General features: G+C 68.8%; 108 protein-coding genes and 1 pseudogene (1 of these 109 cut by a window edge). 57 read left to right on the forward strand and 52 right to left on the reverse strand.

The features are described from left to right. Positions 1-112: 112 nt before the first annotated feature. The 6 genes from ABGB19_RS23495 to ABGB19_RS23520 all read left to right on the forward strand — a co-directional run bounded on the left by ABGB19_RS23495 (position 113) and on the right by ABGB19_RS23520 (position 3,557). Entirely contained in the window at positions 113-295 is a 183-nt protein-coding gene (locus ABGB19_RS23495; RefSeq protein ID WP_347688542.1) for a transposase, read from the forward strand. Positions 296-475: 180 nt separating this feature from the next. After that, positions 476-1,300, forward strand: coding sequence for a dihydropteroate synthase (gene folP / locus ABGB19_RS23500; protein WP_347688543.1), 825 nt, complete (start codon positions 476-478; stop codon positions 1,298-1,300). Continuing rightward, a complete protein-coding gene (locus ABGB19_RS23505; RefSeq protein WP_347688401.1) occupies positions 1,297-2,247 on the forward strand; it encodes a glucosyl-3-phosphoglycerate synthase in 951 nt (316 codons plus the stop codon). The genes folP and ABGB19_RS23505 overlap by 4 nt, the downstream gene beginning before the upstream one ends. Positions 2,248-2,286: 39 nt before the next feature. Further along, positions 2,287-2,652 (forward strand): DivIVA domain-containing protein, encoded by a 366-nt coding sequence (locus tag ABGB19_RS23510; RefSeq protein WP_347688402.1) that lies wholly within the window; start codon positions 2,287-2,289, stop codon positions 2,650-2,652. 22 nt (positions 2,653-2,674) lie between these two features. After that, positions 2,675-3,244: a DNA-3-methyladenine glycosylase I gene (locus ABGB19_RS23515; RefSeq protein WP_347688403.1), complete on the forward strand. Its 570-nt coding sequence runs from the start codon at positions 2,675-2,677 to the stop codon at positions 3,242-3,244. Between the two features lie 145 nt (positions 3,245-3,389). Next, positions 3,390-3,557 carry a DUF3117 domain-containing protein gene (locus ABGB19_RS23520; RefSeq protein ID WP_066829768.1) on the forward strand — a complete coding sequence of 56 codons (168 nt, stop codon included), beginning with the start codon at positions 3,390-3,392 and terminating at the stop codon, positions 3,555-3,557. Between the two features lie 16 nt (positions 3,558-3,573). On the opposite strand, the gene glgA is transcribed toward ABGB19_RS23520, so the two are convergent. Continuing rightward, positions 3,574-4,740, reverse strand: coding sequence for a glycogen synthase (glgA, locus tag ABGB19_RS23525; protein ID WP_347688404.1), 1,167 nt, complete (start codon positions 4,738-4,740; stop codon positions 3,574-3,576). Between the two features lie 129 nt (positions 4,741-4,869). Here glgA and glgC point away from each other — a divergent pair, with 129 nt between their 5' ends. Beyond that, positions 4,870-6,084: a glucose-1-phosphate adenylyltransferase gene (gene glgC, locus ABGB19_RS23530; RefSeq protein ID WP_347688405.1), complete on the forward strand. Its 1,215-nt coding sequence runs from the start codon at positions 4,870-4,872 to the stop codon at positions 6,082-6,084. Between the two features lie 133 nt (positions 6,085-6,217). Here glgC and ABGB19_RS23535 read toward each other — a convergent pair whose 3' ends face one another. The 7 genes and pseudogenes from ABGB19_RS23535 to ABGB19_RS23565 form a co-directional block, all read right to left on the reverse strand. Then, positions 6,218-6,796: a DUF4126 domain-containing protein gene (locus ABGB19_RS23535; protein ID WP_347688406.1), complete on the reverse strand. Its 579-nt coding sequence runs from the start codon at positions 6,794-6,796 to the stop codon at positions 6,218-6,220. A 147-nt stretch (positions 6,797-6,943) separates the two neighbouring features. Continuing rightward, the gene (locus ABGB19_RS23540; protein ID WP_347688407.1) at positions 6,944-7,618 is read right to left on the reverse strand and encodes an isoprenylcysteine carboxylmethyltransferase family protein; all 675 of its coding nucleotides are present in this window, start codon (positions 7,616-7,618) and stop codon (positions 6,944-6,946) included. Positions 7,619-7,621: 3 nt separating this feature from the next. Further along, positions 7,622-8,071, reverse strand: a pseudogene (locus tag ABGB19_RS23545) (isoprenylcysteine carboxylmethyltransferase family protein); the annotation flags it as partial. A gap of 38 nt (positions 8,072-8,109) precedes the next feature. Continuing rightward, complete coding sequence (locus tag ABGB19_RS23550) at positions 8,110-9,729, reverse strand: ABC transporter (protein ID WP_347688408.1); 1,620 nt, start codon at positions 9,727-9,729, stop codon at positions 8,110-8,112. Continuing rightward, on the reverse strand, positions 9,726-10,667 hold the full coding sequence (locus ABGB19_RS23555; protein WP_347688409.1) for an ABC transporter ATP-binding protein: 942 nt from the start codon (positions 10,665-10,667) through the stop codon (positions 9,726-9,728). The genes ABGB19_RS23550 and ABGB19_RS23555 overlap by 4 nt, the downstream gene beginning before the upstream one ends. Beyond that, positions 10,630-11,328: a TetR family transcriptional regulator gene (locus tag ABGB19_RS23560; RefSeq protein ID WP_347688410.1), complete on the reverse strand. Its 699-nt coding sequence runs from the start codon at positions 11,326-11,328 to the stop codon at positions 10,630-10,632. Before ABGB19_RS23560 ends, ABGB19_RS23555 begins: the two co-directional genes overlap by 38 nt. Before the next feature lie 120 nt (positions 11,329-11,448). Then, positions 11,449-12,129 (reverse strand): O-methyltransferase, encoded by a 681-nt coding sequence (locus ABGB19_RS23565; protein ID WP_347688544.1) that lies wholly within the window; start codon positions 12,127-12,129, stop codon positions 11,449-11,451. 187 nt (positions 12,130-12,316) lie between these two features. On the opposite strand from ABGB19_RS23565, the gene sigE reads away from it, so the two are divergent. From sigE to tatB, 4 genes are all read left to right on the forward strand, one after another. Continuing rightward, a complete protein-coding gene (gene sigE / locus ABGB19_RS23570; RefSeq protein ID WP_347688411.1) occupies positions 12,317-13,099 on the forward strand; it encodes an RNA polymerase sigma factor SigE in 783 nt (260 codons plus the stop codon). Between the two features lie 78 nt (positions 13,100-13,177). Beyond that, positions 13,178-13,573: an anti-sigma E factor RseA gene (gene rseA / locus ABGB19_RS23575; RefSeq protein ID WP_347688412.1), complete on the forward strand. Its 396-nt coding sequence runs from the start codon at positions 13,178-13,180 to the stop codon at positions 13,571-13,573. Between the two features lie 69 nt (positions 13,574-13,642). After that, positions 13,643-15,133, forward strand: a complete 1,491-nt coding sequence (locus tag ABGB19_RS23580) for a trypsin-like peptidase domain-containing protein (protein ID WP_347688413.1) — start codon at positions 13,643-13,645, stop codon at positions 15,131-15,133. Positions 15,134-15,136: 3 nt separating this feature from the next. Next, positions 15,137-15,562, forward strand: a complete 426-nt coding sequence (gene tatB / locus ABGB19_RS23585; protein WP_347688414.1) for a Sec-independent protein translocase protein TatB — start codon at positions 15,137-15,139, stop codon at positions 15,560-15,562. A gap of 7 nt (positions 15,563-15,569) precedes the next feature. Here tatB and ABGB19_RS23590 read toward each other — a convergent pair whose 3' ends face one another. The 5 genes from ABGB19_RS23590 to ABGB19_RS23610 form a co-directional block, all read right to left on the reverse strand. Then, positions 15,570-16,208 (reverse strand): glycoside hydrolase, encoded by a 639-nt coding sequence (locus tag ABGB19_RS23590; protein WP_347688415.1) that lies wholly within the window; start codon positions 16,206-16,208, stop codon positions 15,570-15,572. Positions 16,209-16,272: 64 nt separating this feature from the next. Then, complete coding sequence (locus ABGB19_RS23595) at positions 16,273-17,415, reverse strand: P-loop NTPase (RefSeq protein ID WP_347688416.1); 1,143 nt, start codon at positions 17,413-17,415, stop codon at positions 16,273-16,275. 34 nt (positions 17,416-17,449) lie between these two features. Beyond that, positions 17,450-18,898, reverse strand: a complete 1,449-nt coding sequence (locus ABGB19_RS23600; RefSeq protein ID WP_347688417.1) for a lytic murein transglycosylase — start codon at positions 18,896-18,898, stop codon at positions 17,450-17,452. A 93-nt stretch (positions 18,899-18,991) separates the two neighbouring features. Further along, complete coding sequence (locus tag ABGB19_RS23605; protein ID WP_347688418.1) at positions 18,992-19,537, reverse strand: DUF1003 domain-containing protein; 546 nt, start codon at positions 19,535-19,537, stop codon at positions 18,992-18,994. After that, the gene (locus tag ABGB19_RS23610; protein ID WP_347688419.1) at positions 19,534-20,826 is read right to left on the reverse strand and encodes a CBS domain-containing protein; all 1,293 of its coding nucleotides are present in this window, start codon (positions 20,824-20,826) and stop codon (positions 19,534-19,536) included. The genes ABGB19_RS23605 and ABGB19_RS23610 overlap by 4 nt, the downstream gene beginning before the upstream one ends. A gap of 25 nt (positions 20,827-20,851) precedes the next feature. On the opposite strand from ABGB19_RS23610, the gene ABGB19_RS23615 reads away from it, so the two are divergent. Next, entirely contained in the window at positions 20,852-21,808 is a 957-nt protein-coding gene (locus ABGB19_RS23615) for a CoA ester lyase (RefSeq protein WP_347688420.1), read from the forward strand. 4 nt (positions 21,809-21,812) lie between these two features. Here ABGB19_RS23615 and ABGB19_RS23620 read toward each other — a convergent pair whose 3' ends face one another. Further along, on the reverse strand, positions 21,813-22,226 hold the full coding sequence (locus tag ABGB19_RS23620) for a DUF4190 domain-containing protein (protein WP_347688421.1): 414 nt from the start codon (positions 22,224-22,226) through the stop codon (positions 21,813-21,815). 3 nt (positions 22,227-22,229) lie between these two features. Next, entirely contained in the window at positions 22,230-23,021 is a 792-nt protein-coding gene (locus ABGB19_RS23625; RefSeq protein WP_347688422.1) for a DUF4190 domain-containing protein, read from the reverse strand. Positions 23,022-23,128: 107 nt separating this feature from the next. On the opposite strand from ABGB19_RS23625, the gene ABGB19_RS23630 reads away from it, so the two are divergent. From ABGB19_RS23630 to ABGB19_RS23655, 6 genes are all read left to right on the forward strand, one after another. Further along, complete coding sequence (locus ABGB19_RS23630) at positions 23,129-23,653, forward strand: general stress protein (RefSeq protein ID WP_347688423.1); 525 nt, start codon at positions 23,129-23,131, stop codon at positions 23,651-23,653. A gap of 245 nt (positions 23,654-23,898) precedes the next feature. Beyond that, positions 23,899-25,302, forward strand: coding sequence for an ABC transporter substrate-binding protein (locus ABGB19_RS23635; RefSeq protein WP_347688424.1), 1,404 nt, complete (start codon positions 23,899-23,901; stop codon positions 25,300-25,302). Further along, positions 25,299-26,237, forward strand: a complete 939-nt coding sequence (locus tag ABGB19_RS23640; protein ID WP_347688425.1) for a sugar ABC transporter permease — start codon at positions 25,299-25,301, stop codon at positions 26,235-26,237. The genes ABGB19_RS23635 and ABGB19_RS23640 overlap by 4 nt, the downstream gene beginning before the upstream one ends. A gap of 13 nt (positions 26,238-26,250) precedes the next feature. Then, positions 26,251-27,090, forward strand: a complete 840-nt coding sequence (locus ABGB19_RS23645) for a carbohydrate ABC transporter permease (RefSeq protein ID WP_347688426.1) — start codon at positions 26,251-26,253, stop codon at positions 27,088-27,090. Between the two features lie 5 nt (positions 27,091-27,095). Next, positions 27,096-28,322: a sn-glycerol-3-phosphate ABC transporter ATP-binding protein UgpC gene (gene ugpC / locus ABGB19_RS23650; RefSeq protein ID WP_347688427.1), complete on the forward strand. Its 1,227-nt coding sequence runs from the start codon at positions 27,096-27,098 to the stop codon at positions 28,320-28,322. Then, positions 28,319-28,912, forward strand: coding sequence for a suppressor of fused domain protein (locus ABGB19_RS23655; protein WP_347688428.1), 594 nt, complete (start codon positions 28,319-28,321; stop codon positions 28,910-28,912). Before ugpC ends, ABGB19_RS23655 begins: the two co-directional genes overlap by 4 nt. 87 nt (positions 28,913-28,999) lie before the next feature. On the opposite strand, the gene corA is transcribed toward ABGB19_RS23655, so the two are convergent. Further along, entirely contained in the window at positions 29,000-30,103 is a 1,104-nt protein-coding gene (gene corA, locus ABGB19_RS23660; protein ID WP_347688429.1) for a magnesium/cobalt transporter CorA, read from the reverse strand. A gap of 135 nt (positions 30,104-30,238) precedes the next feature. On the opposite strand from corA, the gene ABGB19_RS23665 reads away from it, so the two are divergent. The 3 genes from ABGB19_RS23665 to ABGB19_RS23675 all read left to right on the forward strand — a co-directional run bounded on the left by ABGB19_RS23665 (position 30,239) and on the right by ABGB19_RS23675 (position 33,330). Next, positions 30,239-31,228, forward strand: a complete 990-nt coding sequence (locus ABGB19_RS23665; protein ID WP_347688430.1) for a malate dehydrogenase — start codon at positions 30,239-30,241, stop codon at positions 31,226-31,228. 92 nt (positions 31,229-31,320) lie between these two features. Beyond that, positions 31,321-32,490 (forward strand): NADP-dependent malic enzyme, encoded by a 1,170-nt coding sequence (locus ABGB19_RS23670; RefSeq protein WP_347688431.1) that lies wholly within the window; start codon positions 31,321-31,323, stop codon positions 32,488-32,490. Between the two features lie 3 nt (positions 32,491-32,493). Continuing rightward, positions 32,494-33,330 carry a glycine betaine ABC transporter substrate-binding protein gene (locus tag ABGB19_RS23675; RefSeq protein ID WP_347688432.1) on the forward strand — a complete coding sequence of 279 codons (837 nt, stop codon included), beginning with the start codon at positions 32,494-32,496 and terminating at the stop codon, positions 33,328-33,330. A gap of 50 nt (positions 33,331-33,380) precedes the next feature. Here ABGB19_RS23675 and ABGB19_RS23680 read toward each other — a convergent pair whose 3' ends face one another. The 3 genes from ABGB19_RS23680 to ABGB19_RS23690 form a co-directional block, all read right to left on the reverse strand. Continuing rightward, positions 33,381-34,211 carry an SDR family NAD(P)-dependent oxidoreductase gene (locus ABGB19_RS23680; RefSeq protein WP_347688433.1) on the reverse strand — a complete coding sequence of 277 codons (831 nt, stop codon included), beginning with the start codon at positions 34,209-34,211 and terminating at the stop codon, positions 33,381-33,383. Positions 34,212-34,389: 178 nt separating this feature from the next. Then, positions 34,390-38,205: a multifunctional oxoglutarate decarboxylase/oxoglutarate dehydrogenase thiamine pyrophosphate-binding subunit/dihydrolipoyllysine-residue succinyltransferase subunit gene (locus tag ABGB19_RS23685; protein WP_347688434.1), complete on the reverse strand. Its 3,816-nt coding sequence runs from the start codon at positions 38,203-38,205 to the stop codon at positions 34,390-34,392. A gap of 195 nt (positions 38,206-38,400) precedes the next feature. Next, positions 38,401-39,150, reverse strand: coding sequence for a hypothetical protein (locus ABGB19_RS23690; protein ID WP_347688435.1), 750 nt, complete (start codon positions 39,148-39,150; stop codon positions 38,401-38,403). 153 nt (positions 39,151-39,303) lie between these two features. Between ABGB19_RS23690 and ABGB19_RS23695 the strand changes: the two genes are divergently transcribed. Both ABGB19_RS23695 and ABGB19_RS23700 read left to right on the forward strand, forming a co-directional pair. Continuing rightward, entirely contained in the window at positions 39,304-40,599 is a 1,296-nt protein-coding gene (locus tag ABGB19_RS23695; protein WP_347688436.1) for a multidrug effflux MFS transporter, read from the forward strand. Positions 40,600-40,686: 87 nt separating this feature from the next. Then, positions 40,687-42,720, forward strand: a complete 2,034-nt coding sequence (locus ABGB19_RS23700; RefSeq protein ID WP_347688437.1) for an MFS transporter — start codon at positions 40,687-40,689, stop codon at positions 42,718-42,720. A gap of 39 nt (positions 42,721-42,759) precedes the next feature. On the opposite strand, the gene ABGB19_RS23705 is transcribed toward ABGB19_RS23700, so the two are convergent. From ABGB19_RS23705 to ABGB19_RS23735, 7 genes are all read right to left on the reverse strand, one after another. After that, entirely contained in the window at positions 42,760-43,107 is a 348-nt protein-coding gene (locus ABGB19_RS23705) for an ArsR family transcriptional regulator (protein ID WP_347688438.1), read from the reverse strand. Between the two features lie 64 nt (positions 43,108-43,171). Next, complete coding sequence (locus ABGB19_RS23710; RefSeq protein ID WP_347688439.1) at positions 43,172-44,149, reverse strand: TerC family protein; 978 nt, start codon at positions 44,147-44,149, stop codon at positions 43,172-43,174. Next, the gene (locus ABGB19_RS23715; protein WP_347688440.1) at positions 44,146-44,724 is read right to left on the reverse strand and encodes a CBS domain-containing protein; all 579 of its coding nucleotides are present in this window, start codon (positions 44,722-44,724) and stop codon (positions 44,146-44,148) included. Before ABGB19_RS23715 ends, ABGB19_RS23710 begins: the two co-directional genes overlap by 4 nt. An 80-nt stretch (positions 44,725-44,804) precedes the next feature. Then, positions 44,805-46,157, reverse strand: a complete 1,353-nt coding sequence (locus ABGB19_RS23720) for an FAD-binding oxidoreductase (protein ID WP_347688441.1) — start codon at positions 46,155-46,157, stop codon at positions 44,805-44,807. Beyond that, on the reverse strand, positions 46,154-49,582 hold the full coding sequence (locus ABGB19_RS23725; protein WP_347688442.1) for a TM0106 family RecB-like putative nuclease: 3,429 nt from the start codon (positions 49,580-49,582) through the stop codon (positions 46,154-46,156). The genes ABGB19_RS23720 and ABGB19_RS23725 overlap by 4 nt, the downstream gene beginning before the upstream one ends. A gap of 71 nt (positions 49,583-49,653) precedes the next feature. Continuing rightward, positions 49,654-50,520, reverse strand: coding sequence for a hypothetical protein (locus ABGB19_RS23730; protein WP_347688443.1), 867 nt, complete (start codon positions 50,518-50,520; stop codon positions 49,654-49,656). Between the two features lie 99 nt (positions 50,521-50,619). After that, positions 50,620-51,177, reverse strand: coding sequence for an LppP/LprE family lipoprotein (locus tag ABGB19_RS23735; protein WP_347688444.1), 558 nt, complete (start codon positions 51,175-51,177; stop codon positions 50,620-50,622). Between the two features lie 88 nt (positions 51,178-51,265). On the opposite strand from ABGB19_RS23735, the gene ABGB19_RS23740 reads away from it, so the two are divergent. From ABGB19_RS23740 to ABGB19_RS23750, 3 genes are all read left to right on the forward strand, one after another. Beyond that, on the forward strand, positions 51,266-52,960 hold the full coding sequence (locus ABGB19_RS23740) for a DEAD/DEAH box helicase (protein WP_347688445.1): 1,695 nt from the start codon (positions 51,266-51,268) through the stop codon (positions 52,958-52,960). Then, a complete protein-coding gene (locus ABGB19_RS23745; protein WP_347688446.1) occupies positions 52,957-54,099 on the forward strand; it encodes an acyltransferase in 1,143 nt (380 codons plus the stop codon). Before ABGB19_RS23740 ends, ABGB19_RS23745 begins: the two co-directional genes overlap by 4 nt. 71 nt (positions 54,100-54,170) lie before the next feature. Beyond that, complete coding sequence (locus ABGB19_RS23750) at positions 54,171-54,887, forward strand: siderophore-interacting protein (protein WP_347688447.1); 717 nt, start codon at positions 54,171-54,173, stop codon at positions 54,885-54,887. 6 nt (positions 54,888-54,893) lie between these two features. Here ABGB19_RS23750 and ABGB19_RS23755 read toward each other — a convergent pair whose 3' ends face one another. From ABGB19_RS23755 to ABGB19_RS23765, 3 genes are all read right to left on the reverse strand, one after another. Further along, entirely contained in the window at positions 54,894-55,475 is a 582-nt protein-coding gene (locus ABGB19_RS23755; RefSeq protein ID WP_347688448.1) for a TetR/AcrR family transcriptional regulator, read from the reverse strand. Further along, the gene (locus tag ABGB19_RS23760; RefSeq protein ID WP_347688449.1) at positions 55,475-56,716 is read right to left on the reverse strand and encodes a cytochrome P450; all 1,242 of its coding nucleotides are present in this window, start codon (positions 56,714-56,716) and stop codon (positions 55,475-55,477) included. Before ABGB19_RS23760 ends, ABGB19_RS23755 begins: the two co-directional genes overlap by 1 nt. Positions 56,717-56,818: 102 nt before the next feature. Further along, a complete protein-coding gene (locus ABGB19_RS23765; protein ID WP_347688450.1) occupies positions 56,819-58,183 on the reverse strand; it encodes an FAD-linked oxidase C-terminal domain-containing protein in 1,365 nt (454 codons plus the stop codon). A 109-nt stretch (positions 58,184-58,292) separates the two neighbouring features. Between ABGB19_RS23765 and ABGB19_RS23770 the strand changes: the two genes are divergently transcribed. Next, complete coding sequence (locus ABGB19_RS23770) at positions 58,293-60,914, forward strand: LuxR C-terminal-related transcriptional regulator (RefSeq protein WP_347688451.1); 2,622 nt, start codon at positions 58,293-58,295, stop codon at positions 60,912-60,914. 19 nt (positions 60,915-60,933) lie between these two features. Here ABGB19_RS23770 and ABGB19_RS23775 read toward each other — a convergent pair whose 3' ends face one another. Beyond that, entirely contained in the window at positions 60,934-62,160 is a 1,227-nt protein-coding gene (locus ABGB19_RS23775; RefSeq protein ID WP_347688452.1) for an MFS transporter, read from the reverse strand. Between the two features lie 76 nt (positions 62,161-62,236). Between ABGB19_RS23775 and ABGB19_RS23780 the strand changes: the two genes are divergently transcribed. Further along, entirely contained in the window at positions 62,237-63,079 is an 843-nt protein-coding gene (locus ABGB19_RS23780) for a uracil-DNA glycosylase (RefSeq protein ID WP_347688453.1), read from the forward strand. A gap of 5 nt (positions 63,080-63,084) precedes the next feature. Continuing rightward, positions 63,085-64,122, forward strand: coding sequence for an LLM class flavin-dependent oxidoreductase (locus ABGB19_RS23785; protein ID WP_347688454.1), 1,038 nt, complete (start codon positions 63,085-63,087; stop codon positions 64,120-64,122). Here ABGB19_RS23785 and ABGB19_RS23790 read toward each other — a convergent pair. Beyond that, positions 64,119-64,562, reverse strand: a complete 444-nt coding sequence (locus ABGB19_RS23790; protein WP_347688545.1) for a nitroreductase family deazaflavin-dependent oxidoreductase — start codon at positions 64,560-64,562, stop codon at positions 64,119-64,121. The genes ABGB19_RS23785 and ABGB19_RS23790 overlap by 4 nt on opposite strands. 11 nt (positions 64,563-64,573) lie before the next feature. Next, positions 64,574-65,011, reverse strand: coding sequence for an HIT family protein (locus ABGB19_RS23795; RefSeq protein ID WP_347688455.1), 438 nt, complete (start codon positions 65,009-65,011; stop codon positions 64,574-64,576). A 77-nt stretch (positions 65,012-65,088) separates the two neighbouring features. On the opposite strand from ABGB19_RS23795, the gene ABGB19_RS23800 reads away from it, so the two are divergent. After that, a complete protein-coding gene (locus ABGB19_RS23800) occupies positions 65,089-66,465 on the forward strand; it encodes an amidase (RefSeq protein ID WP_347688456.1) in 1,377 nt (458 codons plus the stop codon). Here the strand turns inward: ABGB19_RS23800 and ABGB19_RS23805 are convergent. After that, on the reverse strand, positions 66,462-66,953 hold the full coding sequence (locus ABGB19_RS23805) for a DNA-deoxyinosine glycosylase (protein WP_347688457.1): 492 nt from the start codon (positions 66,951-66,953) through the stop codon (positions 66,462-66,464). The two genes, ABGB19_RS23800 and ABGB19_RS23805, sit on opposite strands and share 4 nt — an antisense overlap. A 35-nt stretch (positions 66,954-66,988) precedes the next feature. Between ABGB19_RS23805 and ABGB19_RS23810 the strand changes: the two genes are divergently transcribed. Genes ABGB19_RS23810 through ABGB19_RS23820 form a run of 3 tightly spaced genes read left to right on the forward strand, consistent with a single transcriptional unit; the run spans position 66,989 to position 69,971 of the window. Continuing rightward, the gene (locus ABGB19_RS23810) at positions 66,989-68,107 is read left to right on the forward strand and encodes an adenylate/guanylate cyclase domain-containing protein (RefSeq protein ID WP_347688458.1); all 1,119 of its coding nucleotides are present in this window, start codon (positions 66,989-66,991) and stop codon (positions 68,105-68,107) included. A 39-nt stretch (positions 68,108-68,146) separates the two neighbouring features. After that, the gene (locus tag ABGB19_RS23815) at positions 68,147-69,532 is read left to right on the forward strand and encodes an HNH endonuclease signature motif containing protein (RefSeq protein ID WP_347688459.1); all 1,386 of its coding nucleotides are present in this window, start codon (positions 68,147-68,149) and stop codon (positions 69,530-69,532) included. A gap of 22 nt (positions 69,533-69,554) precedes the next feature. Next, positions 69,555-69,971 carry a hypothetical protein gene (locus ABGB19_RS23820; protein ID WP_347688460.1) on the forward strand — a complete coding sequence of 139 codons (417 nt, stop codon included), beginning with the start codon at positions 69,555-69,557 and terminating at the stop codon, positions 69,969-69,971. 1 nt (position 69,972) lies between these two features. Here ABGB19_RS23820 and ABGB19_RS23825 read toward each other — a convergent pair whose 3' ends face one another. Genes ABGB19_RS23825 through ABGB19_RS23840 form a run of 4 tightly spaced genes read right to left on the reverse strand, consistent with a single transcriptional unit; the run spans position 69,973 to position 73,933 of the window. Next, positions 69,973-72,195 (reverse strand): heavy metal translocating P-type ATPase, encoded by a 2,223-nt coding sequence (locus ABGB19_RS23825; RefSeq protein ID WP_347688461.1) that lies wholly within the window; start codon positions 72,193-72,195, stop codon positions 69,973-69,975. A gap of 1 nt (position 72,196) precedes the next feature. Further along, on the reverse strand, positions 72,197-73,093 hold the full coding sequence (locus ABGB19_RS23830) for a hypothetical protein (protein ID WP_347688462.1): 897 nt from the start codon (positions 73,091-73,093) through the stop codon (positions 72,197-72,199). Further along, a complete protein-coding gene (locus ABGB19_RS23835; RefSeq protein WP_347688463.1) occupies positions 73,093-73,299 on the reverse strand; it encodes a heavy-metal-associated domain-containing protein in 207 nt (68 codons plus the stop codon). The genes ABGB19_RS23830 and ABGB19_RS23835 overlap by 1 nt, the downstream gene beginning before the upstream one ends. 37 nt (positions 73,300-73,336) lie before the next feature. Then, complete coding sequence (locus tag ABGB19_RS23840) at positions 73,337-73,933, reverse strand: class I SAM-dependent methyltransferase (protein ID WP_347688464.1); 597 nt, start codon at positions 73,931-73,933, stop codon at positions 73,337-73,339. Between the two features lie 74 nt (positions 73,934-74,007). On the opposite strand from ABGB19_RS23840, the gene dtd reads away from it, so the two are divergent. Further along, on the forward strand, positions 74,008-74,439 hold the full coding sequence (dtd, locus tag ABGB19_RS23845; RefSeq protein WP_347688465.1) for a D-aminoacyl-tRNA deacylase: 432 nt from the start codon (positions 74,008-74,010) through the stop codon (positions 74,437-74,439). Position 74,440: 1 nt separating this feature from the next. Here the strand turns inward: dtd and ABGB19_RS23850 are convergent, their stop codons facing one another. Beyond that, positions 74,441-75,340, reverse strand: a complete 900-nt coding sequence (locus tag ABGB19_RS23850; RefSeq protein WP_347688466.1) for an AIM24 family protein — start codon at positions 75,338-75,340, stop codon at positions 74,441-74,443. A gap of 38 nt (positions 75,341-75,378) precedes the next feature. On the opposite strand from ABGB19_RS23850, the gene ABGB19_RS23855 reads away from it, so the two are divergent. Together ABGB19_RS23855 and ABGB19_RS23860 are read left to right on the forward strand one after the other, a co-directional pair. After that, the gene (locus ABGB19_RS23855) at positions 75,379-75,582 is read left to right on the forward strand and encodes a hypothetical protein (RefSeq protein ID WP_347688467.1); all 204 of its coding nucleotides are present in this window, start codon (positions 75,379-75,381) and stop codon (positions 75,580-75,582) included. A 72-nt stretch (positions 75,583-75,654) separates the two neighbouring features. After that, complete coding sequence (locus ABGB19_RS23860) at positions 75,655-76,215, forward strand: hypothetical protein (RefSeq protein WP_347688468.1); 561 nt, start codon at positions 75,655-75,657, stop codon at positions 76,213-76,215. Between the two features lie 17 nt (positions 76,216-76,232). Here the strand turns inward: ABGB19_RS23860 and ABGB19_RS23865 are convergent, their stop codons facing one another. The 3 genes from ABGB19_RS23865 to ABGB19_RS23875 form a co-directional block, all read right to left on the reverse strand. After that, positions 76,233-78,458: a molybdopterin-dependent oxidoreductase gene (locus tag ABGB19_RS23865; protein ID WP_347688469.1), complete on the reverse strand. Its 2,226-nt coding sequence runs from the start codon at positions 78,456-78,458 to the stop codon at positions 76,233-76,235. Between the two features lie 131 nt (positions 78,459-78,589). Then, the gene (locus ABGB19_RS23870; RefSeq protein WP_347688546.1) at positions 78,590-80,482 is read right to left on the reverse strand and encodes an ABC transporter ATP-binding protein; all 1,893 of its coding nucleotides are present in this window, start codon (positions 80,480-80,482) and stop codon (positions 78,590-78,592) included. Positions 80,483-80,490: 8 nt separating this feature from the next. After that, positions 80,491-82,242, reverse strand: coding sequence for an ABC transporter ATP-binding protein (locus ABGB19_RS23875; protein WP_347688470.1), 1,752 nt, complete (start codon positions 82,240-82,242; stop codon positions 80,491-80,493). A 123-nt stretch (positions 82,243-82,365) separates the two neighbouring features. Here ABGB19_RS23875 and ABGB19_RS23880 point away from each other — a divergent pair, with 123 nt between their 5' ends. After that, positions 82,366-82,923, forward strand: coding sequence for a DUF3558 domain-containing protein (locus ABGB19_RS23880; protein ID WP_347688471.1), 558 nt, complete (start codon positions 82,366-82,368; stop codon positions 82,921-82,923). After that, positions 82,920-83,474, forward strand: coding sequence for a DUF3558 domain-containing protein (locus tag ABGB19_RS23885; RefSeq protein WP_347688472.1), 555 nt, complete (start codon positions 82,920-82,922; stop codon positions 83,472-83,474). Before ABGB19_RS23880 ends, ABGB19_RS23885 begins: the two co-directional genes overlap by 4 nt. Before the next feature lie 57 nt (positions 83,475-83,531). Here the strand turns inward: ABGB19_RS23885 and ABGB19_RS23890 are convergent, their stop codons facing one another. Further along, positions 83,532-84,050, reverse strand: a complete 519-nt coding sequence (locus ABGB19_RS23890) for a histidine phosphatase family protein (RefSeq protein WP_347688473.1) — start codon at positions 84,048-84,050, stop codon at positions 83,532-83,534. Between the two features lie 104 nt (positions 84,051-84,154). On the opposite strand from ABGB19_RS23890, the gene ABGB19_RS23895 reads away from it, so the two are divergent. The 5 genes from ABGB19_RS23895 (at position 84,155) to ABGB19_RS23915 (ending at position 90,988) form a co-directional block, all read left to right on the forward strand. Beyond that, entirely contained in the window at positions 84,155-85,303 is a 1,149-nt protein-coding gene (locus ABGB19_RS23895) for an exonuclease SbcCD subunit D (protein ID WP_347688474.1), read from the forward strand. Next, entirely contained in the window at positions 85,300-87,921 is a 2,622-nt protein-coding gene (locus ABGB19_RS23900; protein ID WP_347688475.1) for an AAA family ATPase, read from the forward strand. Before ABGB19_RS23895 ends, ABGB19_RS23900 begins: the two co-directional genes overlap by 4 nt. Positions 87,922-87,983: 62 nt before the next feature. Then, positions 87,984-88,772, forward strand: a complete 789-nt coding sequence (locus ABGB19_RS23905) for a DUF2182 domain-containing protein (RefSeq protein WP_347688476.1) — start codon at positions 87,984-87,986, stop codon at positions 88,770-88,772. A 14-nt stretch (positions 88,773-88,786) separates the two neighbouring features. Further along, a complete protein-coding gene (locus ABGB19_RS23910) occupies positions 88,787-89,413 on the forward strand; it encodes a DUF1326 domain-containing protein (RefSeq protein ID WP_347688477.1) in 627 nt (208 codons plus the stop codon). A 36-nt stretch (positions 89,414-89,449) separates the two neighbouring features. Then, a complete protein-coding gene (locus ABGB19_RS23915) occupies positions 89,450-90,988 on the forward strand; it encodes a GMC family oxidoreductase N-terminal domain-containing protein (protein WP_347688478.1) in 1,539 nt (512 codons plus the stop codon). A 129-nt stretch (positions 90,989-91,117) separates the two neighbouring features. Here the strand turns inward: ABGB19_RS23915 and ABGB19_RS23920 are convergent, their stop codons facing one another. Beyond that, positions 91,118-92,479: a wax ester/triacylglycerol synthase domain-containing protein gene (locus ABGB19_RS23920; RefSeq protein ID WP_347688479.1), complete on the reverse strand. Its 1,362-nt coding sequence runs from the start codon at positions 92,477-92,479 to the stop codon at positions 91,118-91,120. A 173-nt stretch (positions 92,480-92,652) separates the two neighbouring features. Between ABGB19_RS23920 and ABGB19_RS23925 the strand changes: the two genes are divergently transcribed. After that, positions 92,653-93,909, forward strand: a complete 1,257-nt coding sequence (locus ABGB19_RS23925) for an alpha/beta fold hydrolase (RefSeq protein ID WP_347688480.1) — start codon at positions 92,653-92,655, stop codon at positions 93,907-93,909. Here ABGB19_RS23925 and ABGB19_RS23930 read toward each other — a convergent pair. From ABGB19_RS23930 to ABGB19_RS23945, 4 genes are read right to left on the reverse strand one after another with little or no spacing between them, the layout of a single operon-like run. After that, positions 93,896-95,578 carry an ABC transporter family substrate-binding protein gene (locus ABGB19_RS23930; RefSeq protein ID WP_347688481.1) on the reverse strand — a complete coding sequence of 561 codons (1,683 nt, stop codon included), beginning with the start codon at positions 95,576-95,578 and terminating at the stop codon, positions 93,896-93,898. The genes ABGB19_RS23925 and ABGB19_RS23930 overlap by 14 nt on opposite strands. 11 nt (positions 95,579-95,589) lie before the next feature. Then, positions 95,590-97,425 carry an ABC transporter ATP-binding protein gene (locus ABGB19_RS23935; RefSeq protein WP_347688482.1) on the reverse strand — a complete coding sequence of 612 codons (1,836 nt, stop codon included), beginning with the start codon at positions 97,423-97,425 and terminating at the stop codon, positions 95,590-95,592. Positions 97,426-97,453: 28 nt separating this feature from the next. Beyond that, complete coding sequence (locus tag ABGB19_RS23940; RefSeq protein WP_347688483.1) at positions 97,454-98,380, reverse strand: ABC transporter permease; 927 nt, start codon at positions 98,378-98,380, stop codon at positions 97,454-97,456. Beyond that, positions 98,377-99,354, reverse strand: a complete 978-nt coding sequence (locus ABGB19_RS23945) for an ABC transporter permease (RefSeq protein ID WP_347688484.1) — start codon at positions 99,352-99,354, stop codon at positions 98,377-98,379. The genes ABGB19_RS23940 and ABGB19_RS23945 overlap by 4 nt, the downstream gene beginning before the upstream one ends. A 179-nt stretch (positions 99,355-99,533) precedes the next feature. Between ABGB19_RS23945 and ABGB19_RS23950 the strand changes: the two genes are divergently transcribed. From ABGB19_RS23950 to ABGB19_RS23990, 9 genes are all read left to right on the forward strand, one after another. Then, a complete protein-coding gene (locus tag ABGB19_RS23950; RefSeq protein WP_347688485.1) occupies positions 99,534-99,776 on the forward strand; it encodes a hypothetical protein in 243 nt (80 codons plus the stop codon). A 214-nt stretch (positions 99,777-99,990) separates the two neighbouring features. Further along, on the forward strand, positions 99,991-100,248 hold the full coding sequence (locus ABGB19_RS23955) for a hypothetical protein (RefSeq protein ID WP_347688486.1): 258 nt from the start codon (positions 99,991-99,993) through the stop codon (positions 100,246-100,248). 160 nt (positions 100,249-100,408) lie between these two features. Next, entirely contained in the window at positions 100,409-101,113 is a 705-nt protein-coding gene (locus tag ABGB19_RS23960) for a response regulator transcription factor (protein WP_347688547.1), read from the forward strand. After that, on the forward strand, positions 101,091-102,632 hold the full coding sequence (locus tag ABGB19_RS23965; protein WP_347688487.1) for a HAMP domain-containing sensor histidine kinase: 1,542 nt from the start codon (positions 101,091-101,093) through the stop codon (positions 102,630-102,632). Before ABGB19_RS23960 ends, ABGB19_RS23965 begins: the two co-directional genes overlap by 23 nt. Before the next feature lie 169 nt (positions 102,633-102,801). Further along, a complete protein-coding gene (locus ABGB19_RS23970; protein ID WP_347688488.1) occupies positions 102,802-103,293 on the forward strand; it encodes a carbonic anhydrase in 492 nt (163 codons plus the stop codon). Positions 103,294-103,400: 107 nt separating this feature from the next. Beyond that, positions 103,401-104,324 (forward strand): sulfate adenylyltransferase subunit CysD, encoded by a 924-nt coding sequence (cysD, locus tag ABGB19_RS23975; RefSeq protein ID WP_347688489.1) that lies wholly within the window; start codon positions 103,401-103,403, stop codon positions 104,322-104,324. Then, complete coding sequence (gene cysN, locus ABGB19_RS23980; protein WP_347688490.1) at positions 104,324-106,168, forward strand: sulfate adenylyltransferase subunit CysN; 1,845 nt, start codon at positions 104,324-104,326, stop codon at positions 106,166-106,168. The genes cysD and cysN overlap by 1 nt, the downstream gene beginning before the upstream one ends. Then, positions 106,165-106,893, forward strand: a complete 729-nt coding sequence (locus tag ABGB19_RS23985) for a 3'(2'),5'-bisphosphate nucleotidase CysQ (protein WP_347688491.1) — start codon at positions 106,165-106,167, stop codon at positions 106,891-106,893. The genes cysN and ABGB19_RS23985 overlap by 4 nt, the downstream gene beginning before the upstream one ends. Positions 106,894-107,056: 163 nt before the next feature. Further along, positions 107,057-107,533: an RrF2 family transcriptional regulator gene (locus tag ABGB19_RS23990; RefSeq protein ID WP_347688492.1), complete on the forward strand. Its 477-nt coding sequence runs from the start codon at positions 107,057-107,059 to the stop codon at positions 107,531-107,533. On the opposite strand, the gene ABGB19_RS23995 is transcribed toward ABGB19_RS23990, so the two are convergent. Further along, positions 107,530-108,171 carry a TetR/AcrR family transcriptional regulator C-terminal domain-containing protein gene (locus ABGB19_RS23995; RefSeq protein ID WP_347688493.1) on the reverse strand — a complete coding sequence of 214 codons (642 nt, stop codon included), beginning with the start codon at positions 108,169-108,171 and terminating at the stop codon, positions 107,530-107,532. The genes ABGB19_RS23990 and ABGB19_RS23995 overlap by 4 nt on opposite strands. 106 nt (positions 108,172-108,277) lie before the next feature. Between ABGB19_RS23995 and ABGB19_RS24000 the strand changes: the two genes are divergently transcribed. Both ABGB19_RS24000 and ABGB19_RS24005 read left to right on the forward strand, forming a co-directional pair. Then, the gene (locus tag ABGB19_RS24000) at positions 108,278-109,174 is read left to right on the forward strand and encodes an alpha/beta hydrolase (RefSeq protein WP_347688494.1); all 897 of its coding nucleotides are present in this window, start codon (positions 108,278-108,280) and stop codon (positions 109,172-109,174) included. Continuing rightward, the gene (locus tag ABGB19_RS24005) at positions 109,167-109,820 is read left to right on the forward strand and encodes a maleylpyruvate isomerase family mycothiol-dependent enzyme (RefSeq protein WP_347688495.1); all 654 of its coding nucleotides are present in this window, start codon (positions 109,167-109,169) and stop codon (positions 109,818-109,820) included. Before ABGB19_RS24000 ends, ABGB19_RS24005 begins: the two co-directional genes overlap by 8 nt. On the opposite strand, the gene ABGB19_RS24010 is transcribed toward ABGB19_RS24005, so the two are convergent. Further along, positions 109,789-110,181, reverse strand: a complete 393-nt coding sequence (locus ABGB19_RS24010; RefSeq protein WP_347688496.1) for a VOC family protein — start codon at positions 110,179-110,181, stop codon at positions 109,789-109,791. The two genes, ABGB19_RS24005 and ABGB19_RS24010, sit on opposite strands and share 32 nt — an antisense overlap. 55 nt (positions 110,182-110,236) lie before the next feature. Here ABGB19_RS24010 and ABGB19_RS24015 point away from each other — a divergent pair, with 55 nt between their 5' ends. Together ABGB19_RS24015 and ABGB19_RS24020 are read left to right on the forward strand one after the other, a co-directional pair. Continuing rightward, on the forward strand, positions 110,237-110,569 hold the full coding sequence (locus ABGB19_RS24015; RefSeq protein ID WP_347688497.1) for a GNAT family N-acetyltransferase: 333 nt from the start codon (positions 110,237-110,239) through the stop codon (positions 110,567-110,569). Beyond that, positions 110,569-111,582, forward strand: coding sequence for a nitronate monooxygenase (locus ABGB19_RS24020; protein ID WP_347688498.1), 1,014 nt, complete (start codon positions 110,569-110,571; stop codon positions 111,580-111,582). The genes ABGB19_RS24015 and ABGB19_RS24020 overlap by 1 nt, the downstream gene beginning before the upstream one ends. A gap of 3 nt (positions 111,583-111,585) precedes the next feature. On the opposite strand, the gene ABGB19_RS24025 is transcribed toward ABGB19_RS24020, so the two are convergent. The 3 genes in view from ABGB19_RS24025 to ABGB19_RS24035 are tightly spaced (at most 18 nt apart) and all read right to left on the reverse strand, a layout consistent with a single transcriptional unit that may run on beyond the window. Next, the gene (locus tag ABGB19_RS24025) at positions 111,586-112,464 is read right to left on the reverse strand and encodes a hypothetical protein (RefSeq protein ID WP_347688499.1); all 879 of its coding nucleotides are present in this window, start codon (positions 112,462-112,464) and stop codon (positions 111,586-111,588) included. An 18-nt stretch (positions 112,465-112,482) separates the two neighbouring features. After that, positions 112,483-113,127 (reverse strand): response regulator transcription factor, encoded by a 645-nt coding sequence (locus ABGB19_RS24030; RefSeq protein WP_347688500.1) that lies wholly within the window; start codon positions 113,125-113,127, stop codon positions 112,483-112,485. Continuing rightward, positions 113,115-113,377, reverse strand: the 3' end of a protein-coding gene (locus ABGB19_RS24035) for a histidine kinase (protein ID WP_347688501.1). 1,048 nt of this gene lie beyond the right edge of the window; only the last 263 of its 1,311 coding nucleotides appear in the window; its start codon lies beyond the right edge, outside the window; it ends in the stop codon at positions 113,115-113,117. The genes ABGB19_RS24030 and ABGB19_RS24035 overlap by 13 nt, the downstream gene beginning before the upstream one ends.

Consider the following 113,377-nt stretch of genomic DNA (forward strand, 5'->3'; position numbering starts at 1 on the left):
GCATGAGACCCTCGGCTACGTTCCACCAGCCGAGTACGAGGCCGCCCTGACCGGCGCCTCACACCCTGCGAGCCAGCCAACCCCGGCCCTCGCAACCAAGTAGGAACAAAACCTGGGGTACTTCAAGCGATACAAACGTCGTTCAGCGACCGTGGAACCCGTCATCGGACACCTCAAAGACCGCATCGGCCTACGCCGCTACGCCCGACGCGGACTGGCCGCCGTGACCGCCGAACTCCACCTGGCCGCCGCCGCACTGAACCTCACCCGACTACACACCGCCGCCGCCGGGTAGCCCGACAACCTCACATACTCCACCCAGCTCCGCGCCGGTCAACGAACACACAACACAAATCACAACAGCCACTGACCGCACGAAAGCACGCCCGAATCACTCGCCCGTAGCCTGGAGAGCGTGAAGACGTTCTCGGGCCGATTCCTGGGCCGGCCCGTCGCCGGTGATCGAGCGCTGATCATGGCGATCGTGAACCGCACGCCCGACTCGTTCTACGACCGCGGCGCGGCATTCACCGACGACGCCGCGAAGGCGGCGGCGCACCGGGTCATCGCCGACGGCGCCGACGTCGTCGACGTGGGTGGGGTAAAGGCCGGGCCCGGCAACACGGTCGACGTGGACGAAGAGGTCGCCCGCGTGGTGCCGTTCATCGAGTGGCTGCGCGACACCTATCCTGACCAGCTGATCAGCGTCGACACCTGGCGCTCGGCGGTCGCCAAACAGGCCTGTGCGGCGGGCGCCGACCTGATCAACGACACCTGGGGTGGTCACGACCCGGCGCTACCGGAGGTGGCCGCCGAATTCGGCGCCGGCCTGGTCTGCTCGCACACCGGCGGGGCGGTGCCGCGAACGCGCCCCTTTCGGGTCAACTACGGCATTTCCGAGCGCGGGGTCGTCGACGACGTGATCGCAGAAGTGACCGCGGCGGCCGAGCGCGCGGTGGCCGCGGGGGTGGCCCGGGACGCCGTGTTGATCGACCCGACGCACGATTTCGGCAAGAACACTTACCACGGTCTTAGTTTGTTGCGCCACGTGAAAGAGCTTGTAAAAACTGGATGGCCGGTCCTGATGGCGCTGAGCAACAAGGATTTCGTCGGGGAAACTCTCGGTGTGGGTTTGACCGAACGCCTGGAGGGGACACTCGCGGCGACCGCCCTGGCGGCCGCGGACGGTGCCTCGATGTTCCGGGTGCACGAAGTCGGACCGACTCGGCGCGTGCTCGAGATGGTCGCGTCGATCCAGGGCGGGCGTCCGCCGACGCGCACGGTGAGGGGACTGGCATGACACTTACTCCGGAACTTCCCAGCACGGAAGTCCGCACCGCGCGGTGGCTGACCGACCACAATTTCTCGCGGCCGACCTGGACGGTCGCCGACCTCGAGGCCGCCAAGCGCGGCCGCACCATCTCGGTGGTGCTGCCTGCGCTCAACGAGGAGGAGACGGTTGGCAGCGTGGTCGAGACCATCACGCCGCTGCTCGGCGGCCTGGTCGACGAGCTGATCGTGCTCGACTCCGGCTCGACCGACGACACCGAGATCCGCGCGCTGGCCGCGGGGGCCCGCGTCATCAGCCGCGAGGTCGCGCTACCCGACGTCGCACCGCAGCCCGGCAAAGGCGAGGTGCTGTGGCGCTCGCTGGCCGCCACCACCGGCGACATCGTCGTGTTCGTCGACTCCGACCTGATCGACCCCGACCCGATGTTCGTACCGAAGCTCGTCGGCCCGCTGCTCACCACCGACGGCGTGCACTTGGTCAAGGGCTTCTATCGGCGGCCGCTGAAGATCAGCGGCAGCGAGGACGCGAACGGCGGCGGACGGGTCACCGAACTGGTGGCCCGGCCGCTGCTCGCGTCGCTGCGCCCGGAGCTCAGCTGCATCCTGCAACCGCTCGGCGGCGAGTACGCCGGCACCCGCGAACTGCTCACCGCCGTGCCCTTCGCGCCGGGCTACGGCGTGGAGATCGGGCTGCTCATCGACGCCTACGACCGCCTCGGCCTCGACGCCATCGCCCAGGTCAACCTCGGCGTGCGGACGCACCGCAACCGGCCGCTGACCGAGCTCGCCACGATGAGCAGGCAGGTCATTGCGACCCTGCTGTCGCGTTGCGGCGTGCCGGACTCCGGGATCGGCCTGACGCAGTTCTTCGCCGACGGCGACGACTACACGGCGCGGACATCGTCGGTATCGCTGGCCGACCGCCCGCCGATGGTGACGCTGCGCCCGCGCGGGTGATCGGCCGGGCTGTCGGACGGCTGAGGCAGTATCGAGGGCGTGACCCTGGTTCTGCTGTATCTGGTCGTGCTGGTTCTCATCGCCGTCGTGCTGTTCGCCGTCGGCAGCGTGCTGTTCGGCCGCGGTGAGCCGCTGCCCCCGCTGCAGCGCGACACCACCGCCACCGTGCTGCCGGCATCGGGCGTCACGGGGGCCGACGTCGACGCGGTGAAGTTCGCGCAGACCCTGCGCGGCTACAAGACCGGCGAGGTGGACTGGGTGCTCGACCGGCTGGGCCAGGAACTCGACCTGCTGCGCGGCCAACTGGCCACGCTGCGCGCCACGTACGGCATCGACGACGAGGGCGAGGTGGTGACCGGGAGCGGTGCGCACGCACTGCCCTCAGAGGACCGGGACGAGTCGTGAACGACAGTCGCGTCCGCTGCGCGTGGATCGACGAATCACGTTTGCCTCAGCCGATTTCGTCCTCTATCGCGATTACCACGACACCGAGTGGGGACGCCCGCTGCGTCACTCGGGCGCATTGTTCGAGCGAATCAGCCTGGAAGCGTTCCAGAGTGGGTTGTCATGGCTGATCATCCTCCGCAAGCGGGACAACTTCCGGCGCGCATTCGACGGCTTCGACGTCGAGCGCGTCGCCCGCTACACAGACCGCGACGTCGACCGGTTGATGGCCGACACCGGCATCGTGCGCAACCGCGCGAAGATCGACGCCACCATCGCCAACGCGCGCGCGGCGGCCGAACTCGACGTGGACCTGGCCGAACTGCTGTGGTCGTTCGCGCCCGAGGCGCGTCCGCGGCCCGTCGACATGGCACACGCTCCGGCCGTCACCCCGGAATCGACGGCGATGGCCAAGGAACTCAAGCGTCGCGGGTTCCGCTTCGTCGGACCGACGACCGCGTACGCGTTGATGCAGGCCACCGGGATGGTCGACGACCACACCGCGGACTGCTGGGTTCCGGTGCCCGGGCAGGCCCCCGATCGACGGCCATAGCCGGGTCTTTGCACACCGAACGGCCCGGATAGGGAACAATAGGGGAAGTTCAGTAGCAGTTCAGAGCCGGGAGCTGTCAAACGGGTGGGCAGTCCCGGCCTCGACCCGGGCCCGCGCGGGCCGGCTCATGTGGAGGGAGCACTCGATGGCGGCGATGAAGCCCCGGACCGGCGACGGTCCACTGGAAGCAACCAAGGAGGGGCGCGGCATCGTGATGCGGGTACCACTGGAAGGCGGCGGGAGACTGGTCGTCGAGCTCACCCCCGACGAGGCCTCGGCCCTCGGGGACGAACTGAAGAACGTGACGAGCTAGCGGGGACCCGCGTCGGCTACGAGGAGACCGTGCGGTAGATGTCCAGCGTCTGCTCGGCGATGTGTGCCCAGGAGAACTCTTCGATGCACCGCTGTCGGCCGGCCTCACCGTACTGCCGGGCCGTCTGCGGGTCGGCCACCACGTCGTTGACCGCTGCCGCCAAGGCACCCTCGAAGGACGTCGAGTCGCCCGGGTCGTAGTGCACCAGCCGTCCGGTCAGCCGGTCTGCCACCACCTCCGGAATGCCTCCGACGTCGGAGGCCACCACCGCCGTCGCGCAGGCCATCGCCTCGAGGTTGACGATCCCCAACGGCTCGTACACCGACGGGCACACGAAAACTGTTGCTGCTGAAAGTATCTCGCGTATCTTGGCGACCGGCAGCATCTCGCGGACCCAGAACACGCCGGTGCGGGCGTGCGCCAACTGCCGCACCGCCTCGGACACCTCGGCGGCGATCTCGGGGGTGTCCGGCGCGCCGGCGCACAACACCAGCTGGACGTCGGGCGTGAAGTGGTGCGCGGCGGCGATCAGATGCGCGACACCCTTCTGCCGGGTGATTCGGCCGACGAACGCCACGATGGGGCGCGCCAGGTCGACGCCCAGCTCGGCGAGCACCGACTCGCCCGCGTCCGCGGGCGGGGCGGGAAACCAGACGTCGGTGTCGATCCCGTTGCGCACCACGTGCACCCGGCTGGGGTCCAGCCCGGGGTAGGTGTGCAGCACGTCGCGGCGCATCCCGGAACTGACGGCGATCACCGCGTCGGCGGCCTCCACGGCCGTCTTCTCCACCCACAGCGACAATCGGTAGCCGCCGCCGAGCTGTTCGGCCTTCCACGGCCGCATCGGTTCGAGCGAGTGCGCGGTCAGCACGTGGGGGACGCCGTACAGCAGCGCGGCGAGGTGACCGGCCATGCCGGTGTACCAGGTGTGCGAATGGACGACCGTAGCCTGCGAGCACCCGTTGACCATGTTGAGGTCCGCCGACAGGGTCGACAGCGCGGGGTTGGCGCCGACCAGCGCCGCGTCCGGCGGGTGCACGAACGCGTCGGGCCGCGGCGCACCCATACAGTGCACGTCGACTTCGCACAGGCGCCGCAGCTGCGCCACGAGCTCGGTGACGTGGACCCCCGCGCCGCCGTAGACCTCGGGTGGGTACTCCCGCGTCATCATCGCCACCCGCATAGTGACGACCGTATCGGAAACGCTCGGAACGTTTCACGCCGTCCGAGCGGGATACTCAAAGCGCCGAAATCCTTGTCAGTCAGCGACGAATGGCTAGCCGCGAGCAGGGTCGGCCGATAGGTTTGGAGTATGAGGGAATTGCCACACGTGCTGGGCATCGTCCTGGCCGGCGGGGAGGGCAAGCGCCTTTATCCGTTGACGGCGGACCGAGCCAAGCCCGCGGTTCCCTTCGGCGGCGCCTACCGGTTGATCGACTTCGTACTGTCCAATCTGGTCAACGCGCGCTACTTGCGGATCTGCGTGCTGACGCAATACAAGTCGCATTCGCTGGACCGCCACATCTCGCAGAACTGGCGGCTTTCCGGGCTTGCCGGCGAGTACATCACGCCGGTGCCCGCCCAGCAGCGGCTGGGCCCGCGCTGGTACACCGGGTCCGCCGACGCGATCTACCAGTCGCTGAACCTCATTTACGACGAGGACCCCGACTACATCGTCGTGTTCGGCGCCGACCACGTCTATCGCATGGACCCCGAGCAGATGGTCCAGTTCCACATCGAAAGCGGCGCCGGAGCGACGGTCGCGGGCATCCGGGTGCCGCGCGCCGAGGCCACCGCGTTCGGCTGCATCGACTCCGACGAGTCCGGCCGCATCCGCAGCTTCATCGAGAAACCCGCGGACCCGCCCGGCACGCCCGACGATCCCGAGCAGACGTTCGCGTCGATGGGAAACTACATCTTCACGACCAAGGTGCTCATCGACGCGATCCGCGCCGACGCCGACGACGACCACTCCGACCACGACATGGGCGGTGACATCATCCCGCGCCTGGTGGCCGACGGCATGGCCGCGGTGTACGACTTCAACAACAACGAGGTGCCCGGCGCCACCGAACGCGATCACGGCTACTGGCGCGACGTGGGCACGCTCGACGCGTTCTACGACGCGCACATGGACCTGGTGTCGGTGCATCCGGTGTTCAACCTCTACAACAAGCGCTGGCCGATCCGCGGCGAGGCGGAGATGCTCGCTCCGGCCAAGTTCGTCAACGGCGGTTCGGCGCAGGAGTCGGTGGTGGGCGCGGGCAGCATCGTGTCGGCGGCGTCGGTGCGCAATTCGGTGCTGTCGTCGAACGTGGTGGTCGACGACGGCGCGATCGTGGAGGGCAGCGTGATCATGCCCGGCGTGCGGATCGGCCGCGGCGCGGTGGTGCGCCACGCGATCCTGGACAAGAACGTCGTCGTCGGCCCCGGAGAGATGGTCGGCGTCGACCTCGAGAAAGACCGGGAACGATTCGCGATCAGCGCCGGTGGCGTCGTCGCGGTCGGCAAAGGCGTCTGGATCTAGCCGGGCGACGATCAAGCGGCGAGGTACGAGCCGTGTTGAGGAGTCCGGCCATTGGACTCAGCCGGGCGACGATCAAGCGGCGAGGTACGAGCCGTGTTGAGGAGTCCGGCCATTGGACTCAGCCGGGCGACGATCAAGCGGCCCTGCGTCGCCGTCGCCGCAACAGCCTGACCCCCGCCCACGCGAGCGCGACGAGCACGACCAACACCACGACCGGGAGCAGGATCGCGACGAACACCAGGCCCACGCTGACTCCGTCCTCGACGGTGCTCAGCACGGGTGCGGCCATACCCGCGGTGGCGGCGTTGGCGGCCGGGCGCACCGCCGACTTCGTCAGCGAGACCACCAACGCGACGACCACGCCGATGACGACCGGTATCCACTGCCCGGACTGAGCGAACGCACCGGGATCGGTGACCGCCGTCGTCTGCGCCGCGGTGCCCGACCCGAACACGATGCCGCCCGCGGTGGGCCGGACGAAGGTCTGTATCGCGTCGTTGACGGTGTCGAGAGCGGGCACCTTGTCGGCGACGACCTCGACGACCAGCAGCACACCGACGATCGCCATCACCCAGCCGTTCTCCAGCCACGCCCATGTCGACGGCAAGGTGACCAGGTCGGTGAACCGCGACAGGAGACCGAGCGCCAGCAGGGGGATGTAGGCATTGAGCCCCGCCGCGGTCGCCAGGCCGAGGCCGGTCAGTAGTTCCACGGCTCAAGTATGCGGTCCGCGAGGGCCAAGATCGACGAGCGACGTGTCAACGCTGCGGGGCTCTGCCCGAGTTCGGTTGTCGCCATGACGGATTCGTCGAATGCGGCGTACCCGGGCCGCGTTGGTGGCTTGGCGAGTCTCGCGTCGTCACCACACGTGCGGGATGAGCCGGTAGCGCACCGTTTGCGTGTACTCGACGTAGCCGCTCAATGCCTGCCGCAGCAGGGCTTCCTCGTCGACGATGCGCAGGACGAGTACCGGCAGGGCCAGGAGGATCATCAGCAGACCCCAGAAGGAGTCCAGCGCAAGCGGAGTGCCCACCATCATGATCGCCGTGCCGAAGTACATGGGGTGCCGGACGACGCCGTACAAGCCGGTGGTGACCAGCTGCTGGTCGGGTTCCACCGTGATCGTCGCTGCGGCGTAACTGTTCTGCACGACGACGAACTGCGCGAGCCCGAGCCCGACGACGACCATGACATCACCCAGGATCACCACTGCGGTGGGCACATTCGACCAGCCGAAGCGGTGGTCGAGCGCGCTGACGATCAGCACGCCGACGACCACCGCGATCGTGGCGCTCATGATCAGCTTCTGCAGTGGCCTGTTCTCGGCGCCGGGTCCGGCCTTCAGGCGCCGGGCCAACGCGGCCGGATCCCTGACGGCCAGGTAGACGCTCGGCACCATGGTCGCGACGACGAACACGACGATGAACGCCCAGGCCTGCCAGTAATCCAGCGTGCCCGCCGGTACGAACAACAGCACGCCGAAGAACGCAAGCCCGACGACGGCCGACAGCAGCGCTTGCGCGACGATCTTCACGGTTCACCACACATAGGGCACCAGTCGGTATCGCACGGTGCGGGTGTACTCCGGATAGCCGCGCACTTCCTGACGGAGCAGGCTCTCCTCGTCGAGAATTCGCACGGCGAACACGGCCAACCCCGGCACCAGAATTGCCAGGCCCCAATAGGAGTCGAGTGCGGGCGGGGTGCCCACCATCATGATGAGCACGCCGAGGTACATGGGATGGCGCACGATTCCGTACAGGCCGGTGGACACCACCGTCTGATCGGACTCCACCGTGACATTGGCGGCGGCATAGCTGTTCACCAGGATGACCGACATCGCGATGCCCAGCCCGGCGGTGACCAGGACCTGACCCAGTACGACGACCGCCGTCGGCACCGTCGACCAGCCGAACCGGTGGTCGAGCGCGCCGATGACCGCCACGGCCGCGAACAGCGCGACATAGCCGACGCTGGCGAACCTCTCGACACCGTGAGAGCGACGACTCCCTTCATGACTCTCCCCTATGCGACGTCGCGGCTGCGGTAGAGGGCGCCCGCCAGGGCCGCCAGCGCCGCGGCCACGACGACCATGACCAGCAATGCGATCACGGGATAGTCGGTCGGCGCGGTGGTCTGACCCACCGGCGACAGGTCGATCAGCCACTGCGGCAGCCGCAACAGGGCGCCGAGGTACAACGCGGCGACCACGAAAGCCACGGCGAGCCAACCGATCCAGGGCCGCCGCAGGGCGACGGCGACCGCGGCGAGGGCGGCCATCACCGCCAGCGCGGGCACGTAGGCCAGTCCGGCGACGGTCAGCCGTCCGACGGTTTCCGGTTCACCCAGTGTGATTCCCGCGCCAAGGCCGTTGCCCAGCCCGGCGCACAGCATCAAGACCACCGAACCCAGCAGCGCAGACGCGATCGCCGTCGACAGCCAGTGCCACCGCGACACCGCACCGGCCAGTACCGCCTCGCCGAGACCCTTGTCCTCGTCGGCGTGAACCCGAAGCACCGCGGCGACGACGTAGGCGGACGCCGCGGCGGCCAGGAACTGCGTCATGGTGGTGTACACACTGTCGGTGCCCTGCGCCGCGAGGACCCGCCGGATCATCTCGTTGTCCTGCGCCGCGTCGAGCAGCGACTTGGTCATCGAGCCGAAAGCCAAACCGCCCAGGAACAATCCGACTGCCCACCCGATCGTCTGGCCGCGCTGCAGCGTCAGATGCAGCCCGAGCACGCCTCTGATCGGGCGCGCATTCGGCCGCTCGCCGGTCGACGAGATCGTGGCATCGTCGTATTGCCGCCTGCTCTCCAGCACGGCGGCCAGCGCCACCAGCGCCACGGTCAGCGCGATCAACAGGGTGAACGGCCACCAGCGCAGGTCGACGAACGCGCGCATCTGCTGCGCCCACGCGATCGGCGAGAACCAGCTCAGCGCACTGCCGGAGTTGTCGATCACGTCGCCGATGCCGCGGACCAGTGCGGCCACGGCCAGCGCGGCCATCGCGGCACCGGTTGCTGTGCGCGCCTGGCGCCACAGCTGTGCGGTGACGGCGGCGACCGCGCCGAAGACCATGGCGACGCCGGTGACGCCCAGGCACATCGCCGCGGTGTCGACGACGCCAAAGCCGGTGGAGGCCATCGCCGGCGTCATCGTCACCGTCAGCACCACGTTCACCGCGGCGACCAGGATCAGCGCCGCGGTCGTGCGCGCGTATCGCCCGACGACCGACGACAGCACCAGTTCGGCTGTGCCGCTTTCCTCTTCGGCCCGCGTGTGCCGAACGACGGTGAGGATGGCCAGGATCGAGGTGGCGACGATGAGCGTCAACATCATCTCGTTGGCCATCATCGCGCCGAGATCGGTCTCATTGCCCCCGAACATCGGACCGCCCATGATCATGCCCGCCGGCGTCTTGAGCAGGTTGACCCGCGCGAGGCGTTGCGCCTCCTCGGGGTACGCCAGCCTGATCGCGTTCGGCGCGTAGAACATCATCGCGGTCAGGACGACGATCCAGACGCTGAGCCGGACACGGTCGCGGCGCACCGCGAGCCGCAGCAGACCGGCCGTCCCGGTCCACGGTGAGCCCGCGGGCGGCGCCTCGTGCCGACCGGTGCGGGGTGCGGTCGCGGTGGTCATCGCCGTCCGCCCTGGTACTCGCGTAGGAACATGTCCTCCAGCGACGCCGGCGTGACGGTCAGTTCCTGGATGCCCAACTCGGTGAGACGCCCCATGGCGGCGTCGAGGTCGTTGCGCTCCACGGTGAACCGGGACTGGCCGTCACCGCCGTCGAAGTCGTGGACCTGGTGCAACCGCTGCAGCACTGAGGCGTCGTCACGGGTGCGCACGGTGACGGTCGTGCGCATCAGGTGCCGCAACTCGCGCAGCGACCCGGACCGAACGGTACGCCCGGCACGGATGATCGTGACGCTGTCGCAGATCTTCTCGACCTCGGCGAGAATGTGACTGGACAGCAGCACCGCGGCGCCGCGCTCGGCGACCTCCTCGACGCAGCGCTGAAAGGCCTTCTCCATCAACGGGTCCAGGCCGGAGGTGGGTTCGTCGAGAATGTACAGCTCGGCGTTGGTGGAGAACGCCGCGATGATGGCGACCTTCTGCCGGTTGCCCTTGGAGTACGTGCGGGCCTTCTTGTGCGGGTCGAGTTCGAATCGGTCGATCAACTCGTCGCGGCGAGCCGTGTCGACGCGGTTACCGCGCAGGCGGGCCAGGAAGTCGATGGCCTGGCGCCCGGTCAGGTTGGGCCACAACGTCACATCGCCGGGCACGTACGCGATCCGGCGGTGCAACGCGACCGCGTCGTGCCACGGGTCGCCGCCAAGCAGCCGCACGGTGCCGCCGTCGGCGCGCAACAGGCCGAGCAGTACGCGAATGGTGGTGGACTTGCCCGCGCCGTTGGGCCCGAGGAAACCGGTGATCTCGCCGGGGGCCACCACGAGGTCCAGCCCGTCGAGCGCCTTGGTCCGCCCGAAAGCCTTGTGCAGACCACGGATCTCGACCGCCGGCTGCCCTCGACCGGTGTCAGCCCGCTGCAGGGACTTCGCCGCTTGAGCCGTCATCGCCATCTCCTTCTGGGGGTGTGCTGAACGGAATGCCTTGCTGGCGCTGCTCGACGAATGCGTCGTACATCGTCGAATCGGTCATCAGCCCCTGGGTGTAGAGCTCGAGAGCGGGCAGGACCATGTCCTCGCCGTAGTCGCGCAGCACCGCGCGCAGATCGCCCGGGTTGTCGTGCATCTGGAGGTACAGCAGGAAGCCACCGCCGCCGATCATGCCGAGGAACCGTGCTCTGGCCCGCGGGTCACGGCTGGGCTTGATCATTCCGGACCGGACCCCGTCCTCTATGTACTGCTCGACGTTGTCGATCATCCGGCGGAAGAACTCCTTCGCGAGATCGCCACCGGACTGCATGCTGCGCACGAGGTAAGCCATCAGCGGTGCGTACGACTCGATCTCGGCCATCTGCGCGAGCCAGGTGGCCGGATCGCTGCTCTGCAGCGACTCGGACTTCGACTCGCGGATCTGCTCGGCCACGAAGTCGTCGCACGCCTTGCGCAGACCTTCCTTGGAGCCGAAATGGTGGATGACCAACGCGGCCGACACACCGGCGGTCTCGGCGATGCTGCGCAGGCCGATGGTGAATCCGTGCTGGCCCCACTGCTCGATCGCCGCATCCCGGATGCGCGCGACGGCCGTGCGGTCGTTCGCCGCTGAACGCATGTTCAGTACATTAAACGTGCGTTCAGTACGCGGTCAATAGTTTTTAGGCGCGAGCAGACAGAAAACTGCACGAAATGTGCCAGGAAGTGCAGTTTTGCGTCTGCTCGCGGGGAAGGGGAGCTAGTCGCGGGCGGCCGCGAGCAGGCCGTCGCCCAGCGGCACCAGCACGGGGGTGAGTCGCTCGTCCTCGGCGATCAGGCGCGCGGCGTCGCGCACCGCGGCGACCTCGGCGTCGTTGGCCCCGGCGTCACCGGCCCGACCGCCCAGCGCCGCGCGATGGACGACGATCGCGCCGCCGGGTCGCAGCAACCGGACGCCCTCGACGACGAACTGCGGTTGGTCGATCGGGTCGGCGTCGATGAACACCAGGTCATAGGACTCGTCGGCGAGCCGGGTGAGCACCTCTTGGGCACGTCCGCTGATCAGCCGCGTGCGCCCCGGCCCGATGCCGGCTTCGCCGAACGCCTGCTTGGCGATGCGCTGGTGCTCGGGTTCGACATCGATTGTGGTCAGCACACCGTCCTCGCGCATGCCTGAGAGCAGCCACAGCCCACTCACACCCGCTCCCGTGCCCACCTCGACGACGGCCTTCGCGCCGGTCAGCTTGGCGAATACGCACAACAGGGCGCCCACCGCGGGCGTGACCGCACCCGCCCCGATGTCGACGGCGCGCTCGCGGGCGGCGGCGACGATGGCGTCCTCGGAGATCGACTGCTCGGCATGCGAGACGATCGACTCGGCCCGGGTTTTCGAGCCGAGGTCGTCGCCGGAGCCACTCCCGGGCCCGATGACGTCGTCCATGCCGGCCATGTCCGCAGCGTAGAGCCAACGGCTGGCGGCCGGTAGCCCGACACGCCCGTCGCCGAGAACGGGAAATCACCGATAAGACCTGGATTTACGCAGGTCGAAAATGGGTAGAAACACTTTCTCAGGAAATGTTCAGTTCGCTCATATGCCAGGCACGGAACGGTCGGCGACGGTATGTCCCATGGAAGACGGCGCACGCTGGCACACCGGGAATACCGACGTGGAATTCCACGTTGCGGCAATCAGCGAGCCGCCGTCGCATGAGCGCGGCTGTGACCAGGAGGATCCGACGACTAGTTCAACCGCCCCCACGGCGCCCGTGTTCATGGCCCACCTCGAGCAGTACACGGACGGCACGTGGGTCGAGCCTTCAGACGAACTGACCGGCACCGCGGTGTTCGACGCCACCGGTGACAAGGCCACCATGCCGTCGTGGGACGAGCTGGTGCGCCAGCACGCCGACCGCGTCTACCGGCTGGCCTACCGCCTGTCGGGCAACCAGCACGACGCCGAGGACCTCACGCAGGAGACCTTCATCCGGGTGTTCCGCTCGCTGCAGAACTACCAGCCCGGAACGTTCGAAGGCTGGCTGCACCGCATCACCACGAACCTGTTCCTCGACATGGTCCGCCGGCGGGGCCGCATCCGGATGGAGGCGCTGCCCGAGGACTACGACCGCGTGCCCGCCGAGGACCCGAACCCCGAACAGATCTACCACGACTCGCGGCTGGGCGCCGATCTGCAGGCAGCGCTTGACTCGCTGCCGCCGGAGTTCCGCGCCGCGGTGGTGCTGTGCGACGTCGAGGGCCTGTCCTACGAGGAGATCGGCGCCACGCTCGGCGTCAAGCTCGGCACCGTGCGCAGCCGTATCCACCGCGGTCGGCAGGCGCTGCGCGACTACCTGGCCAGCCACGGTGACACCGCAACGGCCGCGCGCTTCGGCGACGTCGCCAAATCGGCCTGACAGTCGCTGCTGTGTCGGCGCGGCGTGCCGCGCTACATTCGAAAGAGCACGTCGAGACGACGCGAAAGGAGTGGGGCGATGGTCGACCCGGGACATGTGTTCCGCCGGGCGTTCTCGTGGTTACCCTCTCAGCTCGCCTCGCAGAGCGACTCGCCGGTCGGACCGCGCCAGTTCGCGTCCACCGAGCACCTGTCCACCGAGGCCATTGCCGCGTTCGCCGACGGTGAGCTGCGGATGACCGCTCACCTGCGCGCGGCCCATCACATGTCCCTGTGTCCGCAGTGCGCCGCGGAGGTCGAAGCCCAGCGCCAGGCCCGCGCGGCGTTGCGGGACTCCCAGCCGATCGTCGTGCCCAGCTCGTTGCTGGGCATGTTGTCCGAGATCCCGCACCACGCACCGCCGGAACAGCCCGTCGAGGCGCAGCCGTCGCAGTTTGCTGGCGACGTGCAGCGGCCACGGCGTAAGCGCCGGTAGGCTGAACGCCAAGACCAGCAGCGACCTGCGCCTGCGATAGCGGGCGCTCTCACAGAGGGTGATGAACGGGTGACCAATCTGGATCAGACCGGGCGGGAGCGCCTGGAACCCCGCCCCGTCTCGCGTCCGCCCGTCGATCCGGCGGCGCAGCGCGCGTTCGGCAGGCCCGACGGCGTCGACGGTTCGTTCGTGGGACTGGACAAGTACCGCGACCAGGGCGAGTACACGCCGACCAACCAGCCGCCGGACCCGGTGCTGGCCGAGGCGTTCGGCAGGCCCCATCCCGGCGGCGACTCGCTGCAGCGCCATCCCGCCGACGCGGGTGCGCTCGAGGCCGAACGCGACACCGTCGACGCCGACGCGGCCGACGATCCGTGGCGCAACCCCGGTGCGCCGGTGGCGCTGGGCACCCCGGCCGTCCAGGAGTCGCCGCGCGCCCCGGCGAACGTCAGCATGGGCAAGCTCGGCGTGCGCGACGTGTTGTTCGGCGGGCGCGTGTCGTTCGTCGCGCTGGCCGTGCTCGGCATCGTCGCGTTGGTGATCGGCATCGCCGGCGGCTGGGTGGGCCGCAAGACCGCCGAGGTGGTCGAGGCGTTCACCACGTCGAAGGTCACGCTGAACACGTCCGACACCGGCCCGCCGCCCGAGGGCCGGTTCGCCAAAGTGGCTGCCGCTGTTGCCGATTCGGTCGTCACCGTCGAGGCGACCAGCGATCAGGAGGGCTCGCAGGGCTCCGGTGTCGTCGTCGACGGCCGCGGCTACATCGTGACGAACAACCACGTGATCTCCGAGGCCGCGATCAACCCGAGCCAGTACAAGCTGCACGTCGTCTTCAACGACGGCAAGGAAGTGCCCGCCAACCTCGTCGGTCGTGACCCCAAGACCGACCTGGCGGTGCTGAAGGTCGACAACGTCGACAACCTGTCCGTCGCCCAGTTGGGTGACTCGGACAAGCTGCGGGTCGGTGACGAGGTGATCGCGGCGGGCGCACCGCTGGGGCTGCGCAGCACGGTCACGACGGGCATCATCAGCGCCATGCACCGGCCGGTTCCGCTGTCGGGCGACGGTTCGGACACCGACACCGTCATCGACGGCCTGCAGACCGATGCGCCGATCAACCACGGCAACTCCGGCGGTCCGCTGATCGACATGAACGGCAACGTCATCGGCATCAACACCGCGGGCAAGTCGCTGTCGGACAGCGCCAGCGGCCTGGGCTTCGCGATTCCGGTCAACGAGGTCAAATCGGTGGTCAACGCGCTGATCAAGGACGGCAAGATCGCGCATCCGACGCTGGGTCTGACGGCGCGGTCGGTGAGCAACGACATCGCCTCGGGCGCGCAGGTGGCCAACGTGAAGGCGGGCAGCCCCGCGGAGAGGGCCGGCGTCCTCGAGAACGACGTCGTCGTCAAGGTGGGCGATCGGACCGTGGCCGACGCCGACGAGTTCGTCGTCGCCGTGCGCCAGCTCAAGGTGGGGGAGCCCGCGCCCATCGAGGTGATGCGCGACGGCCGTCCCGTCACGCTGACCATCACTCCCAACCCCGACGACACCGTCTAGTCGATGTTCGCCAACGTGGGCTGGGGCGAGATGCTCGTCCTGGTGATCGCCGGCCTGGTGATCCTCGGCCCAGAAAGGTTACCCGGGGCGATCAGGTGGACGTCGGGTGCGTTGCGCCAGGCGCGCGACTACATCAGCGGAGCGACCAGCCAGCTGCGCGACGACCTCGGCCCGGAGTTCGACGACCTGCGTGAGCCGCTGAACGAGCTGAACAAGCTGCGCGGGATGACGCCGCGTGCCGCGCTGACCAAGCACCTGCTCGACGGCGACGACTCTGTGTTCACTGGGAGGTTCGACCGGGAGGTGGTCGACCAGCCTGGCGGTGACAAGCCGGTCAGCTCGCCGGCGCCCACCGCGCAGGTGCCGCCGGCCGCGCCAACCGCGCCGACCACATCCGCGGCGACGCCGTTCGACACCGACGCCACCTGACCACGGGTCAGATGAAGTACTTCTCGCCGCCGGTCGGGAAGCCGCCGCCGTTCGTGGCGATGTGGATGTGGTCGAAGTGGTTGGCGGTCTCGTTGCCGTAGTCCGCGGTCCAACTCGGCGCGCCGACGCCGGGGTAGAAACCCTGCCGCCAGATCACGTGGATGACGCCCCAGCGCTTCGCGTTCGCCAGCGCGTACCCGGCGATCTGGTTGCCGAGCTTGATGCCTTCCTCGCTGCCGTGGTCGGGGATCATCACGTCGATCGCCAGGCCGTTGGGGTGCCACGGCAGGGGGTCCTGCCGGTAGCCGCCGATGACCTTGACCTCGGGGAACATCACGCTGATCGCGCGCGCGGCGCGGATGGTGTTGATCTGGAGCCCGGACTCGGGGGCCACGCCGGCAGGCAACTCGAAGGACATCGCCGGGCTGGCGACCGGTGCGCTGGCCGCCAGCAACTCGGCGGCCGGAGGAGGAGCACCAGGGGGCGGCGGGCCGGACGCCAGAGCTTGCTGGACGGGCGGGTTCGCCGCGGGCACCTCGGCGGGCGGATCGGCGGTCTGGGCGTAGAACAGCGCAGCGGAGATCACGATCGAGCCCGCCAGGGCCAACACCTTTCCCCGGCCGTTGCTTGACGGATTGCTGCCCACTTTGAGCACTTTATCGTTGCGCTCGAGCAGCCGTGGCCATCTTCGGCTGTCCAGATTGCGACGGTTACCGGCCCGCAGGGTCGAGACCCAGCGACATGCCCGCCAGGCCGCGCTTGCGGCTGGACAGCGCGTCGGCGACGCTGCGCAATTCTTTGCCCGCCGCCGAGTCCGGTGCCGACAACACCAGCGGCACGCCCGAGTCACCGGCCACCACCAGGGCCGGGTCCAGGGGCACCTGGCCGAGCAGTGGCACGTCGGCGCCGACCGCGCGCGACAGGCGTTCGGCGACCTGCTTGCCGCCGCCCTCGCCGAAGATCTGCATGGTGGTGCCGTCGGGCAGCAACAGGCCCGACATGTTCTCCACCACACCGACGATCCGCTGGCGGGTCTGCAGGGCGATCGCGCCGGCGCGCTCGGCCACTTCGGCGGCCGCCAGCTGCGGGGTGGTGACGACCAGGATCTCGGCGCCCGGGATCAACTGGGCCACCGAGATCGCGACGTCGCCGGTGCCGGGCGGCAGGTCGAGCAGCAGCACGTCGAGGTCGCCCCAGTAGACGTCGGCCAGGAACTGCTGCAGCGCGCGGTGCAGCATCGGTCCGCGCCACACCACCGGCGTGTTGCCCTGGGTGAACATCGCGATGGAGATGACCCTGACGTCGTGGGCGACGGGCGGGACGATCATCGAGTCGACCTGGACGGGACGGTCGGCGGTGCCCATCATCCGCGGCACGGAGTGGCCGTAGATGTCGGCGTCCAGCAGGCCGACCGACAATCCGCGCGCGGCCATGGCGGCCGCGAGATTGACTGTGACACTTGACTTTCCGACACCGCCCTTGCCGGATGCGACGGCGTAGACGCGGGTCAGCGAGCCGGGCTGGGCGAACGGGATGACCGGCTCGCGGGAGTCGCCGCGCAGTTGCTTGCGCAGTTCTGCGCGCTGCTCGTCGCTCATAACGTCGAGGCTGACACGCACCGCGCCGGTGCCGGGCACGTCGGCGACCACGTGACTGACGCGGTCGGTGATCTCGGTCTTCTTCGGGCACGCGTCGGTGGTCAGGTAGATCTCGACGTGGACTGAGCCATCAGCCTCGATGGTGACGTTCTTGACCATGCCGAGCTCGGTGATCGGCCGGCGCAGTTCGGGGTCGATCACCTTGGCCAGCGCGGCGCGAACCGCGGCTTGACGCTCAGAGGCAGATTCAGACATCAGTGTCGAGTCTAGGCCGACTCGACGGGCGTTCTTAAGCGACCGGTCCCGGCGGCGGGCCCGGTGCCGGTGGCACCACCGGAGGGACGGCCTCGGGTGCTGCAGGAGCGGGCCCTGGGGCGGGTCCCGGCGGCGGGCCCGGCAGGGTCTGCCCGGGTGCGGGCGGCACCGCCGCGGGCGGAACCATCGGCTGGGCCACCGGCGGGGCACCGAGCGCGGGTTGCAGCGGTGGTGCCGGGTTGTCCTGGATGCAGAACACCGCGCACTCGGGCCGCGGCGGCTGCTGCACCCACGGCGGGGTCCACGGCGGCGGCTGCGCGGGCGCCTGAGGCGTCGCGGGCGCCTGCGGCACCGGCCCGGGCAGGGGGCCGAGCTGCTGGCCGGGCACGAAGCCGGGCACGCCCATCTGGCTGGCCACGGAATCGCGCTCGAGCAGCGGCATCAGCGCCATCGGGTCGTTGGCGGGCAGGCCGAGCACGTTGAGCGGCAGGCCCGGTCCCAGCCCTTGGTACTGGGCGAGCTCGGTGAGGTGCACGTTCAGGTCGTCGGTCGGGCCGAGCGTGGGAACGGCGCCGGTGATCGGCGGCAGGTCCATCGGCACCACGCCGGTCGCGTAGGCCCCGGCCCAGCCGAGCACGTTACGGGCGTAAGCGACCGAGTTGTTGTAGCGCAGGATCGACGACATCACGTGGGACGGGTCGCGCAGGTTGAGGTTGCCGCTGCACAGGTAGCGGGCCGCGGCCAGGCTCGAGTCGTAGAGATTCTGCACGTCGGCCTTGCCGTCGCCGTCGCCGTCGGACGCGTAGCGCGACCAGGTGCCGGGCAGGAACTGCATGGGCCCCATCGCACGGGCATAGGTGATGCGGTCGGCGGTGCGGTTCTGCACGATGATCTCGTTGCCCGGCAGTGTGCCGTCCAGCGCGGGCCCGAAGATCGGACGGACAGCGGTGCCGCGCGAGTCGGTGGCGCCGCCGTTGGCGTGCATCGACTCGATTCGGCCGATACCGGCCAGCAGGTTCCAGCTCAGGCCGCAGCCGGGGTAGGCAGCGGCCATCATCCGTTCGGCGTTGCGGTATGCCGCCAACGCCATCGCCGGAATGCCAAGCGCCCCAGGCGCGTTCACGACTGCGGCGGGTGGCGGCGAGAACGCCGTGCTCGCGGCGATCTGGAATGCGGACGGTGTCTTGGTGACTGCCACCACCGACGCTCCGGAGCGTGCGCCCGGCGACGGTTCGACGGCCGCGAGGGGCGTCACCGCGGCGTCGCTGAACCTCGTCGTCGGCGCGGACGCACCGACGCTGCCTGCCAGGATGATCGGGGTGATGACGGCGACGCCGAGGCCGGCGCGCATGCGATGGCTGGAGAACAGGGACTGCGTGCCCGATCCACAGACCAGCGCCTGTACGCGCGAAGTCGGTATCCGCATCACGCGTCCGGCTTGACGGCGCACGGCCGCGAGGGCGGCTCCTCCCCTAATCTGCACTCAACCGTCCTTGGTCTGCATCGCTTGTGAACCAAGTCACCATACCTACTCGATAACGACCGTGTTACAGCATTGGGGTCAGCCGACACGCCGTTATTTTCTCGACCGTCGTTCGTCGGCCTCCGATCGGCCGGCGCCGTCCTCTGTCGCGGTCGGCGGTGCTTGCCGCAGCTCGGCGATCATGTCTCGCAACTCCTCGAGTTCGCGGCGCAGGTAGTCGCGGGTGGCGACCTCGCCGACCGCCAGCCGCAGCGCCGCCAGTTCGCGGGCCAGGTATTCGGTGTCGGCCTTGGTCTGCGCCGCCCGGCGGCGGTCCTCGTCCAGGGCCACTCGGTCGCGGTTCTCCTGCCGGTTCTGCGCCAGCAGGATGAGCGGCGCTGCGTAGGCGGCCTGGGTAGAGAACGCCAGGTTGAGCAGGATGAATGGATAGGGATCCCAACGCAGCCCGACGGCGAACAGGTTCAACGCCACCCAGATGATGACGAGGATGGTCTGCCACGCCAGGTAGCGGCCGGTGCCCAGGAGCCGCGCAATGGACTCGCTAAAGTTTCCGACTGCTTCGGAGTCCACGTTGAGGGACAGCCTCCGCCGGCTGGTCAGCGGGGTGTCGAGCCTGCTGCGGGCCGACGGGTCGGTCATGTCGCCCCCTCGGCGCCGGTCAGCTCGGGCTCCTCGGTGTCGCGCCACCCCTCGGGCAGCAGGTGGTCGAGCACGTCGTCGACCGACACCGCGCCCAGCAAATGGTTCTCATCGTCGACGACCGGCCCGCACACCAGGTTGTAGGCGGCGAAGTAGCGCGTGACGGCGGCCAGTGACTCCTCGGGCGCCAGGTTCGGCAGGTCGGTGTCGATGATCCCGCTGACCAGGTCGGCGGGCGGTTCGCGCAGCAGCCGCTGCAAATGCACGCATCCGAGGTAGTGGCCGGTCGGGGTGGCGGTCGGCGGCCGCGCCACGAACACCAGGGACGCCAGCGCGGGGGTGAGATCGGGCTCGCGCACGCGGGCCAGCGCCTCGGCGACGGTCGTGTCGGGGGCCAGCACCACCGGCTCGGACGTCATCAGGCCGCCCGCGGTGTCGGGGGAGTGGGACAGCAGCCGTCGCACGTCCTTGGAGTCCTCGGGGTCCATCCGCCGCAAGAACTGCTCGGCGTCCGACGGCGTCATCGAGCCCAGCAGGTCGGCGGCGTCGTCGGGGTCCATCTCCTCCAGAACGTCGGCGGCGCGCTCGGCGGGCAACCGCTTGAGCACGTCGGTCTGGTCGTCCTCGGGCAATTCCTGCAGCACGTCGGCGAGCCGTTCGTCGTCGAACGCGTTGACCACCTCGTAGCGGCGCTTGGCGGGCAGCTCGCGGATCGCCTCGGCGACCTCGACGGCTCGCTGCCCCTCGAACTGCTCCAGCAGTTGGGCCACGCCCTGGTCCGGCATCGCCAGACCCGACGGCGTCAACCCCTGCACGTGCTGCCAGTCGACGGTGTGCACGTTGGTGCGCCGGCCGAGTCGCCGGTGTGGACGCACGGCCACCTTGGTGACCACCCAGTCGCGAGTGCGCGTCTGTTCGATGCCGAGGTCGACGACGATCACATCGACACCGGACAGCTGGGGCAGGTCGGGATCCTCGACACGAACCCTGGTTTCGATGACCTGGCCCAGCACCAGCACCTCACCGGGCCGCTGCGCGAAGCGGCGCAACGAGACACTGCCGGTGGCCAGCGTCACCGCTCCCGGCTCGATGGAAGTCACCCGTAGGATGGGAACGAAAATCCTTCGGCGGGTTAACATTTCGACGACAAGCCCCAGCACGCGCGGTTGCTGGCGCACAATACTGATGCTGATCACCACGTCACGGACACGGCCGACGGATTCCCCATCGGGGCCCAGCACCACCAATCCCGCGAGTCGGGCCGCATAGACCCTGTTCACCGCCGCCATGACTCAAAGGGTAGAGAGTGTAGGCGTGGAAAACCTGTATCGACCCCGCCGAACGGTGCTGTCCGTTCCCGGGAGCAGCGCGAAGATGATCGAGAAGGCGAAATCCCTGCCCGCCGACGAGGTGTTCCTCGATCTGGAAGACGCTGTCGCGCCGGACGCCAAGGCCGAGGCCCGCACCCGGGTGGCCACCGCGCTGGCCGGACCGGGCTGGACCGGTCAACTGCGTGGTGTGCGGGTCAACGACTGGACGACGCCGTGGACCTACGCCGACACCATCGAGGTGGTCGCGACGGCGGGCGCCCGACTGGACATCGTCGTGCTGCCCAAGGTGACCGACGATTCGCACATCCACGCGCTCGACCTGTTGCTCGGCCAAATCGAGGCCACCCACGGACTACCGGTGGGCCGCATCGGGATCGAGGCGCAGATCGAAAATGCGCAGGGGCTCACCAACATCGACGCGATCGCCGCCGCGCCGCGGGTGCAGGCACTGGTGCTCGGCCCCGCCGACATGGCGGCCAGCTTGAACATGCGCACTCTCGAGGTCGGTGAGCAACCGCAGGGTTATGACGTCGGCGACGCGCATCACCATGTGCTGATGAGGATCCTCATCGCGGCGCGCACCCATGGCGTGCTCGCCATCGACGGACCGTATCTCAAGATCCGGGACGTCGACGGGTTCCGCCGGGTCGCGGGCCGGTCCGCCGCACTGGGCTACGACGGCAAGTGGGTGCTGCATCCCGACCAGATCGCCGCGGGCAACGACATTTTCAGCCCGCGCCAGCAGGACTACGACCATGCCGAGTTGATCCTCGAGGCCTACGAGTGGCATACCTCTCGCGAAGGCGGCGCCAGGGGCGCGGTGATGCTCGGTGACGAGATGATCGACGAGGCCAGCCGGAAGATGGCGCTGGTGATCGCCGGAAAGGGCCGGGCCGCGGGCATGCAACGGCACGGCGAGGCCTTCAAGCCGCCACGGTGAGGGTTCAGGTCCACTGCCATCCGCTGGCGATCAGACCGATGTACAACAGCAGGTACACCAGCAGGCCGGCGATGAAGACGCCGCCGATGATGGTGCCCGCCAACGCGATTCCCCAGCCGTCCTGACCGGTGCGCCTGGTCTCGCGCATGGCGAGCACGCCGAGGATCACGCCGGGGATGGCGGTGAACCCGCAACAGGCCAGGCCGAGTAGCGATGACACCAGGGCCGCGATGGCCATTCCGTTGGTGCCGGGCGGCCGCATCGGCCGGTAGGGGTCGTAACCGGGTGGGGCGTAGTAGCCCATGGGAGGCGGCGGGTAGAGGGGCGGCGGCAGACCCGCATCGGCCGGGTAGTCCATCGGCGGCCGGGGCTCGCGATGGTCCTGGCGGTCGACGCCGTGCGGGTCGGTGCCGGTCACCGATCAGGTGCCCAGCATCGAGATGGTGACGATAATGCTGAAGAGGAAGGTAGCAGCGCCGACGGCGATGCCCGCGATGGCCAGCCCGCGGCCGCCTTCGCCGGAGTCCTTGATCTGGTTCAGCGCGACGATGCCCAGCACGATGCCGATGATCGAGCCGATGCCACACAGGAACGGGATGACGCCGACGAGGGAAGCGACCAGCGAGCCGATGGCCATCGAGTTCGTCTTGCCCGCAACGGGAGCGCCGTAGCCGCCCGGATAGGGAGCGCCGTAGCCGACGGGTGCCCCGTAGGGCGGTGGCGCGCCGTAGGGCGGCGGCGGATACGCCTGCCCGCCGAAGCCGGCGGGGTCGGGGTATGGGGGCGGGTAAGCACTTTGCGGCGGCGGCGGATAGCCACCCGGGGGCGGTGGGTAAGGGCCCGGCGGCGGAGGCGGCGGAAAGCTCGACGGCGGCGGCGGGTAACCGGCGGGCGGTGGATAGCCGGACGGGTCGTAGCCCGCGGGCGCCTCGTAGGGTGCCCCGTAGGCGGGCGGGGTGTACGGCTGCCCGGGCGGGGTGAACGGTTGGTCCGGTTGCTCGACGCGCTGCGCGGGCGACTCGAACGCCGGTGTCTGCTGGCCCTCGCCCTGCGGGGTCTGGTCGCCCGCCGCGCCGGGCTGATCGGTCCCGCTCGCCTGCGCGCCCCCCTGCTCGATCGGCGGGGCTTCGTAACCACCCGGAGTCGGCTCGGACGCACCGCCGGTGGCCTCGGATGATGCCGATTGTCCTGCGTCGTCGCCGGGATTTGTCATGCTGATCAACCTAGCGCACGTACCGGGCACGATCGTGGCCGTCGCGGCGTTGGTTCAAGTGAGAAACAGCAACATAACCGGGCGCGAACAGAGGAGATCGAGCAGCGATGACCAGTCCGTTTCAGCCTGGACAGAACCCCGGTTCCACGCCGGGCGGGCCCGGTGTGCGCCGCGGCCCCGCCGCGCTGCCGACGCCGCCCAAGGGGTGGCCGATCGGCTCCTATCCGACGTACGCCGAGGCCCAGCGCGTGGTCGACTACCTGTCCGACCAGGAGTTCCCGGTGCAGCAGGTGACGATCGTCGGCGTCGATCTGATGCAGGTGGAGCGGGTCACCGGCAGGCTGACGTGGCCCAAGGTGCTCGGCGGTGGTGTGCTGACCGGTGCGTGGCTGGGCTTGTTCATCGGCCTGATCCTCGGGTTCTTCAGCCCGAGCCCGTGGGGTGCGCTGGCCACCGGCCTGATCGCCGGTGTGTTCTTCGGCCTCATCACGTCGGCCATCCCGTATGCGATGGCGCGCGGCACAAGAGATTTCAGCTCGACCCTGCAGCTGGTCGCCGGTCGCTACGACGTGCTGTGTGACCCGCAGAACGCCGAACGCGGTCGGGATTTGCTGGCGCGCTTGACCATCTGACGCCCGCGTTTTTGCGCGAGCGTGCGCGTGTGTACCCGACACGCCGCTATCAGCGGGCAGTTTGCGCTCGCTCGCAATTGCGTAACGGTGCGCGACGCGCGCCGCTGAAGTGTTGCAAATCACGCGCGTGTGGCAATACGGTTTGCGCGCGGGAGGTTCCCGCACGGAGCCGCCCCGGCGGCGACATTCAGACGCGGACGGAGGCTGCGGTGCGCGTCCCGAGTCTTCTACTGACGTCGGGGCCCATGCGCGTGGGCCCACGGCGGCTGGGCGCTGCGGTGTTGGCGGCGCTGACGACGGCGTCAGCCGTCGTCGCGTGTAGTTCCGGCGGCGGCGGACTCGTCATCAACTACTACACGCCGGCCAACGAGGCGCAGACGTTCACCGCTGTCGCCAAGCGCTGCAACGAGCAACTCGGCGGACGCTTCACCATCCAGCAGGTCAGCTTGCCGAAGGGCGCCGACGACCAGCGTCTGCAGTTGGCGCGGCGACTCACCGGAAACGACAAGACGCTCGACGTGATGGCGCTCGACGTGGTGTGGACCGCCGAGTTCGCCGAGGCCGGTTGGGCGTTGCCGTTGTCCGACGACCCGGCGGGCCGGGCCGAGTCCGACGCGACGGCCAATACGCTGCCCGGGCCTCTGGAGACCGCGATGTGGCAGGACAAGCTCTACGCCGCACCGATCACCACCAACACCCAATTGCTCTGGTACCGAGCGGATTTGATGTCCGAACCGCCCGCGACATGGGACGCCATGGTCGCAGAGGCGACGCGGCTGCACGCCGCGGACAAGCCCAGCTGGATCGCCGTCCAGGGCAAGCAGTACGAGGGCCTGGTGGTGTGGTTCAACACCTTGCTGGAGAGCGCGGGCGGTCAGGTGCTCTCCGACGACGGCGAAACCGTCACGCTGACAGACACACCCGAGCACCGGGCCGCCACGGTCAAGGCGCTGCAGATCATCAAGTCGGTTGCCACGGCGCCGGGCGCGGACCCGTCCGTGACGCAGACCGACGAGACCACAGCGCGCCTGGCGCTCGAACAGGGCAACGCCGCGCTCGAGGTGAACTGGCCCTACGTGCTGCCCTCGCTGCTCGAGAACGCGGTCAAGGGCGGCGTGTCGTTCCTGCCGCTCAACGACGATCCCGCACTGGCGGGCAGCATCGGTGAGGCGGGCACATTCTCGCCGACCGACGAGCAGTTCGAGGCCGCCTTCGACGCCAGCAAGAAGGTGTTCGGCTTCGCTCCATACCCGGGTGTGCAGCCGGGGGAGGACGCCAAGGTGACCATCGGCGGGTTGAACCTCGCCGTCGCCAAGACGACGCAGCACAAGGCCGAGGCGTTCGAGGCCATCCGATGCCTGCGGAACGTCGAGAACCAGCGCTACACCTCGGTCGAGGGCGGCCTGCCCGCGGTGCGGACGTCGCTGTACAGCGACCCGGAGTTCCAGAAGAAGTACCCGCAGTTTGAGATCATCCGCCAGCAGCTCACCAATGCCGCGGTCCGCCCGGCCACGCCCGTCTATCAGGCGGTGTCGACGCGCATTTCCGCCGCGTTGGCGCCGATCACCGACATCGACCCGGAGCGCACCGCCGACGAATTGACCGAGCAGGTGCAGAAGGCCATTGAAGGTAAGGGGTTGATCCCATGACGGCCGTCGCCGAGCCGTCCGCGGCCAACAAAGCCAAGGCGGATGCGCGCGGCGGCAGTGACGACCGCCGGTCCGAGCGCCGGCTGGCGTTCCTCCTGATCGCCCCCGCCGTGCTGCTGATGCTGGCGGTGACCGCCTACCCGATCGGTTATGCGGTGTGGCTGAGCCTGCAGCGCAACAACATGGCCGCGCCGCAGGACACCGAGTTCATCGGGCTGGACAACTACATCACCATCCTGTCCGACCGGTACTGGTGGACGGCGTTCTTCGTCACGCTGGCCATCACGGTCGTCTCGGTGGCGATCGAGTTCGTGCTGGGCTTGGCGCTCGCGCTGGTGATGCACCGCACGATCTTCGGCAAGGGCGTGGTGCGCACCGCCATCCTCATCCCGTACGGCATCGTGACCGTCGCCGCGTCGTACTCCTGGTACTACGCTTGGACGCCGAGTACGGGTTACCTCGCCAATCTGCTGCCGGAGGGCAGTGCGCCGCTGACCGAACAGATTCCGTCGCTGGCCATCGTCGTGCTCGCCGAGGTGTGGAAGACCACCCCCTTCATGGCACTGCTGCTGTTGGCCGGGCTGGCCCTGGTGCCCCAGGATCTGCTCAACGCCGCGGAGGTCGACGGCGCGGGCCCGTGGAAGCGACTGGTGAAAGTCATTCTGCCGCTGATCAAGCCGGCCATCCTGGTCGCGCTGCTGTTCCGCACCCTCGACGCGTTCCGCATCTTCGACAACATCTATGTCCTCACCGGTGGAGCCAACAACACCGGGTCGGTGTCGATCCTGGGCTACGACAACCTGTTCAAGGCCTTCAACGTCGGGCTCGGGTCGGCGATCAGTGTGCTGATCTTCCTGTGCGTGGCGCTCATCGCGTTCATCTACATCAAGATCTTCGGGGCCGCGGCACCGGGCAGTGACGAGGGTCGGCTATGAATAGGGAGATGTGATGGCCGCCGAGCGGGTCAACGCCGGTCGCGCGACCGGCTGGACCATCGTCAACATCCTGGTCGTCGTCTACGCGCTGTTCCCGGTGCTGTGGATCCTGTCGCTGTCACTCAAGCCGACGTCGACAGTCAAGGACGGCAAGCTCATTCCGACCGCGATCACCTTCGACAACTACAAGGCGATCTTCCAGGGCAACGTGTTCACCTCGGCCCTGGTCAACTCCATCGGAATCGGGTTGATCACCACGGTCATCGCGGTGGTGATCGGCGGCATGGCCGCCTACGCGGTCGCGCGACTGGACTTCCCCGGCAAGCAACTGCTGATCGGCGTCGCCCTCTTGATCGCGATGTTCCCGCACATCTCGCTCGTCACACCGATTTTCGAGCTCGAGCGCGCCGTCGGGCTGTTCGACACCTGGCCCGGGTTGATCATTCCGTACATCACGTTCGCCCTGCCGCTGGCGATCTACACGCTGTCGGCCTTCTTCCGCGAGATCCCCTGGGATCTGGAGAAGGCGGCGAAGATGGACGGCGCGACCCCGGCGCAGGCATTCCGCAGGGTGATCGCGCCGCTGGCCGCGCCGGGCATCGTCACCGCGGCGATCCTGGTGTTCATCTTCGCGTGGAACGACCTGCTGCTCGCGCTGTCGCTGACGGCGACCCAGCGCGCGATCACTGCGCCGGTGGCGATCGCGAACTTCACCGGCAGTTCGCAATTCGAGGAGCCCACCGGGTCGATCGCGGCGGGTGCGATGGTCATCACCATCCCGATCATCATCTTTGTTCTCATCTTCCAACGACGGATCGTCGCCGGCCTGACCTCCGGCGCGGTGAAGGGGTAGTTCGCATGGCCGAGATTGTGTTGGACCGGGTGACCAAGAGTTACCCCAACGGCGCGACTGCCGTGCAGGAGCTGTCGATGACGATCGCCGACGGCGAGTTCATCATCCTGGTCGGACCATCCGGATGCGGAAAGTCCACCACGCTCAACATGATCGCGGGCCTGGAGGCCATCACGTCGGGCGAGTTGCGCATCGGTGGCGAGCGTGTCAACGAGAAAGCGCCCAAGGACCGCGACATCGCGATGGTCTTCCAGTCCTATGCGCTCTACCCGCACATGACGGTGCGCCAGAACATCGCGTTCCCGCTGACGCTGGCCAAGATGAAGAAGGACGAGATCGCGACCAAGGTCGACGAGGCTGCGAAAATCCTTGACCTGACCGACTTCCTGGACCGCAAGCCCGCACAGCTCTCCGGCGGCCAGCGCCAGCGCGTCGCCATGGGCCGCGCGATCGTGCGCAATCCCAAGGCGTTCCTGATGGACGAGCCGCTGTCGAACCTGGACGCCAAACTTCGGGTGCAGATGCGTTCGGAGATCGCGCGGCTGCAGGACCGACTGGGCACGACGACCGTCTACGTCACCCACGACCAAACCGAGGCGATGACGCTGGGGGACCGGGTGGTGGTGCTGCTGGCCGGGGTGGCTCAGCAGATCGGCACCCCCGATGAGCTGTACCACCGGCCTGCCAACCTCTTCGTCGCCGGCTTCATCGGATCACCGTCGATGAACTTCTTCCCGGCGACCATGACCGACGTCGGCGTGAAGCTGCCGTTCGGCGAGGTCACTCTCACACAGGAGATGTACGACCTGATCGGCCGCCACAAGCCCAAGAACGTGATCGTCGGGGTGCGGCCCGAGCATTTCGAGGACGCCGCCGTGCTCGACGGCTATGCCAGGATCCGGGCGTTGACGTTCGAGGTGAAGGTCGACATGGTCGAGTCGCTCGGCGCCGACAAGTACGTCCACTTCAAGACCGAGGGCGCGGGTGCGCAGGCCGCCCAGCTCGCACAGCTGGCGGCGGAGTCGGGCGCCACCGAAAACGAGTTCGTGGCAAGGGTTTCCACCGAGTCTACGGCCAAGCAGGGTGGCACTATCCAGCTGGCGTTCGACACCTCGAAGCTGACGATCTTCGACGCCGACTCCGGCAGGAACCTGACTCTGCCCGACGATGCGCCCACTCCGGCGAGCCCGCCGGCATCCGCTGCCGAGTCGACGCCGCCACCGGCCGAGTGATCGACGTCCTGGCGGAGGTTCGCGCGCACGTGCGCGAGCACTTCGCCCGGGCCGGTGTGACCGCAGAACCCGACGCGGCCAGCGTCACATTCCTGGGCACGGAGAAGATCGACGTACTGCGGTTCGGACCCAGCCCTGACGGCGTCACCCACTATGTGTCGCTTGGCTGTTCGCGACACCCGATGCTCGACCCGACGGAGATGGTCACCGATGCGCTGCACGGTCCGCGCGCGGAGGTGACGCTCGCATTGCGCGGTTCGTCCCCGCGAGGTCTGTCCCGGTCGATCGCGATCGTCGCCGCGGCGCCCGCAGTGGAGGGGCTCATCCTCGAACCCGATGCGCTCATCGACCTCGAGGCACCGTTGTGGGACGGCGCGCCGTTCACCGCATTCCTGTTGGGCCGCAGCGACATCGACGACGTGGAGCTGACCCCGCCGTTGCCGCCGGTGGCGGTCTTGTCGGCGACCCCGATCACCGCCACCGAGGCGGCATGGGTGCGGCTCAAGGGCGCCGACGCGATGCGCGAGGCGTGGGAGCAGGACGGGGTCGACGTGCTCGACCAACGCCGGCGGGCCGGCAATCCAAGCTGAGCCGGCGGGCCGGCAATCCAAGCTGAGCCGGCGGGCCGGCAATCCAAGCTGAGCCGGCGGGCCGGCAATCCAAGCTGAGCCGGCGGCCTACAGCCAGCGGTTGCGCCGGAACGCCCGGAACAACAGCGTGCACAGCACCAGCATCACGATGAGCACAGCCGGATAGCCCCACGGGTGCTTGAGCTCGGGCATGTACTCGAAGTTCATCCCGTAGATGCCGGCGATCGCCGTCGGCACCGCGGCGATCGCGACGTAGGCCGAGATGCGGCGCATGTCGATGTTCTGCTGCATCGCCACCTTGCCGACCGCGGCCTGCACCAGCGAGCTGAGCACGTCGTCGTAGCTGGTGATCCGGTCGGCGGCCTGGGTGTTGTGGTCGAGCACGTCGCGCATGTATCGGCGCACCTCGACCGAGATCAGGTCGTCGTGGTCGCTCATGATCGGCTCCAACGCCAGCGTCAGTGGGCCGACCGCCCGGCGCAGTTCGACGACTTCGCGCTTGAGCAGGTAGATGCTCTCGATGTTGGTCTGGTTGCGCGGTGAGAAGACGTCCTCTTCCATCGCGTCGATGTCGGTCTCGATCGAATGGGTGACCTCGAGGTAGCTGTCGACGACGTGGTCGGCGATCGCGTGCATCACCGCGTACGGGCCGAGCGCGAGGATCGCCGGCGCTGCGTCGAGCCGTTTGCGGACGTCGGCGAGCCCGCCGTGCTCACCGTGGCGGACGGTCACCACGAAGTCGGGCCCGACGAAGATCATGATCTCGCCGGTCTCGACGATCTCGCGGGCGTGGGCCATCGAGTCGTGCTCGAGATAGGTCACGGTCTTGAGGACGAGGAACAGCGTGTTGTCGTAGCGCTCCAGCTTGGGTCGCTGGTGGGCGTGCACGGCGTCCTCGACGGCCAGCGGGTGCAGGCTGTATTCGTCGGCGACGGCCTGCATCTGGTGGTCGTCGGGTTCGTGCAGGCCGATCCACACGAACGCCTCCCTGCCCTCGCCCCGCAGCTCCTGCACCTTGTCCTGGGCCGCACCGTGGGTGTACTTGCCCGGCAGCCGCGTTCCCTCGCAATAGATGCCGCAGTCGACCGTCACCCGGGCGACGGGCACATGAATGGAGCTGGCGTCCACGCCGCCGGACTTCGACTTCGCGACGGGCCGCAGCGATGGAGGCAGCGAGCGGAACGACGGCATCGAGTCAGCCTCCCGGGAACAGCACGTGGCCCGTATCTGGGCCGTCGTCGATGCTACGCGGCTGGCGGCATCGGCACCCTGCTAGTTTCGTCCCCGAACCACGGAACGAAACATGCCATCCAAGGAGCGTCTGACGTGAGCACAACTCCCCTCAAGGTCGCTGTCACCGGCGCCGCCGGCCAGATCGGCTACAGCCTGCTGTTCCGCATCGCCAGCGGTGCACTGCTCGGCCCCGACCGGCCGGTCGAGCTGCGGCTGCTGGAGATCGAGCCCGCGCTCAAGGCGCTCGAGGGTGTCGTGATGGAGCTCGACGACTGCGCGTTCCCGCTGCTGTCCGGCGTCGAGATCGGCTCGGACCCGAACCAGATCTTCGACGGCATCAACTTGGCGCTGCTGGTCGGCGCCCGCCCGCGCGGTCCGGGCATGGAGCGCAGCGACCTCCTCGAGGCCAACGGGGCGATCTTCACCGCACAGGGCAAGGCGCTCAACTCCGTCGCCGCCGACGATGTGCGCATCGGCGTGACCGGTAACCCGGCCAACACCAATGCGCTGATCGCGATGACCAACGCCCCCGACATTCCGCGGGAGCGGTTCTCGGCGCTCACCCGCCTCGACCACAACCGGGCGATCTCGCAGCTGGCCCGCAAGACCGGCGCCAAGGTGACCGACATCAAGAAGATGACGATCTGGGGCAACCACTCGGCCACCCAGTACCCCGACATCTTCCACGCCGAAGTCGGCGGCAAGAACGCCGCCGAGGTGGTCAACGACCAGAACTGGCTGGAGAACGACTTCATCCCGACCGTCGCCAAGCGCGGCGCGGCGATCATCGACGCGCGCGGTGCCTCCTCGGCGGCGTCGGCCGCGTCGGCCACCATCGACGCCGCCCGGGACTGGCTGCTGGGCAGCGCCGACGGCGACTGGGTGTCGATGGCCGTCGTCTCGGACGGCTCCTACGGCGTGCCGGAGGGCTTGATCTCGTCCTTCCCGGTGACGACCAAGGACGGCAACTGGTCGATCGTGCAGGGGCTCGACATCGACGACTTCTCGCGCGGCCGAATCGACAAGACGACGGCAGAGCTCGCCGACGAGCGCAAGGCGGTCACCGACCTCGGCCTCATCTAAGGGCTGTACCCGGAGCGATTTCCGGCGATTAGGTTACCTACCGGTTCGTCGCTAACCTGAGCGCCGTGTCGCAAGCGGTTGAAGACCTTCCAGTGACCGGATCCCCCATCGTCGTCAGCGACGAGGAGATCTTCGCCGCCCACGTGGGCGGCAAGCTCTCCGTGGCGTTGAACGCGCCCCTCGACACCGAACGTGCGCTGTCGATCGCCTACACCCCGGGCGTGGCCCAGGTGAGCCGGGCGATCGCCGCCGACCACACGCTGGCCGCGCGCTACACGTGGGCCAACCGGATGGTGGCCGTCGTCAGCGACGGAAGCGCGGTGCTCGGCCTCGGCGACATCGGCCCGGCCGCGTCGCTGCCGGTGATGGAGGGCAAGTGCGCGCTGTTCAAGGCGTTCGCCGACCTCGACTCGATTCCGATCGTGCTCGACACCAAGAACCCCGACGAGATCGTCGAGACCCTGGTCCGGCTGCGCCCCACGTTCGGCGCGGTCAACCTCGAGGACATCTCGGCCCCGCGGTGCTTCGAGATCGAGCGCCGGCTGATCGAGGCCCTCGACTGCCCGGTCATGCACGACGACCAGCACGGCACCGCGATCGTCGTGCTGTCGGCGCTGATGGGTGCGGCGAGGGTGGTCGACCGCGCGATGGCCTCGCTGCGGGTGGTGGTCTCCGGCGCGGGCGCGGCCGGCGTCGCCTGCGCGAAGATCCTGCTCGCCGCCGGAGTGAGCGACATCACGCTGCTGGACTCGCAGGGCATCGTCCACAAGGGCCGCAGTGACCTGAACGCGCACAAGGCCGAGATGGCCGCGCTGACCAACCCGCGGATGCTGACCGGTGGGATGGCCGAAGCGCTCGACGGCGCCGACGTGTTCCTCGGACTGTCGGCGGGTGTCGTGCCCACCGACCTCGTCGCGTCGATGGCGCCGAACTCGATCGTGTTCGCCCTGTCGAACCCCGATCCGGAGATCCATCCCGACGAGGCCCGTAAGTACGCCGCCGTCGTCGCGACCGGCCGCAGCGACTTCCCGAACCAGATCAACAACGTGCTGGCGTTTCCGGGGGTGTTCCGCGGCGCACTCGATGCGGGTGCGCACCGGATCACCGAGGAGATGAAGGTCGCTGCCGCACAGGCGATCTTCTCGGTCGTCGGCGACGACTTGTCGGCCGAGTGCATCGTGCCGAGTGTGTTGGACCCGCGGGTCGCCCCGGCGGTGGCACGAGCGGTCGCCAGTGCGTCTGGCGACGCGTCCGGCATCTAGCCCATGGGCCTGCGGGCGCTGGCGATCGTCGCGCTGCTCGCGGCGCTCACCACCGCATGCGGCGGGCCGGCGGGGCCACCGTCGATCGTCGTCGGCTCGACGCCGGATGCCGAGTCGACGCTGATCGCCCACCTGTACGCCGCGGCGCTGCGGTCCTACGGCAACCCGGCCCACGTGGAAGCGTCCGACGATCCGCTCGCCGGGCTGGACTCCGGCGACGCCCGCGTCGTCCCCGGCTTCACCGGCCGACTACTGCACAGGTTTGCTCCCGACGCGACGGCGCGGTCGGCGGTGCAGGTCTACCGCGAGATGGTCTCCGCGCTGCCCGAGGGCATCGCCGCGGGGGATTACACGACCTCGGCGGAGGACAAGCCCGCGCTCGCGGTCGCCGAGGCGACGGCGGAAAGCTGGGGCGGGCGCGACGTGACGGCGGCGGTGCGCAACTGCGAGCGGCTGCGGGTCGTGCAGACCGACGGTGTGCCGCGACCGGATGCCATCGGCCCGTGTAAGCCCGAGGTCACCGGAATGGCCACTGCCGCAGCGATGTTCGCCGCTGTGAAGACGCGTCAGTTCAACGCCGCATGGACGACGACGGCCGCGCCGGGAATCCCGCCGGAACTGCTGATGCTGTCGGACCGGACGTCGCTGATCCGGGCCGAGAACCTGGTGCCGCTGTACCGCCGCAACGAGCTGGGCGAGTCGCAGGTGCTGGCACTCAACGAGGTGGCCGGTGTGCTCGACACCGCGGCGCTTTCGGAGATGCGGGCCGAGGTGGCCGACGGCGGCGACCCGCAGCGAGTCGCCGACGCCTTCCTCGCCGCGAACCCCCTTGGTGACTGACCTCCGATATCGTGCGAGTTTCTCTACGTTCGCGGCGGATTGAGATGCAATCAGTGAGCTTCGGGCACTGCCCGCGCCATCACCGTGGAGAACAGACGTTGATAACCCGAACCGGTCACCCGCACAATCGCGTCGAGCATCGTCGCATCCGGTCCGACCAGCACGCGTGCCTTATTGCGACGGACGCCGTTCATAATGATCCGTGCGGCCTTTTCCGGCGACGTCGAGGCCATCCTGGTGTCGAAGGTGTGCGCCAACTTGTCTTTGTCGATGCCCTCCACGGTGACCATGTTGCGCGCGATCGAAGTCTTGATGCCGCCGGGGTGAACTGTCGTCACCTTGACTGGATGGCGCGCTAGCATCATCTCCTGACGTAGTGCCTCGGTGAACCCGCGCACCGCAAACTTCGCTGCGTTGTAGGCGGCCTGTCCGGGAGCCGAGAACAACCCGAAGACGCTAGAGACGTTGATGATGTGGCCGTCGCCAGAGGCGATCAAATGGGGCAGGAAGATTTTGGTGCCATTCACCACCCCCCAGAAGTCGACATCGATCACCCGTTCAATGTCCTTGAACTGGCTGACTTCGATGTCGCCGGCGAACGCGATTCCGGCGTTGTTGTAGATCTGGTTGACGGTGCCGAAATGGTCGACGACCGACTCCGCATACAGCTCGAATGCTTCGCGTTCGGTGACATCGAGCCGGTCCGCCTTCACCGGGGCACCGATGGCCTTGAGGCGCTCCTCGGTAAGGGCCAGACCGTCGGTGTCGATATCGCTGATCGCGACCTTGGCGCCCGAGCGCGCCAGTTGAATCGCCAGCGCCTGCCCGATCCCAGACCCAGCGCCCGTGATCGCGGCGACCTTACCGGCGAAGCCTTGCATAATAACTCCCTCGTCTCAGCGACACCTGACAAGGTTAGCCGAAGAGCCTGCTTGTCCTTTCAAGGGGCCTGGACATACTTTGCCGTCAACGCTGCTGCAAACGTGCACATGAAGTCACCGAGCTGAACGTTGAATTCCGCGCCGCCCGGCGGCCTACTGGGCCGGGGAGAATAACGGGCTAACCGAACGCCTCGTCGATAATCTCCTGCTGCTCGACGGCGTGCACCTTCGACGAACCCGATGACGGCGCCGACATCGCCCGCCGCGAGATGCGCGTGATGCCGGTCAGCTTCTCCGGCAGCACCTCGGGCAACGTCAGGCCGAACGTCGGCCACGGGCCCTGGTTCGCCGGCTCCTCCTGCACCCAGAAGTACTGCTCGACGTTCGGATACTGGTCCAGCGTCTCGGCCAGCCGGCGCCGCGGCAGCGGGGCGAGCTGTTCGATGCGCACGATCGCGACGTCGTCCCGCGACTCCTTGTTCTTGCGAGCGGCCAGCTCGTAGTAGATCTTGCCGCTGGTCAACAACATTCGCGTCGCCTTGCTGCGATCGCCGTCGCCGTCGGTGTAGGTCGGCTCCTCGAGCACCGAGCGGAACTTCTGCTCGGTGAAGTCGCGGATGTCGCTGACGGCGGCCTTGTTCCGCAGCATCGACTTCGGCGTGAACACGATCAGCGGGCGGTGGATGCCGTCGAGCGCATGCCGGCGCAACAGATGGAAGTAGTTGGCCGGGGTGGACGGCATCGCGATCGTCATCGAGCCCTCGGCCCACAGCAGCAGGAACCGCTCGATGCGGCCCGACGTGTGGTCCGGGCCCTGCCCCTCGTGGCCGTGCGGCAGCAGCAGCACGACGTCGGAGAGCTGGCCCCACTTGGCCTCGCCGGAGCTGATGAACTCGTCGATGATCGACTGCGCGCCGTTGATGAAGTCGCCGAACTGCGCCTCCCACAACACCAGAGCTTCCGGATCGCCCACCGAGTAGCCGTACTCGAAACCGACCGCGGCGAACTCCGACAGCGGCGAGTCGTAGACCATGAACTTGCCACCGGTGGGGGCGCCGTCCTTGTCGGCGGTCAGCAGCTGCAGCGGGGTGAACTCCTGGCCGGTCTTGCGGTCGATGATCACCGAGTGCCGCTGGGTGAACGTGCCGCGCCGAGTGTCCTGCCCCGACAGCCGCACGGTCTTGCCCTCGGCGATCAACGATCCGAGCGCCAGCAGTTCGGCGAACGCCCAGTCCACCTTGCCTTCGTAGGCCATCTCCCGGCGCTTCTCGAGCACCGGTTTGACCCGCGGATGCACGTTGAATCCCGCGGGCAGCGCCAGATGCGCGTCGCCGATCCGGGCCAGCAACGACTTGTCGACCGCGGTGTTCATCCCGCGGGGCACCATCTGGTCGGCCTCGACCGAGCTGCTCGGCGCGATCTCGTGTTTCTCGAGGTCGCGGACCTCGTTGAAGACGTTCTCCAGCTGACCCTGGTAGTCGCGCAGGGCGTCCTCGGCCTCTTTCATCGAGATGTCGCCGCGGCCGATCAGCGCTTCGGTGTAGCTCTTGCGCACCCCGCGCTTGATGTCGATCGCGTCGTACATGGCCGGCTGCGTCATCGACGGGTCGTCGCCCTCGTTGTGCCCGCGGCGGCGGTAGCACAGCATGTCGATGACGACGTCTTTCTTGAACTTCTGCCGGAAGTCGACCGCCAGCCGGGCCACCCAGGCGGCGGCCTCCGGGTCGTCGCCGTTGACGTGGAAGATCGGCGCGCCGACCATTTTCGCGACGTCCGTGCAGTACTCGGACGACTTCGCGTCGTTGGGCGAGGTGGTGAACCCGATCTGGTTGTTCACGATGATGTGGATGGTGCCGCCGGTGCGGTAGCCCCGCAGCAGCGCCAGGTTCAGCGTCTCGGCCACCACACCCTGGCCCGCGAACGCGGCGTCGCCGTGCAGCATCAGCGGCACGACGGTGAAGCCGTCGTCCCCGTTGCCCTTGTCCAGCAGGTCCTGCTTGGCACGGACCAAGCCCTCGAGCACCGGGTCGACGGCCTCCAGGTGCGACGGGTTGGCCACCAGCGACACCTCGATGTCGTTGTCGCCGAACATCTGGATGTAGGTACCGGTCGCGCCGAGGTGGTACTTCACATCGCCGGAACCGTGCGCCTGCGACGGGTTCAGGTTGCCCTCGAACTCGCTGAAGATCTGCGAGTACGGCTTGCCGACGATGTTGGCCAGCACGTTGAGCCGGCCGCGGTGCGGCATGCCGACGACGACCTCGTCGAGCGCGTGCTCGGCGCACTGGTCGATGACGGCGTCCATGGTGGGGATGACCGTCTCCGCGCCCTCCAGCGAGAAGCGCTTCTGCCCAACGTATTTCGTCTGCAGGAACGTCTCGAACGCCTCGGCCGCGTTGAGCTTGGACAGAATGTACTTCTGCTCGGCGACCGTCGGCTTCTCGTGCTTGACCTCGATGCGGTCCTGCAGCCACTGCTGCTGCTCGGGCTCGAGGATGTGGGTGTACTCCACGCCGACGTGGCGGCAGTACGAGTCGCGTAGCAGGCCGAGCACGTCGCGCAGCTTCTTGTGCTCGCCGCCGGCGAAGCCGTTGACCTTGAACTCGCGGTCGAGGTCCCACAGCGTCAGCCCGTGGGTCAGCACGTCGAGGTCGGGGTGGCTACGGAACCGGTTCTTGTCCAGCCGCAGCGGGTCGATGTCGGCCATCAGGTGGCCGCGGTTGCGGTAGGCGGCGATCAGCTCGATGACGCGCGCGTTCTTGTCCTCGATCGAGTCCGGGTTGTCGGTGCGCCACCGCACCGGCTCGTACGGGATGCCGAGTTCGCGGAAGATCTCGTCGAAGAAGTCGTCGTCGAGCAGCAGCTGGTGCACGGTGCGCAGGAAGTCGCCGGACTCGGCGCCCTGGATGATGCGGTGGTCGTAGGTCGAGGTGAGCGTGACCAGCTTGCCGACGCCCAGATCGGCGATGCGCTCCGCGCTGGCGCCCTGGAACTCCGCCGGGTACTCCATCGCGCCGACGCCGATGATCGCGCCCTGGCCGCGCATCAACCGCGGCACCGAATGCACGGTGCCGATGGTGCCGGGGTTGGTCAGGGAAACGGTGACGCCGCCGAAATCTTCGGCGGTGAGCTTGCCGTCGCGGGCACGCCGGACGATGTCCTCGTAGGCGGCGATGAACTGGCCGAAGCGCAAGTTCTCGGTCGCCTTGATGCCGGCCACCACCAACTGCCGGTTGCCGTCCTTGCCCGGCAGGTCGATCGCCAGGCCCAGGTTGACATGCTCGGGGGCGACCGCCGTCGGCTTGCCGTCGCTCTCGGCGAAGTGGCGGTTCATGTTCGGGAACTTCTTGACCGCCTGCACCACCGCGAAACCGATGAGGTGGGTGAACGAGATCTTCCCGCCGCGAGTGCGTTTCAGGTGGTTGTTGATGACGATGCGGTTGTCGATCATCAGCTTGGCGGGCACCGCGCGCACACTGGTCGCGGTGGGAACCTCCAGCGACGCCGACATGTTCTTCACGACCGCCGCCGCCGCGCCCCGCAGCACCTGCACGTCTTCGCCGTCGGCGGGTGGTTTGGCCGCGGGCGCCTTGGGCTTGGCGGATTCGGCGGGCTTCGACTCCGGCGCCTCGCCCTTCGACTCGGCCTTCGACTCGGCCTTCGACTCGGCCTTCGACTCGGCCTTCGATTCGGCCTTGGGTTTCGACTCGGCCTTGGCCTTCGCCGGCTTCGACTCCGGGGCCTTGGCCGGCTTGGACGCGGACGCGGCACCATTGCTCGGCGCTGGTGCGGGCGCGGGTTCCGGCGGGCTCACCGGTGCGGACACGCGTTGCCCGTTGCCGCTGTCGGTCTGGCCCTCAGAGGTCGGCTCGGGGGAGTAGTCGACAAGGAATTCATGCCAACTGGGATCTACCGACGAGGGATCCTCGCGGAACTTGCGATACATCTCCTCGACCAACCACTCGTTCTGTCCGAATGGTGAAGGTGAGCTCACGGTAGCTACTCGCCTCGATTCCTTCGCTCCACGCGAGCGTGTCCGAGACGCTCGCCCATGTTCTGCGGTTACCCGCATTTGGCCCGCCTAAAGGCTAGCGCTGAAGCATCGGCCAGACCACGGCAACGGGCCTGTGGTCCGACTTGTGGTCATAGTGGTCGCCGCGGATGTCTCCCCCAAGGCTCCGCGCGTCCGTTAGTCGCGGGGTGCGGGCAGCACGTGCAGAGCGGCCGGCCACCGCGGGGGCGGAGTGCCGAACGCCATGTGCGCGTTGGCCACGATGCGCTTGCCCATCAGGCGATTTCCCACGCCGCCGACGACGGCCCCGATGCCGACGGGCAGCAGCTTGCCGAAGGCGATCGCTCCGCGCTTCAGGGTGTAGCGCTTCACGAAGTACCTCAGCAAGCGTGAATTCAGTTGTGACACCGCAGGCAGCGGCAGCGTCGCCGCGCCGTCGGCGACCCACGCGCCCTTCGTGCGGCCCGGTCCGATCAGGTCGGCGACGGCACGCTTGCTGTCCTCGCCGACGAGCACCGCCAGCACCAGGGCGCGACGGCGCTCGCGGTGTTCGGCGGGAATCCCGTGCACCTCGGCGACCGCCAGCACGTACACCGCCGTCGCCTCCAGGAAGACCACCGTCTCACCGGCCACCGACGCCATCGCCGCCAGCGTCCCGATGCCCGGGAACGCCGCGGCCGATCCGACGGCGACGCCACTGGCCATCACCGCGGCGAGGTAGTGCGCCTCGAGTTTCTTGACGATGTCGGCCGGCGTCGCGTCCGGGTTCTGCTTGCGGACACGATCGACGTACGCCTTGACCGCCGGCCCCTGCACGCGCGCGCCGCGTTCGATGATGTGCGACAGAACCTTCGCGGCGGCACTCGGGTCCTCGGCAGCGCCGTTGACGGCCGGCACCTGGCTCTTGGCCTTCGACCGGGCACTCATGAGCGGCCTCCTGTCTCAGCCTGTCTCGACGACTGGTGTCCAGGCTAACGGGTTGTTAACGAACGACGGCAGGCAGCGGGTGCCCGGCAGTGATCGCGCCCACGGTTGGCCGATCCGGGAAGAAATTAATGAGAAGCGGCGCTAACCATTTCCATGGCAACATCGCCGACTGTGGACCTTACGACTGCCGAGACGCCCGGGGAGGCGGCGACCAGGACGCCGAGCCGCATCCGGATGATCGTCGTGCTCGGCGTCATGGTCGCGCTGGGTCCGCTGACCATCGACATGTACCTGCCCGCCCTGCCGGGAATCGCCGACGAACTCGGGGTGTCGTCGTCGGTGGCCCAGTTGACGCTGACGGGCACGCTCGCCGGGCTGGCGCTCGGCCAGTTGATCGTCGGGCCGCTGTCGGACTCGCTGGGCCGCCGCCGACCGTTGATGGCAGGCATCGTGCTGCACATGCTGGCGTCGCTGCTGTGCCTGTTCGCGCCGAACATCGCCGTGCTGGGGGTGGCGCGCGGGCTGCAGGGCATGGGTGCCGCGGCGGCGATGGTGGTGGCGATCGCCGTGGTCGGTGACCTCTTCACCGGCACCGCGGCCGCCACCATGATGTCGCGGCTGATGCTGGTGCTGGGGGTGGCGCCGATCCTCGCGCCGTCGCTAGGTGCCGCCGTGCTGCTGAAGGCGTCCTGGCACTGGGTGTTCGCCGCGCTGGTGGTCATCGCGGGCGCGCTGCTCGTGGTGGCCGCGCTGGCCCTGCCCGAGACGCTGCCCGTCGCGCACCGTCGGCCGCTGAAGGTGCGCGGCATCGCCAGGACCTACGTCGGCCTGCTGCGTGACCTGAGGTTCATCGTGCTGGTCCTGGTCGCCGCGCTGGGCATGTCGGGGCTGTTCGCCTACATCTCCGGCGCGCCGTTCGTGCTGCAGGGTGACTACGGCCTGGACCAGCAGGGGTTCGCGCTGGTCTTCGCGGCGGGCGCCATCGCGCTGATCGGTGCGACTCAGTTCAACGTCGTGCTGCTGCGCCGCCACCCACCGCAGACCATCGCGCTCTGGGCGCTGGTGGTCGCGTGCCTCGGCGGTGCGTTCTTCGTCGCGCTGTCCGTGACCCAGGCCGGCGGCCTGCCCGGCTTCGTCCTTCCGGTGTTGGTCGTGCTGGCGGCGATGGGCCTGGTGCTGCCGAACGCCCCTGCCGTGGCCCTGTCCCGCCACAACGAGGCGGCGGGAACCGCGGCGGCGTTGCTGGGCGCCGCGCAGTTCGGGGTCGGTGCCGCGGTCGCCCCGCTCGTCGGTGCGCTGGGCAATGACGAGTTCGCGCTGGCGCTGGTGATGACGGTCGGTATGGTGATCGCGTTGTTGGCGCTTTTGGCCGTCGGGGTTCCTTCGACCGATCGCGTCGACGACGCATCCGGCGACGTCATCGAGGACGCCGTCCCCGAACCGGCCTGACGGCTGGTGCCCGTGTGACCCGACTTGTCGGGCTCACGCAAGCTCCGTAGCGTCGGTGCGGATCGCCAAGTAACGAGTCGACCGAAGATGTTCTCAACCCTGATCCGCCGGCAGAACGCCTCTGCGAACCCGTGGCACGCGCTGTGGGCGATGATGGTCGGCTTCTTCATGATCCTGGTCGACGCGACCATCGTCGCCGTCGCCAACCCGTCGATCATGGACGAACTCGACGCGGGCTACGACGCGGTGCTGTGGGTGACCAGTGCCTACCTGCTGGCCTACGCCGTGCCGCTGTTGGTCGCGGGCCGGCTCGGCGACCGGTTCGGGCCGAGGTACCTGTATCTGGTGGGGTTGACGGTGTTCACCGCCGCCTCGCTGTGGTGCGGGCTCGCGGACACCATCGGCATGCTGATCGCCGCGCGCGTGGTGCAGGGCATCGGAGCTGCGCTGCTGACGCCGCAGACCCTGTCGACCATCACCCGCATCTTCCCGGCCCAGCGCCGCGGCGTGGCGATGGGCGTGTGGGGTGCGACGGCCGGTGTCGCGACGCTGGTCGGCCCGCTGGCGGGCGGTGTGCTGGTCGACAGCCTGGGGTGGCAGTGGATCTTCTTCGTCAACGTGCCCATCGGGGTGCTCGGTGTGCTGCTGGCGCTGCGGCTGGTGCCCGAGTTGCCGACCAGCAACCAGGGCTTCGACGTGCTGGGTGTGCTGTTGTCGGGCGTCGGGATGTTCCTGATCGTCTTCTCGCTTCAGGAGGGCCAGGCGAACGAGTGGACCCACTGGGTGTGGGGCCTGATGGCGCTGGGGTCCGGGTTCATCGCCGCGTTCCTGTACTGGCAGTCGGTCAACCCGAACGAACCGCTCATCCCGCTGGTCATCTTCCGCGACCGCGACTTCTCGCTGGCCAACCTCGGCGTCGCGACGATCGGCTTCGTGGTGACGGGGATGATGGTGCCGATCATGTTCTACGCCCAGGCGGTGTGCGGGCTCTCGCCCACCCGCGCGGCGCTGCTGACCGCGCCGATGGCGGTCGTCACCGGTGTGCTGGCGCCCTTCGTCGGGCGGATCGTCGACCGGTCACACCCGCGGCCGGTCATCGGGTTCGGGTTCTCGACGCTCGCCGTCGCACTGACCTGGCTGACCATCGAGATGACGCCCACCACGGCGATCTGGCGACTGCTGGTCCCGTTGACGCTGACCGGGGTCGGCATGGCGTTCATCTGGTCGCCGCTGGCCGCGACGGCCACTCGCAACCTGCCGCCGCGGTGGGCCGGGGCGGGCTCGGGCGTCTACAACACCACCCGGCAGGTGGGCGCCGTGCTGGGCAGCGCCAGCATGGCGGCGTTCATGACGTGGCGCGTCAACGCCGAGATGCCGCCGTGGGCGACCGCCTCCGGTCAGGGCGACGCGGGTGTGACGCAACTGCCGCCGTTCCTGCACGCGCCGTTCGCCGCGGCGATGTCGCAGGCGCTGCTGCTGTCGGCGTTCGTCGCGTTGTTCGGTGTGGTGGCCGCGCTGTTCCTGCTGGGCTTCGGCCGCGACCGGACATCGGACGATATCGACGCCGAGCCCGGGCCGGCGCTGGAGTACGGCGGGGACGAGACCTTCGCCGACGACGATGACGACTACCTCGAGTACACGGTCGTCTGGGACGACCCCGAACCCGCTGCCGACGACCGCGAGCCTGCCACCGAGCCGCTGATGGCCCGGACCGACCGCGTGCGACACGCCCCGGGGACGGCCTGGCACTGGCACAAGCAAGAGCCCGAGCCCGAGCCGGAGTCGCCCACCACCGATCAGTGGCGCGTGATCCTCGATCAGCTCATGGCCGACGACCCGCCTATCACCCCGGCGAAGCCGACGGCCGAACTGATCGGGCACGCGCACAACGGCTTTCACGTCGACGATGAGGAGCGCCTCCACAAGCCCCCTCGTCGCAAGCCGCTTGCCGAACCGCCGTCACCGTCGGCCGACGCCCACCGCGAACGGCCCTCCCGTCACCGCTCGGACGGGTCGGAGCCTCGACAGTTCTGGTTCGAGTCCAACGGCAGGCATTCCCGCGGCGACGATCCTGGTGACACGCCCCGCGGCGGCAGGCACTCGATGCCCTGGCACGACTGAGGTTCCCCGGGTGAACGTCCGCGAGCGACGGCCGGCGAGTCAGGAGAGGGCGTCGATCAACTCCCCGACGGTGTGTGCGGACTCCAGCGGATGACGCAGTCGGCCCTTCGGGTTGATCGTGTAGCTGTTGCGCCGACCGACTTTGGCCTTCCTGAGATAGCCGTCGTCGGTCAGGTCGGCGATGATCGTCTGCACCGAGCGTTCGGTGATGCCGATGCGAATGCCCAGTTCGCGAGCGGTCAGCGACTCGCCATGTGCCAGACAGAGCAGCACGTGCGCGTGGTTGGTGAGAAACGTCCACCCGCGGGTCCCGTTCGCGGTGCCGACAGCACGCGGTTCGCCGGTCCGCTTGCGCGCCGCCTTCAGTGGTCTCTTCGTAGCAACCATCGCGGTCAAGATGTTACCTCATCCATTCGCGTTTCATATTTCGTCAATAGCAATTGACGAAGCATCATTCGGATACCGCCGACTGTTCCGTTGGCTCAGCCTTGCGGTTCTGCGCGGTCCTACCCCGGGTTGCCCCGAGGCTCCAGGCGATCGAGACGGCCAAGGTCACGACGATCACCGAAAGGGTCAGCGGGACGGGAAGTTTCCCGACCGGTGTCTCCGACAGGATCAGCTTGACCCCGGCGAATGCCAGCAGCACCGCCAGGCCGTAGTGGAGATAGGAGAAGCGACGCAGCAGACCGGACAGGCAGAAGTACAGGCTGCGCAGTCCGAGCACCGCGAAGGCGTTGGCAGTCCAGACGATGAACGTGCTGGTGGTGATGGCCAGCACCGCGGCCACCGAGTCGATCGCGAAGATGAGATCGGTCGCCTCGACGGCCACCAGGACGACGAACAGCAAGGTGGCGACCCGCTTGCCGTTGACCACGGTGAACAGCTTGTCGCCGTGGTAGCGCGCGTCGGTCGGCACCACCCGGCGGACCAGGCGGACCACCAGGTTCCGCTCGGGATCCAGGTCGTCGTCGTGCTTGAACGCCATCTTGTAGGCGGTGTAGATGAGGAACGCGCCGAACAGGTATGCCGTCCAGAAGAAGGTCTTCAACAGCTCGGCGCCGAGGAAGATGAACACCAGCCGGAACAGCAAGGCGCCGATCACGCCCCAGAACAGCACCTTGTGCTGATAGCGGTCGGGCACCGCGAAGTAGGTGAAGATGAGTGCGAAGACGAAGACGTTGTCGACCGACAGCGCCTTCTCGATGAGGTACCCGGCGTAGTACGTTCCGGCGACCTCGCCGCCGTACGCCCACCAGACGACGGTGCCGAACAACAGTCCGGCCGCGATCCAGACCGCCGACCACACCGCGGCTTCCCGGAACCCGATGACGTGATTGTCCCTGTGCAGGAACAGATCCACGGCCAACATCGCACCGATGAAAACGGTGAGCGCGAGCCAGCCCCACAGGGGAACATCCACCGCGGTCATTCGGCGTCCCGCTCGGCGGGACTGGCTCCGATGCGCACCTCGCGGATGCCCGGTACCAGGCGGGCCAGCGCTGTGGCGATCCGTCGTTCGGAATCGTCGTCGAAGCAGCCGGCCACGGTGACGCGTCCCTCGCGGACCTGTGCGATCCACCGTCGTTTACCGGTGTAGTTGTCCAGTAGCTTCTGCACGCCGACGGCGACCGCGTCATCGCTGGTCATGCTGAGCCGCAGGATGTCGCCGCGGCTGACAATTCCGACCACTCTGTTCTCGTCGTCGACGACCGGCATGCTGCGCACGCCACGCTGGAGCAGCAGTCGGCCCACGGTGTCGAGATCGGTGGAGATCTCGACGGAGATGGCTGGCGCGGTCATCGCCGCGCCTGCCGTCTCGACTGCGGCCTCTCTGGCGCGCAGCACATCGCCGACGGTCAGCATCCCGGCCAACCGTCCATCGTCGCCGACCACCGGCACCCCGGCGTAGCCGTCTTCGGCCAGCGGCACCGCCGCCGCGCGCAGCGATGCGGCACACCGCACGGTGACCACGGGGCGGGTCATGACATCGGTCACCGGCAGCATCGCATGCAGCCCCTCTCACTACGAGATCGTTTTGACGAATTGTAAAGCACGAAAAAAATATCGTCAAAGCGGCGGCGGCGTCAGCCGAACAACACCGCCGGGTTCAGGTAACCGTCGGGGTCGAACGCCGACTTGACCGTCCGCATCGCGGCGATGTCCGCCGCGCTGCGCGACATCCCGATGTAGTCGCGCTTGCGGGTGCCGACTCCGTGTTCGGAGCTGACGTTGCCGTCGAGTCTGGCGATCAGCTGCATCATCGCCGAATACAGCGCGTGCTCGGGCTCGCCGCCCAGGGCGCACCGCACCAGGTTCAGATGCAGGTTCCCCTCGCCGATGTGACCGAACAGCACCGGGATGGCTTCGGGTGCGTGTGCGGCGACCAGGTCCGCGGCCTCGGCGGCGAACCCGGCGATCGACGAAAGGGGCAGTGAGACATCGAATTTCAGCGGCGGCCCGAACACGCCGAGTACCTCGGCAACAGCCTCGCGGACCTGCCAGAGCCGCTGCTGCGCGGCGACGTCGACACCCACCGCAGGCTCGCCGGCCAGCTCGGCGTCTTCGAGGGCATCGGCCAGCCGCTCGGTCTGATCGGTGTCGCCCGCGAGCTCGATCAGCAGCTGCCATGCCCCCGCGACCGGTGCCGCCACCCCGACATGCTCGGCGGTCAGCGCGCTGGCCCGCGCGTCGATGAGCTCCAGCGCCGCGACGCCGTCGAGATCGCGGAACACCCGCCCGGCGGCGACCAGCGCGTCGAGCTCGGTGAACCCGCAGATCGCGGTGACCCGGTGCGACGGCGTGGGGTGCAGCCTCAGGTCGAGTCCGGTGATGACGCCGAGCGTGCCCTCGGCGCCGACGAACAGCGAGGCCAGGTCGTATCCGGTGTTGTCGCTTCGCACGTGGCTGTGCCGGTGGATCACCGTGCCGTCCGGCAGCGCGACGTCGATGCCGATCACCTGCTCGCCCATGTTGCCGTAGCGCACGGTGCGCAGGCCGCCTGCGTTTGTCGACGCCATTCCGCCGACGGTCGCCGTATCCCTGGCGGCCAGGTCGACGCCGAACAGCAGGCCCGCCGCCGCGGCGGCGCGCTGCACCTCGGCCAGCGGCACGCCGGCGCCGGCGGTGATCCGTCGCTCCACGACGTCGACCTCGCCGACGTCGCGCAGACGCTCGGTGGACAGCAGCACGTCGTCGTGCTCGGGCACCGTGCCCGCCACCAGCGACGTGCGGCCGCCTTGGACGGTGACATACGCGCCCGCGTCGCGGCAGGCGCGCAGCACGTCGGCGACCTCCCGAGCCGACCCGGGCCGCACCAGGGCGCTGGCCCGGCCCCGGTAGCGGCCGGTGTGGTCGAGGCTGCGCCCGTGCAGCACGTCGGGATCGGTGCTGACGTAGGCATCGCCGACGATCCCGGCCAGCCGGGCGGTCACACTCATGCCGTCGGTGTATCACACGGCGCGAGCGACAGGAACGCACCCAACTCGATCAGGCGGTCCGGCGTGCCGGGAAGGTACTCGGTCAGCAGCGGTGAACGCACGATCACGCTGAGGTACTTCGCCCGGCTCACCGCGACGTTCAACCGATTCCTGTTCAGCAGGAACGAGATTCCACGCGGTACATCGTCGGCTGACGACGCGGTCATCGAGACGAACACCACCGGGGCCTGCTGCCCCTGGAATTTGTCGACGGTCCCGGCCCGGACCTCGGGTAGCCCGGCACTGTCCAGGCGCTGACGCAGCAGCACCACCTGTGCGTTGTACGGGGTGACGACGAGCACGTCGTGCTGGGTCAGCGGACGGGTGCCGCGCTCGTCGGTCCATGCCGAGCCGAGCAGCCGGCCGATTTCCGTGACGATTGCATGGGCTTCTTCCGGGCTGTCGGTCGCGTTGCCGTCGTGCTCGACGGTGAGCACCCGCACGCCGGGCGAGCACCCGTCGAGCCTGCGGGTTCCGGCGACCTCGGTGACCGACTGCAGCCGGTGGTCGTAGGACAGCCGCGACACGGCCGAGCAGACGGCGGGGTGCATGCGGTAGGACAGGTCGAGGAAGTAGCCCAGTTCGGCGGGTAGGGTGTGACGTCCGTCGACCAGCCAGCCCAGCGCCGAGCAGTCCACCGGCTCGGGGTGAGTGCCCTGGCTGACCTGCGGCAGCTGCTGCGGATCACCCAGCAACAGCAGGTTTTTCGCGGCCGATGCCACCGCGATGGTGTTGGCCAGGCTGTACTGACCCGCCTCCTCGATGACCAGAAGGTCCAGGCTGCCCCGCGGCACGCGGCCGGCGTTCGCGAAATCCCATGCCGTGCCGCCGACTACGCAGCCGCGCTCGCCGGCGATGAACGCCGGGTACTCCTTCTCGTCGATCTCCTGCCAGCAGGGGTCGGCGCCGTGTTTCTTCTTGGCCACCAGGGAGGCGTCCACCCCGGCGGCGATGACGTCCCGGAAGAGGTTCTCCACGACGGCGTGTGACTGCGCGACGACGCCGATGCGCCACCGGTGCCGGTTGACCAGGCGGGCGATGATCGCCGCCGCGGTGAACGTCTTGCCCGTGCCGGGCGGTCCGTGCACCGCGACGTACGACGAGTCCAGATCGAGCAGCGCAGCGGTGATCGCCCCGGCCGTGTCCGAACCGCGCGGCAGCGGGTCACCGCTGCGGGTCCGCGGCGGCCGCCGCAGCAGGATGTCGACGACGGGATCGGCGGGTAGCCGGGGCAGCCCGGCGGCGATCTGCTCCGCCGTCGCCTCGATCGATTCGCGCAGCGGGCCGGTCGTTATCGGGGGGCCCGGGGTCAGGGCGAACGGACGCTGGTCGAATGTGCCGCCGCTCTTGGGTTCTCGTTCGACGACGAGCACATTCGTCGGCGCGGCCGGGTTGTCGCATTCGGCGACGGTGACCGAGCCGAACGCCCTGCGTTCCGGGTCGTCGCTCAGACCGGCAGGCGACGGCGGCTCGTAGAGGGCGTACATGTTCTTGCTGAGATCGCCGGCTGCGATGCTGCCGAAAAGCCGCACCCACCGCTGGGGCTTGCGAGCCTTCGGCGGTGTGTGCCAATCCGTTTCGACCATGGATCGCTCCACGATGAAGACGTCGGTGTTGTCGGCCCATTCCTCCACGGGGTTGTTCAACCGGTCGAAGTGGCCCCACCAGTACGGTTTGTCCTCGCGGCGGTGATAGCCGCGAGCGGCCGAGATCATCGCCACCGCAGTCTGTTCCTCCGACCGCCCGGCGGGATCGTCGCCCACGAATTTGGCGAGCTTGCGTGCCAGCGCATCGTCGTCGGCGACGGTGCCGTCGTCCGTGACCGGCTGCGCGCCGACCGGTGGCACCGCACTGTCGATCGCGCGGCAGATCAGCCAGTCCCGCAGCCTGCGGGTCGACGTGCAGTCGTAGCGGTTGTACTCCTCGATCTCCTTGAGCACGACGGCGGCGTCGTCGTCGCGCCCCGATGCGCGCAACTCACAGTACTTCGCGTACTGGGTGATGGAGTCGGTGGCGGTGGTGACATCACCGGTGCGCAGCTGACCGCCCATGTACAGCGGCTCGAGCGATTTGAGGCTGTAATTCTCGGTGCCGACACGAATGCTCTTGCGTACCAACGGGTAGAGGTCGACCAGGACGCCGCAGCGCAACAGGTCGTCGACCTCGTCTTCGCCCACCCCGTAGCGGCCCGCCAGCCGCAAAAGCGCGGTCTTCTCGTAGGCGGCGTAGTGGTAGATGTGCATGTTCGGATGGCGCTTGCGGCGGGTGCGGACCATCTTCAGGAAGTCGCGCAGGGCCTGGAGCTCGCCGGTGCGGTTGTGCGCCCACAGCGGGAAGAATCCGTCCGCAGTGTCGAGGACGCCGAACAGGTACTCCAGGCCCCACCTGCGGCCGTCGTCGGTCCACAGCGGGTCACCCTCGAAGTCGAAGAACAGATCGCCCCGGTCGGGCTCGGGCAACACCATCAACGGCTGGGCGTCAGCGATCTCGTAGGGGGGCTTGCCGTCGGCGCGCGGGGCGAGCTGCAGCCGGGCCTGCCGGGTCAGCGTCTCCAGGGTGCGCGGCGACAACTCGGGAACGTCGCCGTCGTGGCGGGCCAGCTCGGCCACCGTGGTGATGCCCGCGTCGATCAGCCGCGCCCGCTGCGTGGTCCGCATCCCGGCGACGAGCAGCAGGTCGTCGTGGGCGCGGACCTGGATGGTGCACTCGGGGCAGCGGAAACACGCCCGGACGTCCTGGTCCTCCCACGACACCGGTGCGCCGCCGGCGAAGTGCCGGTCCAGCATGTCCTGCAGCGCCGCGCGGCGCGGTGCGTAGACCGGAAGCAGCTCGTCGACGCGGTAGCGCGCGGTGGCGCCGTCACCCAGCACCAACTCGACCTCGTCGGCGACCGGTACGCCCGCGCGGCCCAGCGTGTCGGCGTAGGCGGCCAGTTGCAGCAGCGCCTCGACCTTGACCGAGCGGGCGAGTTTGGTGTCGCGCAGCCGGTAGCGCTCGCCGGCCCCCGACTGTTCGAGGACCAGGAAGTCCGCGAAGCCGACGAACCGGCCGTCGAACATCGCGGCCTGGTAGATCACCGGTGCGCGACGCCCGACGGCCCGGCGGGTCTGCTCGGCGGCCGCGGTCAGGCCGGCGAGCGTGTACGGCGGCCTGCCGATGATCGCGACATCGTCACGCTCGCGCAGCTCGTCGAGGTGGCGTTGTTCATGCTCACCGCCGAGCTGGGCTGTCCGCGCGAGCAGTTCGTCGTCGGCGGCGACGGCGGGGCCCCGGCCCAGTTTCACGTCGAACGAGCGCAGCAGCGCGTACTCGCAGCGGGCGGCGGCTGCGAGATCGGAGGCGCTGTAGACGACCCGGGCTTCGGCCCCGTCGGAGGCGACGAACACGGTGCCACTGTATGTGACGCCGCCGACACCCCGGCGCCCCGAAACTCAGACAGTCTCGGCCGCAGCGGGTCTCAGCCCAGGGGCCGTCCCTGCGGGTTGGAATGCTGCGGATACGGCGCCGTCGGAGGCGGGCCCTGCTGCTGCGGTGGGTACGGCCCCGAGGTGGGCCCGTGCCCTGCAGTCGGCACCTGACCGGCGGGCGGAATCTGTCCGGCGGGCGGCGGGCCACCCGCGGCGTGCTGGTACTGCGGGACGTCGCCGGTATTGGCCGACATCTGCTCGCGGGCGTTGCGGCCCTCGCGTTCGGCGCGAGACAGGTAGTCCTCCCAGCGATGCTGCATCGGCTTGATCAGGCCGCCGCCGACACCGACGACGAGGATGCCGCCGACCGTGCCGAGGATCGCGATCAGCACCGGCAGCGTGACCGTCAACGCGATGCCCACCTGGTTCAGCGCGGCGATGATACCCAGCCCCAGGATGGCGATGCTGGCGATGTTGGCCAGCATCCGGCCGTACGACAGACCGCTGAGCGAATTGGCCAAGATGTCGCGGACCGCGGCCGCGATCGCCGACGCCACCACGACGATGATCAGCGCCACGAACAGCTTGGGCAGAAATGCGATAACGCCGGAGAGCAACACGCTGACCGGGTTGGGCCCGAAGATCCCGAACGCCAACTGCAACACGAACAACAGCAGCGCGTAGTAGACGATCTTGCTGACGATGGTCGAGGCGTCGTACTTGCTGTTCTGCAGAGCCTTACGAACTCCGCCACGCTCGACCGCACGGTCGAATCCGACGCGCTCGAGCACTTTGTCGATCGCCTTGGCGATCAGCTTTGCGATGATCCACCCCACGATCAGGATGAGGATGAAGATCAGTATCTTCGGGGCCATCACGGCGACGGTCCGCCACATGTCCCGTAGTGCGTCTTCCACGATTTCCGTCCTTCCCAGATGTGCAGCGCGCATCTATTGACGTCGCCGTCATACCCGGGAGAAGGCGGGGTAAACAAAGCTGTACTAGCCGAGTACGCCTCAGCGTGGCGTATTTCCGATCAGTTCGACGCCGTTGCCGTTCCAGCGGAACTTGACCACGCTGTCCAGGCCTGGCATGCCGTTGGAGTACCGCAACGCGACGGTGTCGCCGGTGCCGGCGGAGGTGTCGACACCGTTGAAGCCGTAGGTGTCCGGCACTCCGGTGGGGATGAACTTGCCGAGGTGGAACATCACGGCGCGGGTGTTCGGGTTCTCGGCGTTGGTGTTGGCCCGCACGATGACGACCGAAAGCTGTGCGCACTCGTTGTAGTTGCCCGCCACCGGCACCGGGTACCAGCCCTGGCCGCTGCGCGGGTCCTTCGGTAACGCGGCGACGGCCTCGGCGATCTCCGGTGCGTTGAGGTCGACCGCGCAGGGGTCGACGGCCGCGTCCGCACTGGGCGCCGCGACGGTGGGCGCCGGCGCGGCCGTCGCGGCCGGGGGAGCGGCGGGGGCCGCCGACGGCGTCTTGGACACGGTCGAGTCGCCCGCGCCGCAGCCCGCGACGAACACCACCGCGGTCCCGACAAGGCCGCCGATCGCCACCGCCCACTTCACAACAGCGCACCGTACCGAACGCCGCGCGTGTGTCCCGGCACGCCGCGCGGCGGGTCGGACCGCCGGCGGGCACTAGACTCTGTCAGCAATGACGTCCTCCGAGCCGGACGCGCCCGGCGCCGATCTCACCTTTGATGACCTGCAGATTCACCCCTCGGTGCTGCGGGCCGTCGCTGACGTCGGCTACGAATCGCCGTCGGCCATCCAGGCGGCCACCATCCCGGCCATGATGGCGGGCTCCGACGTCGTCGGCCTGGCGCAGACCGGTACGGGCAAGACCGCCGCCTTCGCGATCCCGATCCTGTCGAAGATCGACACCGGCAGCCGCGTCACTCAGGCACTCGTGCTGGCACCGACCCGTGAGCTCGCGCTGCAGGTGGCGGAGGCTTTCAGCCGGTACGGCGCGCACCTGTCGGTGAACGTGCTGCCGATCTACGGCGGCAGTTCCTACGGTCCTCAGCTGGCCGGCCTCAAGCGCGGCGCCCAGGTCGTCGTCGGTACCCCCGGCCGGGTGATCGACCACCTGGAGAAGGGCAGCCTCGACCTTTCGCACCTCGACTACCTGGTGCTCGACGAGGCAGACGAGATGCTCACGATGGGCTTCGCCGAAGAGGTCGAACGCATCCTGGCCGACACGCCCGAGTACAAACAGGTCGCGTTGTTCTCGGCGACGATGCCGCCCGCGATCCGCAAGATCACCACCCGGTACCTGCACGACCCGGTGGAGGTGACGGTCAAGTCGAAGACGCAGACCGCCGAGAACATCACGCAGCGCTACGTGCAGGTGGCCGGCCCGCGCAAGATGGACGCCTTGACCCGGCTGCTGGAGGTCGAACCGTTCGAGGCGATGATCGTGTTCGTCCGCACCAAGCAGGCCACCGAGGAGGTGGCCGACCGGCTCAAGGCGCGCGGTTTCTCCGCGGCCGCCATCAACGGCGACATCCCGCAAGCCGTGCGGGAGCGCACCATCAACGCGCTCAAGGACGGATCGATCGACATCCTGATCGCCACCGACGTGGCCGCGCGGGGCCTGGACGTCGAGCGCATCTCTCACGTCCTGAACTACGACATCCCGCATGACCCCGAGTCCTACGTGCACCGCATCGGACGGACCGGCCGTGCCGGGCGTTCCGGAACCGCGCTGTTGTTCGTGACGCCGCGGGAACGGCATCTGCTCAATTCGATCGAGCGCGTGACACGGCAGAAGCTGGTCGAGTCGGAACTGCCGACGGTCGAGGACGTCAACGAGAAGCGGGTGGCCAAGTTCCTCGACTCCATCACCGCGGCGCTGGCCTCGCCGGGTATCGACGTGTTCCGCGGGCTGATCGAGGCCTACGAGCGCGATCACGACGTGCCGATGGCCGACATCGCCGCCGCACTGGCGCTGCAGAGCCGCGACGGCGAGGAGTTCCTGATGACGGAACCGCCACCGGAGAAGCGCCGTGAGCGACGGGAGAAGCCGTCCCGCGACGGTGAGGACCGGGGGCCGCGCAAGCCCAGGGAACGGCGCAGCGATCTCGCGACCTACCGCATCGCGGTCGGCAAGCGGCACAAGGTCGCGCCGGGCGCGATCGTGGGAGCCATCGCCAACGAGGGCGGGCTGCACCGCAGCGACTTCGGCCACATCGCGATCAAAGTGGACCACTCGCTGGTCGAACTCCCGGCCAAGCTTCCCAAGCAGACGCTGAAAGCGTTGGAGAACACCAGGATCCAGGGTCAGCTGATCCACCTCGAACCCGACCGCGGGCCCAAGCCGCATCGGGGGAAGTACAAGTCGAAGTGACGGTGTCCGACCGGGCCGATGCGCAGGGCGGTCTGGAATCCGTCTCCAAGGCGGAGCGGGTCGCCTCGCTCACCGGCATCAGGGCGGTCGCGGCGCTGCTGGTGATGCTCACTCACGCCGCCTACACCACCGGCAAGTACCCGCAGGGGTACCTCGGCCTGGTGTACTCCCGCGCGGAGATCGGTGTGCCGATCTTCTTCGTGCTCAGCGGTTTTCTGTTGTTCGCGCCGTGGGTCAAGGCGGCCGCGGCCGGGACGGCACCGCCGTCGGTGCGCCGCTACGCCTGGCACCGGGTGCGCCGCATCATGCCCGCCTATGCCGTGACCGTGGTCGCCGCCTATCTCGTTTACCATTTCCGCACCGCGGGCCCGAATCCCGGCCACACGTGGGAAGGGCTGTTCCGCAACCTGACGCTGACGCAGATCTACACCGACAACTACCTGTATTCGTTTCTGCACCAAGGGCTTACGCAGATGTGGAGCCTGGCGGTGGAAGTCGCGTTCTACGTGGCGCTGCCGTTGCTGGCATATCTGCTGCTGGTGCTGTTGTGCCGACGACGGTGGCGGCCGGGCCTGCTGATGGCCGGACTGACCGGGCTCGCGGTCCTCACCCCGGCCTGGCTGATCCTGGTGCACACCACCGACTTCCTGCCCGACGGGGCGCGGCTGTGGCTGCCGTCGTATCTGACGTGGTTCGTCGGCGGGATGATGCTGGCCGCGCTGCAGCCGCTCGGGGTGCGGGCGTATGCGATGGCCTGTGTTCCGGTGGCGGTGGCGTGCTACTTCATCGTGTCCACCCCGATCGCCGGTGAGCCCACCACCTCGCCTGCGGAATTGCGGGAGGCGTTGGCCAAGGCGCTGTTCTACGCGGTGATCGCCACGCTGGTGGTCGCGCCGCTGGCGCTGGGCGATAGCGGGATCTACGCCCGCGTGCTGGCCAGCCGGCCGATGGTGTTCCTCGGCGAGATCTCCTACGAGATCTTCCTGATCCACCTGATCACCATGGAGTTGGTGATGGTGGAGATCCTGCGCTACCCGATCTACACCGGGTCGATCGTCATGCTGTTCGTGGTCACGTTCGTCGTGACGGTGCCGCTGGCGTGGCTGCTGCACCGGTTCACCCGGGTGCGTCCCACCTGAGCCCCGGCGGCCACCGCAGACGCAGACATTAGGTTACGCTGCCCTAAGTAATCGATACGAAGGGTGGTCCGATGGCGGACAAGAAACCAACGCGCGGTTTTCCGGGGGCGGTGCTCAAGCTGCTGCGCGCGGGCGACTACGAACTGACCGTGACCGGCAAGCGCGAGATCAGCCCGCACTACACGCGGCTGAGCTTCACCGCGGGCGGCATGCTGAACGACCGGCCGCTGCACCCGACGATGTGGATCCGCATGTGGTTCGCCGACGGCGACAAACTGCATCAGCGGGGCTACACGCTGGTCGATCCCGACCCCGACACCGACACCGTCGACATCGAGTTCGCGCTGCACGACGGCGTCGCGTCGCGGTGGGCCCAGAACGCCCGACCGGGCGACACCATCGAGGTGACGGTGCTGGGCAGCAACTTCACGCTGCCCGAACCGCGACCGGCGGGCTACGTGATCGTCGGGGACACCGCGTCGTTGCCCGCGATCAACTCGCTGCTGACCGCCATCGGCGACGCGCAGGCCCGGGTCTTCCTCGAGGCGGGTCACGAGGACAACAAGCAACTGCCGGTCGCGCGCAGCACGGATGTCGTCTGGGTGGACCGCAAGAACGCTGGGGAGGCGTTGGTGGAGGCCGTCCGGTCGGCGGCGTTCGACGCCTCCGCGCACTTCGGCTGGGTCGCCTGCGACAACCGCACGACGCGCGCGGTGGCCAAGGTCTTCCGCGAGGACTACAAGATCGCGAAGAAGTCGATCAAAGCCCAGGCCTACTGGGTGGCCTGACCGGCTTCACTGAGCGGACTGCCGGCTCGGCAGCACGATCGGCACGACGAACTCCTCGAGCATCGACCGCTCGTCGTCCTCGTCGTGGCCGGGGAACAGCATCAGCGATGTCATGACACGCACCAGCCACCGCGACCGGTGTGCCACCAGCTCGGGTTCGTCGGGCCCCAGCGAGATGACGAACGCCTCGGTCAGCGCCTTGATCACCTCGGACTCCTCGGCCATCTCCGCACCGATCGGCCGCTGCGTCGTCGCGAACCACGAAGCCAGCGCGGGACTTTCGCGCACGTTGCGCAGTGAGGCGATCATCCCCTCGATCAGGCGCTCGCGCGGATCGGTCAGCGAGTTGATCTGCTCGGTCATCTCGCGGTAGAGGCGATAGCTCTCCCGGTGCACGTACGCGGTGTAGAGAGCCTCGCGGTTCTCGAAATACCGATACAGTGTCGCGCGCGAACACCCTGCCGCCGAGGCTATTTCGTGCATCCCGACGGTGGCCGCCTCCTTCCGGGTGAATAGCTCGCCCGCTGCGTCGAGGATGCGGTCGGCGGCGACCTCGGTGCGCCGGGCGGCCAGCCAGTCGCCGGCCATCAGGACTTCACCGTGAACGGCACCGACAGCGGCCGGCGCACGTAGCTGCCTCCGGCCCAGACGATTCCGCCCTCGTCGACGCTGAAGTCGGGGACCCGCGTCAGCAACTCGGTCAGCGCGACACGGGACTGCATCCGCGCCGCCGCCGCGCCGAGGCAGTGGTGCGCGCCGTGGCTGAACGTCAGGATGTTGCGCGGCTTGCGCGTCACGTCGAGTTCGGCGGCGTCGTCGCCGAACTGGCGCTCGTCGCGGTTGGCCGATCCGTAGAGGAACAGCACGCGCCTGCCCTCCGGGATGGTGGTGCCGGCCACCGTCACCTCACGGGTGACGGTGCGTGCGAGGCCCTGCACCGGAGACGTCAACCGCAGGAACTCGTCGACCGAATCCGGTATGAGACCCCGGTTTTCGGCCAGCAGCCGGCGCTGGTCGGCCCGCTGGTGCAGCAATTGCACCGAGCCGCCGAGCATCCCGGTGGTGGTGTCGTTGCCGCCGGTGACCATGGTGAACGTGAATGCCAGGATCGACAGCACACCGGCGATGTCGCCGTCGGCGCCGACTCCGGCGGCCACCAGGTGCGAGACCGTGTCGTCCTCGGGCTCGGTCCGCCGTCGCTCGATGAGCGCGGTGAAGTAGGCCATCATCTCACCGAGCTTGTCGCCGAGCGTCTCCAGCGCGCCGCCGATGCCGCCGTCGGCGGTGTTGGCCGCCACGATCGCGTCGGTCCAGCCGTCGAACTTGCCACGGTCCGCCTCCGGAACGCCGAGGTAGTGCGCGACGACCATCGACGGCAGCGGTTTGAACAGTTCGGCGACGATGTCGCCGCCGCCGTTGGCGCGGATCCGCTCGATGCGCTCAATCACGTACTCGCGGACCTTCGGCTCGACCGCCTCGACCTGCCGCGGCGTGAAGCCGCGCGACACCAGCTTGCGGAACTCGGTGTGCACCGGCGGGTCCTGCATCACCATCGGCGGATTGTCGGCCAGACCGATGAGCTCGAGTTCGCCGTAGTTGACGGTGAGCCCCTGCGCCGAGGAGAAGGTCTCGTGATCACGAGCCGCCGCCCAGATGTCGGCGTGGCGGGACATCACGTAGTAGTCGTGGTCCGGCTTGTCCTGCGGGACGACGTGGTGCACGGGATCGTGGTCACGCAGCGCCTTGTACATGTCGAAGGGGTTGGCCCACGTGTCGGCGTCGGCGAGCTGGAAGCGGACGGGACTTCCGTGAGACAGAGTAGCTGTCATGTCTCATTGCTACGACACGACCCCGGATGGTGTCAATAGGCGGTCAGCGATTCGTGCACCGTCACCGGCGCTGATCACCGCCGCGAACGGTGCACAAGTCGCTCAGATCGCCGCGCCGGGGTTGAGGATGTTGTCAGGGTCCAGCGCCTGCTTGATCCGGCGGTTGAGCTCCATCGCCTCGGGTCCGATCTGGCCCGCCAGCCAGGGACGCTTGAGCCGGCCGACACCGTGCTCGCCGGTGATCGTGCCGCCGAGGCCGACGGCCAGATCCATGATCTCGCCGAACGCCTGGTGCGCGCGTTCGGTCATCGCGGCGTCGGCGGGGTCGTACACGATCAGCGGGTGGGTGTTGCCGTCGCCCGCATGCGCGATCACCGAGATCATCAGGTTGTGGTTGGCCGCAATCTTCGCGACCCCGCCGACCAGATCGGCCAGCGCCGGCAGCGGTACGCCGACGTCCTCGAGCAGCAGCGAGCCCTTCAGCTCAACGGCCGGGATGCAGAACCGGCGCGCCGCGACGAACGCCTCGCCCTCGTCGGGGTCCGACGTCGAAAAGACTTCCTTGGCACCGTGTTCGGTGAACACGTCGGCCATGAACTGTGCGTCGGATTGGCCCGCGGGCCCCCTCTCGTCGGACGCGGCGACCAGCATCGCGGCCGCGTCGCGATCGAGGCCCATCCTGATCTTGTCCTCCACGGCGTTGATGGCCGCGGCGTCCATGAACTCCAGCATCGACGGCCGGATCCTGGCCGTGATGTGAACGACGGCGCGCGCCGCCGACTCGACCGAGTCGAACGTGGCCACCACCGTGCTCGCCGCGTGCTGCGCGGGCAGCAGTTTCAGCGTCGCCTCGGTGACGACGCCGAGCGTGCCCTCGCTGCCGACGAACAGCTTGGTCAACGGCAGGCCCGCGACGTCCTTGAGCCGCGGCCCGCCGAGGCGCACCGCCGTGCCATCGGCCAGCACCACCTGCAACCCGAGCACGTAGTCGGTGGTGACGCCGTACTTCACGCAGCACAGCCCGCCGGCGTTGGTCGCGACGTTGCCGCCGATGCTGCAGATCTCGAACGACGACGGGTCCGGCGGATACCACAGCCCGAACTCGGCGACGGCCTTCTTCACCTCGGCGTTCAGCAGGCCGGGCTGGACGACGGCGGTGCGGGTGACCGGGTCGACGGTGATGTCGCGCATCTTCTCGGTCGTCAGCACGATCGCGCCGTCGAGCGCCGACGCCCCGCCCGACAACCCCGTGCCCATGCCGCGGGGCACCACCGCGATCTTGTGGGCACTCGCCCACCGCAGCACGGCCTGCACGTCCGAGGTGCTGCGCGGCCGTACTACGGCCAGCGGCGTCCCCGCGCTCGGATCGAAGGCCCGGTCGTGCCGGTACGACCCGAGGATGTCGGGGTCGGTGACCACCGCGCCGTCGGGGAGCTCGGCGACCAGGTCGGCCAGAACGGCATTCACAGAGCAATCGTACGAGCACACCTCCCGGCCGAGGTCGAGCGCATGAACGCCGGGTACACCGGTGACGAAAATGCGTTCGGCCGCAAATGGTGCGGGTTATAGTCGCGCCGTGATCAGCGGGGATCCGCTGGCAGGACGTGACGGCGAACTGGCGACCATTCGCCGCGCGCTCAGCGGGGGCGGGGGCAAGTCCGGCGTGGTGATCGTCGGGGCGGCGGGAGTGGGCAAGACCCGGCTCGCGCGGGAGGTGCTGGCGCTTGCCGAACGCGGCGGCGAGCGGACGAACTGGATCGTCGGCACCGAGTCCGCGCGGCCGTTGCCGCTCGGCGCCTTCACCGCGCTGATCAGCGACGCGATCGCCGACCCGATGCCCAATGTTCGTCATCTCATCAATTCCTTTGTCGCACAACAGCGCAAGGGCCGCATCCTGATCGGGGTCGACGACGCGCACCTGCTCGACGGCCTGTCGGCGCACGTCGTGCATCAACTCGCCCAGAGCCCCGCCGCGCGGCTGGTCGTCACACTGCGCTCCGGGGTCGACGAGCCCGACGCCATCACCGCGCTGTGGAAGGACGGTCTGCTCGCTCGCCTCAACCTCGAACCGCTGTCGGCCGACGCGGCCCGCGGCATGCTCGAGGACACCCTCGGCGGAGCGGTGGAAGCCCGCAGTGCCCGTCAGTTCTGGACGCTCACCGGCGGTAACGCGCTGTTCTTGCGCCAACTCGCCATGGACCAGGTCGACGCGGGTCACCTCCGCCTGACGGCCGGGGTGTGGGTGTGGGACGGCGACGTCGCGGTGAGCCAGGGCATCAGCGACATGGTCGGCAGGCAATTGCGGCAGCTCACTCCGGGGGTGGCGCTCGTCGTCGACACCCTGTCGCAGTGCGAGCCGCTGCCCGTCGACGCGCTCTGCGATCTGGTGGCGCGGGCCGACCTCGAAGCCGCCGAGCAGATGCGCCTGGTGACCGTCGAGCGCACCGGCGGCGAGTTGACGGCCCGGCTGGCGCATCCGCTGTACGGGGAACTGCGCCGGGCGACCGCCGGCGAGATGTATCTGTCGAAGATCCGTGGCAGGCTGGCCGATCGGCTCGCCGCCGAGCCCGACGCCGACATGCAGGCCACGGTGCGCCGTGCGCTGCTCGCGCTCGAATCCGACCGGCCGCCCGATCCGAAGCTGTGCCTACGGGCCGCCCAGCACGCGATGACGCTGCTCGACCTCGACCTGGCCGACCGGTTCGCGACGGCGGCCGCCGATGCCGGTGCCGCCGACGCCCTGCTCATCCGGGCGCTGAATCTGCTTCTGCTCGGCCGCGGCGCGCAGGCCGAAGAGGTGCTCAGCGCGATCGCCCGCGACGGTGTCGAAGGTGCCCATCAGTGGTCGACGCTGCGGGCGGCCAACCTGCTGTGGATGCTGGGCCGGCTCCGGGACGCCGAGGGCGTGCTGGCCGACCTGGCGTCCCGGCCGGAGACGGCTGCCGAGGAGTCCGCCCGCGCGGCCGTGCAGGCCTGTGTCGACGCCGCGTCGGCGCGCTGTGACGCAGCGGTCGAAAAGGCCACGGCGGCTTTGGGTTCCGGGTTGCTCAGCGACTTCCACGCGATGATGGCGTCGGTGGCGTTGACCATGGCGCTGGGTGCGCTGGGCAGGGCCGACGATCTCAGCGCGGTCGCGCAGGCAGCGCTCGACCGCGCGATGACGTCGTTCCAGGCGTCGCACATGCGGTTCTGGTTCGCCAGTGTGTACGCCCGCGCCTGCAGGCTGACCGGCCGCCTCGACGAATGCGCGGCGATGGTGCAGCGACTTGCGCACTCCGCGCACGAGGTGCCGAGCCTGGCGTACGCGAACCTCACGTCGCTGATGGGTCACGCCGAGCTGATGCGGGGCAACGTCCACACCTCGGTGAAGCTCCTGCACGAGGCGCTGGCAGGGGTCGAAAGACACGCTGTCACAACGGGCCTGCGACCGGCCACCTGCTTCGCGCTCGCCGAGGCGCACGCCAAGCTCGGCGAGGGTGAGGCGGCCGAGAAGGCGATCGCCGAGGCGGGGTCCAGCGTGCCCGCCGACTACCTCTACATGCACACCGCGCTGAGCATCTCCACGGGCTGGTCGCTGATCGCCAACGGGTGCGTCACCGAGGCGATCGCAGGAGTGCGGACCGCCGCGGTCCAGGCCCGTGACCGCCATCAGCCCACCCACGAGGTGGCCTGCCTGCAGGCGGCCGCGCAATGGGGCGACCCGTCATCGGCGTCCCGGGCTCGTGCGCTCGCCGACCGATTGGCGCTGCCCCTCGCCGAAGCCGTTGCACGCCATAGCGAGTCACTGGCGGCCGGTGACGGTGAAGGTCTGCTCGAGGCCTCGAACGCCTATCAACGGATCGGCGACCTCGTCGCCGCCGCGGACGCCGCCGCCCAGGCGGCCGTCGCGTTCACCCGCGGTCAGCAGCGCAAGCGCGGATTGCGGGCCGCCGCGATCGCCAAGGAGCTCAGCGACGCGTGCGGGGGCCTGTGTACCCCCGCCCTGCGAACGCCGGCCAGTCAGCCACTCACCGGCCGCCAACGCGAGGTCGTCGAGTTCGTGGTGGCGGGGCTGTCCAACCGCGAGATCGCCGAAAAGCTCGTGATGTCGGTGCGGAGCGTGGAGGGACACGTCTACCGGGCGTGCCTGCGGGTGGGGGCCAATTCGCGCGAGGAACTGGCCGACATCGCCAGGCGTGGGCCGGCCGCCACGCGGTGACGGCACCCGCCCGAACCGGTCATGTCCTGTCCCGGTCGAGCTCGCGCAGCGCGGGCAGGAAGATCGCGACGACGCCCAGCAGCAGCATCGGCAGCGACAGCGCCAGGAACGTCACGTGCAGTCCCGAGGAATCGGCGAGCGGACCCGCGATGATCAGCCCGAGCGGACCCGCGGCGTAGGCCAGCGACCCCATCACGCCGACCACCCGCCCGCGCAGATGCTGCGGCGCCCGTGTCTGCATGACGTAGTTGTAGATCGGCGCGATCGGCCCGTACACCAGGCCGACGATGGCCGAGAGCACGAGGATGAGCGGCAGCGGCGGCAGGAACGCGATCACCGTCATCGCCACCCCGAGCGTCAGCACCGCGGTCAGCATGGTGGCCCGCCTGCTCATGTGCCGGGACAGCACCGCGTAGCCCAGCGCGCCGACCAGGCCGCCGATGCTCAACGCCATCAGTACCCAGCCCAGTTGCGCCGGCTCGTTGCGGTCGGTGAAGTACTTGGGGAACAGCACGCTCTCCATCGGCATGTAGAGCCCGGTGGCCGCGAGGTCGACGAACGCCAGCGTTCGCAGCACCTTGTTGTGCCACACGAAGCGCAGGCCCTCGAGGATGCCCGCCCATACACCCCCGGGAAGCGAGTCCCGGTCGGGCTTGCCGGTGCCTTCCAGGCGCAGCAGCGCGATCGCGACGATCGACAGCCCGAAGGCCCCGGCGGTCACCCACATCGTGTTGACGCCGCCGAGCGTCGCGATCAGCAGACCGCCGATACCCGGGCCGATGATGTAGGCCAGGTTGAACACCGCCTCGTAGACGCTGTTGGCGTGGTCGAGCGTCCACCTGGCACGCGCGGCGGCCTCCGGCAGCATCGTCTCGCGCGCGGTCATCCCGGCCGGGTCGAAGAACGCGCCCAGCGCCGCCAGCACCGCCAGCACCGCGACGTTGACCGCCTGCACTCCCGCGGTCAGCGCCAGCACGGGAACCGCGGCGACCGACAACGCCGACAACGCATCCGAGATCATCGACACGCGCCGCCGCCCGAGGTAGTCGACCGCTGCGCCCGCGATGAGGGTGGCCGCCAGCAGCGGCAGCGTTCCGGCCATCGCCACAATCGAGGCCTCGAGCGCAGATCCGTTGCGCTGCAACACCAACCACGGAAAGGCGACGAGAGAGATGCCGTTGCCCGCACCGGCCATCAGCGCGGCGAACAGAATCAGCAGTAGGGGACCGCGCCGGCTGTTCCTCATGAGTTATCGCGGCAGAATCTAACAGCGGCCGGGGTCGCGCGGCACGCGAATAATCCGGACGTGCACAGTTATGTGCGTGACGTTGCCCCATCCCCGCACAGGCGCGCGATTCTCCTCGCCGGTGCCACCGGGAACGGGGTGGCCGGGTGACCCGGCCACGCGCCGAACCGCGGTGGCGGCGAACGCCGCTGCGGTGACGGCGATTGCCGCGGCGGTGCGGACGGTCTCCGAACTCGACGCCGAGGTGTCGGTGTGCCGGGCCTGTCCGCGGCTGGTCGAGTGGCGAGAAGAGGTCGCCGTCGTCAAGCGCAAGTCCTTCGCCGACGAGCCGTACTGGGGTCGGCCCGCGACCGGCTTCGGGTCACCGCGGCCCCGCATCCTCATCGTCGGATTGGCGCCCGCCGCGCACGGCGCCAACCGCACCGGCAGGGTGTTCACCGGTGACCGCTCCGGCGACTTCCTGTTCGCCGCGCTGCACCGCGCCGGGCTGGCGAACCAGTCGGTCTGCGTGGACGCGGCGGACGGATTGGCGCTCAACGAGACCCGCGTCGCCGCCGCCGTGCGCTGCGCCCCGCCCGCGAACGCCCCGACCCCCGCGGAGCGCGCGACGTGCGCGCCGTGGCTGGACGCGGAGTGGCGACTCGTGGCGCCACACGTTCGCGTCGTCATCGCGCTCGGCGGATTCGCGTGGCGGGCGGCGCTGCAGATGCTGCGCGCCGGGGGGGTGACGGTGCCCGCGCCTGCGCCGCAGTTCGGCCACAACGCGGCCGCGGAACTGGACGGCGTCACACTGATCGGCTGCTACCACCCGAGCCAGCAGAACACGTTCACCGGGAAGCTCACCCCGCAGATGCTCGACGACGTGTTCGGCACCGCAACCCGAATCGCGGGAACGTACGACTCCGAGGATGCGTTGTGACTGCCATGCGCCTATCAGTCCTCGATCTCGTGCCGGTGCGCACGGACCAGTCGACCTCCGACGCACTGGCGGCGTCGAGGCAGCTCGCGCAGACCGCCGACCGCCTGGGCTACACCCGCTACTGGGTCGCCGAGCACCACAACATGCCCTCGGTCGCGGCGACCAGCCCGCCGGTGCTGATCGCGCATCTGGCCGCCCACACCGAGCACCTGCGGCTCGGATCGGGCGGGGTGATGCTGCCCAACCACGCTCCGCTGGCGGTGGCCGAGCAGTTCGCGCTGCTGGAGGCCGCGCATCCCGGGCGCATCGACCTCGGCATCGGCCGGGCGCCCGGCTCGGATCCGGTGACGTCGATGGCGCTGCGTGGCGCCGCGGGCCGTGACGATCGCGATATCGAGGCGTTCCCCGACTACCTCGACGACGTCGTCGCGCTGATGAGCCCCCGCGGGGTGCGGGTTCCGATCCCCAACCAGCGTTACCTCCTCAAGGCCACACCCGCGGCTGTCAGCGAGCCAAGGCTGTGGCTGCTCGGCTCGTCGATGTACTCGGCGCATCTGGCCGCCGCGAAGGGCCTGCCGTACGTGTTCGCGCACCACTTCTCCGGGCAGGGCACCGCCGAGGCGTTGGCGGTGTACCGATCGGAGTTCCGGCCCAGCGAGCTGACGCCCGAACCGGTCACCTTCCTGACGGTCAATGCGGTGGTGGCCGAGACACGCGACGAGGCAACATCTTTGGCGCTACCCAACCTGCAGATGATGGCACGCCTTCGGACCGGCCAGCCGCTGGGCGCGCTCGATCTCGTCGAGGACGCCGAACAACAGGAACTGTCCCCGCAGGCACAGCGGATCGCCGAGAGCGCGTTCGGTCGCGCCGTGGTGGGCGACCCGATGGAGGCCGCCGGTCAGGTGCGCGCTCTCGCCGAGGAGTTCGGTGTCGACGAGGTGATGATCAACCCCGTCGCTTCCGCGCGCCGCGGCACCGATCCGGCGACCGCGCCGGCACGCGAGGCGACGCTGGAGTTGTTGGCCAAGGAGCTCTTCTAGGGCGTCAACCGCACGACCGGGATCGGTCGGGTGGTCCGCTTCTGGTAGGTGTTGTAGCGGTCTTTGTTGTTCTTCATGTCGTTGACGATCTGCCACAGCCGCGGGTAGTCCGGATCGTCGCGGGTGACCGGCGTGGCCGTCGCTTTGATCCGCTTGGGCCCGACGTTGATCTCGACGTTCGGGTTGGCCTTGAGGTTGTGATACCAGCCCGGGGCTTTCGGCTCACCGCCCATCGATGCGACGACGAGGTAGTCGTCGCCGTCGCGGGCGTACGCCAGCGAATTCGACCGCTGCAAACCGGTTTTCGCGCCGACGGTGTGAAGGATCAGCATGGGCGGCGTGCCGGGAAAGCTGTGCCCGATCCGCCCATTCGTGCGTTTGTAGAGCTTGTCGTGCAACAGCAGCAGGGGATAACCGAAGTAGCGCTCGTACCAGGGCATGGCCATGACACTCAGTCTTGCGCAGCGGAGTCCAGTTGCGCCAGGGCCTCGCGGAGCAGGCGGCCCGATCGCTCGCGATCGGGGTCGCGGCGCAACAGCATGTTCTTGGCGAACGACAGCTTGTCGCCGCTCCGCCGTGGCACCACGTGCAGGTGAATATGGAAGACCGATTGAAACGCGGACTTGCCGTCGTTGATGACGACGTTGTTGCCGTCGGCATGCAGACCGGACAGGCGTGCAGCGCGCGCGACGCGCTGGCCGATCTTCGCCATGGCGGCCACGGTTTCGGCAGGTGTGTCGGTCAGGTCGACGGTATGGCGCTTGGGGAGGACCAGGGTGTGACCGTGGCTGAACGGACGGATGTCGAGGATGGCCAGGTACTCGTCGTCCTCGTGGATGCGGATGGCGGGCGCCTCACCGGCGACGATGGCACAGAACACACACGACATGCCGCCACGTTAGCGGTCAGCCGCCGGCATTCTCCGTCGCCCACCCCGTGACCGATCAGACCCGCTACGCTGCCGCCGTGGACACCAGCGATATCGCCTTCGCCGGAGCCGCGGAGCAGGCGCGGATGCTGGCCGCGGGCACCATCACCGCGCCGGACCTGCTGCAGCTCTACCTCGACCGCATCGCGCGGCTGGATCCCGCATTGCGGTCCTACCGCGTTGTGCTCGCCGACAGCGCGCGCCGCGAGGCCGCCGTCACCCAGGACCGGCTCGATGCGGGTGAGCGACTGCCGTTGTTGGGTGTGCCGATCGCCGTCAAGGACGACGTCGACGTGGCGGGCGAGACGACGACATACGGCAGCGCGGCATCCGGCCCCGCCAAGACCGAGGATGCCGAGGTCGTCCGTCGGTTGAGGGCGGCGGGGGCGGTGATCATCGGCAAGACGGCGGTGCCGGAGATGATGATCTGGTCGTTCACCGAGACAATGACGTACGGCGCCACGCGGAATCCGTGGAACACCGACTTTGCGCCCGGTGGCAGCAGTGGTGGCAGTGGGGCAGCGGTGGCAGCCGGCCTCGCCGCGATGGCGCTGGGCTCGGACGGGATGGGTTCGATCCGGATCCCGTCGACGTGGTGCGGGTTGTTCGGGCTGAAACCGCAACGTGATCGCGTACCGATCGCGCCGCACGACGATGCGTGGAACGGATTGAGCGTGAACGGCCCGATCGCGCGGACGGTCTCCGATGCGGCGCTGTTCCTGGATGCGACGACGGAGGAGTCGTCGTTTGGCGCGGCGGCGGCGAAAGAACCGGGCCCGCTGCGGATCGCGGTGAGCACCAGGGTGCCGCCCCTACTGGTGGCGAGGATCGGTGCGGCGCAGCGGGCCGCTGTGGACGAAGCAGTGTCGCTGTTGCGCGAACTCGGACACGACGTGATCGTGCGCGACATCGACTATCCCAGATCCGCTGTTGCGCATGCTTTGTCGCGGTATGTTCGCGGGGTCTACGACGACGTGCGGACGCTGCCACACCCCGAGCGACTGGAGGCGCGCACCCGCGCGTTCGCCCGGTTGGGCGGGCTGATCAGCGACGCGCGGATGCGGCGGATCCGAGCTACGGAAAGCGTGTTGGCCGACCGCATTCAGTCGATCTTCGACAAGGTCGACATCGTGCTCACGCCGGGGACGGCGACGGGCCCGTCGCGCATCGGCGCCTACCAACGCCGGGGGGCGATCTCGACACTGGCGTTGGTGGCGGCGCGCGTGCCGTTCCAGGCGATGTTCAACGTGACGGGCCAGCCGGCGGCCGTCGTACCGTGGGGTGTCGACGAACATGGCGTGCCGACGTCGGTGCAGTTGGTGGGCAGGCCGTTCGACGAGGCGACGTTGCTGTCGCTTTCGGCTCAGATCGAGAAGGTCCGGCCGTGGGCGCACCGCCGCCCGCCGGTGTCCTAATCCATCGCGGCAACCCAGGCCGCCAGCTTGTCCACGTACCGCATGGTCTGCGCCGGACTCGTCGACGGCAGCCGCTGACAGTCCGGTTCCCTTGGCGGGTGGACCAACCGGTGAAAGTTCTTCTCCGCGGCGGCTCCGTTGAACACGACCTGGGTGATATGCCGATGCCGATCGAACAACTCACCGAAGTCGTTGGCCACCATGCTGTCCGGCTCCACCGCGGCGTCCAGGCTGCCTATCCGTCGACATGACCGCAGCACATCCCACACGGCGATGCCCCGCGCGGTCAGTGCGCCGACTCGCTGGTCGTAAGCCGCGTCGGCGGCGAACCCGAAGATCTCACCCATGATCGGCCAGAACGCATTGCGCGGGTTCCCGTAGTACTGCCGGGTGGCCAGCGACATCGCGCTCGGCATGTTGCCGAGGATGAGGGTGTGCGCGCCGTCTCCGACGATCGGGGGCAGACCGTAGAGCACCCGAGAGGCCATGCCTGTGACTATCGCACGCGGTATACGTTGAGCCGATGGCCGATGAGACCGAGCTCGAAGTGTCCGGTCTGCTCGACGGGCTCGAGGGCGCCGCCCGCGTCGAACGTGCGGAGTTGATCTCCTGGCTACTGGACCAGGGCATCGCCGTCGAGCAGATCCGCACCGCGTTCATGCCGATGCTGCTCGCCGCGCGTCGCGTCCTCGACGACGACGGAACCTACGTCTCGGCGCGCGAGACGAGCGAGAAGACCGGCCTCGAACTGGACCTGCTGCAGCGCATCCAGCGGGCGATGGGTCTGCCGACGGTCGACGATCCCGATGCCGCCGTCTATCTGCGTGCCGACGCGGAGGCCGCGAGGTTCGCCCAGCGGTTCGTCGAGATGGGCATCGAGCCCGATCAGATCGTTCAGATCACCCGCCTGCTCGCCGACGGGCTCTCGCGTGCGGCCGAGGTGATGCGGTATGCCGGATTGGCGTCCGTCCTGGATCCGTCGGCATCCGAACTCGTCATCGCCAAGAACGCCGAAGCGCTGATGCGCGCGGCCGACCCGCTCCTCGGTCCGATGATCCAGGAAATGCTCCGGCTGCAGCTGCGGCATCTGATGGAGACGGAGGCCATCAGCGCCTCGGAGCGCGCGGAGGGGCAACGGATGCCCGGTGCCCGACTTGTCACCATCGCCTTCGCCGACCTCGTCGGTTTCACCCGCCTCGGCGAAGCCGTGCCACCCGAAGATCTCGAGCGTCTCGCTCATCGGCTGTCCGACCTGGCGCACGAGGTGTCGGTCCCGCCCGTCAGGTTCATCAAGACGATCGGCGACGAGGTGATGCTCGTCAGCCCCGACCCCGTGCCGCTGCTGGAGGCGATGATGACGCTGATCGGGCAGACGGAGGGCGACGAGGACCTGCCGCGCTTGCGGGTCGGGATGGCCACCGGCATGGCGGTCAGTCGGGCCGGTGACTGGTACGGCGGCGCAGTCAATCTGGCCAGCCGCATCACCGGGGCCGCCAGGCCGGGCTCGGTCCTCGCCCCCGAGACGACGCGCGACGCCATCGGCGACGACGAGCGATTCACGTGGTCGTTCGCGGGCGCTCGGCACCTCAAGGGCATCAAATCCGACGTCAAGCTGTTTCGCGTGCGCCGGTCAGAGGACTAGCACCAAGACCTGTCGGTGGTTCGAACTAGTGTTCGAGTCATGGAGAGATCGGGTCGGGACGCCGTCAGCGCCGCTTTCGCGCGGCTGCGCGCCGTGCGCGAGGAGATCTCCGGTCTGAACTTTGACGCACTGACCGCCGCTGAGCGACTGGACCTGCTCGATGAGCTCGAATTCGACCGGCGCCGCCAACCCGCCGTCGAGCACCGGCTGCTGGCGGGGCTGACCAGTGCGGTCACCGCCGGGGAGATGGGCGGAGCGAACTGGCCCACGGTGTTGCAGGAGCGGCTGCGCATCGGCCGGGCCGAGGCGCGCCGGCGGCTCGAGGAAATGGCCGACCTCGGCCCGCGCACCGCATTGACCGGTGAACCGCTCGAGCCGATGCTGGCCCACGTTGCCAAACGTCAGGCCGGCGGCGAGCTCGGCGCCGAACATGTGCGCATCATCCGCACCTTCTTCGACGAGCTGCCCGCCGCCGTCGATCTGCCCACCCGTGCGTCGTGTGAGGAGACGCTGACCCAGTTGGGCGCCCAACACACTCCCGACGTGCTGCGCAAAGCCGCTCAACGGCTGGCCGGCTACGTCAACCCCGACGGCGAGTACAGCGAGCGCGACCGCGCCGCCCGGCGCGGGGTGAGCATCGGTCCCCAGGGCGCCGATGGGATGTCGGCGTTCAGGGGCAAGCTCGATCCCGAGGCCCGCGCCACCCTCGATGCGGTGCTGGCCAAACTGGCCGCCCCGGGCATGTGCAACCCCGACGATGAGAACCCCTGCATCGACGGTGAACCCAGTGAGGAGGCGGTTCGGGCGGACTATCGATCCCAGCCGCAGCGCAACCACGACGCCCTCAAAGCGATGGGCCGAGCCCTGCTCGCCTCCGGACAACTCGGCCGGCACAACGGGTTACCGGCATCGATCATCGTCACCACCACCCTGCAGGACCTCCAAGCAGGCACCGGCCACGGCATCACCGCCGGCGGCTCGCTGCTGCCGATGCGCGATGTCATCCGGCTGGCCAGCCACAGCCACCACTACCTGGCCGTCTTCGACAACCACACCAATGAGACGCTCTATCTCGGACGCACCAAACGACTGGCCAACCCCGCACAACGCATCGTGCTCTACGCCCGCGACCGCGGCTGCACCAAACCCGGCTGCACCGTCCCGGCCTACTGGTGCCAGGTCCACCACGCCGACCAGGACTGGATCGACGGTGGCCAGACCAACATCGACGAACTCACCCTGGCCTGCGGCCCCGACAACCGCCTCGTCAGCAACGGCGGCTGGAGCACCCGCAAACGCAAAGACGGCCGCACCGAATGGATCCCCCCTCCTCACCTCGACCGCGGGCAACCCCGCATCAACAACTACCACCACCCCGAAGAACTGCTTCGCGACAAGGATCGACAAACGGGTGATGAGCCGTAGCCCCGCCGCATACCATCGGAGAATGAGTCGGATCGTCAACCTAGTCTGGATCGCGGCATCGTTTGCCGCGACTGCTGTGGCGGGCGCCGGCGTCGGAAGCGCCGGCCCCGGCGATCCCCCACCCCCATGCGCGTACACGCTGTCCCCGCCGCAGGTGGTGCAGGCCGACGGCGGCAGCCGGGTCATGGCGACGGTCACGCCCAGTGGGTGCGCCGGGGCGTTCCGGCCCGCGCTGAGTGTGGCGTGCGTGTACATCGACGGTCAGGACTCGCAGGGGCAGTGCTCGCAGGCGCAGGGCCCGGGCACCGCGCAGGTGTACTTAAAGCCGTACCAGCCCGGCGCCACCTACCGCTCGACCGGACGCGGCTGCGGGACGCTCTTCTGGGATGCGCTGGCGCCGAACTGCCAGTTGCTCGGGCCGATCCCCGCGACGCTGTAGCTCAGACCGTTCCGGAGAAGCGACGCAGCCGAAGGCTGTTGCTCACCACGAACACGGAACTGAAGGCCATCGCCGCACCCGCGATCATCGGGTTCAACAGTCCCGCCGCGGCCAGCGGCAGCGCCGCGACGTTGTAGGCGAACGCCCAGAACAGGTTGCCTTTGATCGTCGACAATGTCTTGCGCGACAACCGAATCGCATCAGGCACGGCCCGCAGATCGTCGCGCACCAACGTCACGTCACTGGCCTCGATGGCGACATCGGTGCCGCTGCCCATCGCCAGCCCCAGGTCGGCCTGGGCCAGCGCCGCGGCGTCGTTGACGCCGTCGCCCACCATCGCCACCACCTTGCCCTGCGACTGAAGCCGCTTGACGGTGTCGACCTTGTCCTCCGGCAGCACCTCGGCGATCACCTCGTCGATGCCCACCTGTCGCGCGACCGTACGCGCCGTGGCCTCGTTGTCGCCGGTCACCATCATGGGTGTCAGTCCAAGCTCGCGTAGCCGCGCGATGGCCTCCGCCGACGTCGGCTTGACGGCGTCCTCCACCACCAGTACGCCCTGCACGCTGCCATCCCAGCCGGCGGCGATCGCCGTCCGGCCCTCCGATTCCGCCTGGTGCATCGCCGTTTTCAGTGTCGCTGGGAACTCGTACGACGAGAACAGCCGCGCTCGTCCCGCCACGACCTCTCGCCCGTCGACCATGCCCCGCACCCCGAGGCCCCGCATGTTGGTGAAGTTCTCCACCGGCGGCAGCTCGCCGACCTTGTCCCGCGCCCCGGTAGCAATCGCTTTGGCGATCGGATGCTCCGAGCCGTGCTCCACCGCGCCGGCCAGCCGCAGAACGTCGTCGGGCCGCGAGTCGTCCGCGGTGATCACATCGATCAGGGTCATCGTGCCAGTGGTGATCGTGCCCGTCTTGTCCAGCACGACGGTGTCGATCCGCCGCGTCGACTCCAACACCTCCGGGCCCTTGATGAGGATCCCCAGCTGCGCCCCGCGGCCGGTACCGACCATCAGCGCGGTCGGTGTCGCCAGGCCCAGCGCACACGGGCACGCGATGATCAGCACCGCCACTGCCGCGGTGAACGCCGCCGCCACCGAAGTACCTGTGCCGAGCCAGAATCCGAGTGTCGCCACCGCCAACGCGATCACGATCGGCACGAACACCCCGGAGATCCTGTCGGCCAACCGCTGCGCCTGTGCCTTGCCGCTCTGCGCGTTCTCGACGAGGCGCGCCATCTGCGCCAGCTGCGTGTCGGAGCCGATCCGCTCGGCTCGCACCACGAGGCGCCCGTCAACGTTGACCGTCGCGCCCACCACGTGGTCACCCGGGGTGACATCGACCGGGACCGACTCGCCGGTCAGCATCGACGCGTCGAGCGCCGAACTGCCCTCGACAACCGCACCGTCGGTGGCGACCTTCTCACCCGGCCGCACCACGAACTCGTCGCCGACCCGCAACTGCTCGATCGGAACACGATGTTCCACACCGTCTTTGCGGACAACGACTTCTTTGGCCCCGAGCTCGAGCAGCGCCCGCAACGCGGCGCCGGCGCGGCGCTTGGAACGCGCCTCGAAATAGCGTCCGGCCAGAATGAACGTCGTCACGCCTGCGGCCACCTCGAAGTACACATTGCCGGATCCGTCGACGCGCGACAGTGTCAGCTCGAACGGATGCGTCATACCCGGTAGGCCGGCCGTCCCCCAGAACAGCGCGTAGACCGACCAACCCAGCGCCGCCAGCGTGCCCATCGAGATCAGCGTGTCCATGGTGGTGGTGCCATGCCGCAGGTTGGTCCACGCCGCCCGGTGGAACGGCCACGCGCCCCACACCACGACCGGCGCCGCCAGCGTGAACGACAACCACTGCCAGTTGGTGAATTGCAGCGCCGGAACCATCGCCATCGCGATCACCGGGATCGTCAGCGCGGCCGATATCAGCAGTCGCTGCAGCAGCGCTGCGCTCGGATCATCTTCCGCCGCCGCCTCGGTGACCTCGTCGGCGACCGGGAGGTGCGCCTGGTATCCCGCCTCCTCGACCGTCGCCACGAGCACCTGCGGCGTGACGTCGTCGGGGTACTCGACGCGCGCCTTCTCGGTGGCGAAGTTCACCGTCGCGGTGACACCGTCGATCTTGTTGAGCTTGCGTTCGATTCGATTCGCGCACGACGCACAGGTCATGCCCTCGATCGACAGCTCAACGGTGGAGGTGTCGGTAACCATCTCAGTGACCATGGTCGCCCTCGCTGCTGTCGGAGGGTTCCTGCCCCGACCCCGCGACCGACACGGTGAAGGCCGCGGTACGCACCACGCCGTCGTGCTGGAAGTCGAGGAACAGCCGGTAGTCGCCGGTGCTGGGGAACGTGGTGTGGAACTCGATCTCCGGACCGGCGCCGGTGACGCCGTCGCCCGGTGCGCCCATCGGGTGCACGTGCAGGTAGGCCAGATCGGCGGCGCGCAGTGCGACGAGATGGCCGTACGCGCCCAGGTACGGCTGCAGGTCGTCGACCGCCACGCCGTCGCGGGTGACCGATAGCGTCAGCGTCGACTCCTGACCGGCCTTCGGTGTGCCGCTCAGCGTCACGGCGTAGTCGTCGACCTCGGACACCGCGTTGGCGGCGGGCAGCGGCTGCGGTTCGTACTGGCCGGCGACATGGATGTTGGCGCCAAGGGTCAAAGCCGGTCCGTCGGTGGGAACGAAGTCGGCGAAGACGCGGTAGTCGCCGGCGCGGCTCAAATTCACCGGTACCCGCCAGGTTCCCGATGAATCGAGCACCGGGTGCACATGCTGGTATGCAGTCAGGTCGTTGCGAACCACGATCAGGTGCAGCAGCTTCTCGTGCGCCTCGTCATACCGCGTCACGGGCGCGCCACTGTCATCGAGGATGTGAAATCGCAGCGGCGTTTCGGCGGCTGCGGGGTAGATGGACTCGCTCAAGTGGAGGGTGTAGCCGTCCTGGGTGGACCGCAACCCTCCCGGCTGTTCCGCGGCCGCGGCGGGCGCAGGGTGGTCCGGTGCGGCCGTGCCATCCGGGCCGACCGCCTTGCCGATCCACAGCGAAGCCGCGAACACCGTCGCGAGCGCGACGATGAACGCAGCGATGCGGGTGACGGTCTTCATCAACCGGCCAACCGGTAGCCGGCTTCTTCCACCGCATTCCTGATGGCGGCCGTGTCGACCGGGATATCGCTGTCGATGGTTACCACGCCGCTTTCGACGTCCACGTCCACCGCGCGCACGCCGGCGATCTCGCCGATCTCCTCGCGCACGGAGGCGGCGCAATGTCCGCAGGTCATTCCGGTGACGGTCACATTCGTTGAGCTCATGAACCCCACTGTACCTATACCCCCTTAGGGTATGCAATCAGGCCTTCCGCGCGGCTCCCACGAAGAGCATGCCGCCGAGCCTGCTCTCCATCGTGCCGGTGCCGTGCAGTCCGTGCCGTTGCAGTTCTGCGGCGAACTCTCGCGCGTCGAACCGGTTCTCCCGTGGGTGCACGGTGAATGTGCGGAAGGCCCACGACTCGAGCATGCGCCGTGGCACCTCCTCGAAGAGCAGCAGGCCGCCGGGTCGCAACACTCGGGCCACCTCGGCCAGCGCGTCCTGCCAGTTCGGGACGTGATGGATGATGCCGAAGTCGACGACGGTGTCCATCGATCCCGACGGCTGCTCGATCGCGCAGACATCGCCGACCGACAGCGCCACCGGCCGGCCGTGCAGTCGCCGGCGCGCCAACTCCACCATCGAGTCATCGAGGTCGAACGCCGTCACCTGCCGTGCGCCCAGTCGGTCGAGAATCACCTTGGCGCCGACGCCGCGGCCGCATCCGACCTCGAGCACATGCTGATCCGACAGATCTCCACCGGCCAGGCGGCGGAACCATGCCGCCTCGCGGCTGTGCTGGTGCGCCGCCCGCACGGGATTGTTCATCACCGCGCGCTCGATGCTGTTGAGGTTCATGCGGCCGGACTGTACCCCCAAGGGGTATGGGCCACCAGGCCTACGTCCGAGCGAGCGTGGCAGCATCGGCGTCCATGCGGGTTCTCGTCCAGCGGGTCAGGTCGGCCGCCGTTACCGTCGGCGGCGAGGTCGTCGGCGCGATCCGGCCGGACAGTCAGGGCCTGCTCGCACTTGTCGGCGTGACGCACGACGACGATGCCGCCACAGCGCAACGCATGGCCGAAAAGCTGTGGCAGCTGCGCATACTCGACGACGAGAAGTCCGCCTCCGAAATCGGCGCGCCGGTACTCGTCATCAGCCAGTTCACCCTCTATGCCAACACTGCGAAGGGGCGGCGCCCGGCCTGGAACGCCGCCGCGCCGCGCGCCGTCGCCGAACCGCTCGTGACGTCATTGGCCGACGCGCTGCGCGGACTCGGCGCCCACGTCGAAACCGGTGTGTTCGGCGCCGACATGCAGGTCGAACTCGTCAACGACGGCCCCGTGACCGTGCTGCTCGAACTCTGAGCTACTGCGTCGCCACCTGCGGGACGCCCTCGGACGGCTGCACGATCACGAAGCCCTGGCCGTAGAATGACACCTGCACCGCCTCGCCCGAACCGCGGCCGATCAACGCTCCCGCCTTGAAGCTGGTCTTGAGCTGCGTCTGCAGGTTCGCCGACCATGCCACCACCGCGTTGGTGTCGGCGAACGTCGGCGCCTCCGCGGCGTTGAGCACCACCGGCGGGCCGTCCGTCGTCAGCGCCACCCATCCGGTGCCGCGCAGCGTGGTGTTGAACAGCCCACCCGTCGCGATGCTGCCGCCCTTCACCCGCTCGATGTTCCAGTCCAGGCTCGACGAGAAGGCCAGCACGTTCTTGCCGCTGATCGACAACCCGCTGTTGCTGAGGTTGAGCAGGTGCACGTCGTAGGCCCGGTCGGCGAGGAAGACATCGCCCTGGCCCTGGCACCGCATCAGCGGCAGGCCTTCTCCGGTCAGCGCCTTCTTGATGAACTTCGAGGCGCCGCCGCCCTCGAACGCGAAGTCCACGTTGCCCTGGTAGGCAACCATCGAACCCTGCCGCGCCATGAACGGTTCGCCGAGACGCACGCGCAGCAGCTTCGAGTTCTGGTTCGCGATGGGTTTCGCTTCCTTCTCGCTGAACCGGCCGTCGACGAGATCGCCCGAGATACCGGCGAATCCGTCGCCAGGGGGCTGGCCCATCGCGGTCGCCTGCGGCTGTGCCTGCTGCGGACCGCCCTGAGGCCGTGCCTGTCCCTGCGGCGCGCCCGGCGGCGGCCCGCCCAGCGGCGCCCGGCCCACCTGACCCTGATGTGACACCTGATCCGTCCAGCGCTGTCCGTCATGCCAGCGGTACTCGTAGCGGCCCTCCGGATCGGGTCGCCAACTTCCATTCGGTGCTGTCATGGCCTACAAAGTAGCCGGACGACTGGCATTCTTGGGTGATGGCAAAGGAAATCGACCGGGTGCGCGCGCAGAGCGCTTTCGCGGTCATCAAGCAGCATCCCGGCATGGTGCTGTTCGTCGCCTCGCCGGCGCTCATCGCGGTCGGATTGGTGTGGTGGCTGGTCAGCCCGGCCCTCGCGATCCTCCTGTTGATCGGCGTGGTGGTCGGCGGCGGCGCCGTGCTGCTGCTCAGGCGCAGCTAACCGAACACCAATCATGTTCGCCCTGGGGTGAATGCTGTCCCATCTGCAGTGTAACGGTGTAATCATGTAAGCATGAGACACAACATCCACGGCCGGCGCCGACCAGGAGGCTGGCACCAGGCCCAGCAACCCGACGCCGGCGACGCCGGCGACTGGTTCGCCGGTCGACTGCCCGACGGCTGGTTCGCCGGTGACCCCGCCGTCGTCGTCGACCGCGAAGAGATCACCGTCGTCGGTCGCCTCCCCGAGGCGGAAGGCGAGGAGAGCGAGGCGCGCGCATCCGGCAGGGTGGCGCGGTTCCGTGAGGAGACCCGCAGCGAACGTATGCGCATCGCCGACGAGGCCGAGGCGCGCTACGGCCGGAAGGTGGCGTGGGGCGTGGAAACAGGCGACCCCGCATCGCCGGAACGAATCCTGTTCACGCACTTGGCCGTTCCGGTCATGACGCGGCTGCGCCAGCCCGAGCGCCAGGTGCTCGACACGCTGGTCGACGCCGGTGTGGCGCGGTCCCGGTCGGATGCACTGGCGTGGTCGGTCCGGTTGGTCGGCGAGCACGCCGACGAGTGGCTGGGCAAGCTGCGCGAGGCGATGCGCAACGTCGACGACCTGCGCGCCGAGGGACCGCAGCTCTAGTTCTCGAGTCGGACTCCTCAACGCGGCTCGTGCCTCGCCGCTTGATCGTCGTCCGACGAGACCCGCTCCACGCCGACGTACTGCGAACTCAGCGCCGACGTCTGCGACAGCGGATCGACCGGCCCGGCATCGACGAGCAGGTTGCGGTTCTGCCCGTAAGACACCGCCGCGGTACGTCCGCGTGGATCGAAAACCCGTGAGCCCCAGCCGTGGTCGACGATCACGACTCCGCGTCGCGGGCGGTCGCTGAGCGCGGCGGGCAACTCGATCTCACCGACGGGGGAGAACACCTTCACCCGGTCGCCCTGGCCGACTCCAAGCGCGGCCGCGTCCTCGGGGTGGATGACGACCTCGTTGCGCTTACCCGACGGATGCAGTCCGGGCAGATCGTTCAGCCACGAGTTCATCGAGTGCCGGTTCCTGCGGTTGGCCAACTGGAACGGGTAGCCGACGGGGGCCTGCGGACGGGTTTCGGCGAGCAGTTCGCGTGCGCGGGCGAGGAACTCCGGCGGGGCGGCGTGCACCTTCTTGTCGTCGGTGCGCAGCGCGTCGCGGAAGTGACCGAACTCGCGAGGCCCCAGCACCCAACCGTGCGGATGCGCCCGCACGTCGCGCCACCTGATCCTGTGCCCGTTGAACTTTCGGCCCGTCGCGACGACCAGGCGGTCGATCCAGTGCGGGCCGAACTCGAGTTTCTGTCTGCCGGTCGCACGCGCCACCGCGCGGGTGGCCCTGATGAAGCCGTTGAGTCCCTTGGCGCGAAACAGCGGCCTGCGCATCGCGATCGCCAGATCGGTGAAGATCCGCCACTCCTGCCGCGCGCCCGGCGGCGGCTCGACGGCTTTGACGCCGTACTGCAGGTACGGCTCGTCGTGCATGTTGCTGGTGAACGCCAGCAGGTCGTCGCGCTCCAGCCAGTGTGTCGCGGGCAGCAGCCAGTGCGCGTGGCGATGGCTTTCGCGCTGCACGAAGTCGATCGCCACCAACAGATCCAACTGCGCCAGTGCATCATCCAGCCGCGCACCGTCCGGCCCCGACACCACGGGGTTGCCGCAGTCGATCAGCATCGCCCTGATCTGGCCGCGGCCGGGCGTGGTGATCTCGTCGGGCAGCTCGGACAGCGCATGCGCACCGGCGACCATCTCGCGACCGCTCAGCCGGCTGTGATGCGGCTTGGCCTTCACCATCGCCGACATGCGGATCGCGTCGACGTACCCTGGCTCGTAGCGGCGGCCGCCCGGGCGGTCCATCCGGCCGGTTATGACGTTGAGGACGTGGCCCAACCATTCGGCGACGGTGCCCGCCAGGTGCATCGAGACCCCGGTCCTGGTGACGACCATCGCCCCGCGCGCCGCGGCGAAGTCGCGGGCGACCTGCTCAATCCGCGCCCGCGGAATGTCACAGCGCGCGGCCAGATCGTCGAGATCGGCATCGGCGACCAGAGCGCGCAGATCGGCCACGCCCGTGGCGAGTTCGGTGCAGTCCTGACGGTGATCCAAGCCCTCGTCGAGCACCACCTTGACCATCGCCAGCAGCAGCGCCCAGTCCTGACCGGGTCGCACCGCCAGGTGGATGTCGGCCTTGTCGGCGGACTCGGTGCGCAGCGGGTCGACGACGACGATCGTCGCACCCCGCTTCTGGCGTTCCAGTGCGCGCCGCCATCCACCGGGCACGGTCTCCAGCCAATTCCACGCGCTGACAGCCGGATTCGTGCCGACCAGCAGGAAGTAATCACAATTGTCGATGTCGGAGACCGGCGCCATCAGGATCGAGCCGTACATCTTCTGCGCGACGACGTGCATCGCGTTCTGGTCGACCGAGCCGACGAAATAGCGGCTGTGCGTACCGATCGCGTCCAGCCAGCCGTTCATGAAGACGATGTTCGACGACGAGAACCCCGCCGGGTTGCCGTAGTAGACGCCGACCGCATCGGGACCGCCGGCCTCGATCGCGGCGGTCATCCTGGCGGCGATGTCGCTGATGGCCTCGTCCCACGTCGCCTCGACGTAGGTGTCACCGACGCGGCGCATCGGGTTGAGGATCCGGCGTGGATGCTCGACCAATTGGTTCGCGGTGCGGCCCTTCGCGCAGAAGTCCTGCCACGTGTGCGGGTTCTGCTTGTCGGGCGCGATCTTGGTGACCCGGTTGCCGTCGACCGTCACCTCCAGGCCGCAGGAGGCCAGGCAGTACCTGCAGAAGGTGTAGACCGTCTTGGAAGTCTCCGTACCGGACGCCGTGCTCATGCGGTCATCCTGCCCGAACCGGCCCCGCATGCGGCCCCGTTAAGCGGATCGCCTAAACCGGTTCGTGACAGTGCGGTTCGATACGCCCGCATCGGCGCGTCGCGGAAGAAACCGCACAATCGGCGCACCGGTCAGGCCTGCGTCATGGACCAGTAAGCGCCACGCTTGGCCAGCAGTTCGGCGTGACTGCCGCGCTCGACGATCTGGCCGCCCTCCATCACGACGATGACGTCGGCGTCGCGGATGGTCGAGAGCCGGTGGGCGATGATGAAACTTGTTCGGTCGCGCCGCAATTCACCCATCGCCTGCGCGATCAGCAGCTCGGTTCGGGTGTCCACCGAGCTGGTGGCCTCGTCGAGGATCAGCAGCCGCGGCCGGGCCAGCACCGCGCGGGCGATCGTGATGAGCTGCTTCTCGCCCGCGCTGATGGATCCGCCGTCGTCGCTGACCCGGGTCTGGTACCCGTCGGGCAGCATGTGCACGAACCGGTCCACATAGGCCGCTTTGGCGGCGGCGATGACCTCGTCCTCGGTCGCGTCGGGCCTGCCGTAGGCGATGTTGTCGTAGATGGTGCCGCCGAACAGCCAGGTGTCCTGCAGCACCATGCCGATCCGGGACCGCAACGAGTGCCTGCTCACCGTCGAGATGTCCACACCGTCAACGAGTATCCGGCCGGAGTCGACGTCGTAGAACCGCATCAGCAGGTTGACCAGCGTCGTCTTGCCCGCCCCGGTCGGCCCGACGATCGCGACCGTGCTTCCCGGCTCGGCGACCAGCGACACGTTCTCGATCACCGGCGTGCCGGGGTGGTAGCTGAACGTCACGTCGTCGAACTCGACGCGGCCGGGCGCGCTGTCGGCGCCGGGCAGCTGCGCGGCCGGATCGGGCGTCTCCTCCTCGGCGTCGAGCAGATCGAAGACCCGCTCGGCGCTGGCCACGCCCGACTGCAGCGTGTTGTACATGCCCGCCACCTGGGTCAGCGGCTGGTTGAACTGGCGGACGTACTGGATGAACGCCTGAATGCTGCCGAGCGTGATCTGACCGGTGGCCACCTGCAGGCCGCCCACCACCGCGACGGCGACGTAGCTCAGGTTGCCGATGAACGTGGTGGCGGGGGAGACGAGTCCGGAGAAGAACTGCGCACCGAAACTCGCGTGGTAGACGTCGTCGTTGTACTCGCGGAAGGCCTCCTGCGCGGCTGCGCGGTGGCCGAACGTCTTGACGATGGTGAACCCGCTGTAGGTCTCCTCGATGTGTGCGTTGAGCCTGCCGGTGTTGGCCCACTGCGCGACGAACAACCGCTGCGACCGTCGTGCGATCACCCGCGTCGCCCACAGCGACAGCGGCACCGTCACCACCGTCAGCAGCGTCAGCAGGGGGGAAATCGTCAGCATCATCACCAGCACGGCAAGCACGGTGAGCACCGAGGTCATCAGCTGGCTGATGGTCATCGACAGCGAGGTCTGGATGTTGTCGACGTCGTTGGTGACCCGGCTGAGTACCTCGCCGCGCTGCCGGGAGTCGAAGTAGGACAACGGCATCCGGTGCACCTTGTCCTCGACGTCCGAGCGCAGCGTCACCATCGTGCGCTGCACCGCGACGTTGAGCAGCCGGGCCTGCAGCCACACCATCAACGCCGCGACCAGGTACAGGCCCAGCGCGAGCAGCAGGGTGCGGCCGACGGCCGCGAAGTCGACGCCGCGGCCGGGCACGACGGCCATGCCCGAGAGCAGGTCGGCGATGGTCGTGTCGCCGCGCGCGCGGGCAGCCAGGATCGCCTGCTCTTTGGTCAGTCCGGCGGGCAACTGCCGGCCGATCACACCGTTGAACAACAGGTCGGTGGCATGGCCGAGGATCCGCGGCCCGATCACGCCGATCGCGATGCCACCGATTCCCATCACGATGACCGCCGCGGTGAGCCCCCGGTGCGGCGTCAACCGCTTCACCAGCCGGATCATCGATCCGGTGAAGTCGCGCGACCGCTCGGTCGGCGCCTGCACCATGCCACGGATCGGCCGCGCCATCGGCCCGCTCACGGCGCGCCCCCCACGCCGGCTCCGAGCGATTGCGACGCCGCGAACTCCGCATATTCGGGACAGTCCGTCAGCAGGGACTCGTGCGTGCCCGACCCGACGATCCGGCCGTCGTCGAGGACGACGATCTGATCCGCCTGGGCCACCGTCGAGATGCGCTGCGCCACAACGATGACCGTCGACGCCGCCGACACCTCGCGCAGCGCGGTCCGCACCCGCGCGTCAGTGTGCACATCGAGTGCGGAGAACGCGTCGTCGAACAGGTACACCGCCGGCCTGCGGATCACCGCGCGCGCGATCGCCAACCGCTGCCGCTGGCCACCGGAGAAGTTGGCGCCGCCCTGGGCGACCCGCATCGCGAGCCCGTCGGCGTGCGCGCGCACGAAGTCGTCGGCGGCGGCCACGCGCAGCGCCTCCCACATCTCGTCCTCGGTCGCCACATGTCCTGGCGCCGCGCCCATCTGCAGGTTGTCGGCGACCGTGCCCGAGAACAGGTAGCCGCGTTGCGGGACCAGACCGATCGCCGACCACAGATCCTCGGGGTCGTAGTCGCGGACGTCGACGTCGTCGATGCGCACCGAACCCGCTGTCACGTCGTACATCCGGCAGATCAGCGACACCAGCGTCGACTTGCCCGAACCGGTGGAACCGACGACGGCGGTCGTGGTGCCCGGCCGGGCGGTGAGCGAAACGTCTTGCAGGACGGGTTGTTCTGCGCCGGGGTAGCAGAAGGTGGCCCCGTCCAACCTGACCTCCCCGCGGATCGACGACGGCTTCACCGGCCGGTCGGGGCTCGTGATCTGCGGCGTGGCGGACAGCACCTCGCCGATGCGGTCGGCGCAGACCGTCGCGCGCGGGATGATGACCAGGATGAACGTCGCCATCAGCACGGCCATCAGGATCTGCATGAAGTAGGACAGGAACGCGATCAGCGAGCCGACCTGCATCTGCCCGGCGTCGATCCGCAACCCGCCGAACCAGATCAGCGCCACGCTGGAGATGTTGATGACCAGGGTGGTGGTGGGCAGCATCAGCGCCTGCCAGCGGCCCGCCTCCAGTGCGGTGTCCGCCAGCGCCCGGTTGGCGTCGGCGAAGCGGTGGCGTTCGAACGGCTCCCGCGCGAACGCGCGGATCACCCGCAGCCCCGAGAGTTGTTCGCGCATCACCCGGTTGATGCCGTCGATCAGTTGCTGCATGCGCCGGAAGATCGGCAGCAGGTGCCGCACGATCCAGTAGTTCGCCATCGCCAGGATCGGCACGCTGACCAACAGCAGCCACGACAGGCCGGCGTCCAGATGCATCGCCATGAAGATGCCGCCGACCGACATGATCGGCGCGGTGATCAGCATCGTGCAGGTCAGCTGCACCAGCAGTTGGATCTGGCCGACGTCGTTGGTGCTGCGGGTCAGCAGCGACGGGGCGCCGAACCGCGCGGTGTCCTCGGCCGAGAAGCCGGTCACATGGTGGAAGATCGCCGAGCGCAGGTCGCGGCCGACTCCCGTGCCCGCCCGCGAGCCGAAGTACACCGCACCGATCGCGCACAGCACCTGCAGCGCGGTGACGGCCAGCATCACGCCGCCGAGCTCGACGATCCGCCGCAGGTTTCCGGTGGCGACCCCGTCGTCGATGATCGCCGCGTTGACGGTGGGCAGGTACAGCGACGCGAGCGTGCTGATCAGCTGGAGCGTGGCGACGATCGCCAGCAGCCCTCGGTATGGCCGCGCATACTGTCGCAGCAGCGCCCATAACATCCCGCTACTGTCGCACACCGCTTTCGAACCCGGTCCGTGCGCAACGCCTGAGAGTTGGATAAGTGCCCAGGTCAACCGGCATGTCGGTGGTTGACCCTCTGACCTGCCGCTACAGTGCATGGCGTGACCCACAGCACGCGTGCGACTCGCTGTCTGGCCGCCCTGGCCGCAGCCGTCATCTCGCTGGTCACCGCATGCTCGGATTCCGAGCCGACGGGTCCGCAGGTGCCGCAGGACACCCCCGCACCCCAGCAGGACGTCGCGCACGGCCCCTTCTTCCCCGAGTGCGGTGGCGTCAGCGACCAGGAGATCACCAAGCAGACCCGGGTGCCGGGGTTGGTGAACACCGCCAAGACTTCGGTGGGGTGCCAGTGGCTGGCCGGCGGCAGCATCCTCGGGCCGCACTTCTCGTTCACGTGGTTCCGCGGCAGCCCGATCGGGCGGGAGCGCAAGACCGAGGAACTGTCGCGCACCAGCGTCGAGGACATCAACATCGAGGGCCACGACGGGTTCATCGCCACCGGTGACGACCCCACGCTCGGCACCAACCTCTGCGAGATCGGCATCCAGTTCGGCGATGACTTCATCGAGTGGTCGATCAGCTACGCCCAGGAACCGTTCCCCGAGCCGTGTGAAGTCGCCAAGGAACTGACCCGCCAATCGATTGTGAACTCCGAATGAGAAGCGCATTGCGTCGCGCCGCAGCCCCGCTGATCGTCGCGCTGACTGTGTTTTCGCTGCTCACGGGCTGCACGCAAACCGTCGAGGGCACGGCCGCCAGGTCGGGCTCGGGTGACGTACCGCGCAACGACGACTCCGAGCGCCAGTATCCGAACCTGCTCAAGGAGTGCGAGGTACTGACCGAGGACATCCTCGCCGAGACCGTCGGCGCCGATCCGCTGGACATCCAGAGCACCTTCGTGGGCGCCGTGTGCCGGTGGCAGGCGGCCAACCCGTCGGGACTCGTGGACATCACCCGGTTCTGGTTCGAGCAGGGCAGCCTCGACAACGAACGGCAGACGGCCGAGAAGCTGGGCTACCGGATCGAGGACAAGCGCGTCGCGGGTATCGACTCCTTCATGATGCGGCCCAACGACCCGAACGGCGCATGCGGCGTCGCCAGCGATGCCGGAGGCGTGGTCGGCTGGTGGGTCAACCCGCAGGCACCCGGCATCGATGCCTGCTCGATGGCGCTCAAGCTGATGGAGTTGACGCTCGCCACCCGCGCCTAGCGCCGACGAGCGCTCGCGCGTGGGGGTACCCCCGCCCGAAGGGCAGGGGGAGAGAATTCAACGCGGCACATGGAAGGTGACCAGCGCGGCGCCGTCGAGCGCCAGCCGGTCCCACGGTTCTCCGCTGCGCAGCACCGCGATGCCCGAGGTCGGGAACTTCACCGAGATCCGTTCGGCGGCAGTGAAGTTGCTGCCTTCCGCGGTGGCCAGGCCGAGCGTGACGGCGGACATCGCTGGTTCGTGGCCGATCACCAGTAGCGTCTGCACGTCGGCGCCGAACCGCGACTGCACGCCGTTGATCACGTCGATCACGGTGCCGGGCGTCGCATCGTAGAGCCGGTCGACGTACTCGACGGGTGCCGCGACGCGGGTGCGCGCCAGCGTCTCGCGCGTCCTGGCGGCCGTCGAGCACAACACCGCGTCCACCGCGGGAGCGTGGGCCCGCAGCCAGTCACCGGCCAGCCCGGCTTCGCGCACACCCCGCGGCGCCAGCGGGCGGTCGTGGTCGGCCACGCCCGGCGGGTAGTCCGACTTGGCGTGGCGAAGCAGCAGCAGCGTGCGATACCGGTCGGCCATCCGACCAACGGTAGGGCATGCCGGTGCACCTCCCCGGAGTTGTCGGCGGCGGGTCCTACACTCGCGGTGCCCGGCAAAGGAACCAGGAGAAGGGACGAGCCGAGATGCGATTCGTGCACACCGCCGACTGGCAACTCGGCATGACCCGTTATTTCCTCAATGGCGAGGCGCAGCCCCGCTATTCGGCTGCGCGCCGGGATGTCGTCGCCGATCTCGGACGGCTCGTCGCCGAGGTCGGCGCCGAGTTCGTGGTCGTCGCCGGCGACGTCTTCGAACACAACCAGCTGGCGCCGCGGGACGTGAGCCAGTCGCTGGAGGCCATGCGGGCGATCGGCGTCCCGGTGTACCTGTTGCCGGGCAACCACGACCCGCTGGACGCCGCCTCGGTCTACTCCAGTGCGCTGTTCACCGCCGAATGCCCCGACAACGTGACGGTGCTGCGCCGCGCGGGGGTGCACGAGGTGCGCCCCGGGCTGCAACTGGTGGCGGCGCCGTGGACGTCCAAGGCGCCGTCGTCGGATCCGGTTGCCGGCGTGCTCGACGACCTGCCCGCCGACGGCACGGCCCGCGTCGTCGTCGGCCACGGCGGGGTGGACATCCACGTGCCGGACAAGGACCGGCCCTCGCTCATCCGCCTCGCCGCGCTGGAGGCCGCGCTCGACCGTGGTGCCGTGCACTATGTGGCCTTGGGCGACAAGCACTCCCGCATGCAGGTCGGCACGACCGGGCGCATCTGGTACTCCGGTTCACCGGAGGTCACCAACTACGACGACATCGAGACCGACCCGGGGCATGTGCTCCTCGTCGACATCGACGAGGAGGACCCGTCGCACCCGGTGGGGGTGGAATCGCGGAAGGTGGGCCGCTGGCGGTTCGTCACGCTGCGCCGCTCAGTGGACAGCAATCGCGACATCGCGGATCTGGACATCAACCTCGACCAGCTGCCGGACAAGGAACGCACGGTGGTGCGCATCGCGCTGACCGGATCGCTGACGGTCACCGATAAGGCTGCGCTCGACGCCTGCCTGGACAAGTACGACCGGCTGTTCGCGGCATTGACGCTGTGGGACAAGCAGAGCGACATCGCGGTGCTGCCCGCCGACGGCGAGTTCGACGATCTCGGCATCGGCGGCTTCGCGGCCTCGGCGGTCGACGAGCTGGTCGCGACCGCCCGCTCCGAGGGTGCCGACGCCGACGACGCGCGCGCCGCGCTGGCGCTGCTGCTGCGGCTCGCGGATCGGGGTGTGGCGTGAAACTGCACCGCCTGGTCCTGACCAACTACCGCGGCATCAGCCACCGCGAGATCGTCTTCCCCGACCGCGGCGTGGTCGTGGTCAGCGGCGCCAACGAGATCGGCAAGTCGTCGATGATCGAGGCACTCGACCTGCTGCTGGAGGCCAAGGACCGGTCGTCGAAGAAGGAAGTCAAGGAGGTCAAGCCGACACACGCCGACGTCGGCGCCGAGGTGACGGCCGAAATAACAACGGGGCCTTACCGTTTCGTGTACCGCAAGCGCTTCCACAAGCGCTGCGAGACGGAACTGACGGTGCTGGCGCCGCGCCGCGAGCAGCTCACGGGCGACGAGGCGCACGAGCGGGTCAACGCCATGCTGGCCGAGACCGTCGACACCTGCCTGTGGCAGGCGCAGCGCGTGCTGCAGTCCGCGTCAACGGCCGCGGTGGACCTGTCGGGGTGCGATGCGCTGTCGCGTGCGCTCGACGTCGCCGCGGGCGAGGCGGTGGCGCTGTCGGGGGCCGAACCGTTGCTGATCGACCGCGTCAAAGCCGAGTACGCGCTCTACTTCACCCGCACCGGTAGGCCGACCGGGGAGTGGCTCGCGGCCACCAAGCGGTTGCAGGCCGCCGAGGAGCGACTCGCCCGCGCGGCGGCCGCCGTGGCGGAGGTCGACGACGCGGTGCGCAAGCACGCCGTTCTCACCGACGACCTCGCCCGCCTTGCGCTGCAGCGCGCCGATGCGACGAAGAACCTGGCCGTCGCGCAGGAGGCGGCGGACGCCGTGGCCGCGCTGACCCGCCAGCTCACGGAGGCCAGCCTGGTCGCCAAGGCGGCGCAGGCCAACCACGACGCGTCGCGTTCCGCGGTCGAGGACCGCCGGAAGCTGCGCGCCGAGATCGAGCAGCGGGCCGCCGCGATCGGCGGGTTGGACGCGTCGGTGGCCGTGGCCGCGGAGGAGCTCGCGACGGCTGCCGAGGTGCAGCAGGACGCCGAGACGGCCGCGGAGCAAGCCCGCGAGGCCTTGTCCGACAGCCAGATCCGGGTCGAGTCGGCACGCCGCGCCGTCCAGCAGCTTCTCGACAGGGACGAAGCGGACCGGATCGTCGCGCGGCTGGCGAAGATCGACGCCGCAGCGCGGGAGCGCGACGGCGTCGAAGCCGAACTCGCCGCGATCACCCTGTCGGATCAGGGCATGCGGGCCATCGAGGACGCCAAGGCCGCGGTCGACATCGCCTCGGGGCAGGTCGAGCTGGCGTCGGCGCAGATCGAGCTGGTGGCGCTGGCCGACGTCGAGGTGCGCATCGGTGACGAGACGGTCCCGCTCGCGCAGGGCGAGACATGGTCGGCGAGCGTGAGCGCGCGTACCGACATCGAGGTGCCGAACCTACTGGCGGCTCGTCTGCTCCCCGGCTCGCCGGCGTCGAAGACCCAGGCCAAACTGGATGCCGCGCAACAGGTTCTGGCGTCGGCGCTGGCCACCGCCGGTGTCGGCGACGTGGCAGCGGCGCGCGCCCTGGACCAGCGGCGTCAGCAGTTGGTGACAGCTCGCGGCCGGGCGTGCGCGACCTACGAGGCACTGGTCGTCGACGAGTCGGCCGATCAACTGAGCGCCCGCCTGGCGGGGCTGCGCGAGCGCCAGCCCGCCGAGGCGGATCTGTTCGACGTCGACGTCGTCGCGGCCCGCGCCGAACTCGACGCCGCGTCGGCTGCCCAGAAGGCGGCCCATGCCGACTGCGAGACCCGTCGCAAGGTCGCCGAGGCGGCGGCGAAGAAGCTGGGAGAGAACGAAACCCGGGTAACCGTGCTGCGGGACAAGCTGGTCACCGCGCAGACCGAGCTGGCCGCGGCCCGCGAGCGGCTGGACGCGCAGCGTGCGACTCTCGGCGACGACGAGCTGACCGCCAGGGCCGAGGCGCACGCCGAGGAGGCGCGGCGGGCGGCGGCTCTGGTCGCGGAGATCGACGCGGAACTGGCACAGACCGCCCCGGATGCGGTGACGGCCGCGCTCGGTGAGGCGCAGCGGTGCGCCGAGGCGTTGGCCGCCACCCACGACGACGTCGCTGGTGCGCTGCGCGAGCTGACTGCGCAGCTGACGGTGTACGGCACCGAGGGCCGCAAGGGCCAACTCGACGAGGCGGAGACCGAGCGCGAGCACGCCGTCGCTGAGCACCTGCGGGTGGCGCGCCGCGCCCGCGCGGCCGAACTGCTGCGGTCGGTGATCGAGCGGCACCGCGACGCGACCCGGCAGCGCTACGTCGACCCGTTCCGTGGTGAGCTGGAGCGGTTGGGACGGTTGGTGTTCGGCGAGAGCTTCGAGGTGGAGGTCGACAGCGCCCTGCGGATCTGCAGCCGCACGATGGCGGGCCGCACCGTGCCCTACGAGTCGCTGTCCGGCGGCGCCAAGGAGCAGCTGGGTATCGTCGCGCGGCTGGCCGGCGCGGCGCTGGTGGCCAAGGAGGACAGCGTCCCGGTCGTCATCGACGACGCGCTGGGCTTCACCGACGCCAACCGGTTGGTCAAGATGGGTGCGGTGTTCAACGCGGTCGGCGGCGACGGGCAGGTGATCGTGTGGACCTGCAGCCCGGATCGCTATGCCGCGGTCGACGGCGCCCACCACATCGAACTCACCCACTAGCGTCGGCAAATCCTCACCGGTCACCCGTCGGCCCTGTCATAGTGGGTCTAGGGGAGACCAAGGTGAGCGTTAGCGAAACCCGCGGGACGGCCAGAAACGATCTCTGGCCGCCGGTGGCGCTGCTGCTCCTGGCCGGTCTGGGCTGGTGGTGGTCGGCGGTCAGCGCCGGCGACATGGGCGCCGACGACGCGATGACCGGCGCGATGCCGATGCCCTCGATGCCCGTCGAGCCGCAACCGACCATGTCGTTCGTCGCCTTCCTCATCGCGTGGGTGGCGATGATGGCGGCGATGATGTTCCCGGCGGTGGTGCCGGTGGTTCGGCTCTACGGCCGGGCCGCGGCGAGGGGGAACGCCGCACCGACGGTGTTCTTCGTCGGCGGCTATCTCGCGCTGTGGACCGTCGTCGGTGTCCCGGCCTACCTCGCCTGGCGGCGGCTGGAGGAGCCGCTGATGACCGGCGACCCGTGGGCGGGCCGGGTGGCCGGGGCGGTGGCGGTGGTCGCGGGGCTCTATCAACTCACGCCGCTCAAGTCCGTGTGTCTGCGGCACTGCCGTTCGCCGATGTCGTTCTTCCTGCGGCACGGCAGGCACCTGGACCGGCCGGCCGGCGCGTTCGTCGCCGGCGGTCGCCACGGGGTCCTCTGTGTCGGCTGCTGCTGGATGCTGATGGCGCTGCTCGTCGCCTTCGGCGCCATGCATCTGGCGTGGATGCTCGTGTTCGCGGTGCTGATCCTGGTGGAGAAGACCGCCCCGTTCGGTGAGCAGTTCGCCCGCGTGACCGGGCTCGCGCTGCTGGCCCTGGGTGTGGCGTTGTTGGTGCACCCGGAATTCATCACCCATCTCGTCTGATCGAAAGGCATGTCATGACCACGACGGAACAACGGCTCCGGTGGCATCTGAAGGGCCGCGGCTACGAGTTCTGCAACTGCGCGCCGGGCTGCGGGTGCAACTTCCACGGGTTTCCCACGTCGGCCGACGGCAGCTGCAAGGCTATGGTCGGCAACCACATCGTCGACGGCGCCTGCGGTGACGTCGACCTCTCGGGCGTCAAGGCGATCGCGGTGATCGACTGGCCGAAGGCCATCCACGACGGCGGCGGCAAGGCCGTCTTCATCGTCGAACCCGCGACCACCGAGGAACAGATCGACTCCCTGGCGCAGATCTACACCGGCCAGCTCGGCGGCGACCCGTGGGGCATCCTGGGCACCACCTACGAGGTGGCCGGACTGGTCAAGGCGCCCATCAGTTTCGAAGGCGCCGGAGTCCAGGTCACCATGACGGCCGACGGCGTCGGCCGCGCCACCGGCGACACGTTCAAGAACCCCGTCACCGGCGAACCGCACCAGGCGCAGATCGTCCTTCCCGAAGGCTTCATCTGGACGCGGGGCGAATGCGGCATCGGCACGTTCGCCGTCGAGGCCGAAGGCATCAGGCTCGACTTCACCGACACCAACTGGATCTATTACGAGTTCGACTGGTCCAACAATTGAGCCTGTAGCAGAAGATCAACTCCTACACTGCGGCAGATGGAGGCCGACTACATCGTCGTGGGAACAGGTTCCGCCGGATCGGTGGTGGCGGGCAAGCTCAGCGCAGACCCGTCGGTCGCGGTGGTGGCGCTCGAAGCGGGACCCCGCGACAAGAACAAGTTCATCCACATCCCCGCCGGGTTCCAGAAGCTGTTCCGCAGCGAGGTGGACTGGGACTACCTGACCGAGCCGCAGAAGCAACTCGACGGCCGCGAGATCTACTGGCCGCGCGGCAAGATGGTCGGCGGCTCGTCGTCGATGAACGCGATGATGTGGGTCCGCGGCTTCGCCGCCGACTACGACGAGTGGGGCCAGGCCGCTGGCGAACAGTGGGACTACGCGCACCTCGAGCCGTACCTGCAACGGATCGAGAGCGGACCGCTGTCGATCACCCGCCAGCGCAGCCCGCGCAGCTCCACGGCGGCCTGGCTCAACGCCGCACAGGACTGCGGATACCGGGTCGAGAAACCGAATCAGGCTGCGCCGGAGGGCTTCTGCGAGACTCTGGTCACTCAGCGCCGCGGTGCCCGGTGGAGCGCCGCCGACGCCTATCTCAAGCCCGCGCTGAAGCGTCGCAACCTGACCCTGGAGACCGACGCCCTGGCCACGAGGGTGGTCTTCGAGGGCCGTCGCGCCGTCGGCGTAGAGATCGAGCAGGGCGGTTCCCGGCGGGTCATCAGGGCCCGCCGCGAGGTGGTGCTGTGCGGTGGCGCGATCAACAGCCCGCAGCTGCTGATGTTGTCGGGCATCGGCGACCGGGAGCGGCTGGCCGACCACGGCATCGAGGTGCTGGCGCATGCACCGGGGGTCGGGACGAACCTGCTGGACCATCTCGTCGCCGTGCTCGGCTTCGACGTGCCGGGTGACTCGCTGTTCGGCGCCGAGAAGCCGGTGCAGTTGCTGAACTACCTTCTGCGCCGCCGCGGCATGCTGACCTCGAACGTGGGGGAGGCGTACGGATTCGTGCGCAGCCGCGACGACCTGAAGCTGCCGGATCTGGAGTTGATTTTCGCGCCCGCGCCGTTCTTCGAGGAGGGCATCGGCGATCCGTACGCCCAGCACGCCGTGGTGCTCGGCGCCATCCTGCTGAAGCCGCGCAGCACCGGCACCATCGAATTACGTTCGGCCGACCCGAAAGACAAGCCGATCATCGACCCGCGCTACCTCTCCGACCCCGACGGTGTGGACCGCGCCGCGATGATGGTGGGGCTGCGCATGTGCGCGACTATCTCCCGGGCGCCTGCGCTGCGCGACGTCATCGGCCGGATCGCTCGGCCCCGCGACGCCACCACCCTCGACGATGCGACGCTCGAACGGGCGCTGACCCACGTGTCGCACACCCTCTACCACCCCGTCGGCACCTGCCGGATGGGCAGCGACGACGCCAGCGTGGTCGACCCGCAACTGCGCGTCCGCGGTGTCGAGCGGCTGCGGGTCGCCGACGCCTCGGTGATGCCGACGATCATCCGCGGCCACACCCACGCGCCGAGCGTGCTGATCGGCGAAAAGGCCGCCGACCTGATCACGGATACTTAGTTCTCCGTTTCCGCGTGGGCCCACACGGAGTGGGGAGTGCGTGTCTGCACACGACACGTCGAGAAAACTCAGCGCTTTACGCACGCTCGCGCGCGCCGACGGTGCGCAACGAGCAACGCGACGACAAGGTCAGGTGGCCAATGCCAGGACCTCGTCGAAACCCTCCACCAGACAATCGCGGAAGTTGTCGAAATCGGGAATCGACCCGGTGTCGACATTGATGCCGAAGTGGCACATGTCGACATAGGTCAGCAGCGTCACGTTCACCGCCGCGCCGATCGTCGGGCCGAATGCGTACTGGCCACTGACCGGCGCGCCTCCGAGATACACCGGCACCGGAATTCCCGGCACGTCGCTGGCGACGAGGTCGACGTGCCGCAGGATCGACCCGATGTACCAGCGCGGCATCAAGTTGAGCATCCCGGCGATCATCTGGGTGTACGGCAGCGACCGCTCGTGACGCACTCCGCTTGCGCGCCGGTGGATCTCGCGGATCCGTTCCGCCGGGTCGGCCACGCCGGCAGGCACGTCGAACCGCATCAGGGTGATCCGGTTGCCGCCCATCTCGTCGTCCTCGGTGCGCAGGCTGATCGGCATCGTCAGGTGCACGTCCCCGAGATCGGCGCCGTGCTTCTCGTGATAGCGGCGCAGCCCCCCGGTGACTCCCGCCACGAACGCGTCGTTGAGCGCGCCGTCGCAGCGGTGGGCCGCCTCGCGCAGCTGCGGCATGGGGACATCGTGCACACCGAGGCGCCGGACCAGGCTGCGTCGCTCCATGAGCGGTGACCCGGTGCGGTTGACGGGACGGACGGTGCGATAGACCGAGGCGGCCGTGGCGGTCGCCGCGTTGGCCGCCGCGACGGGATGGCGAATGCTGTTGTACAGCAGGCCCGGTGCTGATTTCGCCACCGTGGTGAGTGCCGTGCCCGCCAGCTGGGCGTCGTAGCGCAAGCTGTCGGCGTAACCGCTGAGCCACGACTGCTCCGTACCCTGGGGCTCGCTCGGCAGCGCCGGGTGGCGCGGGTTGCGCTCCAGGTCGAACAGCGTCATGCCGATCTGGACGCCGCCCACGCCGTCGGTCAGCGCATGGTGGAACTTGCAGAGCAGGGCCGCCTTGCCGTCGGCGAGGCCGTCGATCAGCGTCGCTTCCCACAACGGGCGGGCGCGGTCGAAATCGGCCATCTGCGCCAGCCGGGCCATCTCCAGCACGGTCTCCAACCCGCCGGGAGCCGGAGCGGTCACGCGGCGCAGGTGAAAGTCGAGGTCGAAGTCGGGCGCCAACTCCCATCGCGGCGGTGCCGGCGGCGGCGACGGCACCACCCGCTGCCGGAACATCGGCAGTCGGCGGCTGACCAGGTCGAGCCGGTGCCGGACCTCGTCCCAATCGGGCGTGGAATCCAGCAGTATCGCGGTCACCACAGTCGACCTCAACCGGGGATCGCTTTCCATCGCCCAGGTGAAGGCGTCGGTATTTCGCATGAAGACAGTCATTGTGTGCTCCCGCCCACACGCTACGGCCGTGCTTCGCTCGCCGTCATCCTTCTGATCCGGGTTGAGGACTTTCTACCTTCGCACCGCCTCCTTACGTCACACCCGACAGGAGGCGCGTCGGCAACGGATCGACCGACCGCGCGGGAGGCCCTCGAGAGGCACAATGTAACGCGATGACCATGAGCGCGAAGCGCCGGCGAGCCCATGACAAACTCGCGGCGCTACCCGGTGTACGTCCTGTCCGCAGGCCGGTGCGTTCCGGGTCGGACGAGGAGTTCGATCTGTACTACGTGCGGACGGGGCGCAAGTCGGCGCACCCGCTGGTGCTCATCCCCGGCGGACCCGGCGCCGCATCCGTCGCGCTGTACCGCGGTTTTCGTCGGCGCGCCGCGGCCGCGGGCCTCGACGTCATCATGGTCGAGCACCGCGGCGTGGGGATGTCGCGGCACGACGACGGCGGCACCGACCTGCCGCCCGAGGCGATGACGATCGACCAGGTGATCGACGACATCGCCGCCGTGCTCGACGACGCCTCGGTCGACAAGGCGGTCATCTACGGCACGTCCTACGGGACCTATGTCGCCGCCGGGTTCGGGGTGCGTCATCCCGACCGGGTGCACGCGATGGTCCTCGACTCACCGCTGTTGTCGGCCAACGACATCGACGCGGTCCGACGGGCGACCCGCCGATCGTTGTGGGACGGCGCCGATCCGGAGACCGCGCACATCGCACCGAAGGTGCGTCGGCTCGTCGACGACGACGTCCTGACCCCCGCGGCCACCCAGTTGGCGATGGCGGTGTACGGCTTCGGCGGACCGGCGGTGCTGAAGCGTCAACTGGACCTGCTGCTCGTCGGCAGGCGCTGGCTGTGGTCGGCGCTGGACCGGGTGTCGCGGTTCGTGCTCGAACGCAAGGCGCCCTACCGGCACGAGCCGGACCTCGTGAACCGCATCGCCTACCGCGAGCTGAACTACGGCGCCGACCCCGACGGCAAGCCCCTCGATCCTGCTGCGGCTTACCGCGAAACCGACTCCGAGACAGCGAAGTTCGAGGCCGAACCCTACGATCTCGAGGCCGAGATGCCGCGCTTCGGCTGGCCGACCGTGGTCGTCTCGGGCGGCCGTGACCTGATCACCCCGCCGGCCGTCGCCCGTCGGATCGCGTCACTGATCACCGACGCGGTCCTTGTCGAGTTGCCGACTGCGGGCCACAGCATCGTCGACCTGCGCGAGCGCGCCGCCCTGGACATCGTGACAGCGGTCTACGACGGCACCGCCGCGGAACTGCCCAACAGGTCCGCGGCGCTGGACTCGCGGCCGGCCGGTTTCGGCGTGCGCGCGTTGATCTGGGGGCTGCATGCCGCCACGGCCGTCGAATCGGCTCTGCCTGCAGTGGTTCCGCGCGTGGTCAACCGCGTCACGGCTTCATGAAGCCGATCTTGGTGTAGTCCGGATCGGCGAGACCGAACGCGCCGAAGTTCGCGAGATTGCTACGCACGGCGATGTTTCCGGTCGACTGGGTCAGCGGCAGGCTGAACACCTCGTCGAACAGCATCTTGTCCAGTTCGTTGGCCAGTGCGCGGGCCTTCGCGGGATCGAGCTCGCTGACGGTCTCCTCGATCTTCGCGTCGATCTGGGGGCTGCTGATCTTGCCGAAGTTGCTCTCGGCGCCGGTGCGGTAGATCTGGGTCAGGCTCGCCAGCGGGAACGCGTCACCGCTCCAAGCGAACTGCGCGATGTCGAAGTTCCCGACGGTGACGAAGTCGGTGAAGAAGCCCGCAGCAGGCCGGATGTCGAGCTCGAGCCTCACCCCGATCTGCGCGAGATTGTTCTGCGCGATCTGCCCGTACTGCCGGGTGCCGAGCGAGTCGAAGAGCACGTCGCGGATCACGAGCTGGCGGCCGTCCTTCTCGCGGAACTGTCCGACCTGCCGCCACCCGAGTGCGTCGAGTTCCTGCTTGGCCTTCTCCGGATCGAACGCGACCTCACCGCTGTTGTCCTGGTAGCCCTCCTGGCCGGCGACGAAGATGTGGTTGTTCAACGGCGCCGGATTGTCGGCCAGCCCGCGCTGGGTGACCTCTGCGATGGTCTTGCGGTCGATGCCCTTGGCGATGGCGCGCCGCAACGCGGGATCGGCGAGAATCGAGCCCGGTGCGCCGTTGAAGGTGAAGTGGTACCAGGACAGCCCGGGAGCACGCCGGACGGTGACGCCCTGGGTCCGCCGCGCGATCTCCATCTCGTCGAGAGTCGCCAGGCCGGTGGCGTCGATCGTGTTGTTCTGCAGTGCGGGGATCCGTGCGGCGTCGTCGAGCACCAGATAGGTGACGCTGTCCAGCAGCGGCGCAGTTCCCCACCATTTCGGGTTGCGCGTCAACGTGATTCGCTTGGCGCCGCGGTCCAGGTTGGAGATGATGAACGGTCCGGCCGAAGGACCCGGACCGTTGAGCTGGGCCCGATTGAACGCCTCCGGGTCGGCCGTCGAGCTCTTGGGCAACAGCACGGCGCTGCCCGCGAACATGCCCTTCCAGTCCGACCACGGTTTGGCGAACGTGACGACGGCCTGGCGGTCGTCGACGCCGCGTTCGACCTTCTCGACGCGGTCGCTGCCGTTGGTCGCCGCGATGGCGAACGCCTTGTCCTTGCCGCTGGTCGCGTTGATCTGCGAGGCGATGTCCTCCCAGGTGATCGGCGTGCCGTCACTCCACACCGCCTCGGGGTTGATGGTGTAGGTCACCACCTGCGGGTCGCTGTTGGTGAGTTCGACGCTGGTGAAGAAGTCGGTGTTGACGGTGGCCGAGCCGTCGGCGGCGATCCGGAACGCGCGCGGCATCGTCGACCGCATCAGCGCGCCCACGTCACCGGTGTTGCCGTCGATGTGCAGCGAGTTGAAGTTCGGCGGGAAGTCGTTCAACGCGAGGCGCAGGTTGCCGCCCTGCTGCAGATTGGCGGCGTCCTGGGGGTTGATGTCGTTGGTCGTGCCGACCTCGGCGGACCCGCCGGCCGACGGGACTTCGTCGTTGCCACCCGAGCAGGCGGTCAGGGTCAGCGCGGTGATGACGGTTGCCAGTCCCAGGGCCTGAGCCAGGCGTCGGATCTTCATGCGCTCCGACTCTAGCTGCGATCCACCTCGGGCCGCGGAACCGCGGCGAGCAACCGCCGGGTGTAGTCGTGCCGGGGATTGCTGAACACCTGGTCACCGTCGCCCTGTTCGACGATCGACCCCTTGTACATCACCGCGACCCGGTGGGCGAGATGGCGCACGACGGACAGGTCGTGGGAGACGAACAGGTACGACAGGCCGAACTGCTGCTGGAGGTCGAGCAGGAGGTTGATGATGCCCGCCTGGATCGAGACGTCGAGCGCCGACACCGGCTCGTCGAGGGCGAGGATCTTGGGCTGCAGCGCCAGTGCCCGGGCGATGCCGATGCGCTGCTTCTGGCCGCCGGAGAACTCGGCGGGATAGCGGGCGGCGTCGGCCCGCCCCAGCCCGACGATCTCGAGCAGCTCGGCGACGCGTCCCTGGATGTGGTTCTTGTCGAATCCGTTGGCCTGCAATGGTTCCGAGAGTACGTCGAACACCGGTAGCCGCGGGTCCAGCGACGCCACCGGGTCCTGGAACACCACCTGTACGTCGCCGCGCAGCTCGCGTCGGGCCTGGCGGTCCAGCGACGCGACGTCCCTACCGAGCACCTCGATGGAACCGGACTGCGGCGCCGTCAGGCCGAGGATCTCATGCAAGGTGGTCGACTTACCCGATCCGGACTCGCCGACGATGCCCAGTGTGCGGCCCTGCTGCAGCTCGAAGCTGACGCCGTCGACCGCGCGCACCTCGCCGACCTGGCGGCGGATCACCACGCCCTTGGTGAGCTTGTAGGTCCTGGCCAGGTCGCGCACCCGCAGCACGACGGGCGCGTCCGAGGTGTCGGGCGTGTCGGGCGGCGCGGTGGACACGCCGTAGATGTCGGCGGCGCTGCGGCCGACGACCTGCTCGGTGCGGATACAGGCGGCGCCGTGCGCAGGCCCCATCGGCAGAAGCTCCGGCTCGTCGGCGCGGCAGTCGTCGATCGCCAGCGGACAGCGCGGCGCGAAGGGGCAGCCGGGCGGCAGGGCGGCCATGGACGGGGGAGCACCGGGGATCGGCACCAGTCGGGCACCCTGTTCGGCGTCCAGTCGCGGCACCGAGCCGAGCAGGCCGACGGTGTAGGGCATTCTCCGATCCGCATACAGGGTCGCGACGGGTCCGACCTCGACGGCTGCCCCCGCATACATCACCAGCGCGCGGTCGGCGAACTCGGCGACCACCCCGAGGTCGTGGGTGATGATCAGCACGCCGGCGCCGGTAACGTCGCGCGCGGTCTTGAGCACCTCGAGGATCTGGGCCTGCACGGTGACGTCCAGCGCGGTCGTCGGCTCGTCGCAGATCAGCAGGTCCGGATCGTTGGCTATCGCGATCGCGATGACCACCCGTTGGCGCTCACCGCCGGACAGCTCGTGCGGAAACGAGCGGGCGCGCCGGTCCGGCTGGGCGATGCCGACCAGCTCGAGCAGTTCGACCGCCCGCGCCAAGGCCGCCTGCTTGCCCACCCCGCGCTGATGGATCCGGATCGCCTCGGCGATCTGGTCACCGACGGTGTAGACCGGGGTCAGCGCCGACATCGGGTCCTGGAACACCGTGCCGATGGTCTTGCCCCGGATCGCCGACATGCGTTGGTCCGACAGCCCGATCAGCTCGTCGCCGTGCAGCCGAATCGAGCCGGACACCTCGGCGTACTCGGGCAGCAGGCCCACGACGGCCATGGCGCTGGCCGACTTGCCTGCGCCCGATTCGCCGACCAGCGCGACGACCTCGCGCTCGCTCACGTCGAAGCTCATGCCGCGCACGGCGTGCACCGACGCGGCATCCGTCGGGAACGCCACGGTGAGGTCGCGGACCTCCAACAGGCTCACCGGGGTCCTCTGCTCTTCGCGCAAGCGCTCATCGACCGCGCCCCCGCCTGCGCAACGGTCGCGCCCCGGGGTCGAGGGCGTCGCGCAGCCCGTCGCCAACCAGGTTGGCGCACAGGATGATCAGCACCAGCACACCGGCGGGGAAAAGGAACAACCATGGGAACGTGGTCGCCGACTTGGTGCCGTCGGCGATCAGCGTGCCCAGCGACACGTCGGGCGGCTGGATGCCGAAGCCGAGGAAGCTCAACCCGGTTTCGGCGAGCACCGCGACCCCGACGTTGAGCGCGGTGTCGATGATGATGATCGACGCGACGTTCGGCAGGATGTGGCGGACGATGATCCGGCCGTCTCGCACACCCATATACCGTGCAGCGGCGACGAATTCGCGGTCGCGCAGGCTCATCGTCATGCCACGTACGATGCGTGAACTGATCATCCAGCTGAACACCGACAGCAGCACGATCATCCAGACGATGTCGCCCTTCGTGCGTTGTACGACGATCGAGATGAGCAGGAAGCTCGGGACCACCAACATCAGGTCGACGAGCCACATCAGCAGCGGATCGCGCCAGTCGACGAAGTATCCGGCGATGGTGCCGACGGTCGCCGCGATGATCGTCGAGATGAACGCGACACAGACGCCGATCAGCATGGATTTCTGCATGCCGCGCAGGGTCTGGGCCAGCAGGTCCTGCCCGAGCGCGTTGGTGCCGAACCAGTGCTCGGGACCCGGCGGTTGCTGCAGGGCGTAGAAGTCCAGGTCGTTGTAGCTGTACGGCAGCAACGGTGGCAACGCGTAGCAGCCGATGAACAACAGCAGCAGGAGGGTCAGCGACACCACTGCGGGTTTGTTGCGCAGGAATCGGCGCAATACCAGCGTGCGGCGCGAGGCGAAATCCGCGACGTCGACGCCGGACCGCGCACTCGTCGCGTCGGTGGTCGTGGTCTCGCTCATGACACCCGCACCCTGGGGTCCAACGCGGCGTAGACGACGTCGGAGAGCAAGCCCGCCAACAGGATCATCACGGCCGACAACATCGTGATCGCCGCGACGATGTTGATGTCCTGGCTGCCGATCCCGATGATCACCCACTCGCCGACACCGTGCCAACCGAAGATCTTCTCGGTGAACACAGCTCCGGTGACCAGTCCGGCGACGCTGTAGGCGAACAGCGTGGCCATCGGGATCAGCGCGGTGCGCAGCCCGTGCTTGAACAGGGCCTGGCGTCGGGTGAGGCCCTTGGCTCTGGCGGTGCGGATGAAGTCCTGCCCGAGCACGTCGAGCATCGCGTTGCGCTGATAGCGGCTGTAGATCGCGATGGAGCCGAGCGCCAGCGTCATCGACGGCAACACCAGGTGCTGGAGCCGGTCGACGAACTGGTTCCACGCCCCGCCCACCGCATCGGGCGACGTCTCACCGGTGTACTCGAACAGTTGCACGCCCAGCATGTTGTTCACGCCGAGGGCGGCGAGGATGAACAGGTTGGCCAGCACGAACGTCGGCGTGCTTATCACCAGCAGGGACAGGATCGTGACGACGCGGTCGCTGAGCCGGTACTGCCGGACCGCCCCCCACGCGCCGGCCACCACGCCGATGACGGTGCCCACCACCGAGCCGATGATCAGCAACCGCAGGCTCACGCCGACCCGTCGCCACAGTTCGTCGGACACGGGCTGCCCGCCGACCGTGACCCCGAAGTCGCCGTGGACGGCGCCGGAGACCCAGGCGACGTACTGCTCGAGGACCGGCTTGTCGAGGCCCAGTTCGGCCCGCTTGGCGTCGATGACCTCCTGCGGTGGTCGCGGGTTGCGCGACTCCAGGGTCTCCAGCGGGTCGAACTGCCACGACGCCAGCAGGAACACGATGAACGAGGCCAGGGCCAGCAACACGACGTAGTTGAGCAGCCGGCGGGCCAGATACCGCGTCATGCGGAGGGTCCGTCAGCCGACTGCATGCGCTCAGGTTAGGAGATCGCCGCGGTGATGGCCGCGATGTGGCCCGTGCGCCGCGGCCGAGCGCGCCGCATTGGCGAAATCACAGCCGGTGTCCAGCGTGTCGCCAGGACCGCCGCGTTCAGTGGGGTGCATCGGGAATGGGGTGAGTTCACATGGCACATGACAGGCTCAAGACGTTCGCCGCCGCAATTGGCGGCAGCGCGATCATCATGCTGGCCGCGTTCGGCGTGACGTGGGGGGAGCGGCCCGACGGGACCGCCGTCGCGACGTCGAACATGACCGTCGGCGTGACGAGCACCCAGACCACCCCGTCGAACGTGCCTGCGACGGGCGTGGCGAGGCCCACCATCAAGGGGCCGGCGCCGCTGCCGTCCGAGGAGGAGGCAACCAAGTAGCGCTCGGCCGTCTGCGCCGGCTGTAACGCCATGGCGCCTTTTCGGGCGGCGAAAACCCGCCATGGCGTTACGTTCGCGCTGCTGTTTCACTTCCGACCGCTCTGGTTACCCGTCAGGGGTGAGGGGGTCGACGACGACCTCCGCCTGCGCTGTTCGATTGGGCCGCGCCGTCAGCTGGCCGTGGTCCGCCAGAGACCGAAACGGAGAGGTCACGGTGAATTCGAAGCAGATCAAATTGTTCTCGGCGACGGTGGGTGCCGGCGCTCTGCTCGGGATGGGCGGGATCGCGGTTGCGGTCGGTACGAGCTCGGCCCAGGACGTGGAGCCGCTGCCGCCCGGCCCCGTGACGACGTCGGAGATGACGACCGGCGAGACCAGCACCGAGACTGTGGCCCCGGAGGCGCCGGAGTCGCCGGTCGCCACGCCGCCGATCACCACGCCGCCGTCGACGATCGCGACTGTTCAGCCGTAGGAACCAGCGGCGCGTTTCCGGTTTCCGCGGCACGCCGCGGGGCCCGTTTCACAGCGGGCACATAGGAAAGGCACAGGGTCGGCCCATGCCGGCTGCCGATAATGGAGCCATGGCCACCCCTTTCTCTGGCGCCGGCGCGCAGGAGACCGGGCGGGTCGTCATGCACCGCGCCGACGGCAAGCCCATCCACGTGCTGGTCGTCGACGACGAGCCCGTCCTCGCCGAGCTGGTCTCGATGGCCCTGCGGTACGAAGGCTGGGAGATCGCGACCGCGTGCGACGGGGCGAGCGCCATCGCCTCGGCCCGCGAGACGCCGCCCGACGTCGTCGTGCTCGACGTGATGCTGCCGGACATGAGCGGGCTGGACGTGCTGCACCGGCTGCGCGAGCAGATCCCCGGCCTTCCGCTGCTGCTACTCACGGCCAAGGATTCGGTCGAGGACCGCATCGCCGGCCTGACCGCTGGCGGCGACGACTACGTCACCAAACCGTTCAGCATCGAGGAGGTGGTGCTGCGGCTGCGCGCGCTGCTGCGGCGCACCGGAATTGCGAGTGAATCGGGCGGTGCCAAGATCGTCGTCGGTGATCTCGTCCTCGACGAGGACAGCCACGAAGTCACGCGCGGCGGTGAGCTGATCACGTTGACCGCCACCGAGTTCGAACTGCTGCGTTTCATGATGCGCAACTCGAAGCGGGTGTTGAGCAAGGCGCAGATCCTCGACCGGGTGTGGAGCTACGACTTCGGCGGCCGGTCCAACATCGTCGAACTGTATGTGTCCTATCTCCGCAAGAAGATCGACAGCGGACGCGAGCCGATGATCCACACCCTGCGCGGTGCCGGGTATGTCCTCAAGCCCGCCCGCTGACGCGGCGCTGGGCCGCATCCGGTCGCCGCGGACGTGGTCCTTGCGGGCGCGGCTGCTGGCCTCCCAGATCGTGCTCCTGGCCCTGGTGTGTGCGGCCGTCGGTGTCGGCACCGTCCTTGCGCTGCAACACTTCCTGATGAACCAGCTCGACGACCAGCTCGCCGAGACCGGGCGGCGCTCCAGTGGGCTGTTCGAGTTCGGTCCGCCGCCGCTGCCACCGCGGGTCCAGATGCCGCCGGGGTTCCCGCGCCGCATGATCATCCGCGACGAGCCGGGCCCCGGACCCGCCTTCCTCAACGCACCCGGGCAGGCCGCCCGAACGGTCGGCGCGATCGTCTCCCGCGGCGTCGCGGTCGACGCCGGTGTCATCAACGCCGACGGCACGCGCGCTGAGGTCGATTCGGCCGCGGCACAACAACTCGCCCGCATCGAACCCACCGGCATCCCGGTGACCCGCGAACTCGACGGGCTCGGTCGGTACCGGGTGATCGCGATTCCGGCGCGCGGGCCGGGCGACGTGATCGTGACCGGCCTACCGACGTCCGACGTCGACGACACGCTGCTGACCGTCGCCGTCATCTTCTGTGTGGTCGGGGCGGTGGCGCTGATCGGCGGAACCACCATGGGAATACTGATCATCCGTCGTCAACTCGCCCCGCTGGCAAGGGTTTCCGATGCGGCCCGACAGGTGGCCGACCTTGACCTCGACCGCGGCGAGGTCCGGCTCCCCACGCCGATCGTCAAGGTGGACCCGGCGAGCGCGCACACCGAGGTGGGGCAGCTGGGGTCGGCGTTGAACCGGATGCTGGACCGCATCGCGGCGGCGCTGTCGGCACGGCACGCCAGCGAGACGCGGGTCCGCCAGTTCGTCGCCGACGCCAGCCACGAGCTACGCACGCCGCTGGCCGCCATCCGCGGCTACACCGAACTGGCGCAACGCAAACGCGACGACGTGCCCGACGACGTCGCGCACGCGATGAGCCGCGTGGAGTCCGAGGCCGTCCGGATGACGCAACTGGTCGAGGACATGCTGCTGCTGGCCCGGCTCGACACCGGGCGGCCGCTGGAGCGGGAGGCGGTTGACCTGTCGCGATTGGTTGTCGACGCGGTCAGCGACGCCCATGTCGCCGGGCCGGACCACCAGTGGTCGCTCGACCTGCCCGACGAACCTGTCGTCGTCACCGGCGACGAAGCCCGGTTGCACCAGGTTCTGGCTAACCTGCTGGCCAACGCCCGCACCCACGCTCCGCCCGGTACCTCGGTGACGACGTCGCTGACGGTCGGCTCGGACGGCGCCGCGATGGTGACGGTCGCCGACGACGGTCCCGGTATCCCGGAGTGGCTGCAGCCCGAGATCTTCGAGCGGTTCGCCCGCGGCGATTCGTCGCGATCCCGCCGCGGTGGCAGCACCGGTCTGGGGCTGGCGATCGTCGCGGCCGTCGTCAAGGCGCACGGCGGCACCATCGACGTGAGCAGTGCGCCGGGCGACACCCGCTTCACCGTCACCCTTCCCCGCTGAGAGCCCGCCGCTTCCCGCGAGCCCGCGACTTCCCGCGAACATGGGTGTCGGCACACGACACGCCGCGGAATTTCAGCACTTTGCGCACGCTCGCGTCCGGTGGCGTCGCGATCGGATCACCATGAATTTCTCCGGTGTCGAGGCGCCGCCGCGGGGCTATCGTCGAGAAATGTCTGTGACCGACGAGTACCTGAAGAACAACGAGGCGTACGCGAGCACCTTCACCGGTCCGCTCCCGCTGCCGCCGAGCAAGCACGTCGCCGTGGTCGCGTGTATGGACGCTCGACTCGACGTCTACCGGATCCTCGGCCTCGGCGACGGGGAGGCCCATGTCATCCGCAATGCGGGCGGGGTGGTGACCGATGACGAGATCCGCTCGCTGGCGATCAGCCAGCGGCTTCTCGGCACCAAAGAGATCATCCTGATACATCACACCGACTGCGGCATGCTGACGTTCACCGACGACGGGTTCAAACAGCAGATCCAGGACGAGACCGGCATCAAACCGGAGTGGGCTGCCGAGGCCTTCATCGACGTCGAGGAGGACGTGCGGCAGTCACTGCGCCGCATCGAGGCGAGTCCGTTCGTCACCAAGCACGAGTCCGCGCGCGGCTTCGTCTTCGACGTCGCGACGGGCCGGCTGACCGAGGTCACGCTGTAGCGCACGCTCGCGCTGACTGGGCTCGTTGACAGCAGCGGCGGTACCGGCGTTTAATATCGGGTAATGGTCATAAACATGGTCAAATCTACCAACTTTACGAGGATACGATGACCACCACCGAAGCACTCAACGCGGGCCGGTACGAGCTCAGCCACCTGCGTTCGCTGGAGGCCGAGGCCATCCACATCATCCGCGAGGTGGCCGCCGAGTTCGAGCGGCCTGTGCTGCTGTTCTCCGGCGGCAAGGACTCGATCGTCATGCTGCATCTGGCGATCAAGGCGTTCCGGCCCGGCAAGCTGCCGTTTCCCGTCATGCACGTCGACACCGGGCACAACTTCGACGAGGTGCTGCAGACGCGCGACGAACTCGTCGAGGAAGCCGGCGTGCGTCTGGTGGTCGCGAAGGTGCAGGACGACATCGACGCCGGCCGCGTCGTCGAGACCATTCCGTCGCGCAACCCGCTGCAGACCGTGACGCTGTTGCGCGCCATCCGGGAGAACAAGTTCGACGCCGCGTTCGGTGGCGCGCGCCGCGACGAGGAGAAGGCCCGCGCCAAGGAGCGGGTGTTCTCGTTCCGCGACGAGTTCGGCCAGTGGGACCCCAAGGCGCAGCGGCCCGAGCTGTGGAACCTCTACAACGGCCGTCACCACAAGGGTGAGCACATCCGGGTGTTCCCGCTGTCGAACTGGACCGAGTTCGACATCTGGTCCTACATCGGCGCAGAGAAGATCAAGCTGCCGTCGATCTACTACGCGCACCGCCGCAAGGTATTCGAGCGCGACGGAATGCTGCTGGCGGTGCACAAGTACCTTCAGCCGCGCAAGGACGAGGAGGTCGTCGAGAAGTCAGTGCGGTTCCGCACGGTCGGCGACGTCACCTGCACCGGTTGTGTCGAGTCGACGGCCGCCACGGTTTCCGAGGTGATCGCCGAGACCGCCATCTCGCGGCTCACCGAACGCGGCGCCACCCGCGCCGACGACCGCATCTCCGAGGCCGGCATGGAAGACCGCAAGCGAGAGGGCTATTTCTGATGGCGACATTGCTTCGCATCGCGACCGCCGGTTCGGTGGACGACGGCAAGTCGACCCTGATCGGCCGGTTGTTGTACGACTCCAAGGCGGTCATGGAGGACCAGCTCGCCGCCGTCGAGCGGACGTCGAAGGAACGCGGCCACGACTACACCGACCTGGCGCTGGTGACCGACGGCCTGCGCGCCGAGCGGGAACAGGGCATCACGATCGACGTGGCCTACCGCTACTTCGCGACGTCCAAGCGCAAGTTCATCATCGCCGACACCCCCGGCCACATCCAGTACACCCGCAACATGGTGACCGGCACGTCGACGGCGCAACTGGCCATCGTGCTGGTCGACGCCCGCCACGGGCTGCTGGAGCAGTCGCGCCGCCACGCGTTCCTGGCGTCGCTGCTCGGCATCCAGCACATCGTGCTCGCGGTCAACAAGATGGACCTGATCGGTTGGGACAGAGAGCAATTCGAGAAGATCCGCGACGATTTCCACGACTTCGCCGCGCGCCTCGACATCCACGATGTGACGACGATCCCGCTGTCGGCGCTCAACGGCGACAACGTCGTCACGAAATCCGACAACACCCCGTGGTACGAGGGTCCGCCGCTGCTGGCGCACCTCGAAGAGGTCTACGTCGCCGGCGACCGCAACCTCACCGACGTGCGGTTCCCCGTCCAGTACGTGATTCGCCCGCAGAGCATCGAGCACCACGACCACCGCAGCTACGCGGGCACGGTGGCCGGCGGCGTGATGAAGGTCGGCGACGACGTCGTCGTGCTGCCCAGCGGTCTGTCGTCACGCATCGCCGCCATCGAAGGTCCCACCGGGCCGATCGAGGAGGCCTTCCCCCCGATGGCGGTGTCGATCAGCCTCGCTGACGACATCGACATCTCGCGCGGCGACCTCATCGCCCGGCCGAACAATCAGCCACGCGTCACCCGGGAGTTCGACGCCACCGTCTGCTGGATGGCCGACGGCTCGTCGCTGGAGCCCGGTCGCGACTACCTGATCAAGCACACCACCCGCACGACACGGGCCAAGGTGACGGGCCTGGACTACCGGCTCGACGTCAACACGCTGCACCGGGACAAGACCGCGACAGCGCTCAAACTCAATGAGCTGGGGCGCATCTCGCTGCGTACCCAAGTGCCGTTGCTGCTCGACGAGTACAGCCGCAACTCGGCCACCGGCTCGTTCATCCTGATCGACCCGAACACCAACGGCACCGTCGCCGCCGGCATGATCCTGCCGCAGGTGGCGGCGCGCACCTCGAGCCCGAACACGGTGCGTCACGAGTCGCTGTGCAAGGCCGAGGATCGGCTGTCGAAGGGGCGCACGGTGTGGTTCACCGGGCTGTCCGGCTCGGGCAAGTCGTCGGTGGCGATGCTGGTCGAGCAGAAGCTGCTCGAAAAGGGAACTCCCGCCTACGTTCTCGACGGGGACAACCTGCGGCACGGCCTCAATGCCGACCTCGGCTTCTCCATGGCCGACCGCGCCGAGAACCAGCGCAGGCTGGCCCACGTCGCGGCGATCCTCGCCGACTCGGGACAGGTGGTGCTGGTGCCGGCGATCAGCCCGCTGGAGGAGCACCGCGCGTTGGCCCGCAAGGTGACCACCGAGGCGGGCCTGGACTTCTTCGAGGTGTTCTGCGACACGCCGCTGGAGGACTGCGAACGGCGCGACCCGAAAGGCCTGTACGCCAAGGCGCGTGCCGGCGAGATCACGCACTTCACCGGCATCGACAGCCCTTACCAGCGGCCCAAGAGTCCCGATCTTCGGCTGACGCCCGAGCGCAGCACCGAGGAGCTCGCGGACATGGTGATCGACATGCTGGAGCGCGGTCAGTGAGCGACCACGAGCTGGCGGCCCGCCTGGCCACCGAGGCGGGGCGGCTGCTGCTCAGCGTCCGCGACGAGCTGTCGGACGCCACCGCAGCGGAACGAAAGGCCGCGGGCGACAAGCGGTCTCACGACTTTCTGATGGAGGCGCTGGCGGCCGAGCGGCCCGGCGACGCGGTGCTCTCCGAGGAGGGCGCCGATAACCCGGTCCGGCTGTCCGCAGAGCGCGTGTGGATCGTCGACCCGCTGGACGGCACACGGGAGTTCTCCGAACTCGGTCGTGTCGACTGGGCGGTCCACGTCGCGCTGTGGCAGGCCGGGGAACTCGCCGCCGGCGCGGTGGCCCTGCCCGCGCAGGGCGTCACGCTGGCCACTCCCACCGTCGCGGCCCCACCGGCCGCGACCGGCACGCCGCGGATCGTGGTGTCGCGCACGCGGCCTCCGGCGCTCGCACTGGCGGTGCGCGACGCGCTCGACGGCACCCTGGTCGAAATGGGCTCGGCGGGTGCGAAAGTCGCCTCCGTCGTGCAGGGCCTGGCCGACGTCTACGTCCACGCGGGCGGCCAGTACGAATGGGACTCCGCCGCCCCGGTCGCGGTCGCCCGCGCCGCGGGACTGCACACCTCGCGCATCGACGGCTCGCCGCTGGTCTACAACCAGGCCGACCCCAAGCTGCCCGACCTGGTGGTGTGCCGGCCGGAGCTGGCCGACGCGGTGCTCGCCGTCACCGCGTGACGGGTGCCTCGTCGCCGATGTGGGGGCACTTCTGCTTGACGGCGTGAAGTGCCTTGTTCATTCAAGTGTTCGCGCGGAAGGATATCCGGTGGCTGCGCCGACAGCGGCGATCAGCATTCGAGTCCTCATCTTCAGCGGCCTATGGCTGGACTAGCCTGACCCCATGCGGATGTCGGCCAAAGCTGAGTACGCCGTCCGCGCGATGGTGCAGCTGGCCACCGCCGACGACGGCGTGCTGGTCAAGACCGACGATCTGGCCAGGGCGCAGGGCATTCCGCCGCAGTTCCTCGTCGACATCCTGTCCGATCTGCGCACCGACCGCCTGGTGCGCAGCCACCGAGGCCGCGACGGCGGCTACGAGCTGGCGCGGCCCGCCGCCGAGATCAGCATCGCCGACGTGCTGCGCTGCATCGACGGTCCGCTGGCCAGCGTGCGCGACATCGGGCTCGGGGACCTGCCCTACTCGGGGCCGACGGCGGCGTTGACCGACGTCTGGCGGGCGCTGCGAGCCAGTATGCGCTCGGTGCTCGAGCGGACCAGCCTCGCCGACGTCGCCGCGGGCGCGCTGCCCCGCCATGTCGGCAAGCTCGCCGACGACTACCGCGGCCAGGAGTCCACGCGCGGCCACTCGGTGGGCTAGCGCCTGCGCCGCGAGCCACCGCGCGCCGCGATCCCGTCGACGAGCATGCGCAGGCCCGAGTCGAAGTCGTCCTCCACCGTCGTGCGCGCCGCGACATGCGACAGCGCCGCGATGTTCGGGTAGTCGGCCCCGGCCACGGCGCCGATGCGCTCGGCCACCTCGCGTGCGTCGGCTCCGCGTGTCAGCGGACCCGCGAGTTCGGCCTGCACGGCGCCCACGACGAACGCCAGCACCGCGTGGAAGGCGGCCAGGCGGTCGGCGTCGGTCAGGCCGCCGCGGCCCAGTGCCGCGACCAGCGCGTCGGCGGCCGCGAACGCGGCGCCCGATGCGGTGCGGCGGGTGAGCACCAGCGAGACGGCGGCCGGGTGGGCGCGGATCCCTCGCCACATCGCGGTAGCCACCGCGTGGACGTCGGCCGCCCAGTCGGCGCTCGGCGCGGGTACGTCCACTTCCGAGACCACCGCAGCGACGACCAGCTCCTCGAGCTCCTCCTTGTCGCGGACGTAGTTGTAGACCGTCATCGGGCCGGTGCCCAGCGCCGCAGCCAGCGCGCGCATGCTGAGCGCGCCGACGCCGGATTCGTCGACGAGCCGCAATGCCACAGCGGCAATTTCGTCGGTGGTGAACCGTGCTCGCACCCCACCTCCATCTCCGCTCTTCGCGCGAGCGCTCATCGCCCTTGACAAGTACGTCGTACGTGAAGCAGTGTAGCTATACGTACACCGTACTTATGTAGGAGTAGCGATGCCGACCACCATTCCCGCCGAACGCCTGGACTTCAGCTCCCGCGGTACCCGATGTTCGGCGTGGCTGACGCTGCCCGCCGGCGACGGGCCCCATCCCGGCCTCGTCCTGGTGCATGGGCTCGGCGCGACGCACGACATGATGCTCGCGCAGTACGAGCAGCACTTCGCCGCCGCAGGCATCGCCACACTGGCTTTCGACTACCGCAACACCGGAGACTCCGAAGGGCAACCGCGACAGCACATCTCGGTGCGGCAGCAATGCTTCGACGTCGCCGCGGCGCTCGCGCACCTGGCCGGGCATCGGCGGATCGACGGCGCGCGAATCGGGTTGTGGGGCACCAGCCTCGGCGCGATGAACGTGGTCCGGGTGGCCGCGCGCCGTGACGACGTGGCGGTGGCGGTGGTGCGGTGCCCGATCGTGCACGGCCCGGGTGCCGCGCACGCCCTCGGCCCGCGCTGCGCGGTGCGGATGACGCCGGCGATCGTCGACGACGCGGTGCGCATGGCGCTGGGACGCGGCAGGCGCTACGTCCCGATCGTCGGGCCGCCAGGAAGTTTCGCGATGGTGACCGTCCCGGGCGCAGAGGCCGGCTGGAACTCGACGGTGCCGCCGGGCGTGCGGTTCGACAACCGGATCGCCGCGGCGGACGCTGTGGCGATGGTGACGTCCTCGGCGCTGCGCGGCGCACGCAGGGTACGGGCGCCGCTGCTGGTATGCGTCTGCGACCGCGAGACGCTGGCGGACCCGAAGTACGCCGCGCTGGTGGCCGACCTTGCACCGCGCGGCGTCGCCCGCCACTACGACTCCGACCACTTCGAGATCTATCACGCGCCGCTGGTGGATACCGTGCTCGACGACCAGACCGCCTTCCTGCGGAAGCACCTCGATGTCTGACTGGCTGCGCAGCAACGACATTCGATTCTGTGAGCTCGCGCGGACGCTGAGCGTCGATGAGTGGGCGCACCCGAGCCTCTGCGACGCCTGGTCCAACCAGGCCGTCCTGGCGCACCTGGTGGTCGGCTACCGCACCGGCGTCACCGCGACCGCGGCGGCGATGCTGCGCCAGCGCGGCTCGTTCGACCGGGCCAACGCCGCGCTGGCCTGGGCACTGGCCGAAACTATCGGTCCCGCAGCGCTGATCGACGAGTTCGAGCGGCTGATCGACCGGCCGCGCGTTCTGGGCCGCGTGTTTCCGCGCCGGCTGCTGCTCGGCGATCACATCACCCACGAACTCGACATCCTGTTCGCCCTCGGCCGTGCACCCGCGATCCCGTTCGACGCACTGGCCGCGGTGCTCGACACCCAGGTGAGCTTGCCGAACCCTTTCGTGCCCGCGTACCGCAACAGCAGGGGACTGCGGCTGCGGGCCGCCGACACAGACTGGTCACACGGGAGCGCCGGCCCTGTCGTCGAGGGCCGTGCCGCCGACCTGGTGTCGGTGCTCGGCAACCGGACGTACGCGTTGCACCGGCTGCGCGGCGACGGCGTCGACGAGCTGGCGTCGCGCCTCAGCCTGAGCCGGATCCGTAAGGACGGGTGAGGATCTCGAGGTAGTGACCGGCTGGGTCCTGGAAGTAGACGCCGCGACCGCCGTCGTTGCGGTTGATCTCGCCCGGCCGGTTGCCGTGCGGATCGGCCCAGTGCTGCAGGCCGCGCTCGGTGATGCGGCGGTAGATGTCGGAGAACTCGTCCTCGGACACCAGGAACGCGTAGTGCTGCGGCCGGATGTCCTCGTCGTCGGCGACCTGCGCGTAGTCGAGGCTCACGCCGTGGTTGAGCTCCACGACCAGGAACGGCCCGAATGCATTGGCGGGGGGCAGCCCGAACAATTCTGTGAGGAAGTCCGCCGACCGCTGCCGGTCCCTGGCGGCGACGATGGTGTGGTTGAACGTGATGGCCATGTCAGAAAAGTCAACCACCGCCGGCGCGCACCGGGCAACGTTGCAGGATGGACTCATGACCGAAGTCGACGTGCTGAGGGGTCCGCGGGTCACGCTGCGGGCGCCGACTCTTGACGACGCCGAGCAGCTCTTCGAGGGGATCGTCAGCGATCCGCAGGTCGCCCACTACATGTCGTGGCGGCCCCATCCCGACATCGAGGAAACCCGTCGCGTCATCACCGAGATCTTCAACGTCGCCGGCGAGACCACCTGGCTCATCGAGTGGGGCGGTGACGCGATCGGCATGTGCGGATGGCGTCACCCGCAGCCCCACGTGCGTTATGCGGTGCTGCCCAACGTCAGTCCCGAGCCGCAGGACTGTCTGATGTTCGCCAAGGCGGTGCGGTGATGGCGTTCGACATGCGTGATCTGAAGGTCCCTGTCCTCGTCGCACCGATGGCCGGCGGACCGTCGACGCCCGAACTGGCCGCGGCGGGGTCGACCGCGGGCGGCCTCGGCTTCGTTCCGGCGGGATATCTCGCCGCCGACGTGTTCGCCGAGCGGCTCACCACCGCACAACACCTGACGTCGGGTCCCGTGGGCGCCAACCTCTTCGTCCCTCAGCCCAGCGCGGCGACCTCCGAGGCGGTCGACCGCTACGCGGCGGCGCTGATCTCCGACGCGCGCCGGTACGGCGCCGAACTCGGCGAGCCGCGGTTCGACGACGACGCATGGGCGGCGAAGCTCGACGTCCTGCTGGACCTGCGGCCCGCCGTGGCGTCATTCACCTTCGGTGTGCCCAGCGCCGAGGAGGTGCAGCGTCTGCGCGCCGCGGGCATCGCCACCGTTGCCACGGTCACCACACCGGCCGAGGCCCGACTCGCGGTGGCGCACGGCGTCGACGTGCTGGCCGTCCAGGGACCAGGCGCCGGCGGGCACCGGGGCACGTTCGACCCGACCGCGCCACCGTCCGAGGAACCGCTCGATGCGCTGCTGGCCACGGTGATCGCCGGCGTCGAGGTCCCCGTCGTCGCTGCGGGCGGGCTGATGACCGCCGAGGACGTCGCTCGCATGCGGAAGGCGGGCGCGGTCGCAGCGCAACTCGGCACCGCGTTCCTGCTCGCCGACGAGGCTGGCAGCAGCCCGGTGCATCGAGCGGCGTTGCAGGACAGCGGCTTTACCGAAACCGCCGTCACCAAGGCGTTCTCCGGCCGGTACGCCCGCGGCCTGCGCAACCGGTTCATCGACGAGCACGAGGCCGAGGCGCCGTTCGGGTATCCCGAGGTGCACTACCTGACCAGCCCGCTGCGGGCGGCGGCGATCCGCGCCGGCGACCCGCACGGCGCGAATGTTTGGGCGGGTACCGGGTTCCGCAAGGCCATCGCCGGACCCGTCGCCGAGATCATCCGCACGCTGACCTGACCCCTATCGCAGGTCGTCGACGACGACGTCGCCTGTCTCCGACCGCGCGGTGACGACGGCCGCCGCCGAGTCCCGGTCCCTCGTCTGCGGCACCCGGACAACCGTCGAGCCGTGTGGTTCTCCGGTGCTGGCGTCGACGACGTACTGACCGCTCGCCGGCAGGCCCACTACGACGTCTCCGTCGCGGCTGCCGACGTCCACCGTGCGTGGTGCGGCTTCGGCGAAGTCGACCTTGACGTCGCCGGTGACCGTGGTCGCCGTGAAGGATTCGGCCACGACGATCGGGTCGCGGGTGACCACTTCACCGTTGACGTTGCGGATCTCGACCCGGCGCGCGGACCCGCTGAGCACCACCGCGCCGTCCTCCGTGCGCGCGATAAGTTGGTCGAGGTCGGCCTGCGCGAGCACGACCCCGGTCTCCTGCTGCGTGGTGACGGTCAGCCGGCGGGCCAGATCGGGCGGCAGCACGAGCGTGATCTCGCCGGCGCGGCTCCACTGCAGGAACCTCGACGACTCACCGTTGATGGTGACCCGCGCCTCCCCGCGTTCGGTGGTGACGGCCAACGGGTTTGCCGCGGCCGCAGTCGAATTGACCATGCGCAGGTCGGCCCGCGGTTCGCGGACGTCCCGGTCGGTGGTGATGCGGACCGCCACCGGAACCGGACCGGTGTCGACGATCAGGCTGCGCATCTGCGACGGCAGCGGCTTGGAGTCGGTGATGACGCGGAAATTACTGATGCCCCACGCCGCCACGCTCAGCGCGACGAGGGTCCCCACCACCAGCACCGCGGCGGCGACGATGAGCGTTGCGCGGATCGCCGTGCGTCCTCCCGGGGAGAGCGGGGGAGTCGGTGCCGGTGGTGGGGGAGCGATGGTTGTCACGGGAGTCCTTCCGGCAGATCAGGATTCGAGGTAGCGCAGTACCGCCAGCACACGGCGGTTCTCGCTCTCGTCGGGGGCCAGGTCGAGCTTGGTGAAGATCGACGCGATGTGTTTCTCGGCGGAACCGATCGACACGTGCAGGGTCGCCGCGATCGCGGAGTTCGTCTTGCCCTCCGCCATCAGCTGCAGCACCTCGCGCTCGCGGGGGGTGAGCTGATCGAGGGCGCTGTGCCGGTGCGACCTCAGCAGGATCTGCGAGACGACCTCGGGATCGAGCACGGTGCCGCCCCCGCCGACGACGTCGACGGCGTCGAGGAAGGCGGGCACGTCGGCCACCCGGTCCTTGAGCAGGTATCCGAATCCCCTGGTGTCCGAGGCGATGAGGTCGGCGGCGTAGCGCTCCTCGACGTAGTGCGAGAGCACCAGCACCGGTGACTCCGGGTTCTGGCTGCGCAGCAGCGCAGCGGCACGGATGCCCTCGTCGGTGAAGGTGGGCGGCATCCGCACGTCGACGATCGCGAGGTCCGGACGTTCCGCGTTGACCAGCCGCAGCAGGTTGGTCGCGTCGGGCACGCCGGCAACCACCTCGTGGCCGGCATCGGTGAGGATGCGTTCGATGCCCGCCCGCAGCAGTGCGGAGTCCTCGGCGATCACGATGCGCATGGCAGCACCGCGGTGACGATCGTCGGGCCGGCCGCCGGGCTGGACACGGAGAAGGTGCCGCGGGCGGCGCGCACGCGCTCCTCGAGTCCGCGCAGGCCCGTCGCGTCGTCGTCGGCGGTGATCTGCGCGCCGCCGACACCGTCGTCGAACACCGAGACCGACAGCTGCTCGGAGGCTTCGTCGAAGCGCACGGTGACGATCGCCTGGGTGGCGTGCGCGTGTTTGGCGACGTTCGTCACCGCCTCGGCCA

The sequence above is a fragment of the Mycobacterium sp. B14F4 genome (genome assembly GCF_039871645.1).
Lineage (GTDB): Bacteria > Actinomycetota > Actinomycetes > Mycobacteriales > Mycobacteriaceae > Mycobacterium.

What these genes read in the sequence shown, in the direction of transcription:
- folP (WP_347688543.1), top strand. Translation starts at nt 476, where the DNA reads ATGGCGATCGTGAACCGCACGCCCGACTCGTTCTACGACCGCGGCGCG.
- ABGB19_RS23505 (WP_347688401.1), top strand. Translation starts at nt 1,297, where the DNA reads ATGACACTTACTCCGGAACTTCCCAGCACGGAAGTCCGCACCGCGCGG.
- ABGB19_RS23520 (WP_066829768.1), top strand. Translation starts at nt 3,390, where the DNA reads ATGGCGGCGATGAAGCCCCGGACCGGCGACGGTCCACTGGAAGCAACC.
- glgA (WP_347688404.1), bottom strand. Translation starts at nt 4,740, where the DNA reads ATGCGGGTGGCGATGATGACGCGGGAGTACCCACCCGAGGTCTACGGC.
- glgC (WP_347688405.1), top strand. Translation starts at nt 4,870, where the DNA reads ATGAGGGAATTGCCACACGTGCTGGGCATCGTCCTGGCCGGCGGGGAG.
- ABGB19_RS23550 (WP_347688408.1), bottom strand. Translation starts at nt 9,729, where the DNA reads ATGACCACCGCGACCGCACCCCGCACCGGTCGGCACGAGGCGCCGCCC.
- ABGB19_RS23555 (WP_347688409.1), bottom strand. Translation starts at nt 10,667, where the DNA reads ATGACGGCTCAAGCGGCGAAGTCCCTGCAGCGGGCTGACACCGGTCGA.
- ABGB19_RS23560 (WP_347688410.1), bottom strand. Translation starts at nt 11,328, where the DNA reads ATGCGTTCAGCGGCGAACGACCGCACGGCCGTCGCGCGCATCCGGGAT.
- ABGB19_RS23565 (WP_347688544.1), bottom strand. Translation starts at nt 12,129, where the DNA reads ATGGACGACGTCATCGGGCCCGGGAGTGGCTCCGGCGACGACCTCGGC.
- sigE (WP_347688411.1), top strand. Translation starts at nt 12,317, where the DNA reads ATGGAAGACGGCGCACGCTGGCACACCGGGAATACCGACGTGGAATTC.
- rseA (WP_347688412.1), top strand. Translation starts at nt 13,178, where the DNA reads ATGGTCGACCCGGGACATGTGTTCCGCCGGGCGTTCTCGTGGTTACCC.
- tatB (WP_347688414.1), top strand. Translation starts at nt 15,137, where the DNA reads ATGTTCGCCAACGTGGGCTGGGGCGAGATGCTCGTCCTGGTGATCGCC.
- ABGB19_RS23595 (WP_347688416.1), bottom strand. Translation starts at nt 17,415, where the DNA reads ATGTCTGAATCTGCCTCTGAGCGTCAAGCCGCGGTTCGCGCCGCGCTG.
- ABGB19_RS23605 (WP_347688418.1), bottom strand. Translation starts at nt 19,537, where the DNA reads ATGACCGACCCGTCGGCCCGCAGCAGGCTCGACACCCCGCTGACCAGC.
- ABGB19_RS23610 (WP_347688419.1), bottom strand. Translation starts at nt 20,826, where the DNA reads ATGGCGGCGGTGAACAGGGTCTATGCGGCCCGACTCGCGGGATTGGTG.
- ABGB19_RS23625 (WP_347688422.1), bottom strand. Translation starts at nt 23,021, where the DNA reads ATGACAAATCCCGGCGACGACGCAGGACAATCGGCATCATCCGAGGCC.
- ABGB19_RS23630 (WP_347688423.1), top strand. Translation starts at nt 23,129, where the DNA reads ATGACCAGTCCGTTTCAGCCTGGACAGAACCCCGGTTCCACGCCGGGC.
- ABGB19_RS23635 (WP_347688424.1), top strand. Translation starts at nt 23,899, where the DNA reads ATGCGCGTGGGCCCACGGCGGCTGGGCGCTGCGGTGTTGGCGGCGCTG.
- ABGB19_RS23640 (WP_347688425.1), top strand. Translation starts at nt 25,299, where the DNA reads ATGACGGCCGTCGCCGAGCCGTCCGCGGCCAACAAAGCCAAGGCGGAT.
- ABGB19_RS23645 (WP_347688426.1), top strand. Translation starts at nt 26,251, where the DNA reads ATGGCCGCCGAGCGGGTCAACGCCGGTCGCGCGACCGGCTGGACCATC.
- ugpC (WP_347688427.1), top strand. Translation starts at nt 27,096, where the DNA reads ATGGCCGAGATTGTGTTGGACCGGGTGACCAAGAGTTACCCCAACGGC.
- corA (WP_347688429.1), bottom strand. Translation starts at nt 30,103, where the DNA reads ATGCCGTCGTTCCGCTCGCTGCCTCCATCGCTGCGGCCCGTCGCGAAG.
- ABGB19_RS23675 (WP_347688432.1), top strand. Translation starts at nt 32,494, where the DNA reads ATGGGCCTGCGGGCGCTGGCGATCGTCGCGCTGCTCGCGGCGCTCACC.
- ABGB19_RS23680 (WP_347688433.1), bottom strand. Translation starts at nt 34,211, where the DNA reads ATGCAAGGCTTCGCCGGTAAGGTCGCCGCGATCACGGGCGCTGGGTCT.
- ABGB19_RS23690 (WP_347688435.1), bottom strand. Translation starts at nt 39,150, where the DNA reads ATGAGTGCCCGGTCGAAGGCCAAGAGCCAGGTGCCGGCCGTCAACGGC.
- ABGB19_RS23695 (WP_347688436.1), top strand. Translation starts at nt 39,304, where the DNA reads ATGGCAACATCGCCGACTGTGGACCTTACGACTGCCGAGACGCCCGGG.
- ABGB19_RS23700 (WP_347688437.1), top strand. Translation starts at nt 40,687, where the DNA reads ATGTTCTCAACCCTGATCCGCCGGCAGAACGCCTCTGCGAACCCGTGG.
- ABGB19_RS23705 (WP_347688438.1), bottom strand. Translation starts at nt 43,107, where the DNA reads ATGGTTGCTACGAAGAGACCACTGAAGGCGGCGCGCAAGCGGACCGGC.
- ABGB19_RS23710 (WP_347688439.1), bottom strand. Translation starts at nt 44,149, where the DNA reads ATGACCGCGGTGGATGTTCCCCTGTGGGGCTGGCTCGCGCTCACCGTT.
- ABGB19_RS23715 (WP_347688440.1), bottom strand. Translation starts at nt 44,724, where the DNA reads ATGCTGCCGGTGACCGATGTCATGACCCGCCCCGTGGTCACCGTGCGG.
- ABGB19_RS23720 (WP_347688441.1), bottom strand. Translation starts at nt 46,157, where the DNA reads ATGAGTGTGACCGCCCGGCTGGCCGGGATCGTCGGCGATGCCTACGTC.
- ABGB19_RS23740 (WP_347688445.1), top strand. Translation starts at nt 51,266, where the DNA reads ATGACGTCCTCCGAGCCGGACGCGCCCGGCGCCGATCTCACCTTTGAT.
- ABGB19_RS23750 (WP_347688447.1), top strand. Translation starts at nt 54,171, where the DNA reads ATGGCGGACAAGAAACCAACGCGCGGTTTTCCGGGGGCGGTGCTCAAG.
- ABGB19_RS23755 (WP_347688448.1), bottom strand. Translation starts at nt 55,475, where the DNA reads ATGGCCGGCGACTGGCTGGCCGCCCGGCGCACCGAGGTCGCCGCCGAC.
- ABGB19_RS23760 (WP_347688449.1), bottom strand. Translation starts at nt 56,716, where the DNA reads ATGACAGCTACTCTGTCTCACGGAAGTCCCGTCCGCTTCCAGCTCGCC.
- ABGB19_RS23775 (WP_347688452.1), bottom strand. Translation starts at nt 62,160, where the DNA reads ATGAGGAACAGCCGGCGCGGTCCCCTACTGCTGATTCTGTTCGCCGCG.
- ABGB19_RS23785 (WP_347688454.1), top strand. Translation starts at nt 63,085, where the DNA reads ATGCGCCTATCAGTCCTCGATCTCGTGCCGGTGCGCACGGACCAGTCG.
- ABGB19_RS23790 (WP_347688545.1), bottom strand. Translation starts at nt 64,562, where the DNA reads ATGCCCTGGTACGAGCGCTACTTCGGTTATCCCCTGCTGCTGTTGCAC.
- ABGB19_RS23795 (WP_347688455.1), bottom strand. Translation starts at nt 65,011, where the DNA reads ATGTCGTGTGTGTTCTGTGCCATCGTCGCCGGTGAGGCGCCCGCCATC.
- ABGB19_RS23805 (WP_347688457.1), bottom strand. Translation starts at nt 66,953, where the DNA reads ATGGCCTCTCGGGTGCTCTACGGTCTGCCCCCGATCGTCGGAGACGGC.
- ABGB19_RS23810 (WP_347688458.1), top strand. Translation starts at nt 66,989, where the DNA reads ATGGCCGATGAGACCGAGCTCGAAGTGTCCGGTCTGCTCGACGGGCTC.
- ABGB19_RS23815 (WP_347688459.1), top strand. Translation starts at nt 68,147, where the DNA reads ATGGAGAGATCGGGTCGGGACGCCGTCAGCGCCGCTTTCGCGCGGCTG.
- ABGB19_RS23820 (WP_347688460.1), top strand. Translation starts at nt 69,555, where the DNA reads ATGAGTCGGATCGTCAACCTAGTCTGGATCGCGGCATCGTTTGCCGCG.
- ABGB19_RS23825 (WP_347688461.1), bottom strand. Translation starts at nt 72,195, where the DNA reads ATGGTTACCGACACCTCCACCGTTGAGCTGTCGATCGAGGGCATGACC.
- ABGB19_RS23830 (WP_347688462.1), bottom strand. Translation starts at nt 73,093, where the DNA reads ATGAAGACCGTCACCCGCATCGCTGCGTTCATCGTCGCGCTCGCGACG.
- ABGB19_RS23835 (WP_347688463.1), bottom strand. Translation starts at nt 73,299, where the DNA reads ATGAGCTCAACGAATGTGACCGTCACCGGAATGACCTGCGGACATTGC.
- ABGB19_RS23840 (WP_347688464.1), bottom strand. Translation starts at nt 73,933, where the DNA reads ATGAACCTCAACAGCATCGAGCGCGCGGTGATGAACAATCCCGTGCGG.
- dtd (WP_347688465.1), top strand. Translation starts at nt 74,008, where the DNA reads ATGCGGGTTCTCGTCCAGCGGGTCAGGTCGGCCGCCGTTACCGTCGGC.
- ABGB19_RS23850 (WP_347688466.1), bottom strand. Translation starts at nt 75,340, where the DNA reads ATGACAGCACCGAATGGAAGTTGGCGACCCGATCCGGAGGGCCGCTAC.
- ABGB19_RS23855 (WP_347688467.1), top strand. Translation starts at nt 75,379, where the DNA reads ATGGCAAAGGAAATCGACCGGGTGCGCGCGCAGAGCGCTTTCGCGGTC.
- ABGB19_RS23860 (WP_347688468.1), top strand. Translation starts at nt 75,655, where the DNA reads ATGAGACACAACATCCACGGCCGGCGCCGACCAGGAGGCTGGCACCAG.
- ABGB19_RS23865 (WP_347688469.1), bottom strand. Translation starts at nt 78,458, where the DNA reads ATGAGCACGGCGTCCGGTACGGAGACTTCCAAGACGGTCTACACCTTC.
- ABGB19_RS23870 (WP_347688546.1), bottom strand. Translation starts at nt 80,482, where the DNA reads ATGGCGCGGCCGATCCGTGGCATGGTGCAGGCGCCGACCGAGCGGTCG.
- ABGB19_RS23875 (WP_347688470.1), bottom strand. Translation starts at nt 82,242, where the DNA reads ATGTTATGGGCGCTGCTGCGACAGTATGCGCGGCCATACCGAGGGCTG.
- ABGB19_RS23885 (WP_347688472.1), top strand. Translation starts at nt 82,920, where the DNA reads ATGAGAAGCGCATTGCGTCGCGCCGCAGCCCCGCTGATCGTCGCGCTG.
- ABGB19_RS23890 (WP_347688473.1), bottom strand. Translation starts at nt 84,050, where the DNA reads ATGGCCGACCGGTATCGCACGCTGCTGCTGCTTCGCCACGCCAAGTCG.
- ABGB19_RS23895 (WP_347688474.1), top strand. Translation starts at nt 84,155, where the DNA reads ATGCGATTCGTGCACACCGCCGACTGGCAACTCGGCATGACCCGTTAT.
- ABGB19_RS23910 (WP_347688477.1), top strand. Translation starts at nt 88,787, where the DNA reads ATGACCACGACGGAACAACGGCTCCGGTGGCATCTGAAGGGCCGCGGC.
- ABGB19_RS23915 (WP_347688478.1), top strand. Translation starts at nt 89,450, where the DNA reads ATGGAGGCCGACTACATCGTCGTGGGAACAGGTTCCGCCGGATCGGTG.
- ABGB19_RS23920 (WP_347688479.1), bottom strand. Translation starts at nt 92,479, where the DNA reads ATGACTGTCTTCATGCGAAATACCGACGCCTTCACCTGGGCGATGGAA.
- ABGB19_RS23925 (WP_347688480.1), top strand. Translation starts at nt 92,653, where the DNA reads ATGACCATGAGCGCGAAGCGCCGGCGAGCCCATGACAAACTCGCGGCG.
- ABGB19_RS23930 (WP_347688481.1), bottom strand. Translation starts at nt 95,578, where the DNA reads ATGAAGATCCGACGCCTGGCTCAGGCCCTGGGACTGGCAACCGTCATC.
- ABGB19_RS23940 (WP_347688483.1), bottom strand. Translation starts at nt 98,380, where the DNA reads ATGAGCGAGACCACGACCACCGACGCGACGAGTGCGCGGTCCGGCGTC.
- ABGB19_RS23945 (WP_347688484.1), bottom strand. Translation starts at nt 99,354, where the DNA reads ATGACGCGGTATCTGGCCCGCCGGCTGCTCAACTACGTCGTGTTGCTG.
- ABGB19_RS23950 (WP_347688485.1), top strand. Translation starts at nt 99,534, where the DNA reads ATGGCACATGACAGGCTCAAGACGTTCGCCGCCGCAATTGGCGGCAGC.
- ABGB19_RS23960 (WP_347688547.1), top strand. Translation starts at nt 100,409, where the DNA reads ATGCACCGCGCCGACGGCAAGCCCATCCACGTGCTGGTCGTCGACGAC.
- ABGB19_RS23965 (WP_347688487.1), top strand. Translation starts at nt 101,091, where the DNA reads ATGTCCTCAAGCCCGCCCGCTGACGCGGCGCTGGGCCGCATCCGGTCG.
- ABGB19_RS23970 (WP_347688488.1), top strand. Translation starts at nt 102,802, where the DNA reads ATGTCTGTGACCGACGAGTACCTGAAGAACAACGAGGCGTACGCGAGC.
- cysD (WP_347688489.1), top strand. Translation starts at nt 103,401, where the DNA reads ATGACCACCACCGAAGCACTCAACGCGGGCCGGTACGAGCTCAGCCAC.
- cysN (WP_347688490.1), top strand. Translation starts at nt 104,324, where the DNA reads ATGGCGACATTGCTTCGCATCGCGACCGCCGGTTCGGTGGACGACGGC.
- ABGB19_RS23990 (WP_347688492.1), top strand. Translation starts at nt 107,057, where the DNA reads ATGCGGATGTCGGCCAAAGCTGAGTACGCCGTCCGCGCGATGGTGCAG.
- ABGB19_RS24000 (WP_347688494.1), top strand. Translation starts at nt 108,278, where the DNA reads ATGCCGACCACCATTCCCGCCGAACGCCTGGACTTCAGCTCCCGCGGT.
- ABGB19_RS24005 (WP_347688495.1), top strand. Translation starts at nt 109,167, where the DNA reads ATGTCTGACTGGCTGCGCAGCAACGACATTCGATTCTGTGAGCTCGCG.
- ABGB19_RS24010 (WP_347688496.1), bottom strand. Translation starts at nt 110,181, where the DNA reads ATGGCCATCACGTTCAACCACACCATCGTCGCCGCCAGGGACCGGCAG.
- ABGB19_RS24015 (WP_347688497.1), top strand. Translation starts at nt 110,237, where the DNA reads ATGACCGAAGTCGACGTGCTGAGGGGTCCGCGGGTCACGCTGCGGGCG.
- ABGB19_RS24020 (WP_347688498.1), top strand. Translation starts at nt 110,569, where the DNA reads ATGGCGTTCGACATGCGTGATCTGAAGGTCCCTGTCCTCGTCGCACCG.
- ABGB19_RS24030 (WP_347688500.1), bottom strand. Translation starts at nt 113,127, where the DNA reads ATGCGCATCGTGATCGCCGAGGACTCCGCACTGCTGCGGGCGGGCATC.